Annotated in this window: 80 protein-coding genes, 1 pseudogene and 2 riboswitches; of the genes and pseudogenes, 42 read left to right on the top strand and 39 right to left on the bottom strand. The window is 71.8% G+C overall.

Going from position 1 to position 85,252, the window contains the following annotated elements:
• Positions 1 to 202: 202 nt before the first annotated feature.
• Together gcvT and ABZ805_RS11610 are read right to left on the bottom strand one after the other, a co-directional pair.
• Complete coding sequence (gcvT, locus tag ABZ805_RS11615) at positions 203 to 1,315, bottom strand: glycine cleavage system aminomethyltransferase GcvT (RefSeq protein WP_358437919.1); 1,113 nt, start codon at positions 1,313 to 1,315, stop codon at positions 203 to 205.
• Positions 1,316 to 1,433: 118 nt separating this feature from the next.
• Positions 1,434 to 1,532, bottom strand: a riboswitch (glycine riboswitch).
• A riboswitch (glycine riboswitch) is annotated at positions 1,533 to 1,661 on the bottom strand.
• 102 nt (positions 1,662 to 1,763) lie between these two features.
• Positions 1,764 to 2,396 (bottom strand): TetR/AcrR family transcriptional regulator C-terminal domain-containing protein, encoded by a 633-nt coding sequence (locus tag ABZ805_RS11610; protein ID WP_358437916.1) that lies wholly within the window; start codon positions 2,394 to 2,396, stop codon positions 1,764 to 1,766.
• A 228-nt stretch (positions 2,397 to 2,624) separates the two neighbouring features.
• Between ABZ805_RS11610 and ABZ805_RS11605 the strand changes: the two genes are divergently transcribed.
• The 9 genes from ABZ805_RS11605 (at position 2,625) to ABZ805_RS11565 (ending at position 11,950) form a co-directional block, all read left to right on the top strand.
• A complete protein-coding gene (locus ABZ805_RS11605) occupies positions 2,625 to 4,214 on the top strand; it encodes a long-chain fatty acid--CoA ligase (protein WP_358437913.1) in 1,590 nt (529 codons plus the stop codon).
• Positions 4,215 to 4,260: 46 nt separating this feature from the next.
• Positions 4,261 to 5,439, top strand: coding sequence for an acyl-CoA dehydrogenase family protein (locus tag ABZ805_RS11600; RefSeq protein WP_358437910.1), 1,179 nt, complete (start codon positions 4,261 to 4,263; stop codon positions 5,437 to 5,439).
• Positions 5,440 to 5,541: 102 nt separating this feature from the next.
• A complete protein-coding gene (locus ABZ805_RS11595) occupies positions 5,542 to 5,700 on the top strand; it encodes a hypothetical protein (RefSeq protein ID WP_358437907.1) in 159 nt (52 codons plus the stop codon).
• A gap of 170 nt (positions 5,701 to 5,870) precedes the next feature.
• Positions 5,871 to 7,103, top strand: a complete 1,233-nt coding sequence (locus ABZ805_RS11590) for a Tm-1-like ATP-binding domain-containing protein (RefSeq protein WP_358437928.1) — start codon at positions 5,871 to 5,873, stop codon at positions 7,101 to 7,103.
• Complete coding sequence (locus tag ABZ805_RS11585) at positions 7,100 to 7,930, top strand: phosphoenolpyruvate hydrolase family protein (protein WP_358437904.1); 831 nt, start codon at positions 7,100 to 7,102, stop codon at positions 7,928 to 7,930. Before ABZ805_RS11590 ends, ABZ805_RS11585 begins: the two co-directional genes overlap by 4 nt.
• Positions 7,931 to 7,956: 26 nt before the next feature.
• On the top strand, positions 7,957 to 8,394 hold the full coding sequence (locus tag ABZ805_RS11580; RefSeq protein WP_358437902.1) for an SRPBCC family protein: 438 nt from the start codon (positions 7,957 to 7,959) through the stop codon (positions 8,392 to 8,394).
• Positions 8,395 to 8,773: 379 nt separating this feature from the next.
• Positions 8,774 to 9,679, top strand: coding sequence for an NAD-dependent epimerase/dehydratase family protein (locus ABZ805_RS11575; protein WP_358437899.1), 906 nt, complete (start codon positions 8,774 to 8,776; stop codon positions 9,677 to 9,679).
• The gene (locus ABZ805_RS11570) at positions 9,676 to 11,091 is read left to right on the top strand and encodes a hypothetical protein (RefSeq protein WP_358437896.1); all 1,416 of its coding nucleotides are present in this window, start codon (positions 9,676 to 9,678) and stop codon (positions 11,089 to 11,091) included. The genes ABZ805_RS11575 and ABZ805_RS11570 overlap by 4 nt, the downstream gene beginning before the upstream one ends.
• A 19-nt stretch (positions 11,092 to 11,110) precedes the next feature.
• Positions 11,111 to 11,950 carry a glycosyltransferase family 2 protein gene (locus tag ABZ805_RS11565; RefSeq protein ID WP_358437894.1) on the top strand — a complete coding sequence of 280 codons (840 nt, stop codon included), beginning with the start codon at positions 11,111 to 11,113 and terminating at the stop codon, positions 11,948 to 11,950.
• Here the strand turns inward: ABZ805_RS11565 and ABZ805_RS11560 are convergent.
• Positions 11,916 to 12,386: a GtrA family protein gene (locus ABZ805_RS11560; RefSeq protein ID WP_358437891.1), complete on the bottom strand. Its 471-nt coding sequence runs from the start codon at positions 12,384 to 12,386 to the stop codon at positions 11,916 to 11,918. The genes ABZ805_RS11565 and ABZ805_RS11560 overlap by 35 nt on opposite strands.
• Positions 12,387 to 12,677: 291 nt before the next feature.
• Here ABZ805_RS11560 and ABZ805_RS11555 point away from each other — a divergent pair, with 291 nt between their 5' ends.
• Positions 12,678 to 13,847: an NAD-dependent epimerase/dehydratase family protein gene (locus ABZ805_RS11555; protein ID WP_358437888.1), complete on the top strand. Its 1,170-nt coding sequence runs from the start codon at positions 12,678 to 12,680 to the stop codon at positions 13,845 to 13,847.
• A 518-nt stretch (positions 13,848 to 14,365) separates the two neighbouring features.
• On the opposite strand, the gene ABZ805_RS11550 is transcribed toward ABZ805_RS11555, so the two are convergent.
• Positions 14,366 to 15,262 (bottom strand): sulfite exporter TauE/SafE family protein, encoded by an 897-nt coding sequence (locus ABZ805_RS11550; RefSeq protein ID WP_358437886.1) that lies wholly within the window; start codon positions 15,260 to 15,262, stop codon positions 14,366 to 14,368.
• A gap of 179 nt (positions 15,263 to 15,441) precedes the next feature.
• Positions 15,442 to 15,534: a putative leader peptide gene (locus ABZ805_RS11545; protein ID WP_358437884.1), complete on the bottom strand. Its 93-nt coding sequence runs from the start codon at positions 15,532 to 15,534 to the stop codon at positions 15,442 to 15,444.
• Positions 15,535 to 16,171: 637 nt separating this feature from the next.
• Between ABZ805_RS11545 and ABZ805_RS11540 the strand changes: the two genes are divergently transcribed.
• Positions 16,172 to 17,074, top strand: a complete 903-nt coding sequence (locus ABZ805_RS11540) for a M23 family metallopeptidase (protein ID WP_358437881.1) — start codon at positions 16,172 to 16,174, stop codon at positions 17,072 to 17,074.
• A 121-nt stretch (positions 17,075 to 17,195) separates the two neighbouring features.
• Here ABZ805_RS11540 and ABZ805_RS11535 read toward each other — a convergent pair whose 3' ends face one another.
• The 4 genes from ABZ805_RS11535 to ABZ805_RS11520 all read right to left on the bottom strand — a co-directional run bounded on the left by ABZ805_RS11535 (position 17,196) and on the right by ABZ805_RS11520 (position 20,104).
• Entirely contained in the window at positions 17,196 to 18,014 is an 819-nt protein-coding gene (locus ABZ805_RS11535) for a SigB/SigF/SigG family RNA polymerase sigma factor (RefSeq protein WP_358437879.1), read from the bottom strand.
• Positions 18,011 to 18,469 (bottom strand): ATP-binding protein, encoded by a 459-nt coding sequence (locus ABZ805_RS11530; protein ID WP_358437876.1) that lies wholly within the window; start codon positions 18,467 to 18,469, stop codon positions 18,011 to 18,013. The genes ABZ805_RS11535 and ABZ805_RS11530 overlap by 4 nt, the downstream gene beginning before the upstream one ends.
• Positions 18,470 to 18,719: 250 nt before the next feature.
• On the bottom strand, positions 18,720 to 19,346 hold the full coding sequence (locus ABZ805_RS11525) for a vitamin K epoxide reductase family protein (RefSeq protein WP_358437873.1): 627 nt from the start codon (positions 19,344 to 19,346) through the stop codon (positions 18,720 to 18,722).
• Positions 19,343 to 20,104, bottom strand: a complete 762-nt coding sequence (locus tag ABZ805_RS11520) for a thioredoxin domain-containing protein (protein ID WP_358437871.1) — start codon at positions 20,102 to 20,104, stop codon at positions 19,343 to 19,345. Before ABZ805_RS11520 ends, ABZ805_RS11525 begins: the two co-directional genes overlap by 4 nt.
• Before the next feature lie 181 nt (positions 20,105 to 20,285).
• On the opposite strand from ABZ805_RS11520, the gene ligD reads away from it, so the two are divergent.
• On the top strand, positions 20,286 to 21,242 hold the full coding sequence (gene ligD / locus ABZ805_RS11515; RefSeq protein ID WP_358437925.1) for a non-homologous end-joining DNA ligase: 957 nt from the start codon (positions 20,286 to 20,288) through the stop codon (positions 21,240 to 21,242).
• 41 nt (positions 21,243 to 21,283) lie between these two features.
• On the opposite strand, the gene ABZ805_RS11510 is transcribed toward ligD, so the two are convergent.
• Both ABZ805_RS11510 and ABZ805_RS11505 read right to left on the bottom strand, forming a co-directional pair.
• A complete protein-coding gene (locus ABZ805_RS11510; protein WP_358437869.1) occupies positions 21,284 to 21,421 on the bottom strand; it encodes a hypothetical protein in 138 nt (45 codons plus the stop codon).
• Positions 21,422 to 21,722: 301 nt separating this feature from the next.
• Positions 21,723 to 22,400 carry a GntR family transcriptional regulator gene (locus tag ABZ805_RS11505; protein WP_358437867.1) on the bottom strand — a complete coding sequence of 226 codons (678 nt, stop codon included), beginning with the start codon at positions 22,398 to 22,400 and terminating at the stop codon, positions 21,723 to 21,725.
• A gap of 155 nt (positions 22,401 to 22,555) precedes the next feature.
• Between ABZ805_RS11505 and ABZ805_RS11500 the strand changes: the two genes are divergently transcribed.
• The 5 genes from ABZ805_RS11500 (at position 22,556) to ABZ805_RS11480 (ending at position 29,124) form a co-directional block, all read left to right on the top strand.
• Complete coding sequence (locus tag ABZ805_RS11500; RefSeq protein ID WP_358437864.1) at positions 22,556 to 23,776, top strand: helix-turn-helix domain-containing protein; 1,221 nt, start codon at positions 22,556 to 22,558, stop codon at positions 23,774 to 23,776.
• A gap of 296 nt (positions 23,777 to 24,072) precedes the next feature.
• On the top strand, positions 24,073 to 25,539 hold the full coding sequence (gene lpdA / locus ABZ805_RS11495) for a dihydrolipoyl dehydrogenase (RefSeq protein ID WP_358437862.1): 1,467 nt from the start codon (positions 24,073 to 24,075) through the stop codon (positions 25,537 to 25,539).
• Between the two features lie 38 nt (positions 25,540 to 25,577).
• A complete protein-coding gene (pdhA, locus tag ABZ805_RS11490; protein ID WP_358437859.1) occupies positions 25,578 to 26,675 on the top strand; it encodes a pyruvate dehydrogenase (acetyl-transferring) E1 component subunit alpha in 1,098 nt (365 codons plus the stop codon).
• A 95-nt stretch (positions 26,676 to 26,770) separates the two neighbouring features.
• Positions 26,771 to 27,766, top strand: a complete 996-nt coding sequence (locus tag ABZ805_RS11485; protein ID WP_358437856.1) for an alpha-ketoacid dehydrogenase subunit beta — start codon at positions 26,771 to 26,773, stop codon at positions 27,764 to 27,766.
• Between the two features lie 92 nt (positions 27,767 to 27,858).
• Positions 27,859 to 29,124, top strand: coding sequence for a dihydrolipoamide acetyltransferase family protein (locus ABZ805_RS11480; protein WP_358437853.1), 1,266 nt, complete (start codon positions 27,859 to 27,861; stop codon positions 29,122 to 29,124).
• A gap of 178 nt (positions 29,125 to 29,302) precedes the next feature.
• On the opposite strand, the gene ABZ805_RS11475 is transcribed toward ABZ805_RS11480, so the two are convergent.
• A complete protein-coding gene (locus tag ABZ805_RS11475; RefSeq protein WP_358437851.1) occupies positions 29,303 to 30,388 on the bottom strand; it encodes a methyltransferase domain-containing protein in 1,086 nt (361 codons plus the stop codon).
• Between the two features lie 261 nt (positions 30,389 to 30,649).
• Positions 30,650 to 30,934: a muconolactone Delta-isomerase family protein gene (locus ABZ805_RS11470; protein ID WP_358437849.1), complete on the bottom strand. Its 285-nt coding sequence runs from the start codon at positions 30,932 to 30,934 to the stop codon at positions 30,650 to 30,652.
• A 98-nt stretch (positions 30,935 to 31,032) separates the two neighbouring features.
• Between ABZ805_RS11470 and ABZ805_RS11465 the strand changes: the two genes are divergently transcribed.
• Both ABZ805_RS11465 and ABZ805_RS11460 read left to right on the top strand, forming a co-directional pair.
• Positions 31,033 to 31,347 carry a metalloregulator ArsR/SmtB family transcription factor gene (locus tag ABZ805_RS11465; RefSeq protein WP_358437847.1) on the top strand — a complete coding sequence of 105 codons (315 nt, stop codon included), beginning with the start codon at positions 31,033 to 31,035 and terminating at the stop codon, positions 31,345 to 31,347.
• A 58-nt stretch (positions 31,348 to 31,405) separates the two neighbouring features.
• Entirely contained in the window at positions 31,406 to 31,744 is a 339-nt protein-coding gene (locus ABZ805_RS11460) for a hypothetical protein (protein ID WP_358437845.1), read from the top strand.
• 11 nt (positions 31,745 to 31,755) lie between these two features.
• Here the strand turns inward: ABZ805_RS11460 and ABZ805_RS11455 are convergent, their stop codons facing one another.
• Complete coding sequence (locus tag ABZ805_RS11455; RefSeq protein ID WP_358437842.1) at positions 31,756 to 31,938, bottom strand: DUF397 domain-containing protein; 183 nt, start codon at positions 31,936 to 31,938, stop codon at positions 31,756 to 31,758.
• A 14-nt stretch (positions 31,939 to 31,952) separates the two neighbouring features.
• A complete protein-coding gene (locus ABZ805_RS11450; RefSeq protein ID WP_358437839.1) occupies positions 31,953 to 32,777 on the bottom strand; it encodes a helix-turn-helix transcriptional regulator in 825 nt (274 codons plus the stop codon).
• 152 nt (positions 32,778 to 32,929) lie between these two features.
• Between ABZ805_RS11450 and ABZ805_RS11445 the strand changes: the two genes are divergently transcribed.
• Complete coding sequence (locus tag ABZ805_RS11445) at positions 32,930 to 33,208, top strand: hypothetical protein (protein ID WP_358437836.1); 279 nt, start codon at positions 32,930 to 32,932, stop codon at positions 33,206 to 33,208.
• 340 nt (positions 33,209 to 33,548) lie between these two features.
• Positions 33,549 to 34,478, top strand: a complete 930-nt coding sequence (locus ABZ805_RS11440; RefSeq protein WP_358437833.1) for a DUF5996 family protein — start codon at positions 33,549 to 33,551, stop codon at positions 34,476 to 34,478.
• A gap of 24 nt (positions 34,479 to 34,502) precedes the next feature.
• Here ABZ805_RS11440 and ABZ805_RS11435 read toward each other — a convergent pair whose 3' ends face one another.
• Entirely contained in the window at positions 34,503 to 35,177 is a 675-nt protein-coding gene (locus ABZ805_RS11435; RefSeq protein WP_358437831.1) for a TetR/AcrR family transcriptional regulator C-terminal domain-containing protein, read from the bottom strand.
• A 96-nt stretch (positions 35,178 to 35,273) separates the two neighbouring features.
• On the opposite strand from ABZ805_RS11435, the gene ABZ805_RS11430 reads away from it, so the two are divergent.
• From ABZ805_RS11430 to ABZ805_RS11420, 3 genes are all read left to right on the top strand, one after another.
• Positions 35,274 to 35,591 carry an SCP2 sterol-binding domain-containing protein gene (locus tag ABZ805_RS11430; protein ID WP_358437828.1) on the top strand — a complete coding sequence of 106 codons (318 nt, stop codon included), beginning with the start codon at positions 35,274 to 35,276 and terminating at the stop codon, positions 35,589 to 35,591.
• Positions 35,588 to 36,112: a VOC family protein gene (locus ABZ805_RS11425; protein WP_358437825.1), complete on the top strand. Its 525-nt coding sequence runs from the start codon at positions 35,588 to 35,590 to the stop codon at positions 36,110 to 36,112. The genes ABZ805_RS11430 and ABZ805_RS11425 overlap by 4 nt, the downstream gene beginning before the upstream one ends.
• 116 nt (positions 36,113 to 36,228) lie before the next feature.
• Complete coding sequence (locus tag ABZ805_RS11420; protein WP_358437822.1) at positions 36,229 to 36,747, top strand: carboxymuconolactone decarboxylase family protein; 519 nt, start codon at positions 36,229 to 36,231, stop codon at positions 36,745 to 36,747.
• Between the two features lie 48 nt (positions 36,748 to 36,795).
• Here ABZ805_RS11420 and ABZ805_RS11415 read toward each other — a convergent pair whose 3' ends face one another.
• A complete protein-coding gene (locus ABZ805_RS11415; RefSeq protein WP_358437820.1) occupies positions 36,796 to 37,821 on the bottom strand; it encodes an iron-siderophore ABC transporter substrate-binding protein in 1,026 nt (341 codons plus the stop codon).
• A gap of 107 nt (positions 37,822 to 37,928) precedes the next feature.
• Positions 37,929 to 38,864, bottom strand: a complete 936-nt coding sequence (locus ABZ805_RS11410; RefSeq protein ID WP_358437817.1) for a YihY/virulence factor BrkB family protein — start codon at positions 38,862 to 38,864, stop codon at positions 37,929 to 37,931.
• Positions 38,865 to 39,045: 181 nt separating this feature from the next.
• Here ABZ805_RS11410 and ABZ805_RS11405 point away from each other — a divergent pair, with 181 nt between their 5' ends.
• From ABZ805_RS11405 to ABZ805_RS11385, 5 genes are all read left to right on the top strand, one after another.
• On the top strand, positions 39,046 to 39,828 hold the full coding sequence (locus ABZ805_RS11405; RefSeq protein WP_358437814.1) for an EI24 domain-containing protein: 783 nt from the start codon (positions 39,046 to 39,048) through the stop codon (positions 39,826 to 39,828).
• On the top strand, positions 39,825 to 41,138 hold the full coding sequence (locus ABZ805_RS11400; RefSeq protein WP_358437811.1) for a M20 family metallopeptidase: 1,314 nt from the start codon (positions 39,825 to 39,827) through the stop codon (positions 41,136 to 41,138). Before ABZ805_RS11405 ends, ABZ805_RS11400 begins: the two co-directional genes overlap by 4 nt.
• Positions 41,139 to 41,432: 294 nt before the next feature.
• Positions 41,433 to 42,140 (top strand): M50 family metallopeptidase, encoded by a 708-nt coding sequence (locus ABZ805_RS11395; protein ID WP_358437808.1) that lies wholly within the window; start codon positions 41,433 to 41,435, stop codon positions 42,138 to 42,140.
• Between the two features lie 70 nt (positions 42,141 to 42,210).
• Positions 42,211 to 43,095: an oxidoreductase gene (locus ABZ805_RS11390; protein WP_358437806.1), complete on the top strand. Its 885-nt coding sequence runs from the start codon at positions 42,211 to 42,213 to the stop codon at positions 43,093 to 43,095.
• 260 nt (positions 43,096 to 43,355) lie between these two features.
• Positions 43,356 to 45,533 carry an EAL domain-containing protein gene (locus ABZ805_RS11385; protein WP_358437803.1) on the top strand — a complete coding sequence of 726 codons (2,178 nt, stop codon included), beginning with the start codon at positions 43,356 to 43,358 and terminating at the stop codon, positions 45,531 to 45,533.
• A gap of 62 nt (positions 45,534 to 45,595) precedes the next feature.
• Here the strand turns inward: ABZ805_RS11385 and ABZ805_RS11380 are convergent, their stop codons facing one another.
• Entirely contained in the window at positions 45,596 to 46,945 is a 1,350-nt protein-coding gene (locus tag ABZ805_RS11380; protein ID WP_358437922.1) for a hypothetical protein, read from the bottom strand.
• A 250-nt stretch (positions 46,946 to 47,195) separates the two neighbouring features.
• Here ABZ805_RS11380 and ABZ805_RS11375 point away from each other — a divergent pair, with 250 nt between their 5' ends.
• The 3 genes from ABZ805_RS11375 (at position 47,196) to ABZ805_RS11365 (ending at position 49,915) form a co-directional block, all read left to right on the top strand.
• Positions 47,196 to 47,885 (top strand): DUF305 domain-containing protein, encoded by a 690-nt coding sequence (locus ABZ805_RS11375; RefSeq protein ID WP_358437800.1) that lies wholly within the window; start codon positions 47,196 to 47,198, stop codon positions 47,883 to 47,885.
• 46 nt (positions 47,886 to 47,931) lie between these two features.
• Positions 47,932 to 48,771 (top strand): aminoglycoside phosphotransferase, encoded by an 840-nt coding sequence (locus tag ABZ805_RS11370; RefSeq protein ID WP_358437797.1) that lies wholly within the window; start codon positions 47,932 to 47,934, stop codon positions 48,769 to 48,771.
• Positions 48,772 to 49,036: 265 nt separating this feature from the next.
• Complete coding sequence (locus ABZ805_RS11365) at positions 49,037 to 49,915, top strand: cyclase family protein (protein WP_358437794.1); 879 nt, start codon at positions 49,037 to 49,039, stop codon at positions 49,913 to 49,915.
• Positions 49,916 to 50,047: 132 nt separating this feature from the next.
• Here the strand turns inward: ABZ805_RS11365 and ABZ805_RS11360 are convergent, their stop codons facing one another.
• From ABZ805_RS11360 to ABZ805_RS11340, 5 genes are all read right to left on the bottom strand, one after another.
• On the bottom strand, positions 50,048 to 50,410 hold the full coding sequence (locus ABZ805_RS11360) for a GntR family transcriptional regulator (RefSeq protein ID WP_358437791.1): 363 nt from the start codon (positions 50,408 to 50,410) through the stop codon (positions 50,048 to 50,050).
• A gap of 474 nt (positions 50,411 to 50,884) precedes the next feature.
• Complete coding sequence (gene meaB / locus ABZ805_RS11355; protein WP_358437790.1) at positions 50,885 to 51,871, bottom strand: methylmalonyl Co-A mutase-associated GTPase MeaB; 987 nt, start codon at positions 51,869 to 51,871, stop codon at positions 50,885 to 50,887.
• Positions 51,872 to 52,096: 225 nt separating this feature from the next.
• Positions 52,097 to 54,310 carry a methylmalonyl-CoA mutase gene (scpA, locus tag ABZ805_RS11350; protein WP_358437787.1) on the bottom strand — a complete coding sequence of 738 codons (2,214 nt, stop codon included), beginning with the start codon at positions 54,308 to 54,310 and terminating at the stop codon, positions 52,097 to 52,099.
• Entirely contained in the window at positions 54,310 to 56,190 is a 1,881-nt protein-coding gene (locus ABZ805_RS11345; RefSeq protein WP_358437784.1) for a methylmalonyl-CoA mutase family protein, read from the bottom strand. Before ABZ805_RS11345 ends, scpA begins: the two co-directional genes overlap by 1 nt.
• Before the next feature lie 215 nt (positions 56,191 to 56,405).
• The gene (locus ABZ805_RS11340) at positions 56,406 to 56,597 is read right to left on the bottom strand and encodes a hypothetical protein (RefSeq protein WP_358437781.1); all 192 of its coding nucleotides are present in this window, start codon (positions 56,595 to 56,597) and stop codon (positions 56,406 to 56,408) included.
• Between the two features lie 168 nt (positions 56,598 to 56,765).
• Here ABZ805_RS11340 and ABZ805_RS11335 point away from each other — a divergent pair, with 168 nt between their 5' ends.
• Both ABZ805_RS11335 and ABZ805_RS11330 read left to right on the top strand, forming a co-directional pair.
• Positions 56,766 to 59,267 (top strand): DUF3516 domain-containing protein, encoded by a 2,502-nt coding sequence (locus tag ABZ805_RS11335; RefSeq protein WP_358437778.1) that lies wholly within the window; start codon positions 56,766 to 56,768, stop codon positions 59,265 to 59,267.
• Positions 59,268 to 59,323: 56 nt separating this feature from the next.
• Entirely contained in the window at positions 59,324 to 59,737 is a 414-nt protein-coding gene (locus tag ABZ805_RS11330) for a universal stress protein (RefSeq protein ID WP_358437776.1), read from the top strand.
• Between the two features lie 60 nt (positions 59,738 to 59,797).
• On the opposite strand, the gene ABZ805_RS11325 is transcribed toward ABZ805_RS11330, so the two are convergent.
• The 3 genes from ABZ805_RS11325 to ABZ805_RS11315 form a co-directional block, all read right to left on the bottom strand.
• Complete coding sequence (locus ABZ805_RS11325; RefSeq protein WP_358437773.1) at positions 59,798 to 60,664, bottom strand: class I SAM-dependent methyltransferase; 867 nt, start codon at positions 60,662 to 60,664, stop codon at positions 59,798 to 59,800.
• 241 nt (positions 60,665 to 60,905) lie between these two features.
• On the bottom strand, positions 60,906 to 62,129 hold the full coding sequence (locus tag ABZ805_RS11320; RefSeq protein WP_358437771.1) for a hypothetical protein: 1,224 nt from the start codon (positions 62,127 to 62,129) through the stop codon (positions 60,906 to 60,908).
• A gap of 83 nt (positions 62,130 to 62,212) precedes the next feature.
• The gene (locus ABZ805_RS11315) at positions 62,213 to 64,105 is read right to left on the bottom strand and encodes a heavy metal translocating P-type ATPase (RefSeq protein ID WP_358437769.1); all 1,893 of its coding nucleotides are present in this window, start codon (positions 64,103 to 64,105) and stop codon (positions 62,213 to 62,215) included.
• 102 nt (positions 64,106 to 64,207) lie between these two features.
• Between ABZ805_RS11315 and ABZ805_RS11310 the strand changes: the two genes are divergently transcribed.
• The 3 genes from ABZ805_RS11310 (at position 64,208) to ABZ805_RS11300 (ending at position 65,958) form a co-directional block, all read left to right on the top strand.
• Positions 64,208 to 64,552, top strand: a complete 345-nt coding sequence (locus ABZ805_RS11310) for a metalloregulator ArsR/SmtB family transcription factor (RefSeq protein ID WP_358437766.1) — start codon at positions 64,208 to 64,210, stop codon at positions 64,550 to 64,552.
• 259 nt (positions 64,553 to 64,811) lie between these two features.
• A complete protein-coding gene (locus ABZ805_RS11305; protein WP_358437763.1) occupies positions 64,812 to 65,336 on the top strand; it encodes a hypothetical protein in 525 nt (174 codons plus the stop codon).
• Positions 65,323 to 65,958, top strand: a complete 636-nt coding sequence (locus tag ABZ805_RS11300; RefSeq protein ID WP_358437761.1) for a dienelactone hydrolase family protein — start codon at positions 65,323 to 65,325, stop codon at positions 65,956 to 65,958. The genes ABZ805_RS11305 and ABZ805_RS11300 overlap by 14 nt, the downstream gene beginning before the upstream one ends.
• 41 nt (positions 65,959 to 65,999) lie before the next feature.
• Here the strand turns inward: ABZ805_RS11300 and ABZ805_RS11295 are convergent, their stop codons facing one another.
• The 8 genes from ABZ805_RS11295 to ABZ805_RS11260 form a co-directional block, all read right to left on the bottom strand.
• The gene (locus tag ABZ805_RS11295; protein WP_358437758.1) at positions 66,000 to 67,721 is read right to left on the bottom strand and encodes a hypothetical protein; all 1,722 of its coding nucleotides are present in this window, start codon (positions 67,719 to 67,721) and stop codon (positions 66,000 to 66,002) included.
• On the bottom strand, positions 67,718 to 68,425 hold the full coding sequence (locus ABZ805_RS11290) for a protein phosphatase 2C domain-containing protein (RefSeq protein ID WP_358437755.1): 708 nt from the start codon (positions 68,423 to 68,425) through the stop codon (positions 67,718 to 67,720). Before ABZ805_RS11290 ends, ABZ805_RS11295 begins: the two co-directional genes overlap by 4 nt.
• Entirely contained in the window at positions 68,422 to 69,288 is an 867-nt protein-coding gene (locus ABZ805_RS11285; RefSeq protein ID WP_358437752.1) for a vWA domain-containing protein, read from the bottom strand. The genes ABZ805_RS11290 and ABZ805_RS11285 overlap by 4 nt, the downstream gene beginning before the upstream one ends.
• A gap of 423 nt (positions 69,289 to 69,711) precedes the next feature.
• Positions 69,712 to 71,172 carry an FAD-dependent monooxygenase gene (locus tag ABZ805_RS11280; protein WP_358437749.1) on the bottom strand — a complete coding sequence of 487 codons (1,461 nt, stop codon included), beginning with the start codon at positions 71,170 to 71,172 and terminating at the stop codon, positions 69,712 to 69,714.
• A gap of 110 nt (positions 71,173 to 71,282) precedes the next feature.
• A complete protein-coding gene (locus ABZ805_RS11275) occupies positions 71,283 to 72,416 on the bottom strand; it encodes a cytochrome P450 (RefSeq protein WP_358437746.1) in 1,134 nt (377 codons plus the stop codon).
• The gene (locus tag ABZ805_RS11270; protein ID WP_358437743.1) at positions 72,413 to 73,633 is read right to left on the bottom strand and encodes an MAB_1171c family putative transporter; all 1,221 of its coding nucleotides are present in this window, start codon (positions 73,631 to 73,633) and stop codon (positions 72,413 to 72,415) included. The genes ABZ805_RS11275 and ABZ805_RS11270 overlap by 4 nt, the downstream gene beginning before the upstream one ends.
• Positions 73,634 to 73,637: 4 nt before the next feature.
• Positions 73,638 to 74,186, bottom strand: coding sequence for a hypothetical protein (locus tag ABZ805_RS11265; protein ID WP_358437740.1), 549 nt, complete (start codon positions 74,184 to 74,186; stop codon positions 73,638 to 73,640).
• Positions 74,183 to 74,677, bottom strand: coding sequence for a hypothetical protein (locus ABZ805_RS11260; RefSeq protein ID WP_358437737.1), 495 nt, complete (start codon positions 74,675 to 74,677; stop codon positions 74,183 to 74,185). Before ABZ805_RS11260 ends, ABZ805_RS11265 begins: the two co-directional genes overlap by 4 nt.
• A gap of 359 nt (positions 74,678 to 75,036) precedes the next feature.
• On the opposite strand from ABZ805_RS11260, the gene ABZ805_RS11255 reads away from it, so the two are divergent.
• The gene (locus ABZ805_RS11255; RefSeq protein WP_358437734.1) at positions 75,037 to 75,897 is read left to right on the top strand and encodes a 3-hydroxybutyryl-CoA dehydrogenase; all 861 of its coding nucleotides are present in this window, start codon (positions 75,037 to 75,039) and stop codon (positions 75,895 to 75,897) included.
• Positions 75,898 to 76,200: 303 nt separating this feature from the next.
• On the opposite strand, the gene ABZ805_RS11250 is transcribed toward ABZ805_RS11255, so the two are convergent.
• Positions 76,201 to 76,908, bottom strand: coding sequence for a GntR family transcriptional regulator (locus ABZ805_RS11250; protein ID WP_358437731.1), 708 nt, complete (start codon positions 76,906 to 76,908; stop codon positions 76,201 to 76,203).
• 280 nt (positions 76,909 to 77,188) lie between these two features.
• Here ABZ805_RS11250 and ABZ805_RS11245 point away from each other — a divergent pair, with 280 nt between their 5' ends.
• Both ABZ805_RS11245 and ABZ805_RS11240 read left to right on the top strand, forming a co-directional pair.
• Complete coding sequence (locus ABZ805_RS11245) at positions 77,189 to 78,382, top strand: CoA transferase (protein ID WP_358437728.1); 1,194 nt, start codon at positions 77,189 to 77,191, stop codon at positions 78,380 to 78,382.
• Positions 78,379 to 79,560 carry an acyl-CoA dehydrogenase family protein gene (locus ABZ805_RS11240; RefSeq protein ID WP_358437725.1) on the top strand — a complete coding sequence of 394 codons (1,182 nt, stop codon included), beginning with the start codon at positions 78,379 to 78,381 and terminating at the stop codon, positions 79,558 to 79,560. The genes ABZ805_RS11245 and ABZ805_RS11240 overlap by 4 nt, the downstream gene beginning before the upstream one ends.
• Before the next feature lie 65 nt (positions 79,561 to 79,625).
• On the opposite strand, the gene ABZ805_RS11235 is transcribed toward ABZ805_RS11240, so the two are convergent.
• Together ABZ805_RS11235 and ABZ805_RS11230 are read right to left on the bottom strand one after the other, a co-directional pair.
• On the bottom strand, positions 79,626 to 80,384 hold the full coding sequence (locus ABZ805_RS11235; RefSeq protein ID WP_358437722.1) for an SDR family oxidoreductase: 759 nt from the start codon (positions 80,382 to 80,384) through the stop codon (positions 79,626 to 79,628).
• A 512-nt stretch (positions 80,385 to 80,896) separates the two neighbouring features.
• Positions 80,897 to 82,348, bottom strand: a complete 1,452-nt coding sequence (locus tag ABZ805_RS11230; protein ID WP_358437719.1) for an amidase — start codon at positions 82,346 to 82,348, stop codon at positions 80,897 to 80,899.
• Positions 82,349 to 82,560: 212 nt separating this feature from the next.
• On the opposite strand from ABZ805_RS11230, the gene ABZ805_RS11225 reads away from it, so the two are divergent.
• On the top strand, positions 82,561 to 83,745 hold the full coding sequence (locus tag ABZ805_RS11225; RefSeq protein WP_358437716.1) for an MFS transporter: 1,185 nt from the start codon (positions 82,561 to 82,563) through the stop codon (positions 83,743 to 83,745).
• A gap of 297 nt (positions 83,746 to 84,042) precedes the next feature.
• On the opposite strand, the gene ABZ805_RS11220 is transcribed toward ABZ805_RS11225, so the two are convergent.
• Positions 84,043 to 84,852 carry an SAM-dependent methyltransferase gene (locus tag ABZ805_RS11220; RefSeq protein WP_358437713.1) on the bottom strand — a complete coding sequence of 270 codons (810 nt, stop codon included), beginning with the start codon at positions 84,850 to 84,852 and terminating at the stop codon, positions 84,043 to 84,045.
• 170 nt (positions 84,853 to 85,022) lie between these two features.
• Between ABZ805_RS11220 and ABZ805_RS11215 the strand changes: the two are divergent.
• Positions 85,023 to 85,252, top strand: a pseudogene (locus tag ABZ805_RS11215) (hypothetical protein); the annotation flags it as partial.

The following is an 85,252-nucleotide window of genomic DNA, read 5'->3' as shown; positions in this document are numbered from 1 at the left end:
ACGCGATCATCTCCAACGTGTTCTGCTGACGACCCAGCTCCGCCCCCACAGCAGCGGCCACCTCCGGATCCACCACCGCAAGCCGGTCGTTGAACAGGTCCGGTGTCGACATGAGCAATTGCCTCCTGGTGTTCGATCTGGGCTGCGCCGGACGGGTCCGGCGCGGTCCGGTCAAGGTTCTCGCGCCCGTTGCGGGCGTTCGTCAGGCCTCGCGGCGGTAGAACGGCAGCGCCACGACTTCGGCGTCGATGGACTTGCCGCGGATGTCGACCTGCACCGCGGTACCGGGCGCGCTGTGCGCGCGGTCCACGTAGGCCATCGCGATCGGGTGGCCGAGCGTCGGGGACGGGGCGCCGCTGGTGATCTCGCCGATCTCGGTGCCGTCGGCGAGCACCGGGTAGCCGTGCCGGGGCGCGCGGCGCGCGTCGGTGCGCAGCCCCACCAGGGTGCGCTCCGTCGGAGCCTCCGCGACCTTCGCCAGCGCGGCCTTGCCGACGAAGTCACCGGGCTTGTCCAGCTTCACGACGCGCCCCAGGTTCGCGTGGAACGGGGTGAGCGCAGCGGACAGCTCGTTGCCGTACAGCGGCATGCCCGCCTCCAGCCGCAGCGTGTCCCGGCAGGACAGCCCCGCCGGGATCAGCCCGCGCTCGGCACCGGAGTCGGTCAGCGCGCGCCACACCGCGGGCGCGTCCGCGGGCGAGGTGAACAGTTCGAAGCCGTCCTCACCGGTGTAGCCGGTGCGCGCCAGCAGCACCTGCTTCCCGGCGACCTCGCCGGGGTACCCGGCGTAGTACTTCACGGCGGACAGGTCGGTCTCGGTCAGCGGCGCCAAGATCGCCACCGATTCCGGCCCCTGCACGGCGATCAGCGCGTAGTCGTCGGAGACGTCCCGGTGCACCGCGTCGAACTCGGCGACGCGTTCGGCGAGCTCGGCGGAGACCACGGTCGCGTTGGCGGCGTTGGCGACCACCAGGAACCGCTGCTCGTCCAGCCGGTAGACGATCAGGTCGTCGAGCACGCCGCCCTCGGCGTTGCACAGCATGGTGTAGCGGGCGCGACCCACCGTGATCGCGGACGCGTTCGCGATGAGCGCGTGGTCGAGCGCCGCGGCCGCCTCCGGGCCGCTGATCTCGATCTCGCCCATGTGCGAGAGGTCGAACAGCCCCGCCGCCGTCCGCACCGCCTGGTGCTCCGCGGTGTCCCCGGAGTAGCGGACCGGCATCCGCCAGCCCGCGAAGTCGGTGAAGTGCGCGCCGAGGGACTCGTGGACCTCGTGCAGCGGTGTCCGTCGCGGAGCTGGGGGCGACGACGTCATGGTGCGGAACTCCTCCTGGTGGGCACCGATCACGTCCGAGGGGGACCGGTTGCGGCCACTTCCAGCAGAAACCATATCCGGGGTCCTCCGACGGCGATGGGCGCGGGCGTGCGCTGCCGGTCTCCCCGGAGTCATTGGCCTGAGAGTTTCACCGCGCACGAGGGCGGCTTGCACCATGGGCGAGGGACACGGGTCCCTGCTTTTCTCCGTGATCGCCTGGTGTCGCGCGGTAGCGGGGCCTGAGAGTTTGGTGGGGAGGATTGCTCCTTCGGCGCTGCACCCAGGAATCGCATCCTGCACGGACCAGGGGCTCCTGGCGGGGCGCAGACTCTCCCGCACGACGTCGTCGGCGTTGTAGTCCGGTGTTGTGTTGTGCTCCGGAACGCTACGGAGATCACGCAGCGCAGTCAACCGAACGTGAGCGTGATCCCGTCGCCGCGCGCGGGGTTCAGCGCTGCGGGAACAGGCGGGCGTGCTGGGCGCGGAGGCCGTCCACCAGCGCCCGCAGCGCCAGTTCGAAGCTGTCGTCGTCGATCTCGGCGGCGTGCTCGCGCAGCAGGTGCGCGCCGCGCAGGTGCGGGAACCGGTCCTCGTAGACCTCGGCGTCGTCGACGAACCCGCCTGCGAACGAGCCCATCGCCGCGCCGAGCACCAGGAACTTGGTGGAGGCGCCGATCATCGTGGCGTACCGCTGCGGCCAGCCCGCGCCGGTCAGCCCGCCGTGCACGGCGTCGGCGCGGCGCAGCGAGTTCTCCCGCCGGGCCGGGCCGGACGCCATGAACGGCACCAGGTTGGGGTGGGCGGCGAGCGCGGCCCGGTAGGAGCGGGCCCAGCGGGTGAGCCCGGTGGGCCAGTCGATGGCGAAGCCGCTCGTGTCGACGGCGGCCATCACGCCGTCCGCGACGTCGTGCAGCAGCGCTTCCTTGGTGGCGACGTGGTTGTAGAGCGAGGCGGCGCGGACGCCGAGGGAGTCGGCGAGCCTGCGCATGGACAGCGCTTCGAGACCTTGCCCGTCGATGATCGCCAGCGCGTGCTCGCGGATGCGCTCGCGGGTGAGCTGGGGGCTCTTGGGTCTGCCCATGCCGCGCTCCTGCCTGCCGTCCGCCGCCGGTCGGCGCCCCTCGGGCACCTCTCGGGCACCCCTCCGGCAACCGCCGCGCCCGTCCGCGTCCGCTGCGGAACGTGTCGATCAGTGTCCGGTGTGCGGCCCTTGCCGCGGTCCGCGGGGTGGTCCTAGAGTCCGAAAACTAACGACGTTAGTCGCCGGATGTCCAACGGTGGACCGGCGACGTCCTCACGGAGGTGGACGATGGTCAACGACGACGAGTCCCCGGCGCGGGTCGAGCCGCACACCACGCTGTCGCTCGCCTCGGTCCTCGCCGAACCGGCCCGGCTCCGCCCGGCGGACACCGCGGTCGTCGAGGGCGAGCAGCAGGTGACCTACGGCGAGCTGTGGGAGCAGGTCCGGGCGCACGCGGCGGCCCTGCTGGCCCGCGGCGTCGAACCGGGCGACCGGGTGGCGATCGTGGCGCCCAACGTCATCGACTTCGTGCGCGCCTACTACGCCGTGCTCACCGCGGGCGCGGTCGTGGTGCCGGTGCCGCTGCTGCTGGTCCCGGATGAGGCGGCGTACCTGCTGCGCAACTCGGGCGCGAAGCTCGTCATCGGGCACACGAGCCAGCTGGCGCTCGCCGCCGAATCGGCGCGCCGCGCGGGCATCCCGCTGGTGTCGGTCGGCCCGGCGGTGCCCGGCCCGGAGACGCCGGACTCGCTGACCGAGGTGGCCGCCGCGGCCGAGCCGGTCCGCTCCTTCACGACCCGCGGGCCCGACGACCCGGCGGTGATCTTCTACACCAGCGGCACCACCGGCAGGCCGAAGGGCGCGGTGCTCACCCACCTCAACCTGGTGCTGAACGCGACGGTGAACGCCTTCGACGCCAACGACACCCGGCGCGAGGATCGCGTCCTCGGCTGCCTGCCGCTGTTCCACGTGTTCGGCCAGACCGTGTCGCTGAACACCACGTTCCGGGCGGGCGCGACGCTGGTGCTGCAGCCGAAGTTCGACCCGGCCGAGGCGCTGCGGCTCATCCGGGACCGGCGGATCACCCAGCTCAACGGCGTGCCCACCATGTACATCCGGATGCTGGAGGCCGCCGGGGACGACGACGACCTGTCCTCGCTGCGGATGTGCGTGTCCGGTGGCGCGGCGCTGCCGGTGGCGGTGCTGGAGCGGTTCCAGCGGCGCTTCGGCGCCCCGATCCACGAGGGCTACGGGCTGTCCGAGACCTCGCCCACCGCCACCGTGAACCAGCCCGCGTTCGGGCCGCGCGCAGGCACCGTCGGGCACGCGCTGTGGGGCATCGACGTGGAGATCGCCGAACCGTCCGTGGAGGACCGGATCGAACTGCTGCCCGCCGGGGAGACCGGCGAGGTCGTGGTCCGCGGCCACAACGTGTTCGCCGGCTACCTCGACGACCCCGAGGCCACCTCGGCGGCGGTCGTCGACGGGTGGTTCCGCACCGGCGACATGGGCGTCAAGGACGCCGAGGGCTACCTGTCGATCGTGGACCGCAAGAAGGACCTGATCATCCGCAACGGCTACAACATCTACCCGCGCGAGGTGGAGGAGCTGCTGATCCGGCACCCGGCCGTCGCGCAGTGCGCGGTGATCGGCCTGCCCGACCCGGGGCGCGGGGAGGAGGTGTGCGCGGTCGTGGTGCCCGAACGCGGCGAGGACCCGGACGAGGCGCTCGGCAAGGCCATCATCGCCTGGGCCGCCGAGCAGACCGCGCACCACAAGTACCCGCGCCGCGTCGTGTTCGTCGACGAGCTGCCGCTGGGCCCCAGCCACAAGGTGCTCAAGCGGGAACTGCGCAGCCGCATCGCCGAAACCTCCTGACCCCCGACCTCCCCACACCCGGCCTCGCCGAAAGGACCCGCCACCGATGGTCGACTTCTCCCTGTCCGAGACCGAACGCGACATCCGCGACTGGGTGCGCACGTTCGTGCAGCGCGAGCTGGTGCCGCTGGAGCCCGAGGTGCTGCGCCGCGAGCGCAACCACGAGCGCGGCCTCACCCGCGAGGAGCTCGCGGAGCTGCGGCAGAAGGCGCGCGACGCCGGTTTCTGGGGCGTGCAGACGCCCGAGGAGTACGGCGGGATGGACCTCTCCGCCGTGCTCACCGCCCTGATCGAGATCGAGCTGGGCCGCACGTTCGTGCCGTTCAGCTTCGGCGGGTACGCGGACAACATCCTCTACCACGCCAACGAGGAGCAGAAGCAGCGCTACCTGGTGCCCACCATCGAGGGGCAGCGGAAGTCCTGCTTCGCCATCACCGAGCCGGGCGCGGGTTCGGACGCGAAGAACCTGCGCACCACGGCCCGGAAGGAGGGCTCGGAGTGGGTGATCGACGGGGAGAAGACGTTCATCACCGGCGGCATCGACGCCGACTTCACCATGGTCTTCGCCGTCACCGACAAGGAGAAGGGCGCCGACGGCGGCGTCACCTGCTTCCTCGCCGACCGGGAGGCCGGCTGGAAGTCGGAACCCATCGAGATCATGGGCGAGTGGGACCGCCAGCCCGCGGCGCTGGTCTTCGACGGCGTCCGGGTGCCGGAGGAGAACGTGCTCGGCGAGGTCGGCGGCGGGTTCAAGCTGGCCATGCAGTGGATCGGCCGCGGCCGCTACCTGCTGCCCGCCCGCGCCCTCGGCGGCTGCGAGCGGATGATGGACATGTCGATGGACTACGCCCGCAACCGGCAGACGTTCGGGGCGCCCATCGCCGACCGGCAGGCCATCCAGTGGATGATCGCGGACTCGGCGGTGGAGATCGAGGCACTGCGCTGGCTGGTGCTGCAGGCCGCGTGGCAGGTCGACCAGGGCGCCGACTCCCGGCACGCCCAGTCCATCGCGAAGCTCTACGGCGGCACCAGGGCGAACGAGATCGTGGACCGGATGCTGCAGATCCACGGCGGCATGGGCTACACCCGCGAGCTGCCCATCGAGCGCTGGTACCGGGACATCCGGCTGCTGCGCATCTTCGAGGGCACCGACGAGATCCAGCGCCGCACCATCGCCCGCAACCTGCTCAAGGGGCACGCCCAGGTCGGCGGGGTGCTCGGCTGATCCGGGGACGCGGCGGATCGGCCCGGTCACACCCTCGATCGGATGTCCGATTCGCCGGTAACCTGGGCGTTGCGTGATCGACCGGCCCGACTGGGAGCTGCTATGTCGTTGTTCAAGAAGGTGACCGACTTCGCCAAGAGCCCGCAGGGCAAGAAGGCGATCGACCAGGCCAAGCAGTACGCGAGCGACCCGAAGAACAAGGCCAAGATCGAACAGGTGAAGAACCGCTTCCTCGGCGGCGGCAAGAACAAGGGCCACTGACCCCGCCCGACCCCGACGGCCCCCGGTTCCTGCCGGGGGCCGTCGTCGTGCGACCACCGGCTCCGGCCGCGCCGATCGGAGCCGTGCCCGGGCGGTGATCAGCGGGCTGTGCGGGGTGGTCGTCCGCAGTAGGGTTCGGTGAGGTGGTCAGCCGAACCGAAGGCGGTGCGATGAGCCGGGCTTACGTGGTGGGCACGTTCGACACGAAGGCCGCCGAGCTGCGCTACGTCGCCGGGCTCGTCGCCGACGCGGGGGTCGAGGTGATCACCGTCGATGTGAGCACCTCCGGCGCGGAGTCCGCCGACGCCCCCGACGTGCCCGCCGCCGAGGTCGCCGCCGCGCACCCGCGCGGAGCCGGGGCGGTGTTCACCGGTGATCGCGGCACGGCCGTGGTCGCGATGGCGCTGGCGTTCGAGCGGTGGCTGGTGGCGCGGCACGGCGTGGTCGGCGTGCTGGGCGTGGGCGGCGTGCTGGGGCTGGGCGGTTCCGGCGGCACCGCGCTGATCACCCCCGCGCTGCGGGCGCTGCCGGTGGGGGTGCCGAAGCTGGTGGTGTCGACGGTGGCCTCCGGCGACATCTCGTCCTACGTGGACGCGTCGGACATCGCGATGTTCCCGGCGGTCACCGACGTCGCCGGGCTCAACCGGATCTCCCGCCAGGTGCTCGGCAACGCCGCGCACGCGCTGGCCGGGGCCGTGCGCAACACGGTGCCCGCCGTGGAGCAGCTGCCCGCGGTGGCGCTGACGATGTTCGGGGTGACCACGCCCTGCGTCACCGAGACCGCGAACCGGCTCGCCGGCGCGCACGACCCGCTGGTGTTCCACGCGACCGGGACCGGTGGGCGCGCCATGGAGAAGCTCGTCGCCGACGGGCGCGTCGAAGCGGTCCTGGACATCACCACCACCGAGGTGTGCGACCTGATCGCCGGGGGAGTGATGAGCGCGGGCGAGACCCGGCTGGACGAGGTCGCCCGCAGCGGCGTGCCCTACGTCGGCTCCTGCGGCGCCCTCGACATGGTCAACTTCGGGGCGCCGGACACCGTGCCCGAGCGCTACCGGAACCGGCTGCTCTACGAGCACAACCCGCAGGTCACGTTGATGCGCACCACGCCGGACGAATGCCGGGAGATCGCCCGGTTCCTCGCGGCGAAGCTCAACGCCTGCACCGGCCCGGTGCGGTTCCTGCTGCCCGAAGGCGGCGTCTCGCTGCTCGACGTCCCGGGGCAGCCGTTCCACGACCCTGCCGCCGACGAGGTCCTGTTCGAGACGCTCGAAGCGGAAGTGCACCAGACCGAACTGCGGCGGCTGCGGCGCGTCCCGCACGCCATCAACGACGACGGGTTCGTGGCCGCGCTGCTCACCGCGCTCCGCGAAGTGCGGCCGGAGGAAGGGAGCACGGCATGACGCGGTTCGACCGGGAGACCCTGGTGCGCCGGTTCCGAGGCATGGCCGACCGGGGCGAACCGATCATCGGCGGCGGTGCGGGCACCGGCCTGTCCGCCAAGTGCGAGGAATCCGGCGGCATCGACCTGATCGTGCTGTACAACTCCGGCCGCTACCGGATGGCCGGGCGCGGCTCGCTCGCCGGGCTGCTCGCCTACGGCAACGCCAACGAGATCGTCGTGGAGATGGCGAGCGAAGTGCTGCCGGTCGTGCGCCGCACCCCGGTGCTCGCCGGGGTCAACGGCACCGACCCGTTCCTGCTCACCGGGCCGTTCCTGGCGCGGCTGCGGGAGCTCGGCTTCGCCGGGGTGCAGAACTTCCCCACCGTCGGGCTCATCGACGGCACCTTCCGGGAGAACCTGGAGGAGACCGGCATGAGCTACCGGCTGGAGGTCGACCTGGTCGCCGCGGCCCGCGACGCCGACCTGTTCACCACGCCCTACGTGTTCTCCGCCGACGACGCCCGCGCCATGACCGCCGCGGGCGCCGACATCGTGGTGTGCCACCTCGGCCTCACCACCGGCGGATCGATCGGCGCCGAGACGGCGAAGGACCTCGACGATTGCGTGGCGCTGATCGACGAGTGGTCCGCGGCCGCCGCCGACGTGCGGGAAGACGTCCTCGTGCTGTGCCACGGCGGCCCCATCGCCACCCCGGCCGATGCGGCCTACGTGCTGGGCCGCACCAAGCGCTGCCACGGCTTTTACGGGGCCAGCAGCATGGAACGGCTCCCGGTGGAGCAGGCGCTCACCGAACGCACCAGGGAGTTCAAGAACCTCAAGCGCTGACGGCGCACGACGACGAGGAGGGCGTGATGGCGAGGTCCTACGCGAGCAGGGTGGTCCCGGCGGCGGCCGACGAGGTGTGGGCGCTGGTGCGGGACTTCGGCGGGCTGCCCGGCTGGCACCCCGCCATCGGTTCCGGCGAGCTGGAGAGCGGTGCGTCCCCGACCGAACTCGGCGCCGTGCGCAGGCTCGTCGTCGGCGATGGCGGAGTGGTGCGGGAACGGCTGGTCGGGCTCGACGACACCGCCCGCTCCTGCACCTACGAGATCACCGAAGGCCCGTTCCCGGTGCGCTCGTACCGCAGCACCATCCGGGTGCTGCCGATCACCGCGACCGGCGACTCGTTCGTCGAGTGGTACGCCGACTACGACGCCGAGGGGGCGGACGAGGCGAAGCTGGACGAGATCTTCGGGGGTGGGGTCTTCGGCCCAGGGCTCAAAGCCCTCGCGGACCACTACGCGAGCTGAGTGCTCGCTCGTTCCCCTGCTTCGCAGGGGTGGGTGGCGGAACCTCAGCGGTTCCCTCGCCGCGGGATCGTTTTCACCGATGGCTCCGCCACCGGAGAAGTCGCCGTCCTCGCGAGGGAACCGCTGAGCACCCGCGGGTGGTCCGGTTGCTCTGGTGGTCGCTGTTCGGCGGCTTCGCCGCCGAGCGGACGGGGGAGACGCCGGACGGTTCGCGGGGATCGTGCGGGTGTTGCGCAAGCTGCCATTCGGTGGACCACCGGTGTGGGCTAGCTGACAGCTCTTGGCGGCGGCCCGTTAGAGTTCAGCCGTGCCAAGCAGTGAGACAACCCCCGAACGAGCGACGGCCCCCGAGACTTCCGGGACGCAGAGTAGCGGCGGGGTGGTGGTCACCGGCGGCTCCGGCTTCGTCGGCCGAGCCGTCGTCCGCGGGCTGACCGGACGCGGCACCCCGGTCACCGTCGTCGACGTCCAGGAACCCGCCGAACCCGGCGAGCTCATCACCCACGTCGCGGGCGACCTCACCGATCCCGCGGTCCGCGACGCCGCCGTCACCGAGGGCACCACCGCGATCGTGCACCTCGCCGCGATCACCTCGGTGCTGCGCTCCGTGGACCAGCCCGCCGAGACCTACCGGGCCAACGTCGAGGTCACCCAGGGGCTGCTCGAACTCGCGCGGCAGCGCGGCGTCGGCCGGTTCGTGCTCGCCTCCACCAACGCCGTCGTCGGCGACATCGGGCACGGCACCATCTCCGAAGACCTCCCGCTGCGCCCGCTCACGCCGTACGGGGCGACGAAGGCCGCCTGCGAAATGCTGCTGTCCGGCTACGCGGGCTCCTACGGCATCGCCACCACCGCGCTGCGGTTCACCAACATCTACGGGCCCGGCATGGGGCGCAAGGACAGCTTCATCCCGCGGCTGATGCGCGCCGCGCTGGCGGGCGAGGGCGTCGAGGTCTACGGCGACGGTGCGCAGAGCCGCGACTTCGTGCACGTCGACGACGTGGTGCAGGGCATCCTCGCCGCCTGCGACAAGGAGTACGGCGGCACCGCCATCATCGGCTCCGGGCGCTCCATCTCGGTGCTGGAGCTGATCGACGCGGTGCGCGCCGCCACCGGAGCGGCGCTGCCCGTGACCCACGTGCCCGCCAAGAACGGCGAGATGCCCGCGGTGATCGTGGACGTCGCCAAGGCGGGCCGCGAGCTCGGCTACGCGCCCTCGGTGGACCTGACCGACGGGCTGCGGACCGTGTGGGACGACTTCCGCGCGGCCACCGGGGCGCCGTGACCGCGGCGCCGGCGCGGCTCCTCCGCGCGCACTGGCTGCTCGCGCTGCTGCTGATCGGCGGCGTGGTGCTGCGCGTGCTCGCGCAGCTGGCCTACCGCCCGGCGCTGCTCTACATCGACTCGTTCCGCTACCTCGACGACCTCGGGGTGTTCTACCCGGGCGGCATCAACCCCGTCGGCTACGAGGTCCTGCTGCTCGGGCCGCTGCTGCTGGTGGGGAACCTGGCGCTGGTGGCGGTCGTGCAGCACCTGCTGGGGCTGGCGCTGGGCGTGGCGATCTACGTGCTGCTGCTGCGGTTCGGCGCCCGGCGCTGGATCGCCGCGCTCGCCACCGCGCCGGTGCTGCTGGACGCCTACCAGGTGCAGATCGAGCACAACATCATGTCGGACCTGCTGTTCCAGGTCCTGCTGCTGGCCGTGATCTTCGTGCTGGCTTGGCGCGGCACCCCCGGTCCGCGCACCGCCGCGATCGCCGGGCTGCTGCTGGCCGCCTCGGTGCTGGTCCGGCTGGTGGGCCTCACGCTGGTCGTCCCGGCGGTCGCCTTCGTGCTGCTGGCCGCCGGGCTGCGGCCGCGGGACGGCTGGCGGCCCCGGCTGCGCGCCGCCGGAGCACTCGCCGGGGCGTTCGCCGGAGTGCTGTTCTGCTACGCGATGTACCACCTGGCGTGGACCGGGAGCCCCGCGCTGGGCGGCTCCACCGGCAGCGTCGTCTTCGGGCGCACCGCCGCCGTCGCCGACTGCGCGGCGCTCGGGCTCACCCCGGAAGAAGCGGTGGTGTGCCCGAACGAGCCGGTGGCGGCGCGGGCGGCGAACGGCATCGACTTCTACATCCACTTCTGGCACGTGCCCGCCAACACGCGCTCCCTGCCGGACGACTTCGACCTCAACGCCGCGCAGAGCGGGATGGCGCGGAAAGTCCTGCTGCACCAGCCGTTCGACGTGCTCGGCGGCTTCGTGCAGGACTTCCTCAAGGGCTTCGCGCCCACCCGCACCCAATCGCCGGGGGACGTGCCGCTCGCCCGCTGGCAGTTCACCACCGACTACCCGATGTACGCCGACCCCTGGTACGTGACCGAGTGGGCCGAGCTGCACGGGGACGGCACGCTGCGCGCCGACCCCGCGATCGGCGGATTCCTGCGCGCCTACCAGCTCGGCGGCGGCTACACCCCGGGCATCGTCCTCGGCGGCTGCCTGCTGCTGTCCGCGGCGGCGGTGCTGGGAGCGGGCCGCGCCCGCCGCAGCGGGCTGCGCGCCGTGGTGCTGCTGCCCGCGGGACTGGCCACGACGGTGCTGGCCACCGCCGCGGCGATGGAGTTCTCGTGGCGCTACCAGCTGCCCGGCCTCGTCCTGCTGCCGCTGGCGGCCGGGCTCGCCCTCACCGCGATCACCGGGCCGTCCCGCTCATCCGACTGAACACCTGAAGGAGAACACCATGTCCACGACCTTCCCCGACGAGGTCGACCGGGCCGCCTTCGACGGCTTCGCCGAGCGCTACGGCGACCGCCGGTTCGCCTCGGTGATCGTGCTCATCGCGGCCTACAACGAGCAGGACGCGCTCGGCGCCGTGCTCGACGGGATGCCCGCGGCGAGCTGCGGGCTGGACGTGGACACCCTCGTCGTCGTGGACGGCGCCACCGACGACACCGCCGAGGTCGCGCTGCGCCACGGCGCGCTGACCTGCGTGGCCCCCCGCAACCGCGGGCAGGGCGCTGCGCTGCGGCTGGGCTACCGGCTCGCCGCCGAGCGCGGGGCCCGCTACCTGGTCACCACCGACGCCGACGGCCAGTACGACATCGCGGAACTGCCGGAACTGCTGCAGCCGCTGATCGACGACGAGGCCGACTTCGTCACCGGTTCCCGCACCCTCGGCCGCACCGAGAACACCGACCTGGTGCGCCGCGCCGGGACCCACGTGTTCGCCTGGCTGGTCAGCGCCCTGACCCGGCAGAAGATCACCGACACCTCGTTCGGCTTCCGGGCCATGAAGATCGAGGTGCCGAACTCGGTGCGCCTGGAGCAGCAGCAGTACCAGTCCTCGGAGCTGCTCGTCGGCGTCCTCGCCCGCGGCTACCGGGTGCTGGAGAAGCCGATGACGATGCTGGTGCGCGCCGCCGGGCAGAGCAAGAAGGGCGGCAACCTGCTCTACGGCTACAGCTACGCGAAGGTCGTGCTGGGCACCTGGCTGCGCGAACGCCGCTCGGCCCCGCAGCCGCAGGACCACCCGGCCGCCGAGCGGATCAGCGAGCCCGCGGCGGCCGTTCCCGAGCGGTGAAGATGAACCGGTCGATGATCAGGAACTTCACCACGAACATCACCAGGTAGGTCCCGAGGAACGCGCCCCACACGATCGCCACCTGCGGGAGGCGGTCGTGCGGGAACGCGTGCACCGCGAGCCGCTCCGCGCCGCTGGTGGACAGCGCCGCCAGCAGCGCGGTGCCGATCGACAGCGCCGCGTAGCGCAGGATCTCGCCGCGCAGCGCCGCGCGGCCCCCGCCGCCCCAGGTGCGGCGGTTGAGCACGAAGTTCGGCACCGCTCCCGCCAGCCACGCCAGCACCGTGGCGACCACCGGCTGCGCCCAGGCCGCGTAGGAGCCGATGAACACCAGCTGGCTGATGCCGGTGGCGACCACCGAGGCGGCGGCGAACCTGCTGATCAGCCGCCAGTAGTGGCCGCGCCGCGAAGCTGCGGTGTCGGTGGCCTGCTGCACTGCCGCGTCCTTCCAGCCGTGCCACCGCGTCCGGGGCGGGGCGTCGCGCCCGCACGATACCGGTGCGCGCCGCGGGCCCTTCCGCTCCGTCCGGCGGAGCGCAGCTCTTCGTTCCGGGGCTGAAGGATGAGAGCATTCCCGATGTTGTCGGGGCGGGCTCGTGCACAGTTCCTGGCAGCGCATTCCTACCGTGCCGATCGATTCCGGGCGTTTCGGGTGCCCGGAGAAGAACTGCCACCGCGGTCCTCCCGCCGGCGGTGGCGCCGCAATGAACGTAGAGGAGAAGAAGGCGTGCGAATCCTCGTCCTCGGGGGCGACGGCTACCTTGGCTGGCCGACCGCTCTGCACCTGTCCGACCGCGGCCACGAGGTGGCGGTGGCCGACAACTTCGCCCGGCGCGGCTACGACCACGAGATGGGCGTGCAGAGCCTGGTGCCCATCGAGCCGATGCAGACCCGCATCGACGCGTGGCACGAAGTGTCGGGCAAGAGCATCAAGTCCTACTACGGCGACCTGGTCGATGCGGACTTCACCTACGAGATGGTGCGGGACTTCCGCCCGGACACCATCGTCCACTTCGCGGAGCAGCGCGCCGCGCCGTACTCGATGATCGACCGCAAGCACGCGGTGTACACCCAGCAGAACAACGTGGTCGGCAACCTCAACGTGCTGTTCGCGATCCAGGAGATCGACCCGTCGATCCACCTGGTGAAGCTGGGCACGATGGGCGAGTACGGCACGCCGAACATCGACATCGAGGAAGGCTGGCTGGAGGTCACGCACAAGGGGCGGACCGACCGGATGCTGTTCCCGAAGAAGCCGGGCTCCTTCTACCACCTGAGCAAGGTGCACGACAGCCACAACATCGAGTTCGCCTGCCGAATCTGGGGCTTGCGCGCCACCGACCTGAACCAGGGCGTGGTGTACGGGCAGGAGACGGCGCAGACGACGCAGGACCCGCGGCTGGCGACCCGCTTCGACTACGACGCGATCTTCGGCACGGTGCTGAACCGCTTCGTCATCCAGGCGGTGCTGGGCCACCCGCTGACGGTGTACGGCAGCGGCGGCCAGACCCGCGGGCTCATCGACATCCGGGACACCGTGGAGTGCATCCGGCTGGCGGCGGAGAACCCGGCGGACGCGGGCGAGTTCCGGGTGTTCAACCAGATCACCGAGAGCTTCTCGGTCGGGGAGATCGCGAAGGTCGTGGCGAACTGCTTCGACGGCAGCGTCGAGGTGGAGTACCTGGACAACCCGCGCGTCGAGCAGTCCGAGCACCACTACAACGTGGTGCACACCGGTCTGGTCGAGCTCGGCCTGGAGCCGCACCTGCTGTCGAACACGCTGATCGACTCGCTGTTCGGGGTCGCGAAGGCGCACGTGGACCGGGTGGACCTCGGCGCGATGCGCCCGACGGTGCAGTGGCGGACCGCGTCCAGCCCGCTGCGCGCGGACGGCTGAGCGGGCGGAGCCGTCACGGTGACGGAGGTGCGCGCGGGGCGCGTGCGTCCGTCACCTCCGCCGGTACCCGGGCCGATGCCCGGTCGTGGCCCAACTGTGCGCTGAAAGGCCTGGAATATTCCAAGTTTCACGTGCACACTGAAGCCACGCGTCGTTGATCCTTCATCGGTGGTGCCGGTCGCCCGCCGATGGAGCTCAACCGGCCGTTCCCCCGGTTCCCGGGTGGAGATCGACGCGGCCATGTCGGTGGCCGCAGGTACGGGGAGCGGCGTCCCGGGCGCGGGAATGCAGGGCACTCTCGCACCCGGGGCGCCTACCGCGTGTCGGGGGGCTTCCACACGGCCTACCGAACCGTAGCCCTTTCGTATGACTCGCGCGATACGACACGTGGGTAAAGCTGACGCTGCGTGTGCCATCCGTAGCCGTACAACCTCTGGTCGAGAGCAACAGCACGACGACGCCCGCCCGCGAACTCCTGTCGCGAGCGGGCGTCGTGGCGTCCGGGGACCGGCCATCGCTCAGCTGCCGACCGGTTCGCTCGCTTCTTCCTCCGGGATCTCCTCGCGGCGGTCGCGCACGATCCGGGTGATGGTGAACGCCAGCGCGGCGACCCAGGCCAGCACGATCACCGCGTAGATCGCGGTGGGGGCGGGCAGGTCGAACGCCTTGATCAGGGTGCGCGCGTTGGTGAGCACGATCAGCCCGCCGGCGCCGACGCCGATCAGCCGCATCGGCACGATCCGGACCAGGTAGGCGGCCAGCGGGGCGGCGATCACGCCACCGATCAGCAGCGCGGCCACCGTCGCCCAGGACAGCGGTTCGTCGGCGAGCGAGATGATGAAGCCGAGGCTGGCGGCCACGGCGATGAGGAACTCGCTGGTGTCCACCGAGCCCACGACCTTGCGCGGCTCGACCTTGCCGGTGCTCAGCAGCGTCGGCGTCGCCACCGGACCCCAGCCGCCGCCACCGGTCGCGTCGACGAAGCCGGCGACCAGGCCGAGCGGCGCGAGCAGCTTCGAGCTCACCCCGGTCAGCTGCCTGCGGCGCAGCGGGCGCAGCGCGAACCGCAGCAGCACGTACAGGCCGAGCGCGAGCAGGATGGTGGACATCCACGGCTCGGCCGCCTCGGTGGACAGGTTGCTCAGCGCGGTCGCGCCGAGGAACGAGCCGACGGCCCCGGGCACGCCGAGGATCAGCACGACCCGCCAGTCGACGTTGCCGAACTTCCAGTGCGAGAGGCCGGAGGCGACGGAGGTGCCGATCTCGGCGAGGTGCACCGAGGCGGAGGCCACCGCGGGCGTGAGCCCGGCGGTGAGCAGGATGGTCGTGGAAGTCACCCCGTAGGCCATGCCGAGGGAACCGTCGACGAGCTGGGCGATGAATCCGCCGAGCGCGAAGATCAGGAAGGTCTGCACGATCTCTCCGTGGGTGGCGTGCGCGGGCACCCCCGTTCTCTCGCGCGCGGACGCGCGCCGGGGCGGTGCGGTGGTCGGTTCGGGGGAGGCACGGTGGCCGCGGGCGGACGCGGCTCAGGAGGAGGGCGTCGGCGCCCCGGCTCGGCGCGCCCGGTTGCGGGCGGCGGCCGTGCGGGAGTTCAGCGGCGGGGTCGACACCCCGCGGAGCTGACGCGCAGCAGGTCGACGTGCAGGCGCTGGGCAAGCAGGCCCCACTGGTCACCACGCGTCATGCACTCAGTGAATCAGATCAATCCTTCGTGCGATATGTGCTTCCCAGAGTGCGGGAGACCCGGCGCGATCGGTTACTCGCCGGTCACTTGGGGGCGCTGACCGGGCGCGCGGGGCCTGGTGGCGGTGCTTGTGCTCAAGACCACTTTCGGGCCCTCGCGGTCTTGGTCGGTGACCCACTCCGCCGCTGGTACCGGGATCGGCGCGACCGCTCGGCGTGCCGGTGGCGCGTCCGGCGACGCGGCCGGGTGGTCGCGGTGCGCGGCCGTGGCCGGCCGATTGCGCCGCGTGGCCGCCGAGTCCGTGCCCAGGAGCAATCACCGATCGCGCGGAGGTGATCGCGCCGGGTCGCCGATCTCCGCCGGACGTCGTTCCCGGTGAGCCGGTGATCGACGCCGAAAGATCACGAACGTTATCGAATGGTCATCTTGTTTGATTACGCACAGTGTGTGAATTGCGGCTGATTGCAAGCTGTACATACACCTAACGGGCTATCGCTTGCTGCTGCTGATGACCCGGAGCTACCTTTCTCGCTGAGAACGTCACGGTTCGATCACGAACAGGACTCACCCCCGAAGAGTCCTCGCCCGCACCCCCGGCGGGAGCGATCGGACCACCCCCGAAGACGGAAAGGCGACCATGGCCAAGCACCGCCAGGAGAGCGGCCACACCCCGAAGACCGCTCTCCGGGAGTCCTTGCTGAACTCCTTCCGGCCGCGTTCCGAGCGCGGCAACTCCCGGGTCTCCACCCGGAACAAGATCGCCGCGGCCGTCGTCGCGGCAGGCGCGTTCGCCGCCGTCGGCCAGCCGCTGGCCGCCAACGCGGACAAGAGCGCCGAGAACCAGGCCGTCCGCCCGGTCGCCGACCAGCACGCCGCCGCGCAGCAGCAGCTCGCGGCCGCCGTGAACGGCACCCCCGAGACCGAGGCCGCGGTCCGGCTGCTCCCGCAGCAGTCCCCCGAGCCCGCGCAGGACGAGGCGCAGAAGGTGGCCAAGGGCAAGGAGATCGCCCAGGAGCGGGCCCAGGCCGCCGCCGACCAGAAGGCCGCGAAGGAGGCGGCGGACGCGAAGGCCGCCGCCGCGAAGCAGGCCGAGCTGGCCAAGGAGGCCGCGGTCCCGGCGAAACCGGCCACCGCCCAGCCCGCCAAGGCGAGCAGCGGCTACGTCAAGCCCGCCGACGGCACCTTCACCTCCGGGTTCGGTTCCCGCTGGGGCAGCACCCACAAGGGCATCGACATCGCCAACAACATCGGCACCCCGATCGTCAGCGTCAACGACGGCGAGGTCATCAACGCCGGCCCGGCCAGCGGCTTCGGCCAGTGGGTGCGGGTGCAGCACGACGACGGCACGATCACCGTCTACGGCCACGTGAACACGATCGACGTGAGCGTCGGCGAGCAGGTCAAGGCGGGCGACAAGATCGCCACGATCGGCAACAAGGGCCAGTCCACCGGCCCGCACCTGCACTTCGAGGTGATCCAGGGCGGCAGCAAGATCAACCCGCTGCCGTGGCTGCAGCAGCACGGGATCTCCGTGAAGTGAGTCCCGGAGCCGGGCGGCGCGACCGCCCGGCTCGCCGGGACACCAGACCGGCCGCCCGAGGTTCGGAGTCACCCCCGACCGTGCCCCGGGCGGTCTTCCCACCGGGAAAAGCCGACCCCCGTCAGTCTGTCGTGGACTCGGCGGGGGTTTCGGCGTTCTCCAGCCGTTCGCGCAACCAGCCGAGGGTGCGCGCGAGCAGCCGGGACACGTGCATCTGCGAGATGCCGATCTGCTCGGCGATCTGCGTCTGGGTCATGGACCGGAAGAACCGCATCACCAGGATGCGCCGCTCCCGCTCGTCGAGTTCGGCCAGCAGCGGCCGGATGGTCTCCCGGTTCTCCACTTCGGCCAGTTCGGCGTCGTCGGACCCGATGGCCGCGCCGAGCGGGATCTCGTCCGTGGCGGTGAGCAGTTCGTCCAACGAGGCGCTGCGGTAGGCGTTGCCCGCCTCCAGCCCGCGGAACACGTCGTCCCGGCTGATGCCGAGGTGCTCGGCGAGTTCGCTGGGCGTGGGCGCCCGGCCGAGCTCCTGGGACTGGCGCGCGATGGCGGAGGACACCGACAGGTGCAGTTCCTGGAGCCTGCGCGGCATCCGCACCGCCCAGCCGGTGTCGCGGAAGTGCCTGCGCACCTCGCCCATGATCGTCGGCACCGCGAAGGACAGGAAGTCGACGCCGCGCTCCGGGTCGAACCGGTCCACGGCGTTGATCAGCCCGAGGGTGGCGACCTGGGTGAGGTCCTCCTGCGCTTCGCCGCGGTGGCTGAAGCGGCGGGCGATGTGCTCGGCCACCGGCAGGTGCTCGGTGACCAGCCGGTCCCGCAGCCGCTCCCGGCGAGGGTCGTCCTTCCCCACACCCGCGAGTTCGGCGAACAGGGGCGCCAGTTCGTCGTAGCGTTGATGTCGCGAGTGGGAGGCGTGATCGGAATCCGCCTGCTTCACTCGTGGGTCCGTCCCTTGGTCAGGTCGATGCGGACCAAGTGGCCGGTGCCGGAGTCCGCGTCGGATTCCACCGAGGTTGACACACTGTCGGTCAGCGCGCTGAGCACGCGCCAGCTGAAGGTGTCCTCGCGGGCGCCCTGCCCGCGGTCGCTGCCGACCGCGGCGGAGACGTGCAGCCCCACCTCGTCGGTCTCGAAGCGGCACACCAATTGCCTGCCGTCCGCGGCGAGGCGGATCAGCGAGGAGCACGCCTCGTCCACGGCCAGCCGCAGGTCGGCGATCGAGTCGACGTCGAAGTCGGCGCGCATCGCCAGGTCCCCGGTCACCGCCCGCAGGACCGACAGCTGGGAGGCGTCGGCGGCCACTCGCACTTCGACGACGGATTCGGCGGGGGCGGAGCCGGATCGCGGCGGGGGAGCGGTCCGCTCGCCGCGGGCGGGCTGTGGTGCTGACACTGATACACCTCGCTTTGCGCTGGGGGATCTCGTTCCGGGCCCGGGTTCCGGCACTGCCCGCCGGACTCCGGTTCCCGTTCGCGCACCGGGTTCTGATCGCATCACACGCCCCCTCGTTCGGGTGCGGCCGGTGCCGCCGACCGCCCGGCCGGGTGCTCGCGATTACCACTACTCACCGTCACCTGATACCCGGTGCGGTGGCCGGGCAAACGGGTGTTCCAGCCCGCCGCCGCACCGGGTGCCGGGGCGGCTAGACCAGGCTGGTCCAGTAGTCCCAGAACGCCTGCAGCACGAGTACCACGATCACCAGATACCACACCACCAGCACGAAGCTGTGGAACTTGGCCAGCGCCGCGCCCACCGCTCGTCCACCGCCGAGGTGACCGGAGCGCAGCACGTGCAGCGTGGTGTACCAGAAGATCGGGATGGTGACGGCCCACACGACCATGCAGTACGGGCACAGCGCGCCGATCTCGTACAGGCTCTGCACGATCAGCCAGTGCACGAACACGACGCCGAGCGCGCTGCCCAGCTGGAGGCCGAGCCAGAACCAGCGCGGTGCGGCCAGCCCGGCCAGCAGCGCCGCGCCTGCGGCCATCAACGCCGGGAACGCGGCGACCCCGATCAGCGGGTTGGGGAACCCGAACAGCGCGGCTTGCGCGCTGTCCATCACCGAGCCGCAGGAGATGATCGGGTTCAGGCTGCAGGACGGGACGTAGTTCGGGTCGCCCAGCTTGTTGATCTTCTCGATGGTCAGCGCGAAGGCGCTGACGAGGCCGATCGCACCGCCGATCACGTACAGCCAGCCGAGCCCGCGCGCGGGCGCCTGCCCCGCGGGTGCGAGTTCGGCGGTGCGGGCCTGCTCGGTGGCGGTCACTTCGCCAGCTCCTGGTTCAGCTTGTCCCGCAGCTGGTTGACGACGTCGGCGTAGGTGGTCTTGTCGCCGGTGGTCGGCTCCCACTTCTGGCCGTTGATGAAGAAGCTCGGCGTGCCCTCGACCCCGGCGGTCTTGGCGTCGGCCTGGTCCTTCTTGATCCGGTCGGCGACCTGCTGGGATTCCTCGTCGGACTTGAACTTCGCCATGTCCAGCCCGAGCTGCTGGGCGTGCTGGTCGAAGACCTTCTCGGCGCGGGCCTCGTCGTCGCTGACGTTCTGCCCGTCGGGCGCGACGGCCCAGGCGGAGTAGTCGTCGTAGAGGGCGTGGTACATCTCCTTGTACTTGCCCTGCACGCCCGCCGCTTCGGCGGCCTTCGCGGCGGATTCCGCCAGCGGGTGGGCCTTGGCGATCGGGAAGTTCCGGTTCACGAAGGTGATGCGGCCGGCGAACTCCTGCTCGATCTGCTTCGTGACGCCCGTGTAGTACTGCCAGCAGGCGGGGCACTGGAAGTCGAGGAATTCGGCGACGGTGACCTTGCCGTCCGGGGACTCCGAGAGCTTGTTGCTGTCGGGGTGCGCGACGACGGTGCTGAGGTCGGGCGCACCGTTGCCGCCCTGGCTCGCGTCGTCCTTCTGGCCCGCGGAGTAGAGCAGGATCCCGCCCACCACGAGCAGCGCGGCCACCACGACCACGATGCTCAGGATCATGTTGGTGGAGGGGCCGCTCTTCTTCAGCAGCGGGTTCGTTGTCTTCGGCATCGCTTCGTGCACCTTCGGCGGTCGGCTCGCGCGGGTGTTCCCGCACCTGCGGCAGAGAGATCCAGTTTCCCCCACCAACACGAAAGTGTGAGAGAGCGGGTGGTCACGGGACCGCCATGCCCTCTACGGGTATACCGCATCGGTGACGGAGTCCGACGTGCTCGACCTGGTCGATGCGGGGATGCGCCCGCTGCTGCGGCGGTGGACGGGGGAGTGGCTGCCTCCGGCGCTGGCGACCCGCAGCGACACCCGGTTCTCCGACCCGGACTGGTTGTTCGAGCGCAAGCTCGACGGGGTGCGGGTGGTCGCGACCCGCGCCGGGGGCGCGCCGGTGCTGTGGTCGCGCAACCACAACCGGGTCGACTCGGCCTACCCGGAGCTGGTGGAGGCGCTGGAGTCCCAGCCGGACCGGTTCGTGGTGGACGGTGAGGTGGTGGCCTTCGACGGCGGCCGCACCAGCTTCGCCCGGCTGCAGCACCGGATGCACCTGGCCGATCCGCGGGAGGCCCGGCGCAGCGGGGTCGCGGTGCACTACTACCTGTTCGACCTGCTGGCGATCGGCGACGTGGACGTGACGCGGCTGCCGCTGCGGATCCGCAAGCGGCTGCTGGCCGAGTGCTTCGAGTTCGCCGAGCCGCTGCGGCTCACCGAGCACCGGCGCGGTGACGGCGAGGAGTTCTACCGGCAGGCCTGCGCCCGCGGCTGGGAGGGCTTGATCGCCAAGCGCGCGGACCGCCCGTACCGCAGCGGCCGCACCCGGGACTGGCTGAAGCTCCCGTGCCTGTCGCAGCAGGAGTTCGTCGTCGGCGGGTTCACCGAGCCGAAGGGCGCCCGGTCCGGCTTCGGCGCGCTGCTCGTCGGCTACTACGACGAGGGCGCGCTGCGGTACGCGGGCAAGGTCGGCACCGGCTACGACGAGGCGACGCTGCGGGAACTGCGCGGCAGGCTGGACGCGCTGGCGCGCCGCGAATCACCGTTCGCCGACCGGATCCCGGAGCGGGAGGCGAGGTGGGCGGAACCGGAGCTCGTCGCGGAGGTGGGCTTCACCGAGTGGACGGCGGACGGGCGGCTGCGGCACCCGCGATTCCTGGGGCTGCGCAACGACAAGGCGGCGGGCGACGTGGTGCGGGAGGACTGACCGCCCGCCCCCGGATCCGGAGAGCGGGCGGGCGCGCCCGGTCACTGCGCGACGCTGATCACCGCGTTGTTCTGCTGCACGGCGGGATGCGGTTGCGACCACGCGGCGAGACCGACGGTCGCCAGGACCATCATCACCGTTCCGACAACCGACACGATGGTGCGGCTGCTGATCTGCATGGTTCGCGCCCCGCTTTTCTGGGAGGAGTGGATCTGCTGCTGGTGTCGGCGCCGAGTCCGGGGAGACGCGCGGTTCGCCGGAGCGTCCGCCACCGGGTCGAGACCTGCTGGGGTGGTCCCGATTCGATGGGTGAGGTCGCCGCGAACTCGACTGCCACAGAGCTTGTCGCCGCACTCCCACAATACGTTACGTGGCCGAAATATTCCCTGGTGGCGTGCGTCTCGCCCACGTGGGGGACCGTGCTGCGGCGGCGGTCGCGGAGGGACGCCGAGCCGTTCCCGTTGGTCCCGGGTGGGACGGTCACTGGTCCCAGAAACCCTGCTGGTCCAACTGCCGGACCAGGGTCTGCCCGTGGTGCGCCAGGTGGTCGTGCATCGCCAGCCGCGCCGCCTCCGGATCGCGGTTGTGCAGCGCGCGCAGGATCGCCCGGTGCTCGGAGCCGGTGGTCTCCGCGTGCTCCGAGGTGCTCGCCAGGAGTCTTCGCGGCACGTAGCGGGACGTCAGCTGCACGAACCAGGCGAGCTTCGCCGAATCGGCGATGTCGTAGATGGCGTGGTGGAACCGCAGGTCCAGCTCCGCGGCGTCGCCGATGCCGAACCGGCCGGCGTGCTCCAGCTCGGCCTGCACCTCCTCCAGGCCGGCGAGCTGGCCGACGCTGATCAGCGCCGCGGTGCGCGCCGCCAGCTCGCCCGCGATGGCGGCCTGCACGCGGCTGGTGTCCTCGATGTCCTTGCGGTTCAGCGGGAGCACGGTGAACCCGCGACGCGGCTCCAGCTCGACGAAGCCCTCGCCGCGCAACGCCAGCAGCGCCTCGCGCACGGGGGTGACGCTGACGCCGATCTCCTCGGCGAGCCGCTCCAGGTGCAGGTGTTCGCCCTTGCGCAGCCTGCCGGTCACTATCCGGTCGCGGATCCGGGAGGCCACCTCGTCGGAGAGCTGGGCGCGGGGTCGTCGGTGGGGCAGTCCTGCTCCGGGCATCGCTCTCTCGATCGTCGCCTGATTTCGATCGTCCCTGCTCGATCGTGCTGGGGGTGCGCCGCCGGTCGCGCGCGGCGTTGCTGCTGCGAACTTGATACCAGGCGGGCGGTACGACCGGATCGCTGCTCGTGGTCCGGCGGGTATCGTCGCAGGACGTGGCCGCCGATCCCGCTCGTCCGGTGCCCGATCCGGGGCACGCGATCACGCATTCGCTGGCGGCGGCCCGGCTCGGGGACGCCGAGGCGCTCGCCGGCCGGTTGATGGGCGCGATCTTCACCGACAATCCGGAGTGGACCGACTACCGCCCGGTGCCCCGCGAGGACCTCTACGACGGCTGCCGCCGCTACCTGCAACGGGTCCTGGAGATCCTCAGCGGCGCGGCGGGCGACCCGGACGGCGACGACGTGGCCGCGGAGATCGGCCGCCGCCGCGCCGAGCAGGGCGTGCCGCTGGAGGTCATGCTGCGCACCTTCCGGCTCGGCGGCCGCATCGTGTGGGAGGCGATCGTCGAGCAGGCGCACGCCGATCGTGCCGACCCGGACGTGGTGCTGGGGGCGGCGACGTCGATGTGGACGGTGATCGACGGACTGTCCTCCACGCTGTCCACCTCGTACCGCAACACCGAGCTGGAGCGGCTGCGGCGCGACGACCAGCGCAGGCACGCGCTGGTGGAGGACCTGCTCAGCGGTCGGGCCCGGGACGCCGCGTTCGCGCAGCGGACCGCGAAGGAGCTGGACCTGCCGACCGGCGGCCGCTACCTGGTGGTGGTCGCCGAGATGCGCGGCGACGGCAGCTTCGCGCTCAGCGGCCAGCACGACGCGTTGGGCGGGGTGCACATCCGATCGGTGTGGCAAGTGCGCGCGGACACGCTGGTGGGGCTGGTGGCGCTGGAGCAGCGGGACCCGGCGGGCGCGTTGGACGTGCTGCGGCCGCTGGCGCGCGGCCGGGTCGCGGCCTCGCCGGAGGTGCGCGGGCTCGCCGAGGTGGGGCTGGCCCACCAGCTCGCGGTGACCGCGATGGGCACCGTCCCGCACGGGGCGGCGCAGCTGGTGTCGCTGGACCGGCACTACCCGGAAGCGCTGCTCGTGCAGTCCCCTGAACTGGCACGACGCCTGCTGGACTCGCAGCTGGGCCCGTTGCTGGAGCTGCCGGTGAAGGAGCGGGACATGTTGCTGGAGACGCTGACCGCGTGGCTGGAGGAGAACTGCTCGACCGCGAACGCGGCGCTGCGGCTGCACTGCCACCGCAACACGGTGCTCAACCGGCTGCACCGGATCAGCACCCTGATCGGGCGGTCGTTGCAGGGGCGCGCCGCGTACGTGTCGCTGTCGCTGGCGCTGTCGGCACTACACCTGCGCGACGGACTGCGCGACTGACCCGCGGAACGAATTTTTCGCGTTTTTCCGCTATCCGCGAGGGGCGCGGGTTTTCCAGGTCGTCGCGCGCTAGGATCTCACCGACCGTGAGATTCGATCACCAGAGGTGTTGGCCGAGGCTCGGATTGTGCGAAGTGCACAGCGACCGTCGTTGAAGTCTGGGCGGTCGCGCATAGCGCGGAAGTGGCAGCGCTCACGACACTCAGAGTGAGAATCACCCGATATTCACCCGGCTGCGAACCCGCCCGATGGCGCGGTGTCGTCAGGGCTGGTCCGGCTCGAAGGAGCACATCGAAGTGCAGGAATACGACCTCCTCGTAGTGGGCGGCGGCCCCGGCGGTTACGTCGCCGCGATCCGGGCCGCGCAGCGCGGTCTGAACGTGGCCGTGGTCGAGAAGGAACGGCCCGGTGGCGTCTGCCTGAACTGGGGCTGCATCCCGACCAAGGCGATGCTGCGTTCCGCCGAGGTCTACGAGACGGTGCTGCACGCCGCCGACTTCGGCATCCGCGCGGAGAACGTGGGCCTGGACTACGACGCCATCACCCGCCGCAAGGACGGCGTGGTGAAGGGCCTCACCGACGGCGTCGCCGGCCTGCTCAAGGCGAACGGCGTCACCGTCGTCAACGGCCACGCCAAGTTCACCGGCCCCACCACCGTCGACGTGTACGCGGTCGGCGAGTCGGTGCTCGGCGCGAACGGCCCGCGGTACGCCGCCGAGCCCGCGGGCGACGAGCCCGTCGACCGGATCAGCGCGCGCGACATCATCGTCGCGACCGGTTCGGTCCCGGTCCAGCTGCCGCTGCCCGGCGCGGAACTGCCCGGCGTGATCACCTCCGACGGCGCGTTCGGCCTCACCGAGGTGCCCGGCAAGCTCGCCGTCATCGGCGGCAGCGCGGTCGGCGCCGAGTGGGCGAGCCTGTTCAACGCCCTCGGCAGCGAGGTCACCATCATCGAGATGCAGCCGACGCTGGTGCCCGCCGAGGACGCCGAGATCGGCAAGGCGCTCGGCCGCTCCTTCTCCAAGCGCGGCGTGCAGGTGCTCACCGGCGCCACCGTCTCCAAGGTCGAGGAGGGCGGGAAGGACGCCGCCCTCAAGGTCTCGGTGGACGGCGCGAAGGTCTCCGAGGTCGACGCGGACGTGGTGCTGGTCGGCGTGGGCCGCAAGCCCAACACCGCCGCCCTGGACCTGGCCGCCGCAGGCGTCGAGGTCGACGGCCGCGGATTCGTGCAGGTCGACGACAAGCTGCGCACCAACGTCGAGCACGTCTACGCGATCGGCGACGTCACCGGCAAGGCGCTGCTCGCGCACGTCGCCTCGCACCAGGGCGTCGTGGCCGCCGAGACCATCGCGGGTCACCACGCCTCGATCGACTACAACGTCATCCCGGCGGCGACGTTCACCCACCCGGAGATCGCCAGCGTCGGGCTCACCGAGAAGCAGGCCACCGAGGCCGGTCACCAGGTGGTCGCCGCGAAGTTCCCGTTCGCCGCGCTGGGCCGCGCCCAGACCTTCGGCGACACCGAGGGCTTCATGAAGATCGTGGCGGGGGAGCAGTACGGCGAGGTCCTCGGCGTGCACGTGTTCGGCCCGTCCGCCAGCGACCTGATCACCGAAGGCGCGCTCGCGATCACCTTGGAGGCGACGCTCGACGAGCTCGCCGAGACGATCCACGCGCACCCGACGCTCGGCGAGATCGGCATGGAGGCGGCGATGACCGCCCTCGGCCTGCCGGTGCACACCGCCCCGCCGAAGAAGCGTTGATCCACCCGTTCCGCTCCTCGCACCGAAAGGGTTCCGTGATGGCTGAGACCGCGACCCGCACCAAGCCCGCCACCCGCGCGAAGACGACCCGCCGCAGCACGGCGAAGTCGGCCAAGTCCGGCGCGTTCTCCGGCGAGTCGGCCGAGCTGCTGCGCGGCTACTTCCAGCAGATGACGCTGATCCGCCGCTTCGAGGAGCGGGCCGCGCAGGGCTACACCCAGGCCAAGATCGGTGGCTACTGCCACCTGAACCTGGGTGAGGAGGCCACCGTCGTCGGCCTGATGTCGGCGCTGCGCAAGACGGACCTGCTGTTCACGAACTACCGCGAGCACGGTTACGCGCTGGCCAAGGGCATCGAGCCCGGCCGCGTGATGGCCGAGCTGTACGGCCGCACCACCGGTACCTCCAAGGGCTGGGGCGGCTCGATGCACATGTTCGACGTGGAGGCCGGGCTGCTCGGCGGCTACGGCATCGTCGGCGGCCAGATCCCGCTGGCGACCGGCGCGGCGATGGCGATCGACTACCGCGGTGGCGACCAGGTCGTGATGTGCCAGATGGGCGACGGCACCACCAACATCGGTGCGTTCCACGAGGCACTGAACATCGCGGCGCTGTGGAACCTGCCGGTGGTGTTCGTGGTGGTGAACAACTTCCTGGGCATGGGCACCACGGTGGAGAAGTCCTCCGCGGAGTCGGAGCTGTACAAGCGCGCTTCGGCGTACCGGATGCACGGCGAGCGGGTGGACGGCAACGACGTGCTGGCGGTCCGCGACGCGGCGGCGCGCTTGGTGGAGCGGGCCCGCGAGTCGGGCGGCCCGGCGCTGCTGGAGGCGGTCAGCCACCGCCTCAAGGGCCACTCGGTGGTGGACCCGGCGAAGTACCGCAGCGAGGAGTCGGTGCAGGAGGCCCGCGAGCACGACCCGGTGGTGAACTTCCGGGCGCGGCTGGTCGAGGCCGGTGTGCTCGACGAGGACGGCGCGCAGGAGATCGAGCGGCTCGCGCAGGCCGACGCGGACGCGGCGGTGGCCTTCGCCGACGACAGCCCGCACCCCGAGGTCTCGACGCTGTTCGACTACACCTACGCCACCCCGGTCGCCAACGACTCCCGCCGGCTGCCCGCCGACCCGGTGTTCTGAGGCGACCCGCACCCCTTCCTTTCGAGTCGCCGCGCGGCGCTCGGCGGTGACCCCGCCGGGTGCCGCCGGTGGCATGTCTTCTGGAGAAACGACTCTTGGCCGTCATCACCTACCGCCAGGCGCTGCACGACACCCTGCGCGACGAGATGCACCGCGACGACGACGTGTTCCTCATCGGTGAGGAGATCGGCGTCTTCGAGGGCTCCTACAAGATCACCGCCGGGCTGCTGAAGGAGTTCGGCGAGAAGCGGGTGCGCGACACCCCGATCGCGGAGGAGGGCTTCGTCGGTGCCGCGGTGGGCGCCGCGATGCTGGGGCTGCGCCCGGTCGTGGAGCTCATGACGATCAACTTCTCGCTGGTGGCGCTGGACCAGATCGTCAACCACGCGGCGAAGATCTACGGCATGTTCGGCGGCCAGACCAGCGTGCCGATGGTGCTGCGCACGCCCGGTGGCGGCGGCCAGCAGCTCGGTGCGACCCACTCGCAGAACATCGAGCTGTACTACGCGTTCGTGCCGGGCCTGAAGGTCGTGGCGCCGAGCACGCCCGCGGACGCGAAGGCGCTGCTGCTGGCCTCGATCCGGGATGACGACCCGGTGCTGTTCCTGGAGAACCTGGCGCTCTACAACACCAAGGGCGAGGTCCCGGACCACGTGGAGCCCGCCGAGATCGGCAAGGCCGCGGTGACCCGCGAGGGCAGCGACATCACGATCATCGGCTACTCGCGGATGGCGGGCGTGGCCACCCAGGTCGCGGAGAAGCTGCACGACGAGGACGGCATCAACGCGGAGGTCGTGGACCTGCGCAGCCTGCGCCCGCTGGACCGGGAGACGATCGTGAACTCGGTGCGCAAGACCGGGTGCGCGGTGGTCGCCGAGGACGACTGGCTGACCTACGGGATCGGCGCGGAGATCGCCGCCTCCATCTCGGACGGCGCGTTCGACTACCTGGACGCCCCGGTGCGCCGCGTCGCGGCCGCGGAGGTGCCGCTGCCGTACGCGAAGCCGCTGGAGCGGGCCGCGCTGCCGTCCGCCGAGTCGCTCACGACGGCGGTGCGCGAGACTCTCGACGCCGTCGGCCGCCGCCGCTGAGCTCGACCTGGGTCGTGCGTTCGGGTCGGACCCCGGGAGCCACGACGAGCCGGTTCACCATGAATTCTTGAGAGTTCCCGAGGAATGTGCAGATGACTGAGATCCAGATGCCCCGCCTGTCCGACACCATGGAGGAAGGCGTCATCGCCGCCTGGCGCAAGAAGGTGGGCGATTCGATCGAGCGCGGCGAGGTCGTCGCGGACATCGAGACCGACAAGGCCATCATGGAGCTGGAGGCCTTCGACGCAGGCGTGCTGGAGAAGCTGCTGGTCGAGGAGGGGCAGACGGTTCCGATCGGCACGCCGATCGCCGTGGTCGGCGACGGTTCGGGTGCTGCGGCGGAGTCGGCAGGTGCTCCTGCTCCGGCCGCCGAGAAGCCGGCCGAGGCCGCTCCGGCCGCCGCTCCGGCGGAGGAACCCGCCGAGCCCGCCGCGCCGACGAACGGCAGCTCGGTCGCCGAGGGCTCCAAGCCGAAGGCGTCGCCGCTGGCGAAGGCCGTCGCGAAGGACCTCGGGGTGGATCTCGCCGCGGTGCGGGGTTCCGGTCCCGGTGGCCGGATCATCCGGTCCGACATCGAGGCCGCCGCCTCCTCGGCCCCGGCGGCCGCGCCGGCTCCGGCCGCGCCCGCCGCGGCTCCGGCTCCGGTCCAGCAGGTGGCGACGCCCGCGGACGCGGAGGAGGTGCCGCTGAGCAACATCCGCAAGGTCACCGCGAAGCGGCTCACCGAGAGCAAGCAGCAGGCCCCGCACTTCTACCTGACCAGCGCGATCGACGTGACCGAGCTGGTCGCGTTCCGCGCGACGCTCAACGAGCGGCTGCAGGCGGCGGGCGGCCCGAAGGTCAGCATCAACGACCTGGTGGTGAAGGCGGTCGCCACGGCGCTGCGCGCGAACCCGTCGGTGAACGTGTCCTTCGGCGGCGACAAGCTGATCAAGCACAAGCGGATCAACCTGGGCGTCGCGGTGGCCATCGAGGACGGCCTGATCGTGCCGGTCATCCCGGACGCGGACCGCAAGAGCGTCTCGGAGATCGCCACCGAGGGCCGGGAGAAGGCCGGGCGCGCCCGCGAGGGCAAGCTGAAGCTGGACGAGATGTCCGGTGGCACCTTCACCATCTCGAACCTGGGCATGTTCGGCATCGAGCAGTTCTCCGCGGTGATCAACCCGCCGGAGGCGGCGATCCTCGCGGTGGGTGCGGCGAAGGACGAGCTGCAGCTGCGCGACGGCGAGGTGGTGGCCCGCAAGATCCTGCGGGTGACGCTGTCCGCCGACCACCGCGCGATCGACGGTGCCGTGGGTGCCGCGTTCCTGCAGCAGTTCACCGCGCTGCTGGAGGACCCGCTGCGCATCATCGCCTGACGCGCGAACTCCGACGGCCCGCCCGCCCCGTGCTCCGGGGTGAGCGGGCCGTCGCTCGTTCCAGGTGAGTGGCCCACCAGCCCCGTCTCGTTGGTCGAATGGGCCACTCACCTGGTCACAGTTCTAGGTGAGTGGCCCATTGGCCTGGTGTGGTCGGTCGGGTGGGCCACTCACCTGGTCAGAGTTGCAGGGGCCAGTGGTGCGGGCCGGTGCTGATCCGGTGGGTGCCGTCGGGGTGGACGGTGAGCGTGCAGCGATCGGGGGTGGGACGGCCGGCGTCCCGCCACCAGGCGTGCGCGGCTTCGACCTCGTCCCAGAGCTCGCGCGGCCCGAGCTGCAGCACCGGCCACGGATGCTCGTCGCGGATCATGCCGACGCGCGCCCAGGATCCGGTGCGGCGGTCGTGCAGTTCCACGTCGCGGTGCCGCTCGTCGCGGTCCTCGACGGTGAGGTGGCAGTGCGGTACCCGGAGCCCGATGGTGAAGGCGGCGCGGGAGAACTCGACCACCTCGTACAACTCCGGACCGCGCAGCGCGGTGCTGCTGCGCCGCGCCGCGCGGAGTTCGTCCTCGTCCGGTTCGAGGTGGTGCCTGCGCTGTTGCCGCAGCCGCATGAACGAGAGCCGCGTGCCGCAGCGCCCGGTGGCCGAGCCGTCCGGCCGCACTTCCAGCCTGGTGAGCGCGTGTTCGCCGTAGTCGGTGCCCCACGGCAGCAGCACCAGTCCGCCGACGCGGGTCTGCTCGATCCAGGCGCGCGGAACGGTGCGCACCGAGGCCGTGGCGATGACCCGGTCGTACGGCGCACCGGGCGGGTGCCCGGCCGCGCCGTCGCCGGTGATCACGTCCACGTCGCGGCCGGTGGCGGCGAGCACGTCCCGGGCTCGGGCGGCGAGTCCCGGGTCGATCTCCACCGAGGTCACCTGGCCGTGCGGGCCCACCCGGTCGCGCAGCAGCGCGGCGTTCCACCCGGTGCCGGTGCCGATTTCCAGGACGCGCAGGCCCGGTCGCAGGTCCAGCGCGTCGAGCATCTCGGCGACGAGCGAGGGCTTGCTGCACGAGCTCGTCGGCGTCCGCGCGCCGCCGCCGGGTTCGCCGTCCTCGACCTGCGTCACGACCGGTTCGTCGGCGTCGACCAGTGCGTGCCAGCGCGCGGGTTCCCGTTCGCGGTGGATCGGGACGAAGCCGTCCGATTCGGGGTCGTCGTCCCACACGACCGGTGGGACGAACGCGTCGCGCGGGGCGGGGAACCGAGCCCTTGAGTCCACTGTGGACTACTTCTTACTCTCGGTGTCCTCGTGCTTATTCCCGTCGTCGTCCGTTCCCCATGTCTCCCACTTGTCCGGTTGCGGCGTGCCCTGTCCGTCCCGGTCTGCGTCCCGTCGGCCCATCGCTTCGCCCTTCCTGCGTCGGAGGTGCGTCGCATTCCAGGGTGCCGGAGCCGTCAGGCGAGGTGGGAGGCGCTGCGGGGTGAACCGGCTAGCGAGATCGAGTGCGGTGAACTTCCTTGATCGACGGGTGGGGGAGTGCTACTCGGCTTCGGCGGCGAGGTGGTGCGTGATCAGCGGGGTCACCTCGATGTCGGCCCAGGGCCAGATCGGCAGGTCGGACAGGATGCCGTGCAGCTCCGCGGCGTCCGCGGCGACCCAGACGCCGACGTTGGCCCGCTTGCCGACCACCGTCCAGAAGTGCCGGATCACGCCGTCGGCGAGCAGTGCGCGGCCGCGTTCCTGCTCGCGCCGGATCACGTCCTCGCGTTCGGCGGCGGGCAGTTCGAAGACGCGGGCGACGTCGACCTGGACGAGGAATTCCACGGGTTCTCCTGTGCGCTGGTGGCCGGGCGGCGTGCCCGGCCGGGTGCCGTCACCATACATCGAAGTTCGACGAACTTCGAACTACTATGCTGGGACGCATGGCGCGCAACCCCGACCACCCGGACCTGCGGGACGTCCGGCTCGACCGGATCTTCGCCGCGCTCGGCGACCAGGCGCGGCTGCGGATCGTCGCGGTGCTCGCCGACCGCGCCGAGCACCAGCGGGAGGACTTCGCGGTGGAGGTCGGGCCCTCGACGCTCAGCCACCACATGAAGGTGCTGCGGGAGGCGGGCTTGGTGCGCTGCCGGTTCGAAGGCACCCGCTGCTTCGTGTCGCTGCGCGCCGACGTGCTGCAGCGCCACGACACCGCGCTCGACGGCGTGCTGCGCTCGCTGGTGCAGGAATCGGCCTGAGCGTCCCGATCCGCGTACGCTCGATCTTCGAGCAGGTGAATCGAGGAGGGGTGCCGAGGTGGGTGTCGTGTCCGTCGCCGGGCGGTGGGTCAACAAGGTCGTCGCGCCGGTGGTCCTGCGGTGCGGGAAGTGGCCCGAGGCCGGCCGCACGAGCATGGCGGTCGTGTCCTACGCGGGCCGCAAATCCGGCCGGGAGTTCACGCTCGTCGTCGCGATCCGCCGCACCGAGTCCGGTGCCACCATCGCCGTCGAGCTGCCCGACCAGAAGCGCTGGTGGCGCAACTTCCTGCAGCCCGGCCCGCTCACCATCGACATCGGCGGCGACCGCCGCACCGGCCGCGCCCACGCCGTCCGCGACGACAGCGGCAAGGTCAAGCTCCACGTCGAACTCGACTGAGCGGCGGAAGCTCAGCCGTCGAACCGGCCGTGCTTGATCGCCGTGAGGAAACCGGCCCACTGGGTGGCGGTAGTGGTTAATCGGTGAGAGGCCGTGTCCTTCGTGTCACGTATCGCGGTGCGGCCACTTCCTTGATCGACTTCGACGCAGTTGTTTCCGCCGCTGTAGCTGGACTTCCGCCAGTTCTCCGACATGCTCTCTTCCTCTTTCATGACAACGCGACGATCAGATCGGCGGAATCCGACGGGCTGAGCGCCCTCTTGCGCAACGTCTCGACTGCGGCTCGGTAGGTCTTGACCGCCTTCACATCTGTGATGGTGGTGGAGGTATCGAAGTGTTCGAGCTGCACCACCGGCTTGGCCTGCGTGAATTCGATCAAGGCCCACGAGCCGCTCAACGCCGGCCCGCACGGGCGGTCGAGGGGGAGGACCTGGATCTCCACGTTGTCGCGCTTGCCGGCCAGGGCGAGTTCGTGGAGCTGTTCGCGCATGACGTCCTGTGGGCAGGTGGGGTAGCGGAGCGCCGCTTCGCCGATGATCGCGAGAAGCTGCTTCGGGCGGTTGCCGGTCAGTACGTGCTGGCGCCCGAGGCGTTGCTGCGCACGTTGTTCCGCTTCGCTGCGGCTGGACGCCCCGAACTCGGCGATGATGTGCCGCGCGTAGTCGTAGGTCTGCAACAGGCCCGGAATCATCAGCGGTTCCACGTTGATGATCTGCGTCGAGGTCCGTTCGTATTCGGTCAGGGCCGCTAGCTGCTTGTCGGTGCCGGGTGCGACCCAGTTCGGTTCGAGCGCGTCACGCGCTAATTCGAGGATGCGGTCTCGCTCGGTCCCGGTGACGCCGAGAACGGCGAGGATGGTCGCGGTATCGGCCTCGCTGGGGGTGAGTTTGCCGTTCTCCCAACGGGAAACGTGCGAGTTGCTGCGTCCCACGAGCTCGGCCAGATCTCGGGAGGTCATCCCGGTGGCCCGCCTGGCCTGCCACAGCTCGACGCCAAGTGCGCGAGCCCGTGGGGTGTCTGCGCTGCTCGCCATGTCGAACATCGTAAGTCGTGACCACGTGCGTTCCCTGTTGTCACCCGAAGGTGGATCTTGTGCGATATGACGCATGCACTGAAGATTGGTGCATGCACCAAGATGACTGTTCGCCACCTCCGCGTCGTGGCGGGGGCCAAGGGGGTTCGAAGTTGGATCAGCAGCGATCGATCGGTTCCGCCACCTCGTTCCCGGCGCGGGTCCGGTACCGGGCCGGAGCGGCGGGGGAGGCGCGGCGGGTCGTGCACATCGCGATGTCCACAGTGGAGGGTGACTGGTCGGCGCTCTGCGGGGTGCGGTTGCCCGCCGCGGACGCCGAGCGGATCTCCGACCTGCTCGGGATGCCGTGCATGGCCTGCACCCGGGTGCTCGCGGCCCGGTCCCAGGTGACGATCGGCCTCGACCCGCCGGTCGTGCTCGAAGCGGGATAGCCCCGCTCGGCCGAAGACCCGGTTCGCCGCCGCGCCCGCCGCGAGGCGGTGGACCGAGCCCCGCCGGGCCGCTCCCGCTTCCCCGACCGCGAGCGCCCGGCGGGGCACCCGCATCCGCGTCCACGACCTCCCCCGGGTGGGCGCGGATGTTCCCGGGCGGTGCCGTGCCCCGAGCCGCCCGGCCGCGCCTTCCCCCGCGACCGCCTGGCGAACCGCGGGGGAAGGCGTGCGGGAAGGGGCGTTGGTCCCGTTCTGACCTGGTATTTCGGTGTCCTTCGGCTGCTGCGTTCACCCTGCTCGCCCGCCAGCATGGGGACGGGCGAGACTGGGGGAGGACGCCATGACGGGACTGCGGGAGACCGCTGCCTGGCCCGCGCTGCGGGTCGACGAATGGACGGACACGCGCGACACGCTGCACCTGTGGACGCAGGTCGTCGGCAAGGTGCGGCTCGCGCTGGCGCCGATGGTCAACCACTGGTGGCAGTCCGCGCTGTACGTCTCCGCGCGCGGCCTCACCACCTCGGCCGTGCCGCACGGCACCGCGCTGTTCGACGCCGAGTTCGACTTCTGCGCGCAGGTGCTGCGGATCCGCACCGCCGACGACGAACGGCTCGTCCCGCTCGAACCGAAGTCGGTGGCCGCGTTCCACGGCGAGGTGATGGGGGCGCTCGACGAACTCGGGCTGCACACCACGATCCACGCGGCGCCGAACGAGGTGCGGCGGGCCATCCCGTTCCAGCGGGACACCGAGCACGCCGCGTACGACCCGGCCAGCGCGCACCTGTGGTGGCGCCAGCTGGTCGCCGCGCACCGCGTGTTCCAGGAGTTCCGCGCCGAGTTCCTCGGCAAGGCCAGCCCGGTGCACTACTTCTGGGGCGCGATGGACCTCGCCGTCACCCGGTTCTCCGGCAGGCCCGCGCCGCCGCACCCCGGCGGGGCGCCGAACTGCCCGGACGAGGTGATGGTGGAGGGTTATTCGCGCGAGCTCAGCAGCTGCGGGTTCTGGCCAGGGGGAGACGGCGAGGGGCTGTTCTACTCCTACGCCTACCCGGAACCGGCCGGGTTCCCGGGCCATCCGGTCCCGCCCGACGCGGCGGGCTACCGAGCCGATCTCGGCGAGTTCGTGCTCGACTACGCCGACGTGCGGACCGCATCCGATCCGGACGGCACCTTGCTCGCCTTCCTGCGCGGCAGCTACGCGGCCGCCGCCCGCGCGGGCGACTGGGACCGCCCGCTCCTGGAAGCGCCACCCCGCGCCCGCCAGGGGTGAACGGCCGGGCCGTGCCCCTGGGGGTCAGCCGGGGAGGGTGCGTTCGATGGCGGTGAGGACGAGGTCCAGGCCGTACTCGAACTCCGCCTCGTGATCGCAGACCGCGAGGTGCGGGGCGATCGCGGTCAGCGACGGCAGCGCCGCGGCCTCCAGGGTCCGCCGGCGCCGCCCGCCCGCCGCCGGATCGGTGCCGAACGACGGCGACGCCTCGACCTCGCGCATCAGGGTGCCGACCAGGAAGCCGAGCGCGGCGCGCAACGCGTGCACCGCCTGCTCCGGCGGGCAGCCCGCGTCCAGCAGCGGCGCGACGGCCGCCGCCAGCGGAGCCAGCCCGGCCGAGGAGCCGATCTGCCGGGTCAGCACCGTCGGCGCGGCCCTCGGGTGCGCCAGCATCGCGGCGCGGAAGCCGCGCGCCACGCCCTCCATCCGCTCCCGCGGGGTCCCGTCGGCGGGCGGCGCGGGGATGCCGGCGAGCAGCGCCTCCGCGATGCCGTCCAGCACGTCGTCCTTGTCGGCGACGTGGTTGTAGAGGCTCATCGGATCGACGCGCAGCCGCTGGGCGATCTTGCGCATGCTGATCTGGTCGAGGCCCTCCTCGTCGACGAGGGCCAGCGCCGCCTCGATGACGCGATCGCGGGACAGCGTCGCGCTGCCGCGGGGCGGTCTGCCGCGGCGACCCTTCGGTGCGGGCGTGGTCACGGGCTCAGTGTGCCCCACCCTTGTCGAGATCTACAGCGTAGGTATAAAGTCGCCGCCGAAAGCCTACGGCGTAGGTAAACGATCCGAGGAGGGATGATGTCGACGCTCGACGTCATCAACAAGCTGCCCGCCGCCTTCGACCGCGAAGCCGCCGACGGGATCGAAGGCACCATCCAGCTCAACATCTCGACCCCCGTGCACGTGACCGTCGCCGACGGCGAACTCCGCGTCACCGAAGGCACCGCCGACGACCCGGACGCCACGCTCACCAGCTCCGACGACGACCTGCTGGCGATCCTGCGCGGCGAAGCCGACGGCGTCGCCTCCTTCCTCGCCGGCAAGCTCCAGGTCGAAGGAGACCTGCAGCTCGCCAAGGAGTTCCCCGGCCTCCTCGACCCGGCCGCGCTCGCATGAGCCGGCTGTTCGGCGACATCGCGCAGAACGGCTACGTCGTGCGCGACCTCGACACCGCCATCGCGAACTGGGTCGAGGTGCTGGAGGTCGGGCCGTGGTTCTACTTCGAAGACCTGCGCTTCGAGAACTTCCACTACCGCGGCGAACCGTCCGAAGCGCGCGTCGATCTCGCCCTCGCCAACTCCGGCGACCTGCAGATCGAGCTGATCCAGCCCGCCGACGACGCCCCGTCCATGTACCGGGACTTCCTCGCCGCCGGGAACGAAGGCCTCCAGCACGTCTGCTACTGGACCACCGAGTACCAGCAGCTCTATGACACCGCCCTCGCCCGCGGCTACACCGTCGGGCAGGAAGGCGCGGTCGGCGGGGCCCAAGGCCGCTTCGCCTACCTGGAAACCGGATTCCACCCCGGCACCGTCGTCGAGATCTCCGACGTCAGCGGACCCAAGCGGTCGGTCTTCGACTTCATCCGCAAGACCGCCGCCGAGTGGGACGGCAGCAAGCCGATCCGCCGGATGTGAACCACCCGGCGCTCCCCGAGCGCCGAGGGCCCGCCGCTCGGACGCGCACGGGTGCACCCGCGCCGCACCCGTCGCGTCCGAGCGGGCACGGGCCCCGCCCCGACCAGGAGGACACCATGAGCATCCCGCTGCCCGGCGACGACGAACTCTCCGACAAGAACCGCAGGCTGCTGCGCGGACTCCCGGACGCCAACATCTTCCGGATGGTCGCCAACGCCCCGAACAGCCTCAAACCGTTCCTGGACCTGGCGGGCTCGCTGCTCATGCAGTCCGAGTTCGACAAGCGCGCCAGGGAGATCGCCATCCTGCGCATCGCGACCATCACCGGAGCGCACTACGAGTGGGCGCAGCACGTCCGCATCGCCAAGCTGGTCGGCGTCACCGACGACGAGATCGAGCGCGTCGGAGTGGACGGGCCGGTCAGCGGGTTCGACGCGAGCACCCGGCTGGTCATCGACGCCGCCGAGGACCTCACCCGCAACGTCCGCCTGGACGACCGGCTGCTCGAAGCGCTGCTCGCCGAGCACGGCACGCGGCGCACCACCGAGTTCATCCTGTGCTGCAGCTACTTCAACATGGTCAGCAGGTTCCTGGAATCCACCCGGGTCCCCCTCGAAGACGCTCCGCTGATCTGAGCACCGGCGCCCCCGTCCGCCGCGTCGTCGAACGGGGGCGCCGCGACCTCACGCCTTCGCCAGCGCCTCGTCGATCTTCGGCACCAGGTTGTCCAAGGTGAACGGGATGCTCGACACCGTCGCCGAACCCAGCGACATCGTCAGGTCGTAGTCGTCGAGCACCACCAGCGCGCCGCGCTTGGCCGCGGGCAGGTTGTTCAGCAGCGGGTCCGCGCGCACCGCCGCCACGTCCGTCGGCTTCGCCGTGGTGACGATGACGACGTCGGCGTCCAGCAGCGACACCTGCTCCTTGCTGACCTTCACGTTGAACTTGCCGCCGCTGTCCATGCCCTCGATGGACGGGGCGAGCTTCAAGCCCAGCTGCTCCAGCAGCGCGGTCCGCGCGTCCTGCTTGGTGTAGGCCGCGTAGTTGCCCGCCGAATCGGTGCGCACCGTGACGTGCGTGCGGCCCTCGAACTTCGGGTTGTCCTTCCGGACCTGCTCGATGCGGGCCTGGGTGTCGGCGATCAACCGGTTCGCCGCCTCCTCCTCGCCCAGCGCGCGGCCGATCGTCTCGGCCTGCAGGCGCCAGTCCACGCCGTAGTCGATGGTGCCCGGCGGCTGCGCCACCACCGGCTTGAACGCGTTCAACCGGTTGAACTGGTCCTGCGTCAACGCGCTCTGCACGCCGAGGATCACATCCGGCATCAGCGCGATCACCGCCTCGACGTCCACGTCGCTGCCCAGCTGCTTCGGCTTCGCCTGCCCCAGCATCGGCTCCACCCACGGGCCGACGCCCGACTCCCACGGGCCCCACGCGGTGAGGCCGACCGGCACCACGCCCAGCGGCAGCAGCACGTCGTGGTCGGTGATGCCCAGCGACACGACCTTGCCGGGAGCCGCGGGGATCTCGGCGGTGCCGAACTTGTTCGGGATCCGCACCGGGAAACCGGGACCCGCCGCCTGACCCGACGGGGCGGGCGAACCACCCGCGCAGGCCGCCAGGCCCACCGCGAGCAGACCGGTCGCACCGGCCAGGAAACCGCGCCTGCCGAAGGACTCGGTCCGCGGGTGTGTTCGGTCAGCAGAGGTCATCGCGCATCCTTCATCCGGATCAGCCAAGCGAGGCTAACCTAACAAAGCTGCGAGCGGCTGTGGTGTGACTTCGGACGACCGCCCCCGCGAGACCCGTCACCCGGCGATCACTCCGAACCGACCAGCTCCCGGCGCAACCGGGCCGTCCGCCGCGACGGCTGCACGCTGTCCAGCTCCGCGTTCACCGTCCCGCCGAGCAGCACCGCGAACGCCGTGACGTACAGCCATAGCAGCACGCCCATCGGCGCCGCCAGCGCACCGTAGACGGGGGAGTGCTCGATCGTCACGTCCAGGTAGATCCGCAGCGCCAGACTGCCCCCGAGCCACACCAGCAGCGCCAGCGCCGCCCCCGGCAGGTGCTCCAGCCACGGCGCCCGCAACGGCAGCGACAACGAGTACAACGTGCACAGCGACGCGATCGACCCGATCACGATCACCGGCCAGTACAGCGCGTACACCACCACCGACGCCTGCGGGAACCAGTCCGCGATCACCGACGGGCCCACCGCCAGCAGCGGCAGCAGCACGATCCCGCCGAACAGCGCCACCGTGTACAGCAGCACCGACATCAGCCGCTGGCGCACCACGTTCCGCTGCCCGGCCAGGCCGTACACCACCGAGATCGTGTCGATGAAGACGTTCAGCGCCGCCGAACCCGACCACAGCGCCAGCACGAAACCGATCGAGATCACCCCCGCCCGGCCCGAGCTGAGCACCTCGTCCAGCACCGGCTGCAGCAGCTCGTCGATGGCCTGCTGGGACAGCACCGTCGACGCCCCGGACACCAGCGCGTCCCGGACCGCGGTGATCGTCTCCACGCCGAGCACGCCCGCCAGGTAGCCGAGCGTGCCGACCAGGCCCAGCAGCACCGGCGGCATTGAGATCAGCGTGAAGAACGCCGCCTCCCCGGCCAGTCCGGTCAGCCGGTGCCGGGCGCTGGCGCCGATGGTCTTCTTCGTGAGCCGCCACAGGCCGCGCAGCTGCCGGTTGCGCGGCTGCCCGTGCCAGATCCGGTCCACGAGCGTTCGCTGCGGTGTCAGCACGATCCCGTTCCCCTTTCCGGCGCCGCGTTCGAGAACGCGGGTCGCGCACCCTGGGACAGGTCCACCGCGGTCCGCGTTACGCGATAGTGGGTCAGATCACGAAAACCCGGCCGTGATCCGGGCGCCGGCGGTGAAACCGGGCCCGATACCGTGCTGCGAGATCCACTTCCCCTGGAGCGGCATGAAGAACCTCATCGCCGGAGCCCGCGCGCTGGGCACCGGATTCCGCCTGATCGTGCGGTCCCCGCGGCTGCTGGTGATCGGCGCGATCCCCGCGCTGCTGAGCGCGGTGCTGCTGCTGGGATCGCTCGGCGCGCTGCTGTACTTCAGCGGGGACCTGGTGACCGCGCTGACCCCGTTCGCCGACGGCTGGACCGACTGGCTGCGCCAGGCGTTCCGGGTGCTGGTGGGGGTGGCGCTGGTCGGCGCGGCCGCGCTGCTCGGCTCGGTGTCGTTCATCGCGCTCACGCTGCTGATCGGCGGGCCGTTCTACGAGCACATCGCCGAGCAGGCCGAACAGCACCTCGGGCTCGACACCGGCGACGACGGCGCCGGATTCGCCCGGCAGCTCGGCCGCGGCGTGCGGGACTCGGTGAAGCTGGTGCTGGTGGCGCTGGTCGGCGCGGTCCTGCTGTTCGCGCTGGGCTTCGTGCCGGTGCTCGGGCAGACGGTGGTGCCGGTGCTCGCCGCCCTGTTCGGCGCCTGGGTGGTGGCGCTGGAGATGGTCGGCCTCGTGTTCGCGCGCCGCGGCCTGACCGTGCGGGACCGGCACCGCTCGCTGGCGGCGAACAAGGCGAGCACGCTCGGGTTCGGGCTGCCGACCTACCTGCTGTGCCTGATCCCCGTGCTGCAGCTGGTGATCATCCCGGCCGCCGTCGTGGGCGGCACGCTGCTCGCGCACCGGCAGCTCGACGGCACCGAGCGCACCGGGACGCCGTCCCGGCCACCTACAGTGCGGGAATGACGCAACCCACCACTCCCGACGACTCGTACCTGAAGTCCGTCGCCGCGGCGACCGAGCGGGCCGTGGCCACCGCGGCACCGCTGCGCTCCGAGCACGACGGCGCGCCCGCCGCGGTGCGCGACCGGGCCGAGCGGTGGCTCGACGAGCACGCCGCGGACCTGCTGGGACTCAGCCACGACCTGCACGAGCACCCGGAGGAGGGCTTCGCCGAGCACCGCTCGGTCGCCGCCGTCGCCGACCTGCTGCGCGCGCGGGGCTTCGACGCGCAGGTCGGGGTGGGCGAGCTGCCGACCGCGCTGCTGGCGAGCACCGGCGGCGGCGGGCCGCACGTGGCCGTGCTCGCCGAGTACGACGCGCTGCCCGGGGTGGGGCACGCCTGCGGTCACAACATCATCTGCTCCGCGGGCGTCGGCGGGTTCCTCGGCGCCGCCGCGGTGCTGGACGAGGTCGGCGGCAGGCTCAGCCTCGTCGGCACGCCCGCCGAGGAAGGCGGCGGCGGCAAGGAGATCCTGGCCCGCGCCGGGATCTTCGACGACGTGGACGCGGTGGTGATGCTGCACCCGTTCTCGCACGACGTGGCCACCCACCCGTTCCTCGGCCGCCGCCAGGTCGACGTCATCTTCCACGGCATCGCCGCGCACGCCTCGGCGCAACCGTTCATGGGCCGCAACGCCCTCGACGCCGTGGTGGCGACCTACCAGGGCGTGGCGGCGCTGCGCCAGCACATGCCCTCCGGCGACCGGGTGCACGGCATCATCACCGACGGCGGGCAGCGGCCCAACGTGGTGCCGGAGCGCGCCGCCGCCCAGTTCTACGTGCGCTCCGCCGACCCGGACTCGCTGCGCGACCTCGCCGACCGCATCGACCGGATCGCGCACGGCGCCGCCGAGATGACCGGCTGCGGCGTGGAACTCGTCTGGGACCGGCAGTACCCCTACCTGCCGATCCGGCACAACGACGCGCTCGCCGCCCGCTGGGCCGAGCACCAGGCCCGGCGCGGCCGCACCTCGCTGCCGCGCGGCGTGGTGCCCGAGTACCTCACCGGTTCCACCGACCTCGGCAACCTCAGCTACCGGATGCCCGCCATGCACCCGATGATCGGGCTCGACGACGCCGGGCTGTCGCTGCACACCGCCGGATTCGCCACCGCCGCCCGGTCCGGGGCGGGCGACCGGGCCGTGCTGGACGGTGCCACCGGACTCGCGCTCACCGCCCTCGACTACCTCGCCGACGAGCGGCTGCGCGCCGCCGTGCACGCCGAGTTCGAGCAGGCCGGCGGGGCGCTGGACGTGCCCGCCTTCTTCGACTGACCGGCTCCTGCTGCTCGGTGGTCGGGTGGCGGAACCTCAGCGGTTCCCTCGCTGCGGGATCGATTTCCGATGTATCGGTCCATGCACGGCGAAATCGCCGTCCTCGCGAGGGAACCGCTGAGAACCCGCGGGTGGTCGTTCTGCGCGCGTGGTCGGCGGCTCAGCGGCTTCGCCGCTGGCAGGACGAACGAGCACGGTCCGCTGAGCGGGCGGTTCGGGCGGCGGTGACCGCCCGCGACCGCTGCGTACGATCGGCGTCGCCCGAACGAACCCGACAACCCAGGTGTGTCTGCTGTGGACGAATTAGTCAGGTCTTGGAGCGACGAGCTGCTCGACTCCGGGTCGGCGCTGACCCTGCTGCTGGGCCTGGTCGCCCTGGGCCTCGTGCTCAACCGCACCAGCTGGCGGCTGCTGCGCAACGTGGTCACCATCGCGCACGAAGGCGGGCACGCCGTGGTCGCGCTGCTCAGCGGGCGCAAGCTCAACGGCATCCGGCTGCACTCCGACACCTCCGGGCTCACCCTCTCCACCGGGCGACCCACCGGGCCCGGCATGGTGTTCACCCTGTTCGCGGGCTATCCGGCGGTGTCGCTGCTCGGGCTGGGCGGCGCCGCGCTGGTGTCGTTCGACCAGGAGCGGACCGCGCTGTGGGCCGCGGTGGCGCTGCTGGCGCTGATGCTGCTGGCCATCCGCAACGCCTACGGGGTGCTGTCCATCGTCGTCACCGGCGGCGCGCTGTTCGCGGTGTCCTGGTTCGCCAGCCCGCAGTGGCAGGCCGCGTGCTGCGTGCTGTTCAGCTGGTTCCTGCTGTTCGGCGGGCTGCGCCCCATCGCGGAGCTGCGCGGCAAGCGCACCAGGGGACGCGCGCCCAGCTCGGACGCCGACCAGCTCGCGCGGCTCACCCGCACGCCCGCCGGGTTCTGGCTGGGCGTCTGGTTCCTGCTCGGCGGCGCCGCGCTCGTCGTCGGCGGCCGCTGGCTGCTGCTGATCCCGCAGCTCTGACGCCCCGAACGGGGTCGTGCCGTCCACAGTGGCCTTGTGCTGGACCGGTTCCGTGGCGCAGCATCGCCCGGTGACGACGTTCGAGATCCCCGAAGTACGCCCGGTCCGCCGCATCGGGTACGGCGCGATGCAGCTCGCCGGACCCGGAGTGCTCGGCCCGCCCACCGACCCGGACCGCGCGGCAGCGGTGCTGCGCCGCGCGGTGGAACTCGGCGTGGACCACATCGACACCGCCGACTTCTACGGCCCGTGGACGGTCAACGAGCTGATCGCGACGGCGCTGCGGCCGTACCCGGACGACCTGCTGCTGGCCACCAAGATCGGTTCCTACCGGGACCGGGACGGCGCCTGGCTGCCGCTGTCGCACCCGGACGCGCTGAAGTCGCAGGTGCACGACAACCTGCGCAGGCTGCGGCGGGACGCCCTCGACCTCGTCTACCTGCGACACGTGGCCGACCGGCCGGGGATCGAGCTCGCCGACCAGCTCGGCGCCCTCGTCGAACTCCGCGAGCAAGGCCTGCTGCGCGGCATCGGGCTGTCCCACGTGACCGCCGAGCAGTTCGAGGAAGCGCACCGGCTCACCCCGATCGCCGCCGTGCAGAACGCCTACAACCTGCTCGACCGCACCGGCGCCGACCTGGTCGAGCGCACCGCGCGGCTCGGCGTGGCGTTCGTGCCGTTCTTCCCGCTCGGATCCGCGTTCGTCGCCGACAGCGGAGTCCGCGGCGACCAGGTGGTGCGCTCCGTCGCGCAGCGCCGCGGCGTCCAGCCCGCCCAGGTGTCGCTGGCGTGGCTGCTGCGCCGATCCCCGAACCTGCTGCCGATCCCCGGCACCTCCTCGCTCGAACACCTGGAGGTCAACGTTTCGGCCGATCGGGTGGACTTGTCGGACGAGGACGTGGCCGAGCTCGACGCGCTCGTGGCGGAGGGCACCGCCGCCGAGCAGGCCGGGTGATCATCGTCCCGCCGTCCGGGGGATGATGATCACTTTCGTGGCAACGGCGGCGGACGGATGAGGCCTGTGGACGGTGCTCCGCGTACTGGACATCACCCAGTAGTCTGGCGAACACGGGGAGACGTTCGGGGACCGACGTGGTGCGACGAGCCCGGTGGCCGCAGGGCCTCCGCGCGGGGCGTCCGCTTCCTGGCGACCGGTCATCTCGCCCTGCCCGGCGCGTGGTCCGCCGGAGCGGTCGACGGACAGGTGAACTGAGCATGGGTGACCCCCTCGACCCGGATGCTGGGGCCGGGGCGCAGCCGGAACGCGGCGGCTGGCGCGCGACGCTGGTGCTGCGGTGGGCCGAACGGCTCATCGAATGCTCCCCGGACATCGAGCTGTCCGACGTGGAGCTCAAGCACGCGCTGGCGGAGCTCGCCGACGAACTCGCCGAAGCGCTGCAGGACCCGTCGCGGGCCGCCGACTCCGGCCGGATCGTGGGCGAACGGCTCGTGGAACTGCGCGCCACCGGCGAGCACAGCCTCCAGCGCACCCTGGAGCTGATCCGCGACACCGTGGTCGGCGAATCCGGGGTCGGCGCCGTCGGGCACCTGCTGGAACTGCTCACCTCCATCGCCGCCGGCTATTCCGCGGCCGACCGGGAACGCGCCGAAGTCCAGCAGCGCACCACCGCGCAACTGCTGCTGCGCGCCGACCGCGAACGCCGCGCCAGCGACGCCCGGTTCCGCGAAGTGTTCACCAGCACGCCCATCGGCGTCGCGATCTGCGACCTCAAGGGCCGGTTCACCGAGGTCAACCCGGCGCTCGCCGACATCCTCCGGCACCGCGAAGCGGACCTGCTGGAGATGAGCATCCACGACCTGTTCCACCCGGAGGAAGCGGCCTACCTCAACGCCGCCTACGCCGAACTCGCCGAAGGCGGCCCCGCGCAGCGGCTGCGGGAACGCCGCAGGCTGCTGCGCGCCGATGGCGAGCAGGCCTGGACCTACCTGGCGGTGTCCCTGCTGCGCGGCGCCGAAGGCGAACCGCGGCACATCGTCACGATGGTCGAGGACATCAGCGACCTGTACCTGTTGCAGGAGCGCATCCAGTACCAGGCGCTGCACGACGCGATGACCGGGCTGGCGAACCGGCAGTACTTCCGGACCCGCCTGGAAGCCGCGCAGGGCAACTTCCCGCCGGACGGGATGCTCACCCTCTACCACCTGGGGCTCGACGGGTTCGAGCTGATCAACGACGGGCTGGGCTACGAGACCGGCGACAAGGTGATCCGCGCCGTCGCGCACCGGCTGGAGCAGCTGGTGGAGAACGAGGAGGCGCTCGTCGCCCGCTTCGGCGGCACCGAATTCGCCATCCTCATCAGCGAATCCCCGCACACCCCGGCGATCCCCGAATTCGCCGCGCTGATCAACGAGGAGCTGTCCGAACCGATCTACATCGGCAGGCACGGCATCGCCACCTCCGCCAGCATCGGCGTGGTGCGCCGCCACGTCGCCGAAGCCGACCCCGCGAACATGATGTGGGCCGCGGACGTCGCGCTGCGCCGCGCGGAGATCGCGGGCGCCCGGCAGTGGGAGCTGTTCGACCCGGACATCGCACCGGACGAGCGCACCGAAGCGCAGCTCGCGGCGATCATGCCGGGCGCGCTGGAGCTCGGCGAGTTCCAGGTCTGCTACCGGCCGGTGATCTCCCTGCGGTCCGGCGACCTGATTTCGGTGGAGGCGCAGCTGCGGTGGAACCCGCCGGACCACGAGCCGCTCGGCCACCGCGAATGCCTCCAGCTCGCCGAGCGCTCCGGGGTGACGCTGTCGCTGCGCGACTGGATGCTGCGCGAAGCGTGGGGCCAGGTCGGGCTGTGGCACCGCTCCGGGTACCGGACCTGCTTCCTGGTGGAGCTGAGCGAGAACCAGGTGCGCGACCCCGACCTGGTGGCACTGGTGCGCTCGGTGCTCGAGGACGGCGAGCTGGACCCGAGCTGGATGCACCTGGCGGTGCCGACCTGCGTGGTGATGGACGCGTCCGAGGAGCTGCTGGAGAACCTGCGGCTGCTGCGCGGGCTGGGGGCGCGGGTGCTGCTGCACAGCTTCGCCGGGTCCGCACCGGAACTGCGGGCGCTGCGGCGGGTCCCGGTCGAAGGGGTGCGGCTGGCCGAAGAGCTCGTGGACCTCGTGCACGGTTGCGCCGCCGACGACGCGCAGAGCTGCGCGGACGATCCCGCGGTGCGCGCGGTGCGGCAGCTGATCCCGCTGATGCACGACAGCGGGGTGCAGATCTGCACCGGCGAGGTCGCCGACGAACGCCAGGAACAGCACTGGGTGGACGCGCACTGCGACTTCGCGGTCGGCCCCCGCTACGGCGAACCGGTCACGGCCTGGGACGCGCAGGCGTTGCTGCGGACCCACGGCATCGCCCGGCCCGCCCACGACGAGGACTGACCGCTCCCGAACGCGAATCGGCCCCGCTCGCAGGACGAGCGGGGCCGATCGATCGCCGGGGGTCAGCCCGCGTAGACCGGCTGGGTCTGCGGGTTGAACTCCTCGAAGCGGACGTCCGCCGCCGGGTCGGTGCGCGGGTCGTGCAGCGCGAACACGTCCAGGCCCTCCTGGATGCCGCTGGAGTAGATGTGGCCGTTGTAGTAGTACGCCGACCACGATCCGGCCAGCTGCAGCTCGTCCGGGTCGAACGGCGGCCGGTCGAAGTGCGCGATCTCCTGCGGGTTCGCCGAATCGGTGAAGTCCCACACCGACACGCCGCCCTGGTACCAGGCCTGCACCATGATGTCGCGGCCGGGAACCGGGATGAGCGAACCGTTGTGCGCCACGCAGTTCTCGGTGTCGGCCTGAGCCCGCGGCAGCTTGTAGTAGCTGCGGAAGTTCAGCTTCGCGTCCGCGCCGTCCCCGCTGATGTCGTAGATGCCGTCCGCGCCGCGGACCGGGCCGACCTCCGGGTTGCAGGTGGCCGCGGTGCCGCCGCCGAGCTCGTCGGTGAACACGACCTTCGTGCCGTCGTTGTTGAACGTCGCCGAGTGCCAGAACGCGAAGTTCTCGTCGTCGCGGACCCGCTCGGTCACCTGCGGCTTCGCCGGGTCGGAGATGTCGAACAGCACGCCGTCACCCATGCAGGCCCCGGCGGCGAGGTCGCGCTCCGGGAACGCGGTGATGTCGTGGCAGCCGGTCGTCTCGATGATGCCGCCGGGCTGACCGGGGTTGCCGCCGTCCGGGAACAGCACCGGCGCGTCGATCAGCTCGGGTGCCGCCGGGTTCGCCAGCGGCACCTTCACGATGGAGATCTTGTCGTGCGGCGGCCGGCAGTTCGGGAACTCTTCGGACGGCCCGTAGGACGAGACGTACAGGTACACGGCCTCGCCGGTCTTGTCCGGCACCAGCGTGTGGGTGTGCGAGCCGCAGTCGGTGGCGATCGCCGAGACGTAGCGCGGCTTCGCCGGATCGCTGACGTCGAAGACCTTCATGCCCTCCCACGCCTGCGGGTCGGCCGCGGTGGCCTTCTCGCTGGTGCAGGTGTCGTTGGTGCGCGGGTAGTCCGTGGACACGAACAGCAGGTTTCCGGAGATCGACACGTCGCCCTGCCCGCCGGGGCAGGCGACCTGGCTGACGACCTTCGGCGCCGCCGGCTGCGCGATGTCGTAGACGACGAAGCCGTCGAAGTTGCCGACGAACGCGTGATCGCCCTGGAACGCGATGTCGGTGCCGACCGCGTCGAGGTTGTCGAACGGGGCCTGCTTCGGCAGGTTCGCCAGGTGCTCGATGTTCGGGCTCTGGTCGACCTCGCCGGCCGCGGGCGCGGCCCGCTCCTCGGGTGCCGCCGAGGACGGCGCGGCGAACACCACGCCGAGCACCAACGGCACCGTCGCGGCGAGGACCCCCGCGACGCGTCTTCTGCTGCGCTGACCGGTTCGCGCGTTCAAGCCCATCACCCCAAGTCCGGCCGGTGCTCCCGGCCGTCGTCCGCCGGCGGTTACCCCGACCGCCTCCGATCAGTATCTTGGAACGCGGTGGTCGGACCAATAGGTCGATCCGGTCGTATCAGCATGTGAAATTCCCGCGTGGTGTTCTGCGTGCGGAGGCGGGGGGATCCGAATGCCGGTTCTGGGACGTGCGCCCGGCGCGCTGCTCGTGGCGGGCTGGTGCGCGGTGGCGCTGCTGGCCGGCACCGCGTGCACCGGCGCGGATTCCGCGGCCCCCGAGGCGTCGCCGCCGGTGGTGCTGCCCGGCGCGCCCGGGGACGACCCCTCGGTGGTGCCGTCGGTGGACGCCGAGCACCTCGCCGATTCCGCGCCCGGCGACGCCGAGATCGGCTACGTGCGGATGATGATCGTGCACCACGAGCAGGCGGTGCGGATGACCGACCTCGCCGAGACTCGGGCGCAGGAACCGCGGGTGCGGGCGCTCGCGGCGCGCATCGGCGGCGTGCAACCGGCGGAGATCGGCGCGATGCGCGGCTGGCTCGGCACCCACGACGTGCCGGAGACCCCGGACGCCGACGCGCACTCCGGTCACCACGGCGAGCACCACGCCGCCGCCGAGCAGCACGACATGCCGGGCATGGCCACCCCCGCGCAGCTCGCCGACCTGGAAACCGCCCGCGGCACCGACTTCGACCGCCTCTTCCTGCGGCTGATGACCGCGCACCACGAAGGCGCGGTCCGGATGGCCACCGACGTGCTCGCCACCGGCGTCGACGAGCAGGTGCACGAGATGGCGCAGGACGTGCTCGTCACCCAGTCCGACGAGATCGGCACGATGCGGCGGCTCGCGGCCGAGCTCTGACCCCCCGGACCGGGCGGGCCGGGACCCGATGCCACATGATCGAGTGATGGCACCGAACGAGATCGACGACCCCGGCGACTCCGACGAGCTGTTCGCCGACTGGATGCGGCAGAACCTGGACCGGGCCGCGGAGCACTTCGCGGTGCGCGTGGTCGGCGAGCCGGTCCTCGGGTGGCGGCAGCGGTCCATCGGCGCGGCCGTGCTCGGCGCCGAAGGCCCGCGCTGGCTGCGAGTGGTCTCCGCGGAGATCCGGTGGGCCGAAGGGGACCGGTGGACCGGCAACGCCGACGCCAACGCGATCACCGGCGTGCGCAAACCGCGGGTGCTCGGCCTGGTGGAGTGGGAACTGGCGGAGACGCGGCGGCAGCGCGCCGAGCTGATGACCTTCGTGCCGGGGCAGCGCTGCTCGGATACCGACGTGCTGCGCGACGAGGTCGACCTGCCTGAGCAGTGGTGGTCGGAGCTGCGCACCGCGCTGGAGACGATCCGGATGGTGCCGACGCTGCGGCTGCGCAACGACGAACCCGACATCCAGCGGGCCGTGCGGAAGAAGCTCGGCCACGAGCTGGACGTCCAGCACTGGGACACCGTGCACGGCGACCTGCACTGGGCGAACCTGGTCCGGCCGCGGTTCGGGCTGCTGGACTGGGAGCGGTGGGGCCGCGGGCCCGCGGGCACCGACGCCGCTTCGCTGTACTGCCACAGCCTGCTCGTGCCGCCGATCGCCGCGAAGGTGCGGGAGACGTTCGCCGACGTGCTCGACGCACCGGACGGCCGCACCGCGTTGCGCTACGCCGCCGCTCAGGCGCTGCACGGCGTCGAGACGGGCGAGCACCCGGACCTCGCCGATCCGCTGCGCGAACTGCTCGCCGAGCTCGACGGCTGACTGCTCGGCCCGCCTGGTTGCGCGCGGCGGCGAACCTCGGTCCTCCTCGTCGCGGGAACCGTCGGCACCGCTCCGCGGCAGGAGGAAACGACGTCATCGCGAGGGGCCCGGCGGTGCCGGTCGCTCGGGGTCGTTCGCCGAGGGCTCCGCCGCCGGCAGGAGAGCGGCACGACCCGCGCCCGGCACCTCCTCTAGTGAACGATCCTGTTCATTAGCATGGCGGGGGTGGGGCCGTCGTGCGCCCCGCACGGCGAGAGGAGGCGGCATGACCGCAGCAGATCCGGACGTCCCGACCAACCGGGGGCGCTGGGGAGCCGACGACGAGCTCGGCACCCTCAACCACATCACCGACCAGGTCCGGGCCCGCGCGGTCGCGGAGGCCCGCCTTGGCCGGGTCGTGTCCCTCGCCCAGCCGCTGCACCCGGTCCCGCTGTCCGGCGGCGGCCCGCTCGCGCACACCCCGGTCCCGATGCCCGCGCCGGTGCAGCAGGTAGTGAGCCTGCACGGCTCGCCCGCGATCGCCGTCACCGACGTGCTGGTGATCAACACGCATTCGGCGACCATGACCCACCTCGACGCGCTCGGCCACGTCCCCGTCGACGGCGAGATCTACCCGGGCGTCCCGGTCGGCGAGGCCGTCGCGGGCGGCACCCTCCGGCACGGCTCCACGACCGCGTTCGCCGACGGCATCGTCACCCGCGGCGTGCTGCTGGACCTCGCGCCCGGCGATCGCCTCGACGCCGGTCATGCGGTCACCGCGGACGACCTCGACGCGGCGGAACGGCGCAGCGGCGCGCACCTCGACTCCGGCGACGCACTGATCGTCCGCGGCGGCTGGATGGTGGGCGCGCACCCGCAGGACGAGCTGCCGCACCTGACCGCGGACGCGGTCCGCTGGATGGCCGAGCGCGAGGTGAGCCTCTACGGCGGCGACATCGGGGACCGGGTCGGCGTCCCGGGGGGACTGGCGCTGCACGAGATCGGCCTGGCCCGGCTCGGGATGCCGCTGGTGGACGCGGTGCAGGTGGACGGGCTCGCCGCCACCTGCGCCGAACTCGGCCGGACCGCGTTCCTGCTGACCATCGGACCGATCCCGGTGCACGGCGCGACCGGGGTCCCGGTCAACCCGCTGGCGATCTTCTGAGCGGGGCCGTTCGCTGCTGGTGAGGTGGTCGGCCGGTCGGCTGGTGGGGCGGTCGGCCGGTGGGGCGGTCAGGCGCTGAGCCGGTGAGTCGGCGAGGCGGTGGGGTTCTCGGCCGGTCGAGCGGTCAGCGGGTCAGCCGGTGAGGCCGAGGGCGGCGCGGACGATCGCGAGCGCCTCCTGCGGCGGGATGCCCAGGTCGCGGGTGGTGCGCGCGTAGGCGGCGGCGGCCTCGGCGGCGCGACCGCTGCTCTGGTCCCCGGACGCGGCGACGAAGGTGCCCGCCCGGCCGCGGGTCTCGATCAGCCCGGCCTGCTCCAGCTCGCGGTACGCCTTCGCGGCGGTGTTCGCCGCGATGCCCAGGTCCGCCGCGAGCGCCCGCACCGTCGGCAGCTTCGCGCCCACAGGCAGCTCCCCGGAGTTGATCCGCTCGGCGATCCCGGACCGCACCTGCTCGAACGGGCTCACCCCGGAACCGGGGTCCACGCTGAGGTCCATGGCCGCATTGTCCGGCACGGGGTGCCCGTGCCGTTCGAGCGGCGCCCCCGCGGGCCGGCGGCGGGCGCTGCCGGGCTCCGCTCGCGCGGCCCGGTGCGGCCGGCGAACCCGCCGAGAACGCTGCGATGCACGGGAAAACCCGGTCTCCGATCACCCGATACGGGCGATCCGCCACACCATTCGGCAATGGTGAACGGGTGTTCGAACCGGGAGCATGGAGGCATGGATCAGCGAACCCGGTCAACCCACGAGACCCCGTCAACCCACGAGGCCCCGTCAACCCACGAGGCCCCGTCGGCCCGGCGGGCCCCGTCAACGCGGCAGGGCCCGTTAACGCGGGCGGCCCCGCTAACGCGGCAGGGCGCGTCAGCCCGGAAACCCCGGTCGGCGCGGACGCCCCGGTTCGCCCGGAAACTCCGGCCAGGCCGGACACCTCCGTTCGTCGGGAAGAGCCCGGCAGCCCGGAAATCCCGATCAGCCCCGCCGGAACGCCCGCAGCAGGCGGTCCGCGGCGAGGGAAGCGGTGAGCTCTCCCGCGCGCACCTCGGCCTCGACGTCGTCGACGACCTCGCGGACGGCCGGGTGCGCCGCGAGCTCGGCCATGAGCTGGTCGCGCACCAGCGCCCAGGTCCACTCCACCTGCTGGCGGCTGCGCTTCGCCGCCAGCTCGCCGGACTCCGCCAGCGTCGCCCGGTGCTGCCCGACCTGCTCCCACAGCGAGTCCAGCCCGGTGCCGGTGAGGCCGCTGCACGTCACCACCGGCGGCGTCCACGACGCGCTGACCGGGGTGAGCAGCCGCAGCGCCGAGCGCAGCTCGCGGGCGGCCTTGCGCGCGTCCATCTCGTGCGGACCGTCGGCCTTGTTCACCGCCACCAGGTCGGCCAGCTCCAGCACGCCCTTCTTGATGCCCTGCAGCTGGTCGCCGGTCCGCGCCAGCGTCAGCAGCAGGAAGCAGTCGACCATGCCGGCCACCGTGACCTCGGACTGCCCGACGCCGACGGTCTCCACCAGCACCACGTCGAACCCGGCGGCCTCCATCAGCACGATGGTCTCCCGGGTCGCGCGGGCGACGCCGCCGAGCGTCCCCGCCGAGGGGGAGGGGCGCACGAACGCCGCCGGATCCGCCGCCAGCGCCGCCATCCGCGTCTTGTCGCCGAGGATGCTGCCGCCGGTCCGGGTCGAGGACGGGTCCACCGCCAGCACCGCCACCCGGTGCCCGGCCGCCGTCAGCGAGGTGCCGAGCGACTCGATGAACGTGGACTTGCCGACCCCGGGCACCCCGGTGATGCCCACCCGGTGCGCGCCACCGCTGTGCGGCAGCAGCTGCACGAGCAGCTCCTGGGCCTTGGCCCGGTGCGCGGGCTTGGTCGACTCGACCAGCGTGATGGCCTGCGCCAGCTTCGTGCGGGAACCCTCCAGCACGCCCTTGGCGTAGTCCGCGACGTCGATCTCGCGAGGCATCAGGAGTCCTTGCGGAGCGGGCTGGGTACTTGTCTTGTCAGCGGCGGAGCCGCTGAGCGGCGACCACGTACGTAGGGCTCCCACCGGCGGGTTCTCAGTTGCTTCCTCGCGAGGACAGCGATTTCCCTCGTGGCGGAGCCACTTGGGAGATCGATCCCGCAGCGAGGAAGCAACTGAGGTTCCGCCACCCGACCCACTACGCAGCTCATTCGGAAAAAAGACTCCTCAGTCGAGTTCGAGCCGGGTCCGGAGTTCTTCCAGCAGGCCGAGCGCCGCGTCCGCGATCACCGTGCCCGGCGGGAAGATCGCGCTCGCCCCCGCTTCGCGCAGCGCGTCGAAGTCCGCGGGCGGGATCACGCCACCGACCACGACCATGATGTCCTCGCGGCCGACCGCGGCGAGCTCGTCGCGCAGCGCGGGTACCAGCGTCAGGTGCCCGGCGGCCAGCGAGGACACCCCGACGATGTGCACGTCGGACTCGGCGGCCTGGCGGGCCACCTCGGCCGGGGTCTGGAACAGCGGGCCCACGTCCACGTCGAAGCCGACGTCGGCGAACGCGGACGCGATCACCTTCTGGCCGCGGTCATGGCCGTCCTGGCCCATCTTGGCGACCAGGATGCGGGGACGACGGCCCTCGTCCTCGGCGAAGCGCTCGACGACCTCCAGCGCCCGCTCCAAGGACTTCGACGGCCCCGCTTCCTCCCGGTACACCCCGGAAATCGTACGGATCTGGCCGGCGTGGCGGCCGAAGACCTTCTCCATCGCGTCGGAGATCTCGCCGACGGTCGCCTTCGCGCGCGCCGCGTCCACGGCGAGGGTGAGCAGGTTGTGGTCCAGGTCGTCCGGCCGCTCGTCGGACATCGCGGCCTCGGCGGCGCCGGTGAGGCGCCGCAGCGCGTCCTGGCAGGCGGCCTCGTCGCGCTCCTCCCGCAGCCGGCGCAGCTTGTCCAGCTGCTCGGCGCGGACCTCCGCGTTGTCGACCTTGAGGACCTCGATCTGCTCATCGCCGTCGAAGCGGTACTTGTTGATGCCGATCAGCGGCTGCCGTCCGGAGTCGATCCGCGCCTGGGTGCGCGCGGCCGCCTCCTCCACGCGCAGCTTCGGGATGCCCGCGTCGATCGCCTGCGCCATGCCACCGGCGTCCTCGACCTCGGTGATGTGCGCCCAGGCGCGCTCGGCGAGATCGGCGGTGAGGCGCTCCACGTAGTGGCTGCCGCCCCACGGGTCGATCACGCGGGTGGTGCCGGACTCCTGCTGCAGCAGCAGCTGGGTGTTGCGCGCGATGCGCGCCGAGAAGTCGGTGGGCAGTGCCAACGCCTCGTCGAGCGCGTTGGTGTGCAGCGACTGGGTGTGGCCCTGGGTGGCGGCCATCGCCTCCACGCAGGTGCGCGCCACGTTGTTGTACACGTCCTGAGCGGTCAACGACCAACCGGAGGTCTGCGAATGAGTGCGCAACGACAGGGATTTCGGGTTCTTCGCACCGAATTCCTTCACCAGCTTCGCCCACAGCAACCGCGCCGCGCGGAGCTTCGCGACCTCCATCGCGAAGTTCATCCCGATGCCCCAGAAGAACGACAACCGCGGGGCGAACGAGTCGATGTCCAACCCGGCCTGCGCACCGGCGCGCAGGTACTCCACACCGTCGGCGAGCGTGTAGGCGAGCTCCAGATCGGCCGTCGCTCCGGCCTCCTGGATGTGGTAGCCGGAGATGGAGATCGAGTTGAACTTCGGCATCCGCCGCGAGGTGTAGGCGAAGATGTCGGAGATGATCCGCATCGACGGCTGCGGCGGGTAGATGTAGGTGTTGCGGACCATGAACTCCTTGAGGATGTCGTTCTGGATGGTCCCCGCGAGCTGTTCCGGTGCCACGCCCTGCTCTTCGGCGGCGACGATGTACAGCGCCATCACCGGCAGCACGGCGCCGTTCATCGTCATCGACACGCTCATCTTGTCCAGCGGAATCCCGTCGAACAGCTGGCGCATGTCGTAGATCGAGTCGATCGCCACCCCGGCCATGCCCACGTCGCCGGACACCCGCGGGTGGTCGGAGTCGTAGCCGCGGTGGGTCGCCAGGTCGAACGCCACCGACAGGCCCTTCTGCCCGGCGGCGAGGTTGCGGCGGTAGAACGCGTTCGACGCCGCGGCGGTGGAGAAACCGGCGTACTGGCGCACCGTCCACGGCTGGTTGACGTACATCGTCGGGTACGGGCCGCGCAGGAACGGCGCGATGCCCGGGTAGGTGCCGAGGAAGTCGAGGTCCTCGGTGTCGGCGGCCGTGTAGAGCGGCTTCACCCCGATGCCCTCGGGCGCCTCCCACACCAGCGCGTCGGATTCCTTGCCGGTCGCCGACAGCACCGCCGAATCCCAGTTCGCGGGCGCCCCGGGTTCGGTGCCCCGGTCCAGCGGGATGTCGGCGAAGTTCGGGATGCTCTGGTCCATCACTCGACTCCCAACGTGCGGTGCGCCGCGCGCAGCACCTCGACGGCATCGCAGCCGGTGAACACGAGATCGTCCACTTCGGACGGTCTATCCCGGGGTTTTCCGGCCAGCAGCACCGTCGTCGCGCCCGCCTCCTTGAGGGCTCGCGCGGTGTCGGCGGCGCGCTCGCCGTAGATCCTGTCGGACGAGCACAGGCACACCACCGGCGACGGATTCTCGGCGTAGGCGGCGAGCACGTCCGCGGTGGACTCGGTCGGGCCGGCTTCGGCGGCGTCCAGCCCGCCCGCGGCGAACAGGTTCCTCGCGAACGAGGACCGCGCCGTGTAGGTGGCGAGCGGGCCGAGCGTGGCGAGGAAGACCCGGGGCCGCTGCGCGCAGGCGTCGGCGGCGTCGCGCAACGCCTCGAACTCCTCGGCGTAGCGCACCCGCGGCAGCCCGCCGCCGGGCGCCGCCGGAGCCGGGGCGCGGCGCAGCGGTTCTTCGGCGAGGTTCGGGAACTCGCTGACCCCGGTGATCGGTTCGGTGCGGTCGGCGATTCCGGCGCGGCGGCGCTCCCAGGTCGCGGCGAGCCGCTCGGCGACCGTCCCGGAGCGCAGCGCGGCGGGCAGGCCACCGGCGGCCTCGATCTCCTGGAACCACCGCCACGCGGCCTGCGCGAGTTCGTCGGTGAGCGACTCCACGTACCAGGAGCCGCCCGCCGGGTCGATGACCTGCGCCAGGTGCGATTCGTCGAGCAGCAGCGCCTGGGTGTTGCGGGCGACGCGGAGGGAGAACTCGTCGGGGGCGCCGATCGCCGCGTCGAACGGCTGCACGGTGATGGCCTGCGCCCCGCCGACACCGGCGGCGAAGGTGGCGATCGTGGAGCGCAGCATGTTCACCCACGGGTCGCGGCGGGTCAGCATCGCCGAAGAGGTGACCGCGTGCTGGCGCTGGGCGCGGGCGGGCTCCGCGGCACCGCAACGGCGCGCCACCTGCTCCCACAGGCGGCGTGCGGCGCGCAGCTTCGCGATGGTGAGGAACTGGTCGGCGGTCGCGGCGTAGCGGAACTCCAGCAGTCCGCACGCGGTGTCGGCGTCCAGGCCCGCCTCGGTCAGCCACCGCAGGTAGGTCACGCCCGCCGCCAGCGAGGCGCCGAGCTCTTCGCCGTCGGAGCCGCCCGCGTCGTGGTACGGCAGCGCGTCCACGGTGATCGCCTGCAGCCCGGGGTGCTCCGCGACGCAGCGGAGTGCGAGCTCCACCGCCTGCTCGGGGCCGTTCTCCCGGCCGGTGCGGGCCTGCACGCCCAGCGGGTCGGCGCCGAGGTTGCCGCGCAGCGCACTGGGCGCCACGCCCTGCTCGGCGGCGAGCCGCAGCAGCTCGGCGGACGCGGCCGGTGCCTCGTCCCCGGCGTCGAGCACCACGCCGATCATGTCCAGGTGCACGCCGTGCAGCGCGTCGCCGAGGTCGTCGACCGCGAGCCCGCCCGCGCCGAGCCGCAGCAGCAAGGAGGTGACGCCGCCGTTGAGGTCGGCGAGGATCGCCCGGTTCACCGCCGCCGCGTCCGGTCCGCCGTGGGCCTGGCGCACGTCCCAGCCCTCCGGCACCGAACCCTGCGGCCTGCTGCCCCGCACGAACGGCGCGAACCCGGGCACTCCCGGGTCCGGCAGGTCCGCCCCGGCGGAGTACAGCGGCCGCACCGCGAAGCCGTCGTACCCGGGGGAATCCAGCAGTGCGGCGGCGTCCTCCGGGGAGGGATCGTCCTCGCGGATGCGGCCGGTCCGGCGCAGGACCTTCTCCACCTGCTCCAGCCACTGCTCGTGGGTCGGCCGGGGGAACTCGCCGGCCAGGCTGAGCCCGGGCCGGGGGCTGCTCGTCGTCGAGAGCCGGTCAGTGGGCGCCATGACAGTCGATGGTAGGACTCCGCACCGGCCCGAAACGCCGCTTCTCCTGTGACCCACGTCCCAAGATTCCGCGGCTCGTTCCCGCGGGCGGAACGACGTCCTGCGAGGTCAACGAGGCCCCGCCGGGTCGCCGCACCTGGACCCGGGCCGTCCCGAACCCGCCCCGGCCCCGGCCCGCCCCGAGCTTCCCCGAGCCCACCCCGGCGCCCGGCCGGTCAGTGCCCGCTGAAGTGGTACTCCCAGCCCGCGTCCGGCGTGTACCGCAGCCGGTAGCAGGTCTCGATCTTCGGCCCGTCGTGCAGGTGGATGTGCCGCAGCAGTCTGCCGAGCACGGCCTCGGAGTCGCGCAGGTCCTGCGTTCGCCCGTCCAGCGGTCCACCGACGAACCGCACCACTCGCTCCGGCATGGCGACCAGTCTCGATGATCCCCGCTGCTCCGATCCACCCCCGCACCCCCGGCCATCACTCGGAAGAGTGAGTGCGGGGGTGTCGGGACTCCGCCCCGCGCGGCGGAGCCGCCGCAGCGGACCCCGCTTGCGGCTCGCCGGAGCTGACCAGGGACGATCGGGGGTGCCATGAATCTGACCAGCCACCTCCCCGCCTCGCCCGAACCGGACGCGCTGCTCGACGCCTTCACCACCTGGACGACGGAGCAGGGCATCGAGCTCTACCCGGCGCAGGAAGAGGCGCTGATGGAGGTGGTGACCGGGGCGAACGTCATCCTCAGCACCCCCACCGGCTCCGGTAAGAGCCTCGTCGCCACCGGTGCGCACTTCACCGCCCTCGCCGAGGGCAAGCGCAGCTACTACACCGCGCCGATCAAGGCGCTGGTGTCGGAGAAGTTCTTCGCGCTCGTCGACGTCTTCGGCGCGGACAACGTCGGCATGATGACCGGCGACAGCAGCGTGAACGCGGACGCGCCGATCATCTGCTGCACCGCGGAGATCCTGGCGAACCTGGCGCTGCGCGACGGCGAGCAGGCCGAGCTCGGCCAGGTGGTGATGGACGAGTTCCACTTCTACGCCGAACCGGAGCGCGGCTGGGCCTGGCAGGTGCCGCTGCTGGAACTGCCGCAGGCCCAGTTCGTGCTCATGTCGGCGACGCTCGGCGACGTGGCCCGCTTCGAACGGGACCTCACCGCCCGCACCGGTCGTTCGACGGCGGTGGTGAGCTCGGCGGAACGTCCGATCCCGCTGACGTTCCGCTACGCGCTGACGCCGTTGCACGAGACGATCGAGGAGCTGCTGGGCGGCAACCAGGCCCCGGTCTACGTCGTCTACTTCAACCAGGCGTCCGCGATGGAGCAGGCGCAGGGCCTGATGAGCGTGAACGTCGCCTCCCGCGAGCAGCGGGACCGGATCGCGGAGGCGATCGGCGACTTCCGGTTCACCGCGGGCTTCGGCAAGACGCTGTCCCGGCTGGTGCGCCACGGCATCGGCGTGCACCACGCGGGGATGCTGCCGAAGTACCGGCGGCTGGTGGAGCAGCTGGCGCAGGCCGGACTGCTGAAGATCATCTGCGGGACGGACACGCTGGGCGTCGGCATCAACGTGCCGATCCGCACCGTGCTGCTGACCGGGCTCACCAAGTACGACGGGGTGCGGACCCGGCACCTGAAGGCCCGCGAGTTCCACCAGATCGCCGGGCGCGCGGGCCGCGCGGGCTACGACACGGCGGGCTACGTGGTGGTGCAGGCCCCGGAGCACGTGATCGAGAACGAGAAGGCGCTCGCGAAGGCGGGGGAGGACCCGAAGAAGCGGCGCAAGGTGGTGCGCAAGCAGGCGCCCGAGGGCTTCGTGTCGTGGAGCGAGAAGACCTTCGACAAGCTGGTGGAGGCCGAGCCGGAGCCGCTGGTCTCCAGCTTCCAGGTCAGCCATTCGATGCTGCTCAACGTGATCAACCGCCCGGGTGACGCGTTCGCGGCGATGAAGCACCTGCTCACCGAGAACCACGAGGACCGCCCGGCGCAGCGCAGGCACATCCTGCGCGCCATCGCGATCTACCGGGCGCTGCTGGCCGCGGACGTGGTGGAGCAGCTGGACGAGCCGGACCAGCTGGGCCGCCGGGTGCGCCTGACGGTGGACCTGCAGTTCGACTTCGCGCTGAACCAGCCGCTGTCGCCGTTCGCGCTCGCCGCGATCGAGCTGCTGGACGTGGAGTCGCCGAGCTACGCGCTGGACGTGCTCTCCGTCATCGAGTCCACTCTGGACAATCCGCGCCAGGTGCTGTCGGCCCAGCAGTTCAAGGAGCGCGGCGAGGCCGTGGCGCGGATGAAGGCCGACGGCATCGAGTACGACGAGCGGATGGAGCTGCTCGAGGACGTCACCTACCCGAAGCCGCTGCAGGACATGCTGGAAGCGGCCTACGAGATGTACCGCAAGGGGCACCCGTGGGTCGCCGAGCACGAGCTGTCGCCGAAGTCGGTGGCGCGGGACATGTTCGAGCGGGCGATGAACTTCGTCGAGTTCGTCAACCACTACGGCCTGGCCCGCTCCGAGGGGCTGGTGCTGCGCTACCTCGCGGACGTCTACAAGGCGCTGCGGCACACGGTGCCAGCGGATGCGAAGACCGAAGAGCTCACCGACCTCGTGGAGTGGCTCGGCGAGCTGGTCCGCCAGGTCGATTCCAGCCTGCTCGACGAGTGGGAGCGGCTGCGCAACCCGGGTACCGAGATCACCGCGGAGCCGACCGCCGCCGACGCGGCCCCCGCCGGGATCACGCAGAACAAGCGGGCGTTCCGGGTGCAGGTGCGCAACGCGCTGTTCCGCCGGGTGGAGCTCGCCGCCCGCCGCTGGACCACGCCGCTCGGCGAGCTGGACCCCGAGTTCGGCGCCGAGGCGTGGGAGGAGGCGCTGGACGGCTACTTCGCCGAGTACGACGAGATCGGCACCGACGCCGACGCGCGCGGTCCCGCGATGCTGATGATCACCGAAGAGCCGGAGCGCTGGCTGGTGCGGCAGATCTTCGCCGACCCCGCCGGCGATCACGACTGGGGCATCAGCGCCGAGGTCGATCTCGCCGCGTCCGACGAGGAGGGCGCCGCGGTGATCCGCGTGCAGGCGGTCGACCAGCAGTAGCGCGCCGGTCCGCGGGTGCCATACGGTCGGGGTTCGCGACCGAGAGGAATGCGATCATGCCGCAGACCGTGGTAGTGGGCATCGACGGCTCCGACGAATCCGGACGCGCGCTGCGCTGGGCCGCCGACTACGTCACGAAGGTGGGCGGGCTGGTGCACGCCATCGCCGTCTGGCACCAGCCGGTGCAGTTCGGCTACCGGCTGCCCACCCCGGACTCCGAACTGGAGGGACGGGCCCGCGAACTGCTGGACGGCACGACCGAGGCGGTGCAGCGGGAGTTCCCGGACGTCGACATCCGGCCCCGGCTGATCCGCGGACACGTGGTCGACGAACTGGTCGGCCTGTCCCCGCAGGCGGACATGATGGTGCTGGGCAACAAGGGCCACGGCGCGTTCACCGGCATGATGGTCGGTTCGGTGGCGCTCAAGCTGGTGCATCACGCCCGCTGCCCGGTGCTGGTCGTGCGCTGAGCCCGGAACGTCGAGCGGCCCGCTTCCCCGTGGGGAGGCGGGCCGCCGTCGTGCGCGAGGTCAGCTTTCGCGGAACGCGGTGAGCATGCAGCCGACCTCGGCGAAGCGCCGGGTGAAGCCGGGCAGTTCCCGCCCGTAGCCCGCGGCGATCTCGTTGGTCGGTTCGCGCCGTACCTGCCAGCCCGCCCGCTTCAGCACGTCTTCGGGGTCGGGGCGGTCGTCCGTGCTGAACAAGCCCAGCAGGTCGATGCCCCACTGCCGGCCGATGGCCTGCATCTCGTCGGTGGCGAACCGGTCGCGCGGCCCGGCCATGTGCTCGATGGACAGCCGGCTGCCGGGAGCGGAGAGCCGGTCGACGGTGGCCAGCAGCTGCGCTTCCGCTTCGGGCGGCAGGTAGGGCAGCAGTCCTTCGGCGAGCCAGGCGGTGGGCTTGGTCGCGTCGAACCCGGCGGCTTCGAGGGCGCTCGCCCAGTCGTCGCGCAGGTCGACGGGCACGACCCGCCGGTCGCTGCCGGGCTCGGCGTCGATCCGGTTCAGCGTGTCGTCCTTGAACTGCAGCACCTTCGGCTGGTCGATCTCGAAGACCCGCAGGCCTTCGGGCCAGGCGAGCCGGAAGGCGCGGGTGTCGAGCCCGGACGCGAGGATCACGGCCTGCTGCACCCCGCCTGCGGCGGCGCGCAGGAAGTACTCGTCGAAGAACCGGGTCCGCACGCCGAGGTAGCCGGACATGGCCTCGAGCAGCTCGGCGGGGGAGTTCTCCATCTCGGTGAACATCGTGGATCCGGCCGCGGCGACGAGGTCCGCGGCGTAGGGGTCGTTGATCAGCCGGTCCTCCCGCTGGGATTCGACCGCTCGGCCGCCCGCGACGGCCAGGGCGGTGATCCCGACGCCGGAGACGATGTCCCATTGCTCGTGGGTACTGGTCACGTGAGCACCTTTCCGTCCACTTCGGCCTGCTTCGCAAGGCTAACGGTAAGGTTGCGTCATGCAACTATGTGTGACCTAGTCGGACTCCGCGCATTTCGGGCGAACGGCGTAGTCGGCCCGCGTGCTCCGGGCGCTCGGAGCTGGTCGGGAGAGGTGTCCCGGCCGACGGGTCGACGTCCGCGGAGGACGGCATCTGACCACCCGTTCGGCCCAGCGGCGCGGAGTCCGTCCGCGCCGGGGATCAGTCCCCGCGCTCGTCCTGCTCGCGGCGCTGGTCCTCCTCGCGCTGCTCGTCCTCCCCGGATGCCGGGCCGCCGTCGTCCTGATCCCGCCGGCGGTCCCGCTCGCCCGAGTCGCGTTCCTCCGCGCGTCGTTCGTTGCGGCGCTGCTCCTCGCGGTAGCCGTAGGCGGCCTGCCGCACCGCGGCATCGGTCTCCAGGCTGGACCCGAGCGCACCCGCGACCACGCCCATCGTGGTGAACCCCCACGCCAGCGCCAGGTACCGGGTGAAGTCGGCGTCGTGCCCGAGGCTGCTCGCCAGCAGCTCCGGCGGGACCAGGAACAGCGCCACCAGCAGGTTGATCACGAACAACCCGGCGTACAGGCAGCCCACGCCGATGGTCAGCGTCGCCACCGTCGAGACGTTGTAGAGCAGCACCTGCTCCCGGTCCCGCTCGCTGTTCCCGCGCCGCTTCTCCCAGAGCCCGTGCGCGGCGATCAGCCAGCCCACCAGCAGCACCACCGACGCGATCGCGGCGAGCACCTGGCGCCAGGCGCCGAGCATGTCGCCGATCTGCCAGATCGTGCTGGACGACAACCCGAACGCGCTCGTGGCGATCGCCGCCGCCAGCGCGTTGCGCAGCCCGAACACCAGGCGCCACGGCTGGTTGGTGCGCACCATCCCGCTGAGCAGCCGCAGCCGGCCGCGACCCCGGGTGGCGGTGTAGCGGACGTCCACTTCGCCGTCGTCCGAGCTCTGCTCGCTGGTGCGGCGGATCGGCGCGGCCACTTCGGTGAGCCTGCTGTCCAGCCCGTAGCGGTGGTCGGCGCCGCCCTCGCGTCCGGTGAGCTCGTCGATGAGCTGCAGCACGACCTGCCGGGACCGCCGGTACGGCTGGGTGCCGCCCAGCGCGGGCAACGACACCACCGCGACCTGGCCGTCGAGGTTCGCGTCGGCGACGACCGGCCGCCGGTTCACCCGCACCGGCAGGTCGGTGAGCGTGATCGCGTAGTCCCAGCCCCGTTCCTGCCGCCGGTCGGCGGTGGCGCGCAGCATGTCGCGGGTGCTGTGCTCGCCCGCGGTCACCGGGTCCACGTCCACTTCGACCACCCACTCCCGGTCATCGCCGAGGTGCTCCGGCAACTCATCCGCGAGGTGCTGCGCGACCTGCTCCGGCAGATCCGGATCGGTGATCAGCCCCAACGTCGGCCGTTGCGTTGCCGTTCGGCCGTTCTCGCCGCTCATGTTCCGGTGTCGCTCCATCCCTCGGCTGTGCATCGGCTCTGGGGTATCCGCTGTGGACGGCGGCAAACATCATCATCGCCGGATCAGCGCCAGGCGCCGGCGCGCAGCAGGCGGAGGCCGTTGAGGCCGACGAGGACGGTGGAGCCTTCGTGGCCGGCGACGCCGAGCGGCAGCGGCAGGTTCCCGGCGAGGTCCCACACCACGAGGACGGTGATGAAGGCGCCCGCGATGACGAGGTTCTGCCGCACCAGGCGCCGGGCCCGGCGGGACAGGTCGACGAGCTTGCCGACGGCGGCGAGCTCGTCCCGCACGATCACCACGTCGGCGGTCTCCAAGGTGAGGTCGGCACCCGCGCGGCCGAGCGCGACGCCGGTGTGCGCGGCGGCGAGCGCGGGTGCGTCGTTGACGCCGTCGCCGACCATCAGGGTGCGGTCGCCGAGTTCGGCGACGGCGGCGACCTTCTGGTCCGGCAGGAGCCCGGCCCGCACCTCGCGCAGACCCGCTTCGGCGGCGACCCGGCGCGCGGCCGGTTCCTGGTCGCCGGTGAGCAGCACCGGTTCCGCGCCGGTCAGCGCGCGCAACGCCGCGACGGCTTCGGCCGCGTCGGGGCGGAGCCGGTCGCTGAGCCCGAGCACTCCGGCGCGGGTCCCGTCCACGGACACCACGACGGCGGTGCGGCCGCCCGCTTCGACCTCGCCGACCGGGCCGGTGCGGTCGACGGGGCGGGTGACCTCGACGCGGCGTCCGTCCACGGTGGCGGCCACGCCGTGGCCTGGGGTGGCGTGGAAATCGGTGGCGGCGGGCACGGCGAGGCCGCGGTCGCGGGCGGCGGCGAGGACGGCGCGGCCCAGCGGGTGTTCGCTGAAGCGCTCCGCACCGGCCGCCGCGGCGAGCAGCTCGTCCGCGGACCGGCCGGGTTCGACGCGGACCTCGGTGACCTGCGGGGTGCCCTCGGTGAGGGTGCCGGTCTTGTCCAGCGCGACCCGCCGCACGTCGGCGAGCCGCTCCAGCACCACCGCGGACTTCACCAGCACGCCGCGCCGCCCGGCGTTCGCGATCGCGGACAGCAGCGGCGGCATCGTGGCCAGCACCACCGCGCACGGCGAGGCGACGATCATGAAGGTCATGGCGCGCAGCAGCGCGTCGGTGGGCGTCGAGCCGAACAGCAGCGGGACGCCGAACACGGCGAGCGTCGCCAGCACCACGCCGACCGAGTAGCGCTGCTCGACCTTCTCGACGAACAGCTGCGTGGGCGCCTTCGCCTCGCTCGCCTCGGCGACCAGCGCCACGATGCGGGCGATCACCGATTCGGCGGAATCCCGGGTGACGCGCACCCGCAGCGCACCGGAACCGTTGAGGGTTCCGGCGAACACCTCGGAGCCGTGCGACTTCGCGGCGGGCACCGGTTCGCCGGTGATGGTGGCCTCGTCGACTTCGCTGCCGCCGTCGAGCACCTCGCCGTCGGCGCCGATGCGCTCGCCGGGGCGCACCACGATCTCGTCGCCGATCCGCAGCTCCGCGGCGGGAACCCGCTCCTCGAGGCCGTCGCGCACCCGCACCGCGGTGTCCGGGGCGAGGTCGAGCAGTCCGCGCACGGAGTCCTCGGTGCGCGCGGTCGCGTACGCCTCCAGCGCACCGGAGGTAGCGAAGATGACGATGAGCAGCCCGCCGTCGCGCACCTGGCCGATGGCGGCCGCGCCGATCGCCGCCACGATCATCAGCAGGTCCACGTCCAGCGTGCGCTCCCGCAACGCCTGCAACCCGGCCCGGGCCGGTTCCCAGCCGCCGGTGGCGTAGCAGACCAGGTACGGCGCCCACATCGCCCACCACGGGCCGCCGCCGAGGTCGACGGCGAGGCCGATCAGGAACGCGGCCAGCGAGGCCGTCGCCCAGCGGGCTTCGGGCAGGGCGAACGGGCTCCGGCGCCGAGGCGCGGGCGGTGCGGTGCGGGCGGGGCTGTCGTCGAGCGTGACCATCGCTGCTTCCTCGGCGCGGGGGCGGGGCGCGCCGAGAATACATGAACGACTGCTCAGGTGTTCAAGCGTTCAGGTGTTCGGGCCTGCCGATACACTGCGCACATGGGTCACGGTGTCGAGAGCGCGGTCACGCCTGCGGCGAAGCTGGACGCCACCGCGGCGGCCTCCGTCGCCGAGACCCTCCAGGCGCTCGCCACCCCGTCCCGGCTGCTCATCCTCAGCGAACTGCGTCAAGGCGCCCGCCCCGTCGGGGAGCTCGCCGAGGCCGTCGGCATGGAGGCCTCCGCCGTCTCGCACCAGCTGCGGCTGCTGCGCTCGCTCGGGCTCGTCACCGGCAACCGCAGCGGGCGCAGCGTCGTCTACAGCCTCTACGACGACCACGTGGCGCAGCTGCTCGACGAGGCCGTCTACCACATCGAACACCTGCGCCTGGGCCTGTCGGGCTGATCGCCCGCGGGCGAACGGCACCCGGCGATCTCGGTGGCGCGCACCGCCTCCGCCCGGCCGCGCGGTCGAGCCCGGACCCGGCCCACCCCGCCGCCTCGCGACGATCCCGAGGCGCTCGCGCCCCTGGCGCGGCGCGAGCACCGCCGGGGGTCGAACCGGCGCCACCTCCGTGTGCCCCCATCGGGGGATTGAACGGCGCGCGTGCGGGTAGCCGTGGTGCGGATGTCCGTTGCCCGCACGACGAACGGAGACGCGCACGATGTCGGACCCGCTGGACGCCGAGACTCCCTCGGCTGACGAGGTCGGCCCCGATCCCGCGGACCCGCAGGACCCGGCCGACCTGCAATCCGCGGGAGACCTCGACGAGGACGAACTGGGCGTGGACCCCCTCGAAGAGGGAGTCGAACCGCCCGAGCACTGGTCGCGGGACGCCGCGGACCCGCCCACGCCCCGCGAGCAGCGCGAAGGCGAGACGATCGATGAACGGCTCGCCGAAGAACGCCCCGACCCGGCCGCCGAGGTGGGCAAACCGCTCGCCGAAACCCGCCTGTACGAGCTCGACGACACCGTCGACGAGCAGGCGACCGCGGAGGTCGCCGACGGCGCGAGCGGTGAGCAGGTCGCCGACCAGGCCGAACGGGCCACCGGAACCGGGGCCGCCGTCGAGGGCGACGAGGTGGAGAACACCGGTCTGTCCGCGGTGAGCACCGAGGGCTCCGCCGGGCCCGCCCGCAACGCCTCCCCGGAGGAGAACGCCGAACGGGTGCAGGATGGCGGAACCTGATCAGGTCGCCATCCCGGCCCCGCACGGCAGCGGGGCGCTCGCCGCGGATCTGACGCTGCCGCAACTCGATTCGCCGCTGGTGGTGTTCGCGCACGGCAGCGGCTCCTCCCGGCACAGCGAGCGGAACCGGTGGGTGGCGGCCCGGCTGCAGGAGGCCGGCTTCGGGACGCTGCTGCTGGACCTGCTCACCGACGACGAGTGCGAACGCGACGCGCACGGGGAGCAGCGGTTCAACATCCCGCTGCTCACCGTCCGCGTCCTCGGCGTCCTCGACTGGTGGCGGGGGCCGCTGAGCCTGTTCGGCGCCAGCACCGGGGCGGCCGCCGCACTCGGGGCCGCCGCGCGCCGACCGGAGTCGGTGCGCGCGGTGGTGTCCCGCGGCGGGCGCCCCGACCTCAGCACCGAACCCCTCGACCGGGTGCGCGCGCCCACCCTGCTGCTCGTCGGTGGGAACGACCCGGAAGTCCTCGAACTCAACCGCCGCGCCGCCACCCACCTCACCGCCGAGCACGACCTCCAGGTCGTCCCCGGCGCCACCCACCTCTTCGAAGAACCCGGCGCCCTCGCCGAAGTGGCCCGAGCCACCACGACCTGGTTCACCGCCCACGCCTCGTCGGCGTGACCCGTTCCCGCGGTTTCGGCGGGCTTGCGGAGTCGCTCGATCTACCGTCGGCCGGTCAACCGGTCCCAGAGGCTGCCGAGTTTGCTCTTCGGACGTTGCGGATCGGGTGGCGGTGGTGGCGGCGAGCTGGCACTCGGCGGCGTGACCTGCGGCGGTGGCGTGAGGAACTCGAACCGGTGCTTCGGCGGCACTGGGGGCGGCGGTGCCGGTGCGCGAAGTGCCGGTGGCGTTCCGGCCACGGCACCGCCGTTCGGACTCCGCGGTCCGGACGGCTTGACGGTCGAGCCGAACCCCTGCGATGAGTACAGGCTGCTCAGCCGGTCTTCGACGGCACGGGTTCCGCCGCTGCTCGGCCTCGGCGTGGCGGAAGGCGGGCTCGGATCGCCAGGCCGTCGCTCCGCCGCTGGAGCGCCCGGCCCGGTGGACTCTCGGGTATCGGAGTGTGCCGTCGTGTCGTCCTCTTCCGGCGGCGGTCGCAGGAGCGCCGCCACCTGTTCGGCACTCAACACCTGTAGCGGGCGGGACTTGCGAAGGTGGATCTGCGGAGCCGCCACCTTCGCCGTCCTGCTCTTGAACAACGTGATCAGCCCGGTCAAGCAGAGCCACGTGCCGTTGAGGCCCGCCAGGTCGGAGCCGAACCTTCGCTGGAGTTCGCCGATCGCATCACCGAATACGTAGATGGTGAACGCGCCTCGCTTGTAATCGCCGAAGTTGATGTTCGCGGTCTGCATGGCGGGTCCGCGCGGGTGGCCGACAACGTTGTGCACCCGGCCGAACACGGTCTTCTCGTCGCCCTCGGCCGACCGAAGCGCATTGGCGTCGATCGCGTGCACCGGCTGTGGGCCGCGGCGCCGGGGCCGCGGTGGTGCCGACGTTGTTCGGACCCGGTCGTCCCCCTGCAAGGCTTCCGGGACGGCGGCGAAATCCGCTGTGCACGCGGCTCGCAGACGACGCGTGGATTCCTGCAGAGGAGGAATCCGCTCTGTGCGGTCGAACACCGCCGATGCGGCCGGGTCGGCGAAGTCGGCAGCAGTGAAGATCAGGTTCTCGCCGTTGTGGAACTCGTCCCACAAGCGCGGTTCGTGTTGGAGCGCGGACAGCGAGAGATCGAGCACGGCTGCCGAGAACGCATCGATCTTCGAGTCGTAGGCATCCCCGCGAGCCGGGTGCTGGTAATGCCGGTGCCCGCGTTCCGCCGCTCCCAATGCGCTGAGCGCGGGCAGGAACATGCCGTCGTAGTCGACCAGCTGAACCGAACGATCGGGCCGCACCAAGATGTTGCCGTGCTGCAGGTCGCCATGGGCGGCGTCGGTCTGTTGCAAGGCACCCACCGCTTCGTGGATCCGCTGCTGGACCTTCCGCAATTCGTCCGGCGAGCGGAGGTTGGCTTCCACCCAGTCGCTCAGCGTTGCTCCGGCTATCCACGGCATCCGGACGATCGGGAAGTCGTCCCCGTTGACCCGCACTCCTCGCGGTATGAAGGCGACGTCGACGAGGAAGTCGTAGCGGGAATGCGCTCGGATGAACTCGGAGACCCGGGTGTAGCGCTCTTGGAGGTGGTTCCCCTCCTTGTGGAAGCAGCGCACGGCATAGCGTTCGCCGGCCACCGTGATGTCGAAGGTGAGCGCGAACCCGCCCGAAGCGACCGCAGGCGTGCCCAGCGGAGTGCATCGGGCCATGCCGCGGCGCAACTTCTCGTCGGTGAACGCGAGCGCGGGATGTTGTACTGCTTGGACGTAGTCAGTGAGAGCCGGAAGCCTCATATCTCGATCACACACATCGTCATGTCGTCGTTGCGGCCCTCGTTCCGTGCCCGGTCGACGAGTTCGGAAGGCGTATCCACGTAGTGGGCGGGAACCCTCCCCTCTGTCGAGCACGCGGTGAGGAAAGTGGCTGCCACTGCGTCGGTGGCCAGTACGAAGACGTCCCCGGAGAGGTGCGTCCCCACCGCTTCCCAGACTGCATCGCCGCCGCGGCTTTCCGAGGAGGTTCGAAGCAGTTCGGGGAAGCGGTCGAACTCGTCCGGATCGAACATCGGTCCTGCGAGCAGCACGCGGTCTCCACGCAGGTGGAACAGGCACGAGTCACCGACTGCGTGCACCCGGTAGGTCTCGTCCGAGAAGGTCAAGCCGACGAACGTCGCCGCTGAACCTCCGGACAGCTTCTCCTGCGCGAACCAGGCCAGGTCCGCCCGCCATACCGCTGCCAGCCAGCGGCTGGACAGCTCTCGCCGAGTACCGGGATCCGTGGGGTCGAGATGTTCGTGGACGAACGCCTCGACCAGGAGACGGCTCCAGACGTCGGAACGTGCCGCGGTCGATGCGCCGTCTGCGACGGCGAAGCGAAGAGACACCGGATCGGCCGCGCAGGCGTCCTCGTTCTCCGACTCCTCGTAGCCTTGCTTGACGGTGCTGAACGTGCGGACGGTGGGCGTGATCCGCTCGCCGCGAACGACGGTCCGACTCAACTCGGCTTCCCGGACGTCAGTTCGCGGAGTCCCGTCGGAGTGACAGCCCGCGTTCCGATGTCCAAGAACTCGATCATCGACGTCGCGTCGGCGTTGTACAGGAAACCGCGCGAGCCGGGCTGGACGTTGTATCCGATGCTGGACGCAGCTTCGAGCAGGACCGACGGCAATTCGCTCGTCATCTCGAACAGCCGCACGGCGTGTGCGTCGGGCAGTCCGCTCGAGGTGTTCGGCAAAGCCGAGATCTGGACCGGGTTGGCGGACAAGTGCAAGTTGAACAACAGGGTGCGCCCGTCGTCGGTTCCGGTCGATCGCAGCGACTCGGCCGCTTCGGTGGGGTCGCCATCCGTGCTCACGCCGTCGGTGATGTTGATGACGATGGGTGGGAAGTTGCTCGAATTGTTCGCGCACCAAGCCCTCGTGATCCGGTCTGCTTCCCGGAGGGCTTGCACCATCGGGGTCTTGCCGTTGTTCGACGGATCGACCCACACCGGAAGCTTCATCGGCAACTGCATGATCCCGCCCGCCCCGTCCGGAACCTTGCGCAGGATCTCGTCCACCCGCATGGGCTGCCGAGCGAGCTCGCCGATGGGGACCAGCGGACGGGCGGAATTGGACCCGTGCAAGACGGAGGCGACGTCTGCTCCGTAGCCGAGGACACCGACCTCGAAGTAGTCGTTCACCCGTTCGTCGCCCTTGCTGCACAGGAGGGTCGCGTTGCCGAGCAGCTTGTTGACGGCCTGCGCCAGCGCGTGGGACTTCGACGACTCGGTGCCCGCCCACGGCTCGGACATGGAGAACGACTGGTCGATCAGCAGAAGCAGGCAAGCGCGGTGATTCCGATTGATCTCGGCCGAGTACAAGCTGAACCCTCCAACTGTTCCACGTGGATGGATCGAGCCTTGTTCTCCGCTTTCGGGTGGCCCGATTCGCAGCAGTGTAACCGTGCGATGAGTCGCGTCGAACGGTTTTGGGTGGTTCGATTTCCGTATCGACTGCCGCGTGGTCGGACTGCGGCGACCATAGTGGCCGGAATATACTTAACGGTATAAGCGGTTGGTGGTATAAAAGATCAGCAAGATTGGGAAATTTCGACTTGCGAATAAACCTCGCATCGTTGATTCCGATGCTCAAGTCGAGCGATCGCCGGGGTGCGCGCACATTCGATTCCGGCGCGGTCGCCGATACGACGTGTCCAGCGGGCGGACTGCGGTAGCCCGAAGGGGGACGGAGCACCTGTCGGCCCCGCGGGCGCACGCCGCCGCGACGTGTACCCGTGGCGCCGATCAGGCCGGGGTGCCGAACCAGCGGGTGAGTGCTTCGCGCAGGGCGTCCCGGTCGTCGCCCGCCCACGCGATGTGGCCGTCCGGGCGGAGCAGCAGCGCCGGGACGTCCAGCTCCTCGCTCGCGTCGACGACGTGGTCCACGCGGTCCGCCCAGCCTGCCGCGGAGAACTCGCCGGTCTGGTCCAGCAGCAGGCCGCGCCCGCCGTGCAGCAGCCGGTACAACCGGCCCCGCTTCAGCTCGACGTCGCGCATCCGCTTGCCCACCAACGGGTTTCGGCTCCCGGATCCGGGCTCTTCGCCTCCTGCGGCGGGTTCCCCGAAGTCGTAGTGGATCCCGATCGCCGTGACCTTCTCGATCAGGTAGCGGTTCACCTCCTCGAACTCGACCAGGTCCGCGAGCACCTTGCGCACCGCCCGCGGCCCCGGCTCCGGCAGCAGCAGCTCCATCTGCGCGCGGGTCAGCTCCAGCACCTCGGCGGCCACCGGGCGCCGCTCCGCCTCGTAGCTGTCCAGCAGCCCCGCCGGAGCCCGGCCACCCACCGCGGCCGCCAGCTTCCAGCCCAGGTTGAACGCGTCCTGCAGACCGGTGTTCATGCCCATCCCGCCGGTCGGCGGGTGCACGTGCGCCGCATCGCCCGCCAGCAGCACCCGGCCGTCCCGGTACCGCTCGGCGAGCCGGGTGCCGTCGCCGAAGCGGGACAGCGAACGCGGCGAGTGCGCCCCGAAATCGGTGCCCGCGACCGCGCGCAGCCGCTCCCGCAGCTCGGCCATCGTCGGCGGCACCGACCGGTCCTCGGCCACGCCCGCCGCGGGCACGATCACCCGGTACAGGCCCTCGCCGCGGGGCATCGCGCCGAACCGGAACTGGGTCTTGCGGGCCTCGGCGACCTTCGCCGCCAGCTCCTCCGGCCCGACCGCCAGTTCGCACTCGGAGATCAACGTGTCCACCCGGGACGGTTCGCCGGGGAAGCCGACGCCGAGCAGCTTGCGCACCGCGCTGCGGCCGCCGTCGCAGCCCACCAGGTAGCGCGCGCGGAGCCGCCCGCCGCCCGCGAGCTCCGCGGTGACGCCGTCGGCGTCCTGCGCCAGCCCCACCAGCTCGCTGCCGCGGCGGAAGTCCACGCCGACCCGCTCCGCGTGCTCGGTGAGCAGGCGTTCCGTCCGGTCCTGCGGAATCGCCAGCACGTACGCGTGCGCGGTGTCCATGCCCTCCGGCCAGCGGGTGCCCAGGGCCGCGAAGAACCCGCCCGCCGTGACCTGCGTCCCGTGTTCGAGGAACGGCTCCAGCATCCCGCGCTGGTCCAGCACCTCCGCGCTGCGCGCGTGCAGGCCCAGCGCCCGCGCCTCCCGCACCGGCTCCGCGTTCCGCTCCAGCAGCACCACGCGCACCCCGCGCAGCCGCAGCTCCGCCGCGAGCAGCAACCCCGTCGGACCCCCGCCGACCACGATGACGTCGATCATCGAACCCCCTGTTCGCCCAGTTGAGAGGCACAGTGTGCGGGGGTGCCGGGGTCTTGCCACAAGCCCCGGGGTGCGCTATACCTTGAAACAGGCGGGGAGGACGACCCGCGTCAGCGGCGCACTCGCGCCACCAGTTCCGCAGGGCCCCGGTGCCGGAAGTTGCCGCGCCACGTCGCGGACTCCGCGGGAACGTCCAGCGACAACCCCGGCCGCCGCGCCCGCAGCGCCCGCACCGCGCTCGCCGCGATCACCCTGGTCAACGCCGAAGCCGGGCACGAGTGGATGCCGTGGCCCAAGCTCAGGTGCGGGTTCGGCGAGCGCTCCGGGCGGAACACCGCCGCGTCCGCGAACACCCGCTCGTCCCGGTTCGCCGACGCCAGCGACAGCAGCAGCGTGTCCCCGGCGCGCACCGGAACCCCGCCGATCTCCAGGTCCGACAGCGGGTAGCGCGGCGCCGCCAGCAGCTGCGGCGGGTGGCAGCGCAGCACCTCCTCCACGCCGGAGTCCAGCAGTGCGGGCTCCGCGCCCAGCAGCCGCAGCACCGCGGCCGACACCGCGTGCACCATGATCTCGTACCAGACGAACAGCAGGTAGAACACCATGCTGGTCAGCTCGTCGTCGTCCAGCTCGCCCCCGGCGCGGGCCGCCAGCAGCCCCGACAGCAGCGACCCCGCGGGCGGCGCCGAACCCAGCGCGCCGCCGATGATCCGGCGCATGTCCCGCATCGTGTCCCGCGCCCGCGGCTCCGCGCCGGGGGCGTGGCGCAGCAGCGCATCCGCCCAGCCGGTGAACTCGGCGCGCGCCTGCTCCGGCAGCGGCAGCAGCTCCGCGATCACCCGCACCGGCAGCGGGACCGCGAACTCCGCGACCAGGTCCACCTCGTCCGGCAGCGCCGCCGCCAGCCGCTCGGCGACCTGCTGCACCTGCGGCGCCAGCTCGCGCACCCGCTGCGCGGTGAAGCTCGGCGCGATCTGCCGCCGCAACCGGGTGTGCCGCGGCGGATCGCTGTTGAGCAGGTGCGCGTCCAGCTGCGGTGGCAGGTCGAAACCCGCGTAGTCCGCGCCGTGCGAGTGCGAGCGGTTCAGCGCCAGCCGCTGATCGCCCAGCGCGGCCCGCACCTCCGCGTACCGGGTCACCAGCCACGCGCCCGGACCGTCCGGAGTGGACACCCGGTGCACCGGTCCGGCCGCGCGCAGCTCCGCCAGCGCCTCGAACGGGTCGGGCGCGGTGAACGGATCGGTCACGGCGCCGGGCTCCGGTCCTCGTCCAGCTCCGCCAGCACGTCCCGCACCACCGGGTGCGGTTCCTGGAACGCCTTGCCGATCAGGCACGACCAGTGCAACTCCTCCGCCAAGTCGCGGTGCGGGTCCTGCTCCGGGAACCGCCACACCGCCGCCGCCGAACCGTCCATCCCGGAGTCCTCGCGGATCATGTCGCTGCCCGAACCGGGCCGCCGCCCGGCCGCGTGCGCGCGCAATCCGGCCGCGATCCGCGCCGCCTCGACGGTCGCCGCCCGCTGCTCACCGGTGAGGCCCGCACGGTCCGCATGCCGCTCCGCCACCGGCACCACCGCCGGATCGAGGTAGGGCCGTAGCTCGCGCAGCAGGTCATCGGTGGCGATCAGCCAGCGGTACTCCGCCGACTCCGAACGCGTGTTGCGCACCAGATCCGGATCCAGCGGCCGCAACGCCTTCAACAGCGGGCGCAGGTAGCGGCGCGCCCGCCACCGCCGCAGCAACCGCGGCACCGACGGCAGCACGTAGCCCACCGCCATCACGCTCGCCCCGACCGTCGCGCTCAGCGGCGCCGCCACTGTGCTCACCGCATCCAGGTCCGCACCGAGCCAGGTGCCCGCCACCGCGACCACCTTCAGCACCGAATAGCCCAGGCCGAACAGCACGCCCACCGGCACCAGCGACACGCCCCGCCGCAACCAGCGCTCCCGCGCGTGCGGCCGGATCCGCAGGCAGATCAGCGCGCTGCGCACCAGCCCCACCGAATACGCGCCCAGGTACACCGCCAGGAACCCGACCACCGCGGGCACGCCCGAGTAGTGCGCGTCGAAGTCCAGCACGTGCGGCTCGTCGTGCACCGGCGCCAGCGCGAACGTCCCGGCCAGCACCAGCAGCACCGCCGCCGTGCCCAGCACCAGCACCCGGCCCGCCGGCTGCGCCTCCTCCCGGGGCCGCGCCAAGTTCACCGAGCACACCTGCAACGAGGCGGTGCACAGCACGATCGACGAGTACACCGCCAACGTCGACAGGTTCGGCACCCCCGACGCGGCACCGACCGCCAGGTACACCCCGGGGATCGCGAAGTTGAACCCGCACGCCACGAACAGCAGCGCCAAGGTGATCGCGCCGAGCCGCGGATCCCGCGGATCGCGCAGGAAATCGCGCAGCTTCCACGCGAACGCGCTCAACTGCAGCAGCAGCGCCAACGGGTAGACGACGGCGAACACCCGATCACCCGAGGGTCGACTGGAAGCGGTGCAGGATCTCCCGCGCCTCGTCGGGAACCTGCTGCGCCTGCGGCGGTTCCCACGAGCTGATCCGGCGCATCGCCACCGACGCCATCATCTCGGCCGCGGCCTCCTCGTGCGCCGAGCAGCCGGTGCGGGTCAGCACCCGGTCCAGCACCTCCGGCGGCAGGCCCCCGAACAGCGAGCGCAACGCCGGAGCCGGATCCGACAGCGGCCGGCCCACGTGGCCCCACAGCAGGTGCATCAGCTCATGCAACCAGATGTGCCAGCGGTGCCAGCGGGTGGTGCGCGCGTCCGCGATGATGATCACGCAGCCCTCCGGCAGCAGCGCCAGCCCGCTCGGCGCGCGCGGCGGCAGCTCCACGGCCGCGAAGTAGATGTCCCGGCCCAGGTGCTCGCGCGCCCGCTCCAGCAGCTGCTGCGCGGTGAACCGGCGCGGCAGGCCCAGCGCGTCCAGCCGCTTCCCGCTGCGCCTGCGCAGCAACCAGCGCGAACTCCGGCTCGGCCCCTCGTCCCACACCAGCAGCCTCACCGCTGCTCCGGCTGCTGGTCCGCGGCGCGCAACGCCTTGAAACCGTGCAGCACCCCGAGGATCGCGTCCGCCACGTGCTGCCGGTCCTGCTCCGGGAACTGGTCGGTGAGCTGGCGCAGCGCCACCTCCTCCACGCCGTGGCTGCGCAACTGCCCGGCCAGCCGCCACTGCGCCAGCAGCTCCGGCGCGATCGCCGGGTCGAAGAAGTCCAGGCCCACGCCGAAGAACTCGGCGAACGCCACCACCTCGGTGAGCCGCGGAACCGCGCGGCCGGTGCGCAGGTGCCACATGTGCGTGCCGGACATCCGCACCCCGCGCGCGGTCAGCAGTCCCGCCATCCGCTCGCTGCCGTACGGCTTCCCCGTCTCCGGATCGGGCTGCGCCGCCAGCAGTTCGGTGAGGCGCTCGGCGAACACGTGCACGCTGATGGAACTCCCCGAGACCTGGTCCTCGGGGGCGTCGGTGGAGTCGGAGCCGGATGGGTGGGGCACGCCTCGACTGTAAGGGGTCGCGATCTCCGCGACACCGCCGATGTCGTGATGATCTCGTCCACACCGGTGGGCGGAAGTAGTGGATCTGTCCGCCGCTGTTGATATACGATGATGGAACCCTGGGGGGTCAGGGTGTGAGGCGGGGGGCTTTCGGGGAGCTCGGGGGCTTTCGGGGAGTGGAGAAGTCGGGCCGGAGCACTGCGGCCCGACTTCTTCGAAGCGCCCGGAGCGAACCACGACGCTTCCCGGATCCCGTGTCCTACAGCACCTTGGACCCGCCGGTCACCGTTCCCTTTGGCATCATCGCCGCGTCGGTCGAGCACGACCCGACGACGCAGTCGGACGGAAGGATCGGTGTGGTGACGGGAATCGAACGCGTAGGCGTGGTGGGCTCCGGACTGATGGGGGCGGGCATCGCCGAAGTCAGCGCTCGCAGTGGACTGGACGTCATCGTCTCGGAGGTCAGCGAGCAGGCCGCCGAAGCGGGTCGAGCCCGCATCACCAAGTCCCTGGACCGCGCCGTCGGCCGCGGCAAGCTCGCCGAAGCCGACCGGGACGCCGCGCTCGGCCGCCTCCGGTTCACCACCGAGCTCGCCGAACTCGCGGACCGCCAGCTCGTCATCGAGGCCATCGCCGAGAACGAGCAGCTCAAGACCGGGGTGTTCGCCGAACTCGACCGGGTCCTCACCGACCCGGACGCGATCCTCGCCTCCAACACCTCTTCGATCCCGATCGCGAAGCTCGCCGCCGCCACCTCGCGGCCCGCGCAGGTCATCGGCGTGCACTTCTTCAACCCGGTTCCGGTGCTCAAGCTCGTCGAACTGGTGCCCTCGCTGGTCACCTCCGAGGACACGGTGCGGCGGGCCGCCGAGTTCGCCACCGACGGGCTCGGCAAGCAGACCATCCGCGCCCAGGACCGCTCCGGGTTCGTGGTGAACGCGCTCCTGGTGCCGTACCTGCTCTCCGCGGTCCGGATGTTCGAGAGCGGCATCGCCGCGGCCGAGGACATCGACAACGGCATGGTGCTCGGTTGCGCCCACCCGATGGGGCCGCTGGCGCTGGCCGACCTGGTCGGCCTGGACACGCTCAAGGCGATCGCCGACTCGATGTACGACGAGTACAAGGAGCAGCTGTACGCGGCGCCGCCGCTGCTGCAGCGGATGGTGGACGCGGGGCTGTACGGCAAGAAGTCCGGCCGCGGGTTCTACGAGTACTCCTGAGCATCCGCCGCCGATCCTGCCGCGACGGGCCGGGCCGGCGGAACCTGACCGCCTGTCTCGCTACTTCTGCCGCGTAGTGGTCGGTGGCGGAACCTCAGCGGTTTCCTCGCCGCGGGATCGATGTCTGCTGTGTGTCCGGCACGCGGCGACATCGGTGTCCTCGCGAGGAAGTCGCTGAGAACCCGCCACGGTGCCGGGCGCGCGCCGCCGCGCAGCGGCTTCGCCGCCGGGTGGGACGAGGCGCCGGCCGGGGGCTGCGGGCTGCGGTGGGACCGGTGGTCGGGCCGCCCGGAGCCCCGGAGGTCAGCCGATGGTGCCGCGGAGTGCGGCGACCGCGTGGTCCCGGTGCTCGTCGAGCAGCGCGACCAGCCGCTCGGCCTCGCCCGCGGTGGCCGCGCGGAGGATCGCCTCGTGCTCGGCGCGCACCCGCTCCCGGTTCGCGCCCTCGTTGTAGTACACCGCCCGGTACGCGTCCGTCGCGTCCCACAGCGTGCGCACGATCCGCAGCAGCCGCGGCAGCCCGCACGGCTCCAGCAGCGCGAAGTGGAACCGGCGGTTCGCCGTGATCATGCCGACCAGGTCGTCCGCGTCCGCCGCGCGCTCCACGTCCCGCGCGGCCTCCTCGACCCGGTGCAGGTCCGCCTCCTCGAAGCGGCCCGCCGCGGCCTCGGCGGCCTCCGACTCCAGCAGCGCGCGCAGCCGGTACACCTCCAGCAGATCGTCCAGCGAGAGCTCGGCGACCGCGTAGCCGCGGTGCGGCCGGTAGACCACCTGGCCCTCCGCCTCCAGCGTCTTCAGCGCCTCCCGCAGCGGAACGCGGCTGACGCCGAGCTCCTGGGCGATCGCGTCCTGCCGGATCGGCCTGCCCGGGGCCAGCGAACCGGTGGTGATGGCCCGGCGCAGCGCGTCCAGCACGAACGCCTGCGTGGTCGGTGGCCGGTCGGTCCCGCGCAGGTCGTGCCAGCGCAGATCGGGCGGCGTCGGCGGGCGCGGATTCGGGTCTGCTGGCATCGGCTCCCGCCGGTTCGTCGTGCGGATGGTCCCGGGGCGCCCGGCCGTGCGATCACTCGTTCGAGAGGCGCGCAGCGTGTTGACCCGGCGTCCGATCACTGTATATTGGATCCAATCCGGGGAGAGCGCAACACGATTCGCCGCGCGTCCCAGGTGCCGGAATCCGGCCCGCGCGATCCGCGGCGCGGGCTCCGGTCCGGAAATCCCGTTGCCCGCGCGCGAACGCCGCCGCGTGGCTCGCCCGGCCCGAACGGGCCTGGAACCGGAAGGTGGGTCGGTGATGGGACGGGCACTGCCGCTGGACGGCATCGTGGTGGCGGACTTCAGCCGGGTGCTGGCCGGTCCGTACGCGACGATGGCGCTGGCCGACCTCGGCGCCACCGTGATCAAGGTGGAACGGCCCGGCACCGGAGACGACACCCGCGGCTGGGGTCCACCGTGGACCGACCGCGGCTCCGCCTACTTCGAGTCGGTCAACCGCAGCAAGCGCAGCGTGGTGCTCGACTTCGACGACGAACGGGACCGGGACGCGGCGCGGGAGCTCGTGCGGCGCGCCGACGTGCTGGTGGAGAACTTCCGGCCCGGCGTGCTGGACCGCTGCGGGCTCGACCCCGACGGCGCGCGCGAGCTCAACCCCGCGCTGATCTACGCGTCCGTCTCCGGTTTCGGCAGCGGCCCCGGCGCGGACCTGCCCGGCTACGACTTCGTGGTGCAGGCGGTCGGCGGGCTGATGAGCATCACCGGCGCACCCGACGGGCCGCCCACCAAGGTCGGGGTCGCCGTCGTCGACGTGCTCACCGGCAAGGACCTCGGGCTCGGCATCCTCGCCGCGCTGCGACAGCGCGATGCCACCGGGCTGGGGCAGCACATCGAGGTCAACCTGCTCTCCAGCCTGCTCGCCGCCCTCGTCAACCAGATGAGCGGCCTGCTCACCACCGGCATCGCGCCCGAGCGGATGGGCAACCGGCACCCCAGCATCGCCCCGTACGAGACGCTGCGCTGCGAGGACGGGCTGCTCGCGGTGGCCGTCGGCAACGACGCGCAGTTCCGCCGGTTCACCGACGCGCTCGGCCTGATCGGGCTGGCCGACGACCCGCGGTTCGCCGCCAACGCCGAACGCGTCGCGAACCGGACGGAACTCGTGCGGCGCCTGGAGAACGTGCTCGGCGCCCGGCGGGCGAGCGACTGGCAGGCTCGGCTGCACCGGGCCGGCATCGCCTGCGGGCAGGTCAACGACCTCTCGCACGCGGTGCACTACGCGGAATCGCTCGGCCTGCGCCCGGTGGTCGACCCCGGCGACGGGGGAGTGGCCCAAGCCCGGATGCCGATCGAGTTCTCCGACATCGACGTCGCCGATCCGCTCGCTCCGCCCCGCCTCGGCGAGCACACCGACGAGGTCCGCGGCTGGCTCGCCGCGGAACCGCACCCGCTGCCACCGCTGTCCGACGACCCAGCCCGAGGAGGCCACCGATGAGCGCCAAACCCGACTTCGATCCCCGTGATCCGCTGGGCATCGACGCCGAGCTGACCACCGAACAGCTCGCGCTGCGCGACAGCGTGCGAGCCCTCTGCCGGGACCTCGTGCAGCCGCACGTCGCCGACTGGTTCGAACACGGCGAGTTCCCGCAGGCCCGCGAACTCGCCCGCGAACTGGGCAAGCTCGGCGTGCTCGGCATGCACCTGGAGGGCTACGGCTGCGCGGGCGCCTCCGCCGTCGACTACGGCGTCGCCTGCGAGGAGCTGGAAGCCGCCGACTCCGGGCTGCGCTCGCTGGTGTCGGTGCAGGGCTCGCTGGCCATGTACGGCATCTGGCGCTGGGGATCCGAAGAGCACAAGCAGCAGTGGTTGCCGAAGATGGCCGCGGGCGAGGCCATCGGCTGCTTCGGCCTCACCGAACCCGACCACGGCTCGGACCCGGCGTCGATGACCACCCGCGCCCGGCGGGACGGCACGGACTGGGTGCTCGACGGCCGCAAGATGTGGATCACCAACGGAAGCATCGCCGACGTCGCCGTGGTGTGGGCGCAGACCGAGGAGGGCGTGCGGGGATTCGTCGTCCCCACCGACACCCCGGGATTCGCCGCACCGGAGCTGAAGAAGAAGCTGTCGCTGCGCGCCTCGGTGACCAGCGAGCTGGTGCTCGACGGGGTGCGGCTGCCGGACGCCGCGGCGCTGCCCGGAGCCGTGGGGCTGCGCGGGCCGCTGAGCTGCCTGAACGAAGCGCGCTACGGGATCGTCTGGGGCGCCACCGGCGCGGCCCGCAACTGCCTGGACACCGCGCTCGACTACGCGCGCAGCCGCGAGCAGTTCGGCAAGCCCATCGCCGGTTTCCAGCTCACCCAGCAGAAGCTCGCCGACATGGCGGTGCGGGTGCAGAACGCGCGGCTGCTCGCGTTGCACCTCGGCAAGCGCAAGGACGCCGGAACCCTGCTGCCGCAGCAGGTCAGCTTCGGCAAGCTCGACAACGTGCGCGGCGCGCTGGAAGTCGCCCGCAGCGCGCGGACCGTGCTCGGCGCCAACGGGATCTCGCTGGAATACCCGGTGATCCGGCACATGACCAACCTGGAATCGGTGCTCACCTACGAAGGAACCGGCGAGATGCACGCCCTGACCATCGGCCAAGCCCTCACCGGGAGCAACGCGTTCCGGTAGTGCGACGACGTCCCGGCCGGTCGTGACGCGTGATCAGGACCGGCCGGGCGATCAGCCGGGTCGGCTCACCAGATGGTGAAGCCGCCGTCGGCGACGACGTTGCTGCCGGTGACGAAGCTGCTGGCCTCGGACGCCAGGAACACCGCGACCGGGCCCAGCTCGTCCGGACGACCGGCGCGGCCCATCGGGGTCTGCTCCATCCAGCCGTTGAACCACTCCGGCTGGGTGTTCTGCACGCCCAGCAGCAGGTCGGTGCCGGTGTAGCCCGGCGAGATCGAGTTGACCCGGACGCCGCGGCGAGCCCACTCGCCGGCCAGGGACTTGGTCAACATGATCACGCCGGCCTTGGACGCGTTGTACGAGACCTGCGGCTGCGGGTGGTTCGAGATCATGCCCGACATCGAGGCGATGTTGATGATCGAACCGGACCCCTGGGCGAGCATCTGCTTGCCGACCTCGCGGGAGCAGTAGAACACCCCGTCCAGGTTCAGCCCGAGGACGCGGCGCCAGGACTCGTCGCTCATCTCCTCGGCGGGCTCGTTGCGCACCATGCCCGCGTTGTGCACGGACACGTCGATGCGGCCGTGGTCGGCCACGATCCGCGCCACCGCGTCGGCCACCGCGGCCGAGTCCGTCACGTCGAGCGGGAGGAAATCACCCTCGACCTGCTCGGCGGCGGCATTGCCGGTCTCCGGGTTGATCTCGCCGATCACCACGTGGGCGCCCGCCGACCGCAGCGCCTTCGCGATCTCCAGACCGATTCCCTGCCCGGCACCGGTCACCAGTGCCACTTTGTCCTGGAGGGAGAAAACCTCGGTACCCAACTCGTCACCTTCCCGAAAAACCGACCTGACGGGTGCAGCCTTGCACACGGTCGTCCCCGGTCGGCGCACCCCGCCGCAGATATCAAATACGCCCCGAGTTCGTGAGAAATTGCGGCGAGCGGGCCGCCGGGAGAACCGCGGAACGGACGTTCGCACTGATCACCGGCTCGGCGCCACCCCGGACTCGCGAATTCCCCCGCACCACCGGGAAATCGCGGAGCCACCGGAGCAGTGCGAGCGGAACACCGGAGCAGTGGCGCTGCGGCGTCGTGTCGCTGCGGGGCGCGGTGCTGCGGAGCTCGTGCCGCTGCGGGGCTTGTGGTGTTGCGGGGCTTGTGGTGTTGCGAGTCGCGCTGCCGCGGGGTGTAGCGCCGCGGCACCGCAGGGCTGCGGCAGTGCGGGCCTGCCGCGCTGCCACACTGCGGCACTGCGGGGTTGTGGGGTAGCGGCGCTTGGGGGTTGCGGCACTGGGGGGTGCGGCGCCCGCGCCACCGTGGCGCCGCGGCGCGGACTCAGGTCAACGGCGGCGGGAGCACGGTGTGCACCCAATCGCTCGCCTGCTCGTAGGCGTGGCCCAGCTGCAGCAGCGGCCACTCGCCGTGCCCCGGCCCGATGAGCTGCACCCCGGTGGGCAGTCCCGCGTCGTTGAACCCGGCGGGCAGGTTCAGCACCGGATGCCCCGACAGGGTCCACGGCACCGACGCCTCCATCCAGCGGTGGTAGGTGTCCATCGGGGTGCCGTCGATCTCCGCCGGCCAGCGCAGGCCCGCGTCGAACGGGAACACCTGGGTGCTGGGCGCGAGCAGGAAGTCGAAGCGGTCGAACAGGTCCGACACGGACTCCCGCCACGCGTCCCGCCCGGCGCGGGCCGCGGCGATGTCGCGCACCGTCAGCTCCAGGTAGCCCTCCGCCTCGTACCGCGCCTCCGGTTTCATCCGGGCGCGGGCGGTGGGGGAGCGGTAGACCTCGTGCAGCCCCTCGCCGATCATCCAGCGCCGCCACAGCAGGAACGTCTCCCACGCCTGCTCCACGGGCAGCCGCGGCGCCGGTTCCACCACGCAGCCCAGCTGCTCGAACAGCCGAGCCGCGTCCCGGCACAGGTCCAGCACGCCCGGCTCGGTCGGCAGGTAACCGTCGAAGTCCCCGATCCAGCCGATGCGCAGCCCCGCCACGTCGCGGCGTGGCGATTCGGCGAACAGCGCCGGATCCTGCGGCAGGCTCAGCGGTGCTCGCTCGTCCGGACCGGCCACGGTGGACAGCAGCATCGCCAGGTCCCGGATGGTGCGCGCCATCGGCCCCACCACCGACGGTTCGGCGACGAACCCGGGACCGGGCACCCGGCCGAACCCGGGCCGCAGCGACAGCACGTTGCAGAACGCGGCGGGCGTCCGCAGCGAGCCCATGAAGTCGCTGCCGTCGGCGACCGGCAGCATCCGCATCGCCAGCGCCGCCGCGGCCCCACCGCTGCTGCCGCCCGCGATGCGGGACAGGTCGTACGGGTTGGTGGTGGTGCCGAACAACGAGTTGAACGTGTGCGAGCCGAGCCCGAACTCGGGGACGTTCGTCTTGCCCACCACGATCGCGCCCGCCGCCTTCATCCGGCGCACGAACGGCGCGTCCGCGGCGGCGGGTTCCGGGCGTTCGAAACCGGCCGTGGTGGGGAATCCGGCCGCGTCGCTGAGGTCCTTCACCGCGATCGGGAACCCGTGCATCCACCCGGAGTACTCGCCGCGGTCCAGCTCGGCGTCCCGGGCGCGGGCCTGCGCGAGCACGTCCTCCTCGTCGGCGCGCGACACGATGGCGTTGACCAGCGGGTTGAACCGGTCGATCTGGGTGAGGAACGCTTCGGCGACCTGCACGCAGCTCAGCTCGCGCTGCCGGATCGACCAGGACAGCTCGACCGCGTCGAGCCGCACCGGCTCGGGCACGTTCGCCGACGGGATTCCGCTCAACTCGGCGCCCACCCGGCCCGCCTCCAGTCCGCGTCCACACGTGGCCGTCGATGGCCACCTGATCGACCGTGGCGGCTGGCGGACGCGACGTCAAGACGGCGGACGAGCGCATTCGCGTGGTGCCCGGAGGTATGCGTCACGTTAGCGTTGCTAAACGGTTCGCCGGTTCACACGCTGGTAGCGGGCTTGCCCACCCGCGGCGGCCGACGAACGGAGGCGGATCGATGGCGGCAGCGGTGGTCGGTGGCGGTCCCCTGCGAGCGCGCCAGGTCGGGCCCGCGCGAGTGCTCGCCTCGGTGGCGGCGGTCGTCACCGTCGGCGTGTTCCCGGTGTTCCTCGTCGGCGGGCTCGGCGTGCAGCTGCAGCGGGAACTCGGTTTCGGCGCCGCGCTGCTGGGCGGAGCGGCCGCCGCGTTCTTCGCCGTCGCCGCGCTCGCCTCCCGCTTCATGGGCTGGGTGGTGGAGCGCATCGGTTCCCGGCTGGGCATGCGGCTGGGTGCCGCGGGCAGCGCCGTGTGCCTGCTGGGGATCAGCGCGGTGCACGACGCGGGCTGGCTGCTGGTGCTGCTGTGCCTGTCCGGGCTGCCGAACTCGCTGGCGCAGCCCGCCGCGAACCTGCTGATCACGCAGGGCGTGCCCGCGCACCGGCGCGGCATGGGCTTCGGCGTGAAGCAGTCCTCGATCCCGCTGGCGACGCTGCTGGCCGGGGCGGCGGTGCCCGCGATCGCGCTGACCATCGGCTGGCGCTGGGTGTTCGTGTTCGCCGGGGTGATCGGGCTGCTGGCGGCGCTGTTCGTGCCGTCGCTGCCGCAGGCGGAGCGCTCCGCCCGGCCCGCGGCCGCCGAGTCCGGTGGCGAGTCCCGGTTCGTGGCGCTGCTGCTGATCGCCATCGCGGGCGGGCTCGGTTCGGCCGCGGCCAACGCGCAGGGCGCGTTCGTGACCACCACCGCGGTGGACGTCGGGTTCAGCCCGTCGGCCGCGGGCCTGGTGCTGTCGCTGGCCTCGGCGGCCGGGCTGACGATCCGGCTGCTGGCCGGGGTGGTCGCGGACCGCTGGGCGGTGAACCTGCTGCGGGTCATCACGATCATGCTGGTCGTGGGGTCGCTGGGGTACGCGCTGATGGCCACGGGCTCGATGTCGCTGTTCCTGATCGGCGTGTCCATCGGGTTCGGCGCGGGGTGGGCGTGGCCGGGGCTGCTCAACTTCTCCGTCGCCAAGATCGCCCCCGACCGGGTGGCGAGCGCGACCTCGTTCACCCAGACCGGCATCTACTTCGGCGGCAGCGCGGGGCCGCTGCTGTTCGGGTTCCTCGGCGAGCACGCGGGACTCGGCACGGCGTGGCTGGCGGCGGGAGCGGCCGCGGTCCTCGCCGGAATCCTGCTCCTCTTCGTCCGTCCTGCTTCCAGGTGAGCTGCCTGTTCTCCGACTCCTGGGTACCTCACTGACTGTCCCGCTGCTTCTGCCGCGTCGTGCTCGGGTGGCGGAACCTCAGCGGTTTCCGCGCTGCGGGATCGCTCCGCCACACGTGACATCGCTGTCCTCGCGAGGAAGCCGCTGAGAACCCGCTGCGGTGCCGGTGGCGTGCGTGGTCGTCGGCTCGGCGGCTCCGCCGCTGACGGGGAACCGATCAGCGCGCCGCGCAGGTTAGCGGAGTGGAAGTCGGGCGAGTGGCCGAGCCGCTCGACGCGGATGGGCCGGTGGCGCGGGTCAGGGTTTGCGGGCGACGCCGCCGTGGAGGATGCGGTAGCGGGGGTGGCGGTGCGGGGGCTGGTCCGGTTCGGGTCGCCAGTCGCCGATGTAGCAGGTGCCGGGCGGCTGCCGCTCGAACGCGCCGAAGCACTCGGTGAGCCACTCGACGGGGCGCGCCACCACCGGGTCGGCCGTCTCCTCGTAGAACGCGGCGAGCAGGTTCATCGGCTCGGGTTCCTCGCTGGCGCACAGGTGGGAAAGCACGAGCGCGCTGCCGGGGGCCACCGCGTCCTGGTAGGCGCGCACCAGCCGCATCGGATCGTCGTCGTCGGGGACGAAGTGCAGCACCGCGGACATCACCAGCGCCACCGGCTCGGAGAAGTCGATCAGGCTCGCGGCCGCGGGGGAACCGAGCACCACATCGGGCTCGCGGATGTCGGCGCGGATGATCGCGGCCCGCGGTTCGGCGTCGAGCAGCGGCCTGCTGTGCGCGACGGTGAGCGGCTCGTTGTCCACGTACAGCACGCTGAACCGGCGGGTGCGGCGGGCGGCGACCTCGTGCACGTGCCCGATGGTCGGTATCCCGGAGCCGAGTTCGAGGAACTGCCGCACGCCGCGCGCCAGCAGGTGTTCCACGGTGCGCCGCAGGAACGCCCGGTTGTCCCGGAACACCCCGGCCACCCCGGGCATCGCGGTCTGCAACCGCTCGGCGAACTCGCGCTCCACGCCGAAGTTGTGGCCACCGCCGAGGAACGCGTCGTAGATCCGCGCCGCGCAAGGCCGGTCGATGTCCATTTCCCTGGACAACAGGCGTTGCGCGTCGACCATGATGTGCTCCTCGTTCCTCCGTCGGCGACACCGTACAGTAGTCGTCGGTTCACGCACCGTGTCGAAGAGGGGCGGGCCCGAGTGGGACCCTCCCAGACGGAACCGCAGTCGAGCACCCGGTGGCTACGGCCGATCGGGGGGTATGGTCGTGATCGTCTACAGATGCCGGTATGCGCATTTCCGGCCCTGTTCGCGAGAGCGCCCGCAGCCGGGTGAATGCGGCTGTTCGGGCGGCGGAAAACCCACTCCTGGAGGTGTACGTGTCCGAGGTTCGCGCCGTCGTGGCGACCGGCAAGGGAGCGCCCGTCGAGGTCACCACCATCATCGTTCCTGATCCGGGTCCGGGTGAGGCGGTGGTGCGGGTGCAGGCGTGCGGGGTGTGCCACACGGATTTGCACTA

Origin of the sequence: Saccharopolyspora sp. NPDC047091 (assembly GCF_040643635.1) — a bacterium.
Classification (GTDB): domain Bacteria; phylum Actinomycetota; class Actinomycetes; order Mycobacteriales; family Pseudonocardiaceae; genus Saccharopolyspora_C.
Note: the sequence above shows the minus strand (reverse complement) of the source record. Positions and strands in the feature narration are given on the sequence as shown.

What these genes read in the sequence shown, in the direction of transcription:
- gcvT (WP_358437919.1), bottom strand. Translation starts at nt 1,315, where the DNA reads ATGACGTCGTCGCCCCCAGCTCCGCGACGGACACCGCTGCACGAGGTC.
- ABZ805_RS11610 (WP_358437916.1), bottom strand. Translation starts at nt 2,396, where the DNA reads ATGGGCAGACCCAAGAGCCCCCAGCTCACCCGCGAGCGCATCCGCGAG.
- ABZ805_RS11605 (WP_358437913.1), top strand. Translation starts at nt 2,625, where the DNA reads ATGGTCAACGACGACGAGTCCCCGGCGCGGGTCGAGCCGCACACCACG.
- ABZ805_RS11600 (WP_358437910.1), top strand. Translation starts at nt 4,261, where the DNA reads ATGGTCGACTTCTCCCTGTCCGAGACCGAACGCGACATCCGCGACTGG.
- ABZ805_RS11595 (WP_358437907.1), top strand. Translation starts at nt 5,542, where the DNA reads ATGTCGTTGTTCAAGAAGGTGACCGACTTCGCCAAGAGCCCGCAGGGC.
- ABZ805_RS11590 (WP_358437928.1), top strand. Translation starts at nt 5,871, where the DNA reads ATGAGCCGGGCTTACGTGGTGGGCACGTTCGACACGAAGGCCGCCGAG.
- ABZ805_RS11585 (WP_358437904.1), top strand. Translation starts at nt 7,100, where the DNA reads ATGACGCGGTTCGACCGGGAGACCCTGGTGCGCCGGTTCCGAGGCATG.
- ABZ805_RS11580 (WP_358437902.1), top strand. Translation starts at nt 7,957, where the DNA reads ATGGCGAGGTCCTACGCGAGCAGGGTGGTCCCGGCGGCGGCCGACGAG.
- ABZ805_RS11565 (WP_358437894.1), top strand. Translation starts at nt 11,111, where the DNA reads ATGTCCACGACCTTCCCCGACGAGGTCGACCGGGCCGCCTTCGACGGC.
- ABZ805_RS11545 (WP_358437884.1), bottom strand. Translation starts at nt 15,534, where the DNA reads ATGACGCGTGGTGACCAGTGGGGCCTGCTTGCCCAGCGCCTGCACGTC.
- ABZ805_RS11540 (WP_358437881.1), top strand. Translation starts at nt 16,172, where the DNA reads ATGGCCAAGCACCGCCAGGAGAGCGGCCACACCCCGAAGACCGCTCTC.
- ABZ805_RS11520 (WP_358437871.1), bottom strand. Translation starts at nt 20,104, where the DNA reads ATGCCGAAGACAACGAACCCGCTGCTGAAGAAGAGCGGCCCCTCCACC.
- ligD (WP_358437925.1), top strand. Translation starts at nt 20,286, where the DNA reads ATGCGCCCGCTGCTGCGGCGGTGGACGGGGGAGTGGCTGCCTCCGGCG.
- ABZ805_RS11510 (WP_358437869.1), bottom strand. Translation starts at nt 21,421, where the DNA reads ATGCAGATCAGCAGCCGCACCATCGTGTCGGTTGTCGGAACGGTGATG.
- ABZ805_RS11505 (WP_358437867.1), bottom strand. Translation starts at nt 22,400, where the DNA reads ATGCCCGGAGCAGGACTGCCCCACCGACGACCCCGCGCCCAGCTCTCC.
- pdhA (WP_358437859.1), top strand. Translation starts at nt 25,578, where the DNA reads ATGGCTGAGACCGCGACCCGCACCAAGCCCGCCACCCGCGCGAAGACG.
- ABZ805_RS11480 (WP_358437853.1), top strand. Translation starts at nt 27,859, where the DNA reads ATGACTGAGATCCAGATGCCCCGCCTGTCCGACACCATGGAGGAAGGC.
- ABZ805_RS11465 (WP_358437847.1), top strand. Translation starts at nt 31,033, where the DNA reads ATGGCGCGCAACCCCGACCACCCGGACCTGCGGGACGTCCGGCTCGAC.
- ABZ805_RS11455 (WP_358437842.1), bottom strand. Translation starts at nt 31,938, where the DNA reads ATGTCGGAGAACTGGCGGAAGTCCAGCTACAGCGGCGGAAACAACTGC.
- ABZ805_RS11450 (WP_358437839.1), bottom strand. Translation starts at nt 32,777, where the DNA reads ATGGCGAGCAGCGCAGACACCCCACGGGCTCGCGCACTTGGCGTCGAG.
- ABZ805_RS11440 (WP_358437833.1), top strand. Translation starts at nt 33,549, where the DNA reads ATGACGGGACTGCGGGAGACCGCTGCCTGGCCCGCGCTGCGGGTCGAC.
- ABZ805_RS11430 (WP_358437828.1), top strand. Translation starts at nt 35,274, where the DNA reads ATGTCGACGCTCGACGTCATCAACAAGCTGCCCGCCGCCTTCGACCGC.
- ABZ805_RS11425 (WP_358437825.1), top strand. Translation starts at nt 35,588, where the DNA reads ATGAGCCGGCTGTTCGGCGACATCGCGCAGAACGGCTACGTCGTGCGC.
- ABZ805_RS11420 (WP_358437822.1), top strand. Translation starts at nt 36,229, where the DNA reads ATGAGCATCCCGCTGCCCGGCGACGACGAACTCTCCGACAAGAACCGC.
- ABZ805_RS11415 (WP_358437820.1), bottom strand. Translation starts at nt 37,821, where the DNA reads ATGACCTCTGCTGACCGAACACACCCGCGGACCGAGTCCTTCGGCAGG.
- ABZ805_RS11405 (WP_358437814.1), top strand. Translation starts at nt 39,046, where the DNA reads ATGAAGAACCTCATCGCCGGAGCCCGCGCGCTGGGCACCGGATTCCGC.
- ABZ805_RS11400 (WP_358437811.1), top strand. Translation starts at nt 39,825, where the DNA reads ATGACGCAACCCACCACTCCCGACGACTCGTACCTGAAGTCCGTCGCC.
- ABZ805_RS11385 (WP_358437803.1), top strand. Translation starts at nt 43,356, where the DNA reads ATGGGTGACCCCCTCGACCCGGATGCTGGGGCCGGGGCGCAGCCGGAA.
- ABZ805_RS11375 (WP_358437800.1), top strand. Translation starts at nt 47,196, where the DNA reads ATGCCGGTTCTGGGACGTGCGCCCGGCGCGCTGCTCGTGGCGGGCTGG.
- ABZ805_RS11370 (WP_358437797.1), top strand. Translation starts at nt 47,932, where the DNA reads ATGGCACCGAACGAGATCGACGACCCCGGCGACTCCGACGAGCTGTTC.
- ABZ805_RS11365 (WP_358437794.1), top strand. Translation starts at nt 49,037, where the DNA reads ATGACCGCAGCAGATCCGGACGTCCCGACCAACCGGGGGCGCTGGGGA.
- ABZ805_RS11360 (WP_358437791.1), bottom strand. Translation starts at nt 50,410, where the DNA reads ATGGACCTCAGCGTGGACCCCGGTTCCGGGGTGAGCCCGTTCGAGCAG.
- meaB (WP_358437790.1), bottom strand. Translation starts at nt 51,871, where the DNA reads ATGCCTCGCGAGATCGACGTCGCGGACTACGCCAAGGGCGTGCTGGAG.
- scpA (WP_358437787.1), bottom strand. Translation starts at nt 54,310, where the DNA reads ATGGACCAGAGCATCCCGAACTTCGCCGACATCCCGCTGGACCGGGGC.
- ABZ805_RS11345 (WP_358437784.1), bottom strand. Translation starts at nt 56,190, where the DNA reads ATGGCGCCCACTGACCGGCTCTCGACGACGAGCAGCCCCCGGCCCGGG.
- ABZ805_RS11340 (WP_358437781.1), bottom strand. Translation starts at nt 56,597, where the DNA reads ATGCCGGAGCGAGTGGTGCGGTTCGTCGGTGGACCGCTGGACGGGCGA.
- ABZ805_RS11335 (WP_358437778.1), top strand. Translation starts at nt 56,766, where the DNA reads ATGAATCTGACCAGCCACCTCCCCGCCTCGCCCGAACCGGACGCGCTG.
- ABZ805_RS11330 (WP_358437776.1), top strand. Translation starts at nt 59,324, where the DNA reads ATGCCGCAGACCGTGGTAGTGGGCATCGACGGCTCCGACGAATCCGGA.
- ABZ805_RS11320 (WP_358437771.1), bottom strand. Translation starts at nt 62,129, where the DNA reads ATGAGCGGCGAGAACGGCCGAACGGCAACGCAACGGCCGACGTTGGGG.
- ABZ805_RS11315 (WP_358437769.1), bottom strand. Translation starts at nt 64,105, where the DNA reads ATGGTCACGCTCGACGACAGCCCCGCCCGCACCGCACCGCCCGCGCCT.
- ABZ805_RS11310 (WP_358437766.1), top strand. Translation starts at nt 64,208, where the DNA reads ATGGGTCACGGTGTCGAGAGCGCGGTCACGCCTGCGGCGAAGCTGGAC.
- ABZ805_RS11305 (WP_358437763.1), top strand. Translation starts at nt 64,812, where the DNA reads ATGTCGGACCCGCTGGACGCCGAGACTCCCTCGGCTGACGAGGTCGGC.
- ABZ805_RS11300 (WP_358437761.1), top strand. Translation starts at nt 65,323, where the DNA reads ATGGCGGAACCTGATCAGGTCGCCATCCCGGCCCCGCACGGCAGCGGG.
- ABZ805_RS11295 (WP_358437758.1), bottom strand. Translation starts at nt 67,721, where the DNA reads ATGAGGCTTCCGGCTCTCACTGACTACGTCCAAGCAGTACAACATCCC.
- ABZ805_RS11280 (WP_358437749.1), bottom strand. Translation starts at nt 71,172, where the DNA reads ATGATCGACGTCATCGTGGTCGGCGGGGGTCCGACGGGGTTGCTGCTC.
- ABZ805_RS11250 (WP_358437731.1), bottom strand. Translation starts at nt 76,908, where the DNA reads ATGCCAGCAGACCCGAATCCGCGCCCGCCGACGCCGCCCGATCTGCGC.
- ABZ805_RS11245 (WP_358437728.1), top strand. Translation starts at nt 77,189, where the DNA reads ATGGGACGGGCACTGCCGCTGGACGGCATCGTGGTGGCGGACTTCAGC.
- ABZ805_RS11240 (WP_358437725.1), top strand. Translation starts at nt 78,379, where the DNA reads ATGAGCGCCAAACCCGACTTCGATCCCCGTGATCCGCTGGGCATCGAC.
- ABZ805_RS11225 (WP_358437716.1), top strand. Translation starts at nt 82,561, where the DNA reads ATGGCGGCAGCGGTGGTCGGTGGCGGTCCCCTGCGAGCGCGCCAGGTC.
- ABZ805_RS11220 (WP_358437713.1), bottom strand. Translation starts at nt 84,852, where the DNA reads ATGGTCGACGCGCAACGCCTGTTGTCCAGGGAAATGGACATCGACCGG.